Source organism: Staphylococcus sp. HMSC034G07 (assembly GCF_001835975.1).
In the GTDB taxonomy this organism is placed as follows: Bacteria; Bacillota; Bacilli; order Staphylococcales; family Staphylococcaceae; genus Staphylococcus; species Staphylococcus ureilyticus.
Window position 1 is genome coordinate 264220 of the sequence record NZ_KV826593.1, and the last position, 92531, is coordinate 356750.

The following is a 92531-nucleotide window of genomic DNA, read 5'->3' on the forward strand; positions in this document are numbered from 1 at the left end:
TTCCCAACTTGTTGGGTTAGTGGTTCTTATGCTTTCGAACAGCAGAGAGAAAGTAAACTTTTTCACTTCCCAACTTGTTGGGTTAGTGGTTCTTATGCATGAGCTAAAGCTCAGGTAATCCTTATTGCGAAATCATCTTTATCGGTTTCGTATGATATCCTCTTATTAAATAAAAAAATTCATCTCATTCTCAACTTATAGCATTTTGAAATATCAGTTATATAACATCTTATGTATCTAATTTTGCTATAATAAACACTAAATACTATTAACTTTATGAGGTGGTCACTTATGATAAATGTTGAAAAATTAAAAAGTAACTTTCCTTTAGTCAATGACATGCAACAATATAAACCGATATTTTGGAAAAATCCAAATTTTCGTAATGATGAAACATTCCCTTTTTCATTAGATGATATAGAAGATGCTGCAGCAAGGTTAGAACGTTTTAGCAGTTATATACGTAATGTTTTTCCTAAAACTGAAAAAGACCATGGTCTGATTGAATCCCCACTAAAAGCAATCCCTTTTATGCAACAAGCATTAGTTGACTCTGAGCACCTTGAGCAAAGTGGTAAATTATGGCTTAAATGCGATAGTCATCTTGCTATTTCAGGCTCTATAAAGGCAAGAGGTGGTATATATGAAGTTTTAAAACTAGCTGAATCTATCGCTATAAAGGAATGTGGTTTAAAATATACAGATGATTATAAAATTTTATCCGAATCAAAATATAAAGCGTGCTTTCGTAAATATACTGTTGCTGTCGGTTCAACTGGTAACCTAGGTTTAAGTATTGGCATCATAAGTGCACAATTAGGCTTTCAAGTTATTGTACATATGTCTAGTGATGCGCGCCAATGGAAAAAGGACTTACTTCGGTCACGCGGTGTGAAAGTTGTTGAACACCAATCTGATTATCAATATGCAGTTGCTGAAGGACGGAAGGCTGCAGAAAACGACCCTACTTGTCATTTCATAGACGATGAAGGTTCTGCTGATCTTTTCTTAGGTTATACAGTTGCTGCTTTACGGTTAAAAACACAACTTAGCAATGAAGGTATACAAGTAGATGCACAACATCCCCTTTTTGTTTATCTGCCTTGTGGTGTTGGTGGAGGTCCAGGTGGTGTTGCCTTTGGATTAAATCAAGTATTTGGCGATCATGTGTATTGTCTTTTTGCTGAACCTACACATGCACCATGCATGACATTAGGAATGATGACACAACTGCACAACCAAATAGCTGTAACAGATATTGGATTAGACGGCCGTACTGATGCAGATGGTCTTGCTGTTGCCAGACCTTCAAAACTCGTTGGTCATATAATGAATTCATTATTATATGGTGCTTTTACTGTGGAAGATCAACAAATGTACCGATATTTATATTTGCTTAGTCAAAAGGAACGTATATTTGTCGAACCCTCTGCAGCATCAGGGTTTGCAGGTTTAAAAGCAGTGTTGAAACATACCGACAAAACTCATTTTAATTTATCTAATGCCAATCATATTGTATGGGCAACTGGCGGTAATATGGTACCTAAGGAAGAAATGTTAAAATATGTGGCTCAAGGCAAACAATCATAAACGTCAACGATTTAGAAACATACCTGACAACAAACATGTAACTTTAAGTATACACCCCACTTTATGTTTTGCTCGATACCTTATCTAAAAAAACGCATATATAATAACCTTGCTTCTTTTTCAATGATGGCATTAGGCTTGGTTAAAATTTATAATAAATATAATATGTTCGAAGTGGTATCGTCACACTTACTTTCACTCTAAAACCTAAAACAATATTTTAGGTTTTATTTTTTTATATAAATATAGATAAAAGCGTCTAAAGTCACGTTGCTAAGAATATTTTCTGAATATTTATTGAATTCTAAAATCAACTGTGTTAAAGTATGTTTTATCAATTCACTTTAGTTCGGTAGAGAAACAAAGCATTTAATAAAGGATGGTCATTATACTATGGATACGAAAGCACTTATTAATAACAAAGAATATGAATTATCATTTTTAAAACATTTTCAACAAGCGGATTTTAAACTTGTTGATTTTAGTTTTATAGAATCATTATCCTGGCAATCACTTACGCCTGATGATTTACAACAAATGACAGAGCGTAGCTTTTGGCAACATGACCATCATATTTTTGCTTTGCGCAATGATTTCACTGACCAATTATTGCGTTACTACAGTAATTATCAACCTGAACAACAACGTTTAGCTTATAGTGGTCCAATAGTCAGAAATAATGAAGTTTACACTCAATTAGGTATAGAACATTACAACCCAACTGTTACAGATATGCAAAACGATTTTAAAACGTTTTATAACTTTATTAAATATACGTTGAATGATGATATCGACTTTGTCATTTTAGGACATTATCAATTAATCGATTTATTATTAGCAGCTAGCGAACAAAGCCAATCGATATTAAATCTTATACAAGAGCGAAATATTTCAGAGTTAACTGCACAGTTAGGTCTTGCGCATCCTGTGGTACAGTTGCTCACTACAAAAACAACTGAACAACTTGATTTATTAACACAACTATTTCCACATGACCATCGCACCATCCAGTCTTTACATCGGTGGGAACAATGGTTTAAATCACAAAATATTACTGAAATTCATCTTGATATAACCCCTAGACCACCACGTTCTTATTACAAAGGATCATTCATGAAATGTCATTTAAAAAATAATAAAACTCAGCGTCTCACTGGTGGATTTTATAAAGGGAAATTAGAAGGCTTTGGACTAGGTTTTATACTATAAACAAGGAGTGAAAATCATGCTTACTGTCGCATTGGCAAAAGGTAGATTACTTAAAAGTTTTATAAAGTATTTAAATGAAATAAGAGAAACTGAAATAGCATATGCACTTGAACAAAGAGAGCGTCAATTACTTATAACAGTTAATGATATACAATTTATTTTAGTCAAGGGTAGTGATGTACCGATATATGTTGAACAAGGCGTTGCAGATATTGGCATCGTCGGCAGCGATATTTTAGAAGAAGGTAATTATTTTATTAACAACTTACTGGATTTACCTTTTGGCGAATGTCACTTTTCACTTGCTGCTAAACCAGAAGCTTATCAATTTAAAAAAGTAGCTACTTCATATACCCAAACAGCACGTCAATATTTTGAAGCACAAGGTTTAGATGTTGAGCTTGTAAAACTATCAGGTTCAATTGAATTGGCATGTTTGGTAGATATGGTAGATGGCATTGTTGATATTGTTCAAACTGGTACTACTTTAAAGTCAAATGGCTTAGTTGAAAAAGAAAAGATTAAAAACATCAATGCTAAACTCATTACAAATAAGGCATCATATTTTAAAAAATCAACTGAAATTGATGATTTAATTAAAACTTTGGAGGTGACGCTCATTGATTACAAATAAAGAAACATTTATGAATAACTACCTGAACCAATCTGAACTAAACGAAGATTTATATCCAATCGTAAAAGAAATTTGTGATCAAGTGAAATTTCGAGGGGACGACGCCTTAAAGGAATACAATCTAAAACTAGACAGAGTAGAAACATCACAATTATCAGTTTCTAAGGAAGACTTATTTACTGCTTATCAACGCATTGACTCATCCATACGGGAAGCTCTTGAACAAAGTCATGACAGAATTAAGGCATATCAAATGGCTATTAAACAAGAGCATCAGCAGGATAATTTAGAATGTTACGAATTATATCACCCGTTAGAGCGTGTCGGTGTCTATGTCCCAGGTGGTAAAGCTAGCTATCCCTCCACCGTGTTAATGACTGTAACACTTGCTAAAGTTGCTGGTGTTAAAAATATCGTCGTCGTTACTCCACCACAAATTGAAGGTATACCTGATATTGTACTTGCTGCCTGTTATATTGCTGGTGTTGATCAAGTTTACCAAGTTGGTGGCGCACAAAGTATTGCTGCTCTTGCGTATGGTACTGAGACAATTCCTAAAGTGGATAAAATTGTTGGACCTGGAAATCAATATGTTGCCTATGCCAAAAAATATTTATATGGGCAAGTTGGCATTGATCAGATTGCTGGTCCAAGTGAAATTGCACTAATCATTGATCGATCGGCTGACATAAATGCCATTACTTATGATGTATTTGCTCAAGCAGAACATGATGAACTCGCTAGAACATTTGTCATCAGCGAAGATAAAGACTTATTACAACAATTAGAAAATAATATTCAAAAAACTCTAAGACAAATCAAACGGCAACCTATTGTTGAAGCCAGTTTAAAACACAATCACTTCTTAATTTCAGTAGAAAACTTTACTGAAGCTTGCGATTTGATGAATCAAATTGCACCGGAACATGCATCTATACAAACACAATGTCCACATGACTATATCAACCATGTGAAATATGTAGGTGCACTCTTCTTAGGACATTATTCTCCAGAAGTTATCGGAGATTATATTGCTGGCCCAAGCCATGTACTACCTACAAATCAGACTGCTCGTTTTACCAATGGTCTATCTGTGAATGATTTCTTAACGAGACATTCTGTCATAGATTTATCACAACAAACATTTAAAAACATTGAACAATCCGCACGTAAATTAGCACATATTGAACACTTGTATAATCACGAACAATCCATAGAAATTCGAACAACAAAGGAGCCACACAATGATTAGAATTAATAAAAATGAAAGTCCACTTAAACCATTATCTAATGAACAACTTGCAACAATTATTCAACAGGCAGCATTTAACTTTTATCCTGATGATGAGTATGAGCGCTTCAAACGAGCTTATGCAGCTTTTCATAATATTTCTCCTGATCAAGTCATAGCAGGTAATGGTTCTGATGAGCTCATTCAAAAATTAATGTTAATCATGCCAGAAGGACCGGCATTGACCTTAGATCCTGACTTTTTCATGTATCAAGCTTATGCTAATCAGGTAGCTCGACCTATTGAATTTGTACCAGCAAATTCAGATTTAACATTTGATTTAGAAATGATTTTAAAACGAATTGATGAAGTACAGCCTGCATTCTTTATTATGAGTAATCCACATAATCCATCTGGCTTACAATATAGTACGACATTTTTAATGGCTATTGCAGATAAGATGCAAACATTGGGTGGTTACTTTATCATTGATGAAGCTTACTTAGATTTTGGTGAATCTTATGATATTAAGATGCAACCTCATGTTATTCAAATGCGTACGCTCTCGAAAGCGTTTGGTATCGCTGGCTTAAGACTAGGTGTGCTCATCGGTACTAATGATACCATCAAACTCATCCAAAGCATTGAGCATCCGTATCCTTTGAATACAATTACGCTTCATATCGCGATTTATATGTTTGAAAATCAAACAATGACTCGCGCGTTTATAAAGCAACAACGACAGCTTGCCCGAAAATTAAAAGATATGTTTCATGAACTTGTTGACGATGTCATGGTAGTCTTCCCTTCTGCTACAAATTTCGTATTAACCAAAGGAGAAGCTGCGCAAAGTTTAGGTGCTTATATTAAAGACAATGGATTCCTTCCAAGATTATACGATGAACCAGAAATGTCTGACTATGTACGATACTCTATTGCTACAGATGAACAATTAGATCAATTATTTATACTTATTAAAAATTGGAGGTCGCAATATGATACTAAATAAAACACGTAATACAGCAGAAACACAATTAAGCATTTCTCTGGCTGATGACCACCGTGAAAGTAATATTCATACAGGCGTTGGGTTTTTGGATCATATGTTGACACTCTTTACTTTTCACAGCCAATTATCCTTATATATAGAAGCAAATGGAGATGTTCAAGTCGATGATCATCATGTGACAGAAGATATTGGTATTGTTCTTGGACAGTTACTGTTATCGATGGTAAAGGAACGTAAATATTTTCAACGTTACGGGGTTAGTTACATACCCATGGATGAAACACTTGCGCGTACAGTCGTAGATATTAGTGGACGACCTTATTTATCTTTTAATGCTCAATTCAGTAAAGAAAAAGTAGGTACATTTGATACTGAACTCGTTGAGGAATTTTTCAGAGCACTTGTTATCAACTCACGTCTAACAACGCATATTGACTTAATTCGTGGTGGAAACACACATCATGAAATAGAAAGTATATTTAAATCTTTTGCTCGTGCGCTTAAAGATGCATTAGTCTCAAATGACGCTAATATCACTCCTTCTTCTAAGGGTGTGATTGAATGATTGCAGTGATTGACTATGGTTTAGGAAATATTAAAAACATACAACGTGCGCTTAATCGTTTAGGTTTTAATGCAATTTTAACAGATCGTGTAGAGGATATTGAGGCAGCAGATACCCTTATATTACCTGGTGTAGGTCATTTTAAAGATGCTATGCAAGCGATTGAAAAACGGGGATTAAAGTCTATTTTACAAAATATATCACATAAACCGATCATCGGTATTTGTCTAGGTATGCAATTGCTTTATGAACACAGCGCAGAAGGTGATGTAGAAGGATTACAACTTTTCCCAGGAAATATCATACCTATTCAAACACCTTATCCGGTACCGCATTTAGGGTGGAATAATTTAATCAGCAATTATACAACATTAACGCAAGATGTATATTTTGTACATTCCTATCAAGCTGAAATGTCAGATCATGTTGTTGCTTATGCAGACTATGGCACGTTGATTCCTGCAATTGTTCAATATAAAAATTTTATAGGTATCCAATTCCATCCTGAAAAAAGTGGTGAAGATGGTTTAGCGATACTTAATCAAGCTCTGAAAGGTGGTTTCTTATAATGATCAATATTTGGCCAGCTATTGATTTAATTAATGCAACAAGTGTGAGACTGACTGAAGGAAAATATGATTCAGAAGAAAAAATGACGCGCAGTGCCGAAGATAGCGTCGTTTTTTATGACAAGTTCGACTGTGTAGATCGTATTCATATTGTAGATTTAATCGGTGCCAAGCAGCAAACATCTATTGAACAGGACTACATCAAACAATTAAGAAGCCTGACCAATAAACCTATGGAAGTTGGTGGCGGTATACGTAGTTATGAAACAATCAAAGCTTATTTTGCTGACGGTATAGACTATTGTATTATTGGGACAAAAGGCATTCAAGATACTGAATGGTTAGCCAAAATGTCTTATCAATATCCGTACAAACTCTATCTATCAGTAGATGCATATCAGCGTGAAATAAAAATAAACGGCTGGGAACAAGATGCACATCTAGACTTATTCGATTTGGTTCAGCAAATCGAATCGCTACCATTGGGAGGTATCATCTATACGGATATTTCTAAAGATGGTCGCATGGCTGGCCCAAACTTTGAAATAACAGCACAGCTTGTCAAAGCAACACAAAAACCTGTCATTGCTTCTGGTGGTATTCGTCATCAACAAGACTTAGAACAATTAGAAAAATTGGGTGTTCATGCAGCAATCGTTGGTAAAGCTGCACACAACCCTGCATTTTGGGAGGGATTATCATGATTAAAAAAAGAATTATCCCCTGCCTAGATGTGAAAGATGGCCGCGTTGTCAAAGGCATACAATTTAAAGGGCTACGTGACCTTGGAAATCCTGTGGATTATGCACTTTATTACAACGAGCAAGGTGCAGATGAATTAGTCTTTTTAGATATCTCTCGAACTGAAGCTGGCCATGGGCTTATGTTAGATGTTATTGAAGAAACTGCTGAAAAACTATTCATTCCACTTACAGTAGGAGGCGGCATTTCCACAATTGATGACATTTCCCAGTTGCTAAATCATGGTGCTGACAAGGTATCTCTAAACTCTAGCGCATTAAAGCACCCTGCTTTTATCCAAGAAGCCAGTGAAAAATTTGGAAGCCAATGTATTTGTATCGCTATAGATAGTAACTTTGATACAGAGTTAAATGATTATTTTTGCTATACACATGGCGGAAAGAAACGTACAGATAAACGTGTCTATGACTGGGTTCAAGAAGTGGAGGCGCTTGGCGCTGGCGAATTATTAATAACAAGCATGACACACGATGGTATGAAACAAGGCTTTGATGTTAACCATTTACATGAGATTGAACAACTTGTGCACATCCCTATTATTGCTTCTGGTGGTGGCGGCAATCCAGAGCATTTTGTAGATTTATTCAAACAAACAAATGTCTCGGCAGGATTAGCTGCTAGCATACTGCATGACAAAGAAACCACAGTGAATGAAATTAAACAATCAATGGCTCAAGGAGGTATTCCAATAAGATGACACAACAACCTGATTTTAGTAAAGGGCTTATTCCTGCCATACTACAAGATGTTCAGACAAATCAAGTGCTTATGCTTGGTTATATGAATGAAGATGCATACAACAAAACGTTAGCTGAGGGGAAGGTTTGTTTTTATTCACGTTCTAAAGACCGCTTATGGACCAAAGGAGAAACTTCTGGTCACACCCAAGTCGTTCAAAATGTACACCTAGACTGTGATCAAGACACCTTATTGATAGATGTAATTCCCAATGGACCAACTTGTCATACTGGGAGCCAGAGTTGTTTCAATACAACGGTTCCTTTCTATGTACAACAGCTCGAAGACACTGTATCTTCAAGCGCTAACTCTAATAAAGAAAATTCATACACACAATATTTATTGAATGAAGGTTTAGAAAAAATCACGAAGAAGTTTGGTGAAGAAGCTTTTGAAGTCGTAATCGGTGCTATGAAATCTAATCAAGAAGAAGTAACAAATGAAACTGCTGATTTAATGTATCATCTTTTTGTACTTTTACATGCATTGAACATCAAATTTGAAGATATTGAGAAAACTTTGTCAAAACGTCATCAAGTTTCCAATAACTTTAAAGGAGAAAGATCAGATATAAAAAATTGGTAAATTCGATTTACTGATTGCTTCATGATTTTTCATAATCAGTTAATTTCACTAATATATACTCATATATCAAACTATAGGCTAAAACAGATCATAACTGTTTTAGCCTATAGTTTTGAATTTATTAATTTTTTATACAAATAACACCATCAAATCTTCATCATAATACCGTTTGCCATCATAAAGTGCCTTTGCTTCAGTGCCATATTTCTGAAATCCTAATTTTTCATATAATTTAATAGCACTTTGGTTTTCCGTAAGAACCGATAAACCTATAGTTTTAACCACACCTTGTTCAGTGACAATATCTATCATTTTTTGAATTAGTTGTTGAGTAAATCCTTGTTTTCTATATTGTGGATCACAATATACACCGACTAAATTACCTCTGTGCATCACTTTTTCTAATATTTCTCGATAAAAAGTTGCATAACCGATTAATTTTCCATCGTCAAATACACCCATTGTAAAATGTCTTTCGTTCGACCCTATCCTCTCTTCAAAACGTTCAATTGGTAAATGAAGCTCACGTTGATAAGTTGAAGCAAAACCTGTAGAATCAGTTTGTAGAGACTGTAAGCGCAATGAGCGATACGATTCTACATCGCTTTTCTTAAGACATCTAAACTCCATGCTCTACCTACTTTCACATTATATTATCACTTTACTATTAACTAACTCAACGTCGTAACATTAAAAATATATATTAGACTGGTCTGACAGTAATTTCATTTACATTTACATGTGAAGGTTGTTGTAATGCATAAACTACCGCTTCAGCAATATCTTTGGGTTCTAGCTTTTTACGTTCTCCCCAATCTGTCTGGCCACTTAAAGGCGTATCTACCATACCTGGCGATATGCTTGTCACTCGAACGCCAGTTTTAGCCAGCTCTTTTTCCAATCCTTGCGTAATCGTGTGCACTGCAGCTTTCGTTGCACTATATATTGTACTCATTTTCGTCACTTCAAAACCTGAGATAGAAGCAATGTTAATAATATGACCACTAGATTGAGCTAAAAATGTTGGTATAACTGCATTAATGCCATATAGTGTCCCTTTCACATTTGTATCAATCATTGATTCCCAAGCCTTTACATTACCGTCCGTTACAGCAGAAGACATCATTTGACCCGCACTATTTACAAGTATATCCAAGCGACCGAATTGTTCTTTTGCATATGCTATTAAACGTTCAACTTCTTGTTGCTGTGTCACATCCACTATTAAATATTCAACCTGTGCATGATGTTCGTTTGAACGAATACGATTTACAACATCTTTCAGCTTTGTTTCATTACGACCAGTTAATAGTAATTGTATACCGTGACTTGATAGCACCTCTGCTATGCTAGCACCAATGCCACTACTAGCACCAGTGATGATTGCAACCTTGTTCTCTAATTTAACCATCGAATCTTCCTTTCATCAAACGTATTTTATATTTTATACCCTGTCCTCAATGATTGTACCATGTGCCCTCCCCCTTGAAACAATGAGTTAGCTCATAAGCATGTGTACTTGTCATATACACTAAATCATTATAAAGTGGGTATATCATACATAACTCACTTATCTTTAAATAAATTAGGAGGATGATCCATGAACTTCACTGAAAGAATAAAAGAACTAAGAAATAATATTGATAGTACAAGTTTCGACTTTCGTTTTGAACAATTGTTTAATGAAGAAGAGTGGCTTGGACTATCGCTTAACCAGCGCCAGCAATATGAACGTGAATTCAGAAAATATGTCACCCAAAGTAATGTATTGCGTATTTCATATGCTTCACAAGATCACATTCGCATGCGTATGTATAATTCTATTTATAACTATAATGAAATCAAACATAACTTTAAATCTTATGTTTAATCATGATGAGAAAAGCCTACGTTACTGGATGAACAGTAACATAGGCTTTTCCACTTTGTAAGGGCTCTAAATAAATCATGAAAGGTGATACTAGGGAGAATAATATTCATGAAGTTTTACACACAAGATACGATGAAGTATATGTGTATAAACTTCAATGCTACTAGATGAATACAGTGTATTAATTACTTACTAGTAGCTTTTTTTCTAATCCATAGTTGTATAATTTTTCTGCATCAATATAAGCTATATAATCAATACTTCTGTATCCATCTTTAATGTCATTAATAATGCCTTGATTCACACCAGTATGTGTGTATATATCATAACTGCTTTCATTTGAAAAAATGACTTCTTCAATTACTTTTCTCATTTAATAATCACTCCGTATTTTTTCTTTCGTTAGGCATTGTTATCTTCTACACCCTTATCATAATCGATAACGTTAAGAATTTAAAGTGTTTTGTGATTAATTTCACAAAATAATCACTTTTAGTCCTTTTTAATATATTTCACACATTTTTAAATTGACAAATTGTTTAATTTTAAAAATGATTGATTTTAAAAATACGCATCATAGGTTAACGATAAAATTCCATTTATAGTACCTATTTCGTTAATATTGCGCTTAATCACGAAGCGTTAGTTATACCATTAGATAAATTGCTGTCATATTTTAGCTAATCATTTAGATCAAACGCACTGAATTTAATTTTTCTACAAATGCATGTGTTTGATGAATAATCATATCTAAATGGTTTTTTTGTGTCCCTTTAGTTAATGCATTACCAATACCGATAGCATAGGCACCACTTTTGTACCACTGCTCCATATTTTCTAATGACATGCCGCCATAAGGTATCATATGTATATTGGGGAAGATTTCACGAATGTTTTTCAAAAAAGGTACACCTAATATATTTGCAGGATACAACTTAATCACTGGTACTTCATACTGTATCGCTTTAGTTACTTCATCTTTCGAACCACATCTTGGCATGTAAGGTATTTGGTATACATTACAAATATGCGCTATTTGAACGTCTAAATGCGACGTTGCTATATAGCGAGCACCATTTATAATCGCTACACGTGCGGTTACAACATTTTGAACTGAACCTGCACCAATGATAATTGATTTACCAAATTTTTGGGTTAACGCTTTTATGGCCAATTCTGCATAGGGCGTGTTAGATGTTATTTCAATATTTTTCATACCACCCTCAATCATTTTTTCACTTTTCAATATAGCATCATCACAAGTAGATCCCTTAACTACTCCTACCAAGTAGTTTCGGTGTAATTGTTCCAAAGTCAACAATTTATCCATTAGCGTCTGTCCTTTCCAATCCATTTTATTTCATTGTAATTTTTATCTAATTTTCGTCAATCGATGTCTACGTAACCCTTTCATAGTAAGATTCATTATATTTTGTTAACAATTTGAGCAATCATTAGTATCTATGTAGCATATTGGTGTTTTATTTACAAAATGGATGCCATAGATGAGATATATCAAAAATAAAATGTACGCACCTTTGATCACGTACTTCTCTCAAATAGCCAATATTTTTATTAATAAAATAACTATTTTAGTAATAAAATGACATAAAACATCTACTTTGTGATTATACTCACAAAGTTATACGAAATGCGCTAGTTTTTTTCTATTATGAATGCTAACTTTAATATTATAAAGAAAGCGCTTTATTATATCCTTGAGTTTTGCTTACAATAGTATTTTAAAAGTAAGGCAATGGTATATGATAAAGCACATATTTTAACTTGAGAGGAACAGATTAAATGATTGATTCTTTATCACATTACAAACCTAGGTTTAAAAAATTAATTTGCGTTGATTCTGACGGATGTGCCATCGATTCTATGACTATCAAGCATGAGCGGGCATTTGGTCCAGCTATTGTTGAAGAATGGGATTTAGAAAATATAGAGTCCAAACTATTAAAGCGCTGGAATGATATAAATTTATATGAAATCACTAGAGGTATTAATCGCTTTAAAGGATTAGAACGCATGTTAAGTGAACTTGTTGAACAAGGGATTCATATTGAGGGATACGAGCATATTAAGCAGTGGGTGCAAACAACAGATGCTTTCTCTAATCCAGCACTCGAAAAAGCTATATCAAACAATCCGCAACAAAATGGATTACAAAAAGCATTATCATGGTCCCACCGTGTTAATGCAATTATCAAAACCTTACCAAGTATTGGACCATTTAAAAACGTACAAACGTCTCTACAAAATGCTTCAACTTTTGCCGATATCGCAATTGTGTCATCAGCAAATTTAGCGGCAGTAGAATATGAGTGGGAAACATACAAATTAACAGACTATTTAAGTGGCATGTTTGCACAAGAAGCAGGTACAAAAGAGCACTGTTTAGCGCACTTAAAACAATATTACAACTTAGAAGACATCATCATGTTAGGAGATGCCAAAGGAGACTTAGAAGCAGCAGAATCTCATGGTATGTACTTTTATCCAATACTAGCAGGTCATGAAGATCAATCGTGGCTAGACTTTAACAATAAATATTTAAAATTGTTTAAAGATGGTCATTTCAACCAATACACACATGACACTTTAAAACAAATATTTTTTAATAATTTTGAAGGAGAGAACTAACACTATGGTTAAAGTAGATTTGACAGCATCACCCTATCATTTAAATGACAATCAAATAGCATGGGTAGAAGAAACACTTGGTACATTAACAGACGAAGAAAAAATTGGTCAATTATTTTTTAACTTATTTTCTTTAGAAGGTGGCAAAAAATTTTTTGACGCAGACTTAACTAATAAAGATATACTTGAACGTTATCACATTGGTGGCGCTCGATATGAAGGTGGAAACAAAGAAGAAGTTCAAAACTTACTCAATGATTTACAAAGGCATACGAAAGTTCCAGTGCTTGTAGCAGCAAACTGTGATTCAGGAGGAAATGGTGCATGTAAAGATGGTACATATATCGCAAGTGCTGCTCAATGTGAAGCTGCCCAAGATACAAAAGTTTCATATAATGCTGGTCTCGTTTCAGCACGTGAATCCTCAGCACTTGGTGTACACATTAATTTCGATCCCTGTGTAGACATACTTAAGAATTGGCGCAATACAATCGTTAATACACGTGCATATGGCACAGATGCTGAAACAGTTATTAAATATTCAAGTGCATTTATTGACGGCTTTAATGCTGAACGCGATATGATTACATGTATCAAACACTTCCCTGGAGACGGTACGGAAGAGCGTGACCAGCACTTGGTGCTTGGAGTAAATGAACTATCTACCGAGGAATGGGACGACAGCTTCCGAAAAGTTTATCAACATCACATTGATCGCGGTGTACAGATGATAATGGCAGGACATATTGCACAACCTGCTTATTCAAAAAAATTAAATCCAAGTCTCGAAGATAAAGACATTTTACCTGCAACTCTTTCTTCTGAACTAATTACTGATTTACTAAAAGATGATATGAAATTTAATGGTTTAGTCGTTACTGATGCTAGCCATATGTTAGGTATGACTGCTTCTATGCGTCGCGAAGATTATGTTCCATTAGCCATTGCAGCTGGTTGTGATATGTTCTTGTTCTTCAATGATTTGGAAGAAGATTACCAATTTATGCTCAATGGTTATAAAAACGGGGTCATCACAGAAGAGAGATTAAATGATGCCGTAAGACGTATCTTAGGTTTAAAAGCACAACTCAATCTTCACATGAAACAAGAAGACGGTTCAATCATTCAACCTCAAGAAGCATTAGATATTATCGGTTGTACAGAACATTTAGAAATGCGCGCAGAAGCAGCTGATTTAGGCATAACACTTGTAAAAAACACTTTAAATCAATTACCTATCCGACCTGAAACACATAAAAATATTATGCTTTATGTGATCGAAGGCGAAAAAGATGGCATCTATAAATCAGCGAATAACGTCACAGATGATATTATAAAAGAACTCGAATCTCGTGGATTTAATGTGACATTAAATGATGGTTCAACACGTATTAAAGGTAAAACATTAGAATATCGTGAAAAAGTAGACGCTGCGTTAGTATTTGCAAATATTATCGGCTATGCTGCTGAAAATAACTATCGCATTAAATGGGGTACAGCCATGAGCAATGAAATACCGTGGTATGTACATGAAGTACCAACCGTGTTTATTTCTACCAATTTCACGACTCACTTGCATGATGCAACAATGGTTAAAGCTTATATAAACGCTTATCATTCCAACAGAGAAAATATTAAACAAACCATTGATAAGATCATGGGAGAAAGTGAATTTAAAGGTCAATATAATGACTTAGTATGGACAGAAAAATGGCAAGCAAAATTATAAAAAAGCGAGTTATAATATCATGCTTAGGATATAATACCTATGCTTAAATTAAGGACTAATCTCTCACATTAAAATGAGATTAGTCCTTTTTATATTGAAATACTTTCGTATGGGTATAGCTAGAGTATGTTTGTTCGAACTGTACACATTCACGTATTTTATTATCTACAGCGTCAACACAGTACTCTTTTGTCTCCTTTTATAACGATCATAAAGCTAAACAAACTAATTTATACTAAAACTTACTAAACATACAAAATACATTTTATTATATATAATGCCGCTAAATCATATTATTCAATTTGATACCCCCTTTTCTATAAAACCAAAATAACCCTAAAGCTTGTTATAGGCTTCAGGGTGAATATACTTATAATTGTATTTAGTTGTTTATGATTTATAGCCAAAGTTAGGTATGTTTTCCCAACGTTTCTTGAAATAATGTGCAACTGCTTTAGGGCGACGTTCACGCGTGAATATTCCTTTTTTGTTTCCTTGGACACGGATAATATCTGCAGATGTTTCAAAATCTGCAAAATTCCATGTATGTTCACCAATAAATTGTGGATATTGATCAATGACTTCATGATTTGCTTCATAATAACGAATTTGGTACTCTTCCGTAAATAATTCATCATTTAGTGAATGTAATCCTGCTACTGTGTCCGCACCATATTCTGTAAACATAATTGGCTTATGCGGTTGTTTTTCACTCCAACCATCTAACTCAGTTCTTAAAGCTTCTTTAGCAGCTTCCAAGTCGCCTGTTTGTGTATACCATCCGTAATATCTGTTCAGACATAATACATCTACTAAATCTTGAACTTGGCAATTATCCGGCTGTGACATTAAAATGGTTACGATTGTTACAGGTCTGTTTTGTGGATCGCAAGAACGTGCTAAGTTGACCAAGGGCTCAAAATATTCTTTTGCGCCTTCTTCAGTTGAAGCTGGTTCATTAGCTATTGACCACATTACTACACATGCATGGTTTTTATCTCTATCAATCAAATCTTTGATAACAGATTCGTGTGCTTTTTTCGTTCCAATTTCTTTAAATGTATCTCTTGTAGACACACCATATAATACAGTGCTAAAGTTTAAATGCACGCCGACAGCAGTTGTTTCATCTATGACAACAATACCTTGTTCATCTGCCAATCGCATCATTTCTTCAGAATAAGGATAGTGTGACGTTCTAAATGAGTTACCGCCAATCCATTTAATCAGATTGAAATCCATAACGTTTGTTACTTCATTTAATCCTCGGCCATTATAATAGGTATCTTCATGCTTACCAAATCCTTTAAAATAAAACGGTTGATCATTGATTAAAAATTGCCCCTGTTTTACTTCCACAGATCGTATACCAAAACGCTCAGTATAACTATCTACAGCTTGGTTATTATCTACTAACGTTACTTCTAAATGATATAAGTAAGCATTCAAAGGTTGCCATAAATGCGGCTGTTCAACCTTGATAGAACCCTGTGCACCAGTCGTTTCTGCTACAACCTTTCCCGCTTCATCTATCAATTTAATTAAGATATCATCCACTGGTTCATTGATGGAAACATTATAATTTATATCTGCCACATTATTTTTAACTTCTGGAACAATTTCAATATCTTTTATAAATGTTTGTGGTGTTGTATAAATTTTAACGGGTCTATGCAAACCAGCATAATTGAAAAAGTCAAAATTAGGTTTATTTCTTTTAATCAAATTACCATCTTTGTCTGTGGTTTCGCTATAATTACCAACAGGTAAAGTCGTTTCGTCTAATATATTATTTACACAAACCGTTAAACGATGTTTTCCTGTAGAGAATTTTTGATTTAATTCCACTTCAAATGGTAGAAATCCTCCTTGATGTGATGTGACTTCTTGACCATCGATATAAACAGTTGCTTTATGTGTAGCTGAACCAAATCTCAACACAATACGTTCATCTGATAGTACATTAGGTATCGTAAACATTCTTTCATACCAAACGTTTCCTACATGATTACGTATGTTTGCAGTCACGCCTTGATCATTATATGAACCAGGTACTGCCATAACTAAATCAGTGTCCAAAGGTTTCGTTACATCTATTTGATCATAGTTCTCTTCTAATTTAAACTGCCAAACACCATTTAAGTCTATGATACTTCTCTGTTCATTTGTTACTGGATATAGCATATAAATGCTCCTCTCATAAAATTAAATACAAAATAGTTATAATTCCTCTCTAAGTGCTAGTTCTTTAACAATTTGTTTATGTTTCTGATCTGTTAATGGGTATGCAATGAAGAAAAGTATCACTGCAACTAAACAAATGACCGCGGGTACCACAAAGAATAATATTTTTAAACCGAATATTGTATCAGGCGTTTGTGCCGCATTAGGTACATAACCAATAATTGTTAATGCCATACCTGGTATAAAACCTGCTAAGCCTTGTGAAATTTTTCTAGTAAAACTATAACTTGCATAAATAATACCTTCAGATCTAAGTCCTGATTGCCATTGTCCGTATTCTACAACATCAGCTATAAACGCCCATGTCACCGTATTTGGAATAACTAAGAATAATTGTGCAATCGTGTTAAATATTAAGAAAAGTACAATTTGCTCTGAAAATAACGAAAAGTTCACAATTTGGAAAATAATAAAACCACTTACGCCTATGACTGCTGTCATTTTTTTACCTACTTTTTTACTTAAGAAAGTAGTTAGGAATAATGCTGGTATTAAAACAATAAAATTCAATGTACTTACAATTCCTATTAAATTATCAAAACCAAGTACATTTTTGTAATAATATAGTTGCGCACCTTGTTGTAAAAATAAAGCAGTAATCGTTAGCAATGTATAAATTGCTAAAATTATAAATGGTCTATTTTTCAGTAAATTAAAAAACGCTTTACGCCCTAAACCTTTTACTTGCGGACGTTCAATTGTATGACGCTCTTTAACCCCCTTATAACACAACATATGTAGTGTGACACCTGCAATTGCAAGTATTCCTACTGCAATCGGATAACCAATCGCATGATTCGGAAATAGACTTACTAACGGAATAATAACAATGCCTGAAATAAACATGGCACCTTGTGACCCTAAATTACGAAACACTGATAATTGTGTTCAATCATCCGCATTAATCGTCATTGAGGCAGACAATGAACCATAAGGTATATTCACGACAGAATAAGCAGCATTGAATAGTAAATATGTTCCAAATGCCCATATAATTTTACCTGTTTCACTGATATCAGGAGAAATAAAAGTTAAAACAGTCAATATTGCTAAAGGAACGCTCCCATATAAAATAAATGGTCTAAATTTTCCTCGCTTTGAAAAATTCTTCTGATTATCGACAAGAGTTCCTACACCCGTGTCTACAAATGCATCGAAAAATTTAGCAACTAAAAATACGAGACCACCAACGGCAGACGGAATTCCCAAAATATCTGTATAAAAAAGCAGTAAATAAATTTGCCCCATATCAAACATTAATCCGTTACCTAAATCCCCAAATCCATAAGCTAGTTTTTCTTTGAATTTTAATTTCGGTGATTCAATTTCGTTAAATTTTTTCAATTTCTTATTTGCCGGTTTTAATCTGGCTGTAACCATAAGGATTACCTCTTTCCACTATCGAAACAACATTTGTGCACCTCATCTTTGCAGTTTCATAGTCTGTTTTATTGAATGTGGCCATCAATCATAACTTTCCCCATAGAATTGAAAGCGTTTTCTTACGTACATAAAAATTTTTAACCCTCTAGAATAGATTCGCTTATTATTTTCACGTGCATACACCCTTAACACTTTTTGATAGAGCTCTTACTTTTATTATATTTTTATAATGACAATAGTCAATAAAAAATAACAACGTTGTTAAAATTGTGTCTTACTTATCCATCTATGCTATTTTTTTTCAACTATTGCTAAAGTCTGTAATAACGCCAATCCAAATTGATACTATACTTTATTACATACAATTGCGCGGAAAATATTAAATTAGCTCTAAGTTTAATGTGAATTGGTGCTATTTTAATTATTTTCAGAGATAATTATGATTTTTTTGATATTTTCCTAATTTTTTTACAATTTTTTTATTGAATATTTAATTTTCTGATTTTTCATTATATCTACTAATAAAATTCTTTATGTTCCGTCCGATATTTCAATGGTGTCTTGCCATATTGCTTTTTAAAACATTGTGCGAAATAACTTTGTTCCTTAAAACCAACATATTTTGCCACTTCGGCAACAGTCATTTTTGTCCGCGCTATTAAGTCACGCCCTTTTTTTATTCTTAGTGCTGTAATAAATTGTGATAAAGATTGATGACATTCCTGATTAAAAATTCTTGATAGATAACTAGGTGCCAAATTCACATAATTCGCTAATTCTTCTAAAGTTAAATTACTATCTAAGTTTCTTTCAATATATTGAATCACTTTACTTACTTTAGGGCTAAAGGCATTCGCTTTAATTTTCATAGCCCTTTCTGCATATTCCTTTACAATTGCATACGTTAATTCTTCCAATACTTCTACATCCAATGTCCGATCAATCATTGCAGCATATCGAGCGGATATTTCATCGATATGTATAAGACTTACACCCGCTTTTTCACCAGCTTTACGGCATAAAGTATTGATCAAATATGCTTTATATTGTTCATTTGATAGATCATCCTTCACTCGTCGTAAACCAGTCACAGACAAACTCATCTTTTTTAAAATCGTTAATGCTTCTTCGACATTTCCGTTTTCTACTGCAGTCAACAATTGATTTTCTAAATTATATCTATATTCTATTTCTTGTAATGTGTAATCACTTTGAAGCTTAGAATCAGCTAAAAATGTTTCATTTGCATGAAAACTGAAGTCAATTTCTACCGTTTCATAGACAATATTTCTTTTCTTCAAAAAACGAATTGCTAAACGACACATTTTTTGTGCTTTAACATGATGACATATTGGTATTTTAAGTAGATATTGTTTCAGTGTAGGCAGCTTAGAAATTTTAATATTTAAATTAAGTAACATTTCATTACATTGGCGCTCATTGGGTCGTTTATCCATATAAGGCCCAATAATATATATTTTTCTATATTTTTTAAATTTAAAAATCAAAAAGCTAACATTAAAACTATTTTTATAGTGATAAATTTTATTACTTTGCATATGCACAATAAAATGTTTCAACTCATTTCTATATTGTTTTTTGGTAGTATTCATAAAAGGTGTCTTAATATGGTTACTAATTGCATTTATGTTGTCCATATCATAACCTTCTAACTGAATACCCAACAATTGTATAGCATGCATTTGCAATATTTCTAGCGTTTCATTTTTCATAAAAAAACACCCCATTCCTTATATTTTTATTATATCTAAATATTAAGGAATAGAGTATCAAATGAATAAAAAATATTTAATTTATTTTTAGTATTTTATATATTTAGGCATGTAAGGCTATTGATCACTCTGTGTCTATTGTTTCTTACCCAATTTTAATTTAAACGGCGCATAGAATAAGACAAAGATAAGCACCAAACCTAAATAACCGATTAATGGATAGAAGATTGCTACCAGATCTGTAAATCCGACAAAACTTAAGCAAAGTCCTACAAGGATTGTAATAGTATAAAATATCTTAAAACGTATAGAATCTACAACAGTGAAACGTGTTGCAAATGCATAAAACATACCTAGTCCTGTATTGAAAATCATACCAAATATCACGATTGCCATAATGATACCTAGAATTGGTGATATATGGTTCACAATACCTAACATAGGCATTTCCATATTACCGACAATATTGATTTGTGTAAAAATTGCTAAATGACTTAAGACAATCATAGCACCCAATATCAGGCCACCTACTAAGCCTCCAATTGCTGCTACTTTTGAATTTTTTTCTGCTCCACCCATTACAATAGCCATTGAAGCACCTACTGCTGTATTAAATGAAGCATAATTAATACCTGCAACAAACCAATTAGGTAATGTCGAAGGTTTCGCATCTGAAATTGTATTTAATTCAGAAAATGGTACATTTGTAGTTAAGAAACTATAAATCGAAATAATTAATATAAAAATAATTAAAAACGGCGTAATATTGCCAATAACTTTAACTACACCTTCTACCTTTAACATTCCTGCAAGGATGATTAATACAGTCATTAATAATGTACCAACGAGCGATGGTACCCCAAATTGTTGATTTAAGTTTGACCCAGCACCTGCAATCATCACTACACCGACACCAAACAAAGTAAAGATAATGACTAAATCAATAATCCATCCCAATAATTTTCCAAATAATGATTTTCCAGTAATATTATGTATAACGACTTTATGTGAATCTGTATCAAACTTACTCCCTAACCAAACAAGCATCATCCCAACATAAGCAAACAACGCTGTGGTAATGATAGCACCCAAAGTGCCCAAAATACCAAAACTAGTAAAATATTGCAGCACTTCTTGTCCAGAAGCAAATCCAGCACCAACGATGACACCGATAAAAGCACTAGCAATCAGTAATATTCTTTTCATCATGTTACCCCCTTATTGAGTCTACTATATACAACTTAAATAAAATTTCAATTATAATAACTATGATTATTGTATATTTGGCATCTAAACTACTTAAAATTTCTACGATTACTCAATTTTATCATTTTATCCATAATTTATGTTGAAATACTTAAAAGACTAAGCAATTCATGCAATATAGCATTTGGAACATAAACCCTAGAAAAATAACATGAAGATGATTTAATTCAGTCCATCTGTGTTATTCATTGTTACTCATCAATACTACGACTTATTTATGTCTAAATTCACATTAAAATATTTTTAAAAATAAGGACCTATATTAACCCAAGTAGTAAATCAATGACCTAACTATAATTAAAATAATATTGAAAAAGGCAATTTCTATATGATTTCAATAGAAATTGCCTTTTTTCACTTGTTCAAGAACTTTATGTTCCAGACTCTATTTCGTAACACACACCCATTTATATGTGTTTTTATGTGATTTTATTATACAAAGATACTTAATATAAAAATAAAAACTAGTCCTGAAACAGAAATAACCGTTTCAAGTAATGACCAAGTTAGAAACGTTTCTTTAACAGTTAAACCAAAATATTCTTTAAACATCCAAAAGCCTGCGTCATTCACATGAGATAAGATAACACTACCTGCGCCAATTGCTAATACTACTAATGCAACATTCACGTCCGATGATTGTAGTAATGGCAATACAATGCCTGTTGATGAAATTGCGGCTACTGTAGATGAGCCTAAAGCAATTCTTAAAACGGCTGCAACTACCCATGCTAGTAATATAGGAGACATTTCAGTACCTTCAAACATTTTAGCTATTGTGTCACCAACACCACCATCTATCAGTACCTGTTTGAAAGTACCACCGCCGCCTATAATTAAAATCATCATTCCAATAGGATAGATTGCGTTTGATACAGAATCCATGATTTCAGCATTTTTTCTACCTTGTCTGACACCCATTGTTATAATTGCAAACAAAACGGCAATTAACATCGCTGTACCAGCAGTACCTATAAAGTAAATGAAGGATTCAAAGCCATTTGTCGCTTCTTCATTACCCGTCACTAACTGAACAATTGTAGAAAGTAACATAAGAATAACTGGTGAAATTGCAGTTAGTAAACTGATACCAAATCCAGGCATTTCAGACTCTGAAAATTCTTTTTGCGCACCTAAAGCTGAGATATCACCTTCGCGTTGATAAGCAGTTGGCGTAATTTTTTGTGCCACTTTATTAAATAATGGCCCTGCAATAATGGTAACAGGTATTGCTATAATTATACCGTAAAGTAACACATGACCTAAATTAGCTTGTAATTCTTTAGCAATTACAACTGGTCCCGGATGTGGTGGTAAGAATCCATGTGTCACAGATAGTGCTACAACCATAGGAAGTCCAAGTTTTAATTGTGATACATTCGCGCGTTTTGCAATTGTAAATACTAATGGTATTAATAGTACTAATCCTACTTCAAAGAATAACGCTATACCTACAATAAAGGCTGCAATTAACATTGCCCATTGTACGTGTTTGTGTCCAAACTTTTTAATCAATGTATCGGCAATACGTGTAGCACCACCACCATCAGCCAATAGTTTACCTAAAATCGCACCTAAACCAAAAATTAGAGCAATATGACCTAAAGTACTTCCCATACCATTTTCAATGGTTTCTATAATTTTATCTAACGGCATTCCGAGTAAAATAGCAGTGATAATAGATGTAATAATTAATGATATAAATGTATTTAACTTCAAGAAAATGATTAATGATAATAATACAACGATACCTATAACCACTGTAATTAATGGCCAAATTGTTTCAAACATAATTGTTCTCCCCTTTAACACTTAACATAATCGTTCATAATATCAAAAGGGCTTGCCCTCTCAATGATAACGCTTACTTAAATGTTTAAAATTTTAAATTTTTTAAACTGAATGAAATGATAGCCTTAAATGGAATTTACATATTTTTATTTATAGCTTATCATTCACTCAGTTTGTACCAATAAATCGTATCTACGATTTATCTTCAACCACATGTTCACGCTGAAACGTAGCGATTTCAGCATAGCGTTCTTCTAATGAGCGACTTAAATTGATGAAAATTGAAATGAGTTTTTGATAAACATTCACATTATCTTGATTTGGACGATGCTGATTTGTTGTACCCACCATTTCTTCAATAATAGAAAAATCTTCAATTTCACCAAGTGCCTTCATGCCAAGTACACAAGCGCCTAAACATGAGCTTTCATAACTCTCTGGGACGATTAAATTCGTATCAAAGATATCTGCCATCATTTGACGCCACACTTCACTTTTAGCAAACCCTCCCGTTGCTTTTATCGTGGACGGTGTTTCATTCATTACTTCGACTAATGCTAAATAAACTGTATAAAGGTTATAAAGAACGCCTTCTAACGCTGCTCGAATCATATGTTCTTTCTTGTGAGCTAGCGTTAAGCCAAAGAATGAACCTCGTGCATCTGCATTCCACAATGGTGCACGTTCACCTGCTAAATATGGATGGAATATCAACCCATCTGCGCCCGGTTTCACACGATTAGCAATTTTAGTCAGTACATCATAAGGGTCGACGCCTAAACGTTTTGCTGTTTCCACTTCACTCGCCAATAATTCGTCACGTAGCCATCGTAATACCACGCCTCCATTATTCACTGGTCCTCCAATGACATAATGATCTTCCGTCAAAACATAACAGAAAATTCTACCTTTATAATCTGTTCGTGGTTTATCTATTACTGTTCTTATGGCGCCAGAAGTTCCAATGGTTACAGCAACTTCACCTTTTTTAAACGCATTTACGCCTAAATTTGACAATACGCCATCACTAGCACCTACAACAATTGGCGTATTTTCGTCAATACCCATTAATGTTGCGTAACGACGTTTCATTCCTTTTAATATATGTGTTGTCGGTACAATTTCAGGCAATTGAGATTTACGAATGCCTAACAACGCTAATGCTTCTTGATCCCAATCTAAATTCTCTAAGTTAAACATGCCAGTAGATGAAGCCATCGATTGATCAATCACATAGGTTTCAAATAACTGATAAAAAATATATGTCTTAATGTCTGCAAACATCGCTGTTTGATTATATATTTCTTGTTGTTCGTGTTTCATCCAAAATATTTTAGATAGAGGTGACATTGGATGGATAGGCGTACCTGTTCTACTGTATATCGCGTCACCGTCATATTTGTCTTTAATCATTTCTGCATATTTTGTCGCACGATTATCTGCCCAAGTCAAATTCTCAGTTAATCGTTGATGACTTGCATTCATTGCAATCAAACTATGCATTTGAGCACTAAATGAAATTAATTTCAAATCATTTTTATGAACATTGGCTTCCCTCATAACATATTTAATCGTCATCAATACTGCATCAAATAACTCATCAGGATTTTCTTCTGACACCTCCACATTTGGTGTATGCAAAGGATAGCCAATATTATGTTTCATAATAAACTGCCCTTTTTCATCATAAAGCACTGCTTTTGTACTTGTCGTACCTATATCAACACCTATCATGTATTTCATAGTTTTTCCTCCTATTGTACCTCTTGTTTCACAATTACTCTTTCATCCAAAAACTATCTATATCTTCGCCAACATCATCAAAATTCAAATGAAATGCTTCTCTTAGTTTTGTTGCACTTTGCTTTGCAACCGCATCGATAAACACTTCATGATTATGATGAATTCGTTCAAAATCAACCGGATTTTCAGTCATACGTTTGCGCATGGATAACAAGATAAGCGCTTCCATCACTGGCTTCAAATTGTTCCAAAATGTTTTTAGATACTGATGTTTAGAAGCTAATATCGTCACTTCATGAAATTTCATATCGTGTTCTGTAAATGCCTCTGCATCTTCAAATTTAACAGCAACTCTCATCATTTCTAGTTGTTTCCGCATTTCTTTAACAATTTGCTCATGATTATCTTTTTTTATCTTATTAAAAGCAAATGATTCTAGCATAATTCTTAAATCATACAGTTCTTTTTTTTCATTATCATTAAAAGGTAAAACGTAGGCACCCATTCGTTCTAAATGAATTAACTGATCTTGCTTTAATAATTTAAATGCATCTCTTACTGGAGAACGACTCACATTAAATTCATTGGCAATTTGGTTTTCAGTTAACAATGTGTCTGGTGTAATCATGCCATCAACAATTCTTAAACGTATTTCCGAAGCAATCATTTCACCTTTAGAAACACCTTCAAGCCATTGTTCTGGATAAATATATTCCAAACGACTTCACCTCTCTACTCAATCGATATACTTGTATACAAGTATAGTAATATACATTCCGTATAATTGCAAGCGCTTGCAATTATACGGAACGTCTCCAAATTCCATAAAAAATCGGCATATCAAGTTTTCACTCGACATACCGATTTTTTCATTTTAATGACTTCCTGCTTTTAACGTTGTTACACAATGATGTGTTTGGTAACAATGCGGGCATTGTAATTTTCTAGTTTTAGGTGTATGTGCAGCAAACATCCACGTCGACAATTTAGGTTTAAATATTTGTTGACAATTCGGACATAAATAACTCACACGTTGATATATCGCTTTTGTCATAATGCCAGCATAAATTACTAGAATAGGTAATGTTGATAAAAAAGGCATCCATTTTTTTAATAATACGCTAGCGATGATAGATGTATATTGTATTATGATCGCAGGACTCAGCTTATATAGCAGTGGCATGTATAACGTCATGCCACGCTGATTTTGAATGACATATTTATGTGTGTTAATCAATTTTTCAATAGGTGCTTGCGCATCTTCACTGATACTGCTTTCCAGTTGTTTCATTTGATAAGCAGTAAGTTTCAATTTTTCAATTTCTTCATTAATTTCAGTTTTCTTTTGATGTAACATAACTTTTACTGCTTGTAACTTTTTGTCGTCTGTTAGTAATATTTTTATGTCTTTCAATGAAAAACCTATCGATTTCAATATTAAGATAATTTCTAAATTTACTTTGCTTTGTTCGTCAAATAATCGTCTACCATTACTTGATGATGGCATCGATTGTAAGAGTCCTTTTTTATCATAATACTGAATCGTTCTTACTGTTACATTGCAATGCTTTGCTAGTTCTCCTGTTTGATATAGTGTCATAAAATAACCTCCTTGACGTTAATCATACATGGTGACCTAACGTAACGAGCAAGTGTAACATTCGTTTTTAGTGCATAATATTTGTTTAAGACTCTAATTCTCAAAAATTTCGGAATGAATATTTTGCATTTTACTTTCAACAGTTGTAATTTCATTGGCACATTGTTTTAAAATTTCTCTATAATCCTCTGTATTTTTATTATTTTTGTAACGTATTTTATGTTCTAAACTCGCCCACATATCCATACCTATTGTTCTAATTTGAATTTCTACTGGTACTTTTTCTACAGAATTCGCTAAAAACACCGGTATTGACACTACAATATGCAAACTTCTATAACCGTTATCTTTTGGATTCATAATATAATCTTTTCGTTTTAATAACTGAACATCCGCCTGTTTTAACAATAATTCTTCAATAACATAAATATCATCTATATAATTACAAACAACTCTTATACCTGCAATATCATAAATATATGCTTTCGCTGACGCTGTGTTGATTTGATATCCTTTTCGATCTAACTTTTTAATCAGACTTCTCATTTCCTTAACACGACGTTCCATGTGATGGATCGGATTATGTTTATACAATTGTTGAAAATGATCGTCTAAAATATCAAGTTTAGTGCTAATTTCTTTTAGTGCGGATGAATATAATTGCTCTAAAGCAACAAAATCAATGACCATTTCAAATGCTTCTTCATAATTATTTATATATGATAAACTCTCTTTAAATTCTTCTTTCAAATCATCCATATTCAACGTTGGTTTACGTTCAATGTACATAAATCGTACCTCCAATAATTCATCTCTTTCCAAACATTATAGCTAAATTTAAAGACTACTTGAAACAATACAGTGAATATTTATCAATGAATGGTTCGAGTCAGAGATTACTTGATATGTGAAAGGGGATTTTTCAGTTTCGGCTGTTTAAGCTCATAAAAATCCATAGCTGCCTATTGTTTGTTCTAAAGCCAACTACTTCAATTGACATGTTTTGTTTTTTTCACTTATACATACAAAAGTCTCTATTCTACTAAATCAAATACATTTTCAGCTTCGCCTTCACGTTTTTTCACACTATTCGTTCATTTTATGTTCAATAATCTGAGTCCTTCTATTATCTGCAATGTTACGTGCTCGCTTCATAGCATCTGCCTTTTTATCGAAGCTATCCGTAGCTTGTTTCGCACCATCAGACTTTATTTTCCACTCACTATTCTCATAATAGACATGAACATCTTTATGATTTAATTGTGGATTTACAGATTGATCACGTTCATGCACAGTGATTTTTTTATTTTTCAACGCTTTCAATTCATCTTCAGTCGCATTTTTGTACCAATCTTCAGCTTGTTTCGTAGCGATTGGAATCGCATTGTCCTCTTGATATCCATCTTTAAGCATTGCATTTCCAATGTCTATTGCTTTTTTTCTTTCCAAGTTTTCCATATTTTTCCAACTTTGTGGATAATCTTCCATCGTCCAAGGCATGTGATAAAACCTCCATATTCAAACTTATATTAATTCTCTTTTACCTCTTTTTTCCTTTAACAAACTAAATAAATGCATTAAAAATGATATAAATATTTAAGACAACTATGATTTGTTCATTAATTGAAAGGGAATGATGAGTAAGAATCAGTGTTAAATAAAAGGAGGTTTAACTAACATGAATCTATCCATTGGCTTAATCCCTTCTCCTGACATGCCTCATAAATTAATCAACAAAATTTATTCAGAGCTCCCAAAAGATTTCACAAAACATGTAGATAATGGCGTGGAATGGCAATTTGAAATACACGTTGCATCTATGATTGGGACTGCGGAACATATGGATAAAGTTTTGGATATTGCATCCAATATGAAACAACAAAAAAATTGGGATTATACAATTTGTATTACGGATTTACCTAATTTTTCTAAAAATAAAAGTGCATTATGTGATATTGATTTCGATACTAAAACAGCACTTTTATCATTACCAGCGTTGGGAAACTTTAAGTTAAAAGAGAAATTAAGACAGTGCTTAATATTTATTATTGAATATTTACATTCTTCTGGTAGAAACAAAAACACTTTAAACTTTAAGCATTTTAAATTGACTCAATTTAAAGAAGTCATACCTAAGGATAATAATGAAAATTATAGATCCCGTATCATTGCCAAATCTACATTTTTAGGTTGGCTTCATTTGATTTGTGGCATGACTTTTGCCAATGAACCTTGGTCTGCCATTTTTGATTTTAAAAAAATCATATCTGTTTCATTTGCCACAGGAACTTATATAGCAATATTTTCTACACCTTGGGATATCAGTCTTGATTATAGTTATTGGCGGTATATTTTACTGATGTTACTATCTGTATTAGGCATGGTTGGTTGGCTAATTTATTCTTATAAATTATGGGAAAGACCTAGCGCTAATACACAAAAACTTTATCGCTTTATTTATAACATCACGACCTTCACAACCTTATTGACCATCACCTTTTTAAATTTTATAGTACTATATATCTTGTTATCTCTAAGTACAATATTATTTGTACCTCCCGAGTTGTTTTCAAATTGGACATCATTAAACAGTGAGCATCCAACTATTTTAAATTATATTAACTTAATTTGGTTTATTACGTCATTAGGTATACTCGCTGGCGCTATGGGATCCACTGTTGAAAATGCTGAAAAAATTAAACGTGTGACGTATTCTTTTAGACAATACTATAGATCTAAATCACTGGAACAAGAAGATGAAGATAGCTCTAGCGCATATGCAAAAGCTGATTACTACAAGGGCGAAAAACAATCACATCATGAGGAGGGATTAAATGAACACAACAACGGCTAAAATAGGTATTATTGCTGCACCGGGCGTCACTGAAAAAGTAGCGCGTAATCTTGAAATTGATTTGCCCCACATCCTTAGTGAGCAATATGAGCATTCAGTTAAATGGGAAATCGATACAATTATTGATCCTTTGACTGGTTCAGCAGAAAGCGTCCAACAAATTTTCAGTAAAATTGCTGATTATCAAGAGCATAATCAATGGCATTTTACAATTGGACTCACTGACCTACCGATGATTGAACAACAAAAAGTAGTTGCCATTGATATCAATAGACAAAATGGTGCTAGTTTAATTTCTATCCCTGCTTATGGATGGCGTCCAATCAAAAAAAGAATTCAAAACACTATATTGGCTATTCTAAAGGCAATAGATGAATTTAAGCATTCTGAAAAAATTAACAATAATCATGACGCTATGTCATTGATGAATGCGCAGTTTCCTTTATCAAATTTACAATCACGAACTGTTTACTTTGAAAATACTACCTCACAACATACGCAATATTACGTATCGTCCAAGTCTAAAGGTATTTTTCGTCTTGTTAGTGGTATGACATTTGCAAACAACCCATTTAACATGTTAAAAAGCTTAAGTAATGTTGTGGCAATCGCCTTCACTACAGGTGCCTTTGGAATCATTTTTACGACAATGTGGAATTTAAGCTTTGTATATTCTGAGTGGCGCTTGTTATTAATGATGCTTGTAGCAATTTTCGGTATGATGATTTGGATGATCATTGCACATAATTTATGGGAATCAAAAAAAGAGAGCACGAATAAGCAAATCACTACCTTATACAACTTAACTACAACGATGACTTTAACTGTTTCAGTTATTATTTATTACTTTATTTTGTTCTCACTCTTTTTGATTGCAAGTTTAATTGTGCTCCCCTCAGATTATTTAGGTCAAGCATTACAATTAAAAACATCTGCAGGTTTAACAACTTACATAAACTTAGCTTGGTTTGCTGCATCAATTTCGACTGTAGCTGGTGCAATAGGTGTTGGTCTAAATAATGAAGCACTCATACTTGAAAGTACTTACGGATATAGACAAAAACAGCGATACAAGCAATTGCATAAAGAACAACAACAACAAGAACAACAACAAAGAAAAGCACAAGAAGATATAAAGGAAAAAAGACAAGAAGAAGAAGAAAAAGCTAGAAAACAACAAGATTCCAACTAGATATCGGAAAGTAGCAATGCTTATTAGAGCATTGTTATTTTTCCATATTTGTAAAGACTTCACAAAACACTTCATTAAATTTTAAATATAAAACAAGCCAATGTCATCGGATATTAACTACCGTAACATTGGCTTGTTTTGCATTATTCATGAGGTAATTTATTTGCTTGTCTTGCATTTTGACAATTATGTTGAATACTCATTAAAGAAGTTCTAATGTGCATGTATTGTGGTAAAGTTGCCATTTCTTGAACATTGATATTAGAACCGATTTCAAAGTGTTTAGCAATGTTTTCAAATACTAACAAATACTCTCCCATGGTTTCATCATTAATATGGTAACGTTTTTCATTACTTAATGCCCTCGTCAGCATAAAGCTGATTTCTTCTAGTGCATATATACTAGGATAATAGTATTGTATAACCCTTTTATTACTAAATACTTCACCATTCGCACTATTATATATTTGTTTCATATTATTTAGTTGAACACTTAAATGCAACATTTCTTTTTTATCTCGCTCTCTCGATGAGTATTTGTTGCTTGAAAATAAATAATGGAATAACACTGCTTCATTACGAGCTACTGTAGCAAGCGTGCCTGGTAACATTGAAGAAGCAGTCTTTCTACCTATGATCAGTAGCGAAACAACAGCAATAATAATACCAACAATCACATCAATAATTCGTGGAAGTGCTATTAAAATCGAGAGATGGTTCGATGCTAAACCATTTAATAATATAACTTGAATTGTGATAAATATAACTGCAAATGAATAATTTGCTCCAACGAATATTTCTGTTATACCTGCTGCAACCGCAAGGAGTAATATAGCGATAGGTACAGGTGGTGTAGACAATAGTATTAATGACAGTACAAGTACACCTATAATCGTACCGATACCTCTTGATCCAGCACGTTCAAAACTGTGTAATGTAGTTGAACCTAATAATACTGTATGCGTACTAAGTGGAATCCAATATGCTTTGTCAAAATCAAACATCAATGCGATAAAAATCGCAATTGCCATAATAACGATATAGCGTATAGTATTTCTAAAGACAAATGAATCTATTGTCAAATTCGTAACTAATCGATGACCATAAATAGGTACACGTATATCCACTTCGTGTTCCAGTTGTGCATCATTTGCATTCATTATGGCATCAACTTTGAATATATTATCTACAAGTTTTTGATAAGCTTCATCAATATCAACTTGGCGAGTCCATGTTTTATTTGTCTTACCTTGCGTATATACTAAATTGATTACGTAGTCTACCATCAATTTAATATCTTGAGGTAAAGGCCGTACATTTTTTTCATTTAATTCCAGTAATTCTGAATGTATACCTTGTGCAATATTATGTAGCAATATTAAACGTTGGAATTGTGGTGACTTTTGAGATTTGGCAGAACTTGCAGTGATGAGTTGGTTATCAGTATTTCTAAAAGCAGTCACAGCAAATCGGGATGCTTTTGAAAATGCTTTTGGATCATCAAAATTATAAACTAATTGTTTTATAATATTATAATCATTTTTAATTGATTTAACTTCAGCTGATTCTTTTGAAAGTAAAATCACCACGATTACTACAAATGTTGCTAATAAACCTCCGATAAATACTGAAACACCTCTTATTAATGCTTCATCTGGAGCAACTGGTAAATTAATTGGCAAACTGAATGCCACAATAAAAAAAGTTGATGATGGTCCAGGAATGTTTAATGAACTAAATACATAATATGGTATTACTGCTACAATCAATAATAAAATACCAAATATGATGGGTTGATTGACGGTCAACGTGCCTAACATCATTGATAATGCAAATACTATTGAAGTAAAAAATACTGTACGAAGTTTAGACTTTGCCGTACCGCCAAACACATAAATATGTGCTAACGTACCTGTTGAAATTAATAGACCGATTGAAAAATAATCGACTAAATAACCAATCATTAATGGTAAAAACATTAGTATCGCTTGTCTAATACCTTTAGCAACATCGATTTTCATAGCATTAAATTTTGTGAGTGACTTTAAATATTTAATCAATGGCGATTCACCTCTCCTTTTTATTTTATTTTAACCATGATATTTCATCTGATTTGATGGCAAAACATAAAAAAGACGGGTTAGAAATCTAAAATTTATATTTCGATCTCATAGTCCCGTCCCCGTTAAGGTCATTTTGTTTTGTGAAAAACTTGTTATACATAGCTTTAAATATAAATACTTTGCTTTTATACAATATTAAAGATATTTTAATTTATCCTTCAGCTCACTTTATCAAATACATAAATCTACAACTGGGGAAGTACATTGCAAAATAGTTCATTTCACAAATTTTGGTTGAGAAATCAGATACATTTTAATTAACGATTACTAAACTATTTTAACACTTTTATTGGTTTCTGCTAGGGCATTTCCTACAAATCGTTATAATGAATATGTTTAATCATTACTATATTCTACTTTAACGAGTAATTTTATTCTGATTGTTTGATGTCTTCGTGCACTGTTGAATAATCAATATCAGATTCTAAAAATGTCGCGTTATTTACTGGGAAATGTTGTTCAAGTGTTTCAATATTACTTATTTCTACATCGCCATGATTCATTTCAAAATCCAATACATGTCCACCTATTGTTTTATCTCTATCTACAAAATGTAAATGGAAACCTCCGGCAGCTATGCCATGAAAAAGTGTTGGTGCATAAAAACCAACGATCGTACCTTCAATTTGATCATAATGAAACTCTGGTTGTTGTTTAGCCGATTCAATTAGTTTAGTATACGGTTTTTCTTGTTTTGGCATCATTCTAACATGTACATTTTCAAATTTCCCAGATATTTTAACCGCAAAAAATAAGTTTTCACTGGCAGCGTGGCTTTTAGTTTGATTTAATACATATTCAGAATCAGTAATATGTCTCACTTCAAAACTAACATCCGGTTGAAATGGTGTGACCGTAGAAAAAGGTGTCATTTCACTACCCTCTAGCTGTTTGAAATTACCATGTGCATCAGCATGATAAGCGATGCCGTCTAATATAATAACTTCACCGTCTGATCCTGTTAACGTACCGATACCTAAATCACCATGTTTTAAAATTTCATTCATTTCCATAGTGCCATCTAATAATCCAGCCATCAATGTACCGAGCGTGCCATGTTGATATAGCATGATATTTTCTCTCCTTATATCAGTATCTTTTTTAAAGAATTTCACTATTCACAATAATTCACAACATATTATTATACAATATAATTGTGTTTTCCAATAACTTTGTGCTCACAAAGCATTAATGAAACCTAAATATTTCTCGATATCAACCTTATATGCTTTACTTTAAAACTATGATAAAACACACTTTGATTTCATTTATAAATATCGATTCAAGCTATAAATAAACGTCAACTTCGTTTTACCAAGATGGCATCCATCATAGGAAAATGTTCAGTTAATACGCTTCAATATTTCAAAAAATGAAAGCGCCCGTTTCTATTCAATTGAATTTGAAACGGGCGCTTATGCGTTAATCATAGATGTTTATCTTCTATACGCTTATTTTATTAATTATTTAATTGTAGCAACTTCTATTTTAGGCGCTTCAAGTAAATAAGTTTCTATTTCTTTAAAAAATGTTTGAAAATGTTCTGATTGATTATGTGCTTCTAAAGCAGCTTGATCTTTATATTTTTCTATAAAAGCAAAAGTTTGAGGTTCATTTGTATTTTCAAAGTGCGCATAATATAATGCACCTGCTTCTTGATTTGCTGCAATGACTAAGCGTTCAACCTCTGCTAAATAATTTTCTCTATGTTCTGATTTAATCTTCATTACTGCAGTTACTAAAATCATATATAACCTCCTGAGATAATCGCTCTTGCAAAGTTTGTTTATAAGAGTATTAAAGTTCTTCTTTTTCAATGATTAACGGTTGATCCGGTTTAACAAAAAACCACATAATTATTGCAAACACGACTGGGATAATAACTAATTCTAATGTCACTGTCCAACCAACAATATCAACCATCATACCTGCTAATAAAGGACTCAGCAATGCACCGATATTGCCCCATAAATTCATCCAGCCAGATACTGAACCAGAAAAATTACGTCCTAAATCTGTAGCTGCCGCCCAACTCATTCCTGTAGCAATTCCTATTCCGCCTAAACATAATGACAACCACAGCACATTTGCTACTAAATTGTTTGTTTGAATTGACATGAATAATGAGATACAAAATACCACAAAACCGATGATTGCAATGGACGCTCTCGCAACAAATCTTGATTTTCCATTTTGTAATAGCTTATCAGAGATTGCACCGCCACATAATATTAATAAGAACATAGCAATCCATGGTGCACCTGCTGCCCAAGCCATATCAGGGTCGGTTAATTTGACATTATATTGTTCCGTTAGATATGTAGGTAACCATATTAAGAATAGTGACACAACAAATTGTACAACAAAATATTGTGCAGCCAATGCATAAAAGCTAAATCTTCTTAAGAAGATATTCCACGGCGCGTTACTTTTTTCAGTTTTTATGATATCACGGTTTTCCATAATATATTTTTTTTCTGCTTCATTTACCATTTTATGTTGTTCCGGTAAATCTTTTGAAATAATAATCCATAATAATGCAATGACAATACCAATAGCACCAAAAATATAAAATACAGCTTGCCATCCAAACATATTAACGATAGCAATCGTAACTACAGGTGCAATCACTGGTCCAAAATATGAACCCGCTAACAATGCACTCGAAGCACGTCCTTTTTCACCTTTAGCAAACCAAAATGAGTTAAACACTGCATTCGAAGGATACATAGGTGCCTCACCTATACCAAATAAAAAACGTACAGCATATAATAAACCATGATTTTTAACAACACCAGTTAAAATCGTGAAAGCACTCCACCATACGAGCGCAATTGTTAACATTTTTTTAGAGCCAAATTTTTCTGCCAAAAAACCTGAAGGTACTTGCATCAACGCATACCCTAACGAGAAAAATGATGCTAATAAACCAAACTGTGTTTTCGTCATATGTAAATCTTCCATCATAGGTCCTGCAATAATGGAAATATTTGATCTATCCATATAAGCAATTACACCTATAATGAAAAACGCAATAGCAAAATACCATCTTATATTTGTTCTTTTTTGTTCCATTTTTTTACCCACACTCTCTCCCTATTTCACTAGTCATCATATGACCTATTGTGTGCCTAGATATTACCACAATATGAAATCGCTTACAACTACTTTTTTCATTTTATGATAATACCTTATTCATTCTTATGAACAGCGTACACAGTTTATGTGACAGGTATTAACACCAGTTCTTTAAAAACCTAAATCTTCACTATAATATTAGTTGAAATAAGTTTTTCTTAAATCCGTCAGTGCATTGAAATTTCAAGGCAACAAATTTATTAATTATCTTTATATTACCTTAAATATGCATTACACATTAATTTAGATTATAATACAGAAGTAATTAAAAAATACCATCATGTTTGATTAAGAAAAGGAGCGACACTTATCGCCATGGAACAAATACTGACAAACTTTATAAATTCATGGGGTTATACTGCTATTGCAATATTAATCCTATTAGAAAATATATTACCTTTTATTCCATCTGAAATTATTTTGACATTTGCAGGACTGATGACAGTTAAATCTGATTTATCCATACCTTTACTTTTTATCATATCTACCATTTCATCGTTAATCGGTTTAATCATACTTTATTACATCAGTAGTATCGTCTCTGAAGCACATTTATATCGTTTTGTTGATAAATATGGAAAATGGATCAAACTCAAAGGAAAAGATATTGCTCGCGCTAATGAATGGTTTAAAAAATACGGTGCTATTGCAGTCTTTCTTTGTCGCTTTATTCCTGTTTTACGCGTATTAATCACCATACCAGCAGGCATTAATAGAATGAATATTGTATTATTTACTATTCTTTCGTTAATAGGTACTACAATTTGGAACATTGCACTCATCTTCTTAGGTAGCATGTTGAGCAACAGTTTTGATACGTTAATGAATGGCTTACACACTTATTCATATATTATGTATGTCATCATCGCTATAGCTGTCGTATATCTCTTTATTCGTATCTACAAAAAGAATCGCACACATCAATAAGTGCACGCTTTGCTTTAGTTTAAAACTTTTTACGTCATTTGCTCGTATAACTGATATCTATCTTAGCAATCAGACAAAATCCGTAGGGTTTTTGTCTGATTTTTTTATAAAAAAAGACTAACTTCCCCCTTTGAAGTTAGTCTTTCACGATCTTTAATTTCTCCCTAAAATTTTGAGCAGAAAATTTTCTATTACTTATGTGCGCTTTTAATATTTATATAATCAAAATACTACCCCTTTATCAAACTACTATGATAATGATTACTTATTACCTTTTACTATTTGACGAACTTCTTCTAAATCGCCTTCTACATCAATTTGAGGTTTCTTCGTCATTTTACTAACTAAAATGGTAACAATTAAACTTGTTAAAAATCCTGGAACAATCTCATACAAATTAAAGAAATCATTAATTTCACCTAATGGTTTAACAAACGCAATCCAAACAATTACAACAATTGCACCTGAAATCATTCCGCTGACTGCACCAGTACGACTTAAACCTTTCCAATATAAACTCATTAATACAAGTGGTCCAAATGCAGCACCAAAACCTGCCCAAGCGTTACCTACAAGATTTAAAATTGTATCATTAGGTGACCATGCAATGATAATTGAAACAATTGCAACTAAAACAACTGACATACGTCCCACAAAAACAAATTCCTTTTCATGTTTTTTTGCTGCTTCCTCACCACGGAACAATTTATAAAAATCTTCAGTTAATGAACTTGATGTCACCAATAATTGTGACGAAATCGTACTCATAATCGCTGCTAAAATAGCTGCAAGTAAGAAACCGCCCACAAGTGGATGGAACAATATTTGACCCATTAATATAAACAATGTTTCTGGATCCTCAAGTGTTACACCACCACGATTGACAAATGTAATACCTACAAGACCTACACCAACTGCACCCAGTAAGCTAATTGCCATCCAACCTATGCCAAAACGTCTTGCTGTCGGTAATTGTTTCACTGATTTAATAGACATAAAACGCACAATAATATGTGGTTGTCCAAAATAACCTAAGCCCCAAGCAAAGAATGATATGATACCAATAACCGTTGTACCTTTAAATAAATCAAGGTTTGTCGGTTTCAAATCTGCCGCTTGCGATAAAGTATCCAATCCACTTAATTGCATCATCGCTACTATTGGTACCATGACCATAGCAATTAACATGATTACCCCTTGGAAAAAGTCCGTTAACGACACGGCTAAATATCCGCCGAAGAAAGTATACGCAATTACAATAATAGCAACTAATAATAATCCAAAATGGTAGTTTAAACCAAAAGCACTATCAAATAATTTACCACCTGCAACCATTCCAGAATGAGTATACAGTGTAAAGAACACGACAATAATACCACCTGATATAATTTTAATCACATTTGATTGATCATCTAAACGATTTCTAAAGAAATCAGGTAATGTTATTGCATCTCCAGCTTTTTCTGTATACACACGTAATCGTGGGGCTACAACGAGATAATTTATGTATGCACCAATAGTCAGACCGATTGCCAACCATGCAGCTGATAACCCTGTCGTATAAACTTCACCGGGCAATCCCATAATCATCCAACCACTCATATCTGATGCTCCAGCAGATAATGCTGTAACATAAGGTCCTATGTTTCTACCACCTAACATATACTCACTGATATTACCTGTCGCTTGCTTATAGCCGTAATATCCAATGACTAATAGCACAACAAAATACGCACCAAGCATAATATATGTCTGCCAGTTTGGATTTACTTGACTCGATAACGATGCTCCCAAAGTAAACATAAAATAAACTCCCTTTGTATAATTTTGTTACATGCACTTATTATACAAAAGTTTAAAAATTTTTAAACCGCTATTTAAAAAATAGTTTTTGCAAATACATTCCAAATCACCTTCAACACGCTCAAAACAATTGTTATTAAGCTGTTTTTATCGTTTTAAATAATATGTGTATTTTTACAATTATAGGGTTAAATACTTATTCTTTTAATTCAAAAAAATGTATGTTTCCTACAATATTTACATTTATATGAGAATTTGTTTATTTGAGTAACATCGTTATTTTTAACAATTTTACCGCTTTTTTGACAAAAAAATGAAGCCATTTCCATTAATTAAAAGATAGTATAAATAATGTAATCAATACTAGACACTCACCCCAAAATTAATGCTACAATATTACACATACAATGGAAACGTTTTATTAAATAGAATGAGTAACAAAACTACCTAATTGGAGTGACATAAATAATGCATGATGCAACAGAAAAAAGTGTAAAAGAAAAATATTTAGATTTATTATCTCAACAATTTAATAACAGAGAGGAATTAGCAACTGAAATTATAAATCTTGAGTCTATTTTAGAACTTCCAAAAGGCACGGAACATTTCGTCAGCGACCTACATGGAGAATTCCATGCATTTCAACATGTATTAAGAAATGGTTCAGGAAATGTTCGTTCTAAAATCAGTGATATATTTCAAGATACTTTGACACGCCAAGAAATAAATGAATTTTCGGCACTTGTATATTATCCAGAAGAAAAATTAAAATTAATTAAAAATAGTTTCACCTCAAAAGAGCGCTTAGATGAATGGTATATCACAACGATTAATCGTCTTATCAAATTAGTCACTTATGCTTCTTCTAAATATACACGAACAAAATTACGCAAAACTTTACCTAAAAATTATATTTTTATAATAGAAGAGTTGTTATATAAAAGTAATAAATATAATAATAAACATTCATATTATCAGACACTAATGAATCAAATTATTGAACTCGAACAATCAGATGATCTGATTATCGGTCTGTCCTTTACAATTCAACATCTCGTGGTGAACCATTTACACGTTGTAGGTGATATTTATGATCGTGGTCCAGAACCTGATAAAATCATGGACACCTTAATTGACTATCCTTCTGTTGATGTACAATGGGGAAATCATGATGTCTTGTGGATTGGTGCCTATGCTGGTTCTAAAGTGTGCTTAGCAAATTTACTCAGAATTTGTGCGCGTTATGATAACTTAGACATTATTGAAGATGCTTATGGTATTAATTTACGTCCATTATTAACACTTGCTGAAAAATACTATTCAGGTGACAATCCTGCTTTCAAACCTAAAAATGCTGAAGGACTGTCTCAATCCGAAATAGAACAAATCACTAAAATTCACCAAGCAATCGCAATCATCCAATTTAAACTAGAAGCACCTATCATTAAGCGTAGACCTAACTTTGAAATGGAAGAACGATTAGTGTTGGAAAGCATCGACTATGAAAATCATACAGCCACACTTTATGGTAAAACTTATGCTTTAGAACATACTTGTTTCCAAACAATTGATCCAAGCAACCCTAACGCATTAACTGAAGATGAACACGAAGTAATAGAAAAATTATTATTATCAGTGCAACAATCTGAAAAATTAAAACGTCACATGACATTTTTAATGCAAAAAGGGAAACTTTACCTTCCTTATAATGGCAATCTGCTAATTCATGGTTGTATTCCTGTGGATGAAAATGGAGAAATGGAATCTATGGTTATTGATGGTGAAAAATGCTATGGCAGAGATTTGCTTGACCATTTCGAATACTTTGTAAGAGAGGCATTTGACCATAAAGACATACATGATGATTTAGCAACTGATCTCGTTTGGTATCTATGGACAGGTAAGTATTCGTCCTTATTTGGAAAAAGAGCAATGACAACATTTGAACGTTATTTTATTAATGATAAATCAGCACATAAAGAAACTAAAAACCCTTATTATTATTTACGTGAAGACGTAAATATGTGCAAAAAAATGTTAAAAGATTTCGGTTTAGATCCAGAAGAAGGACATATAATCAATGGCCATACACCAGTTAAAGAAATTGACGGCGAAAACCCAATCAAAGCAAATGGTAAAATGATTGTCATCGACGGTGGATTTTCAAAAGCCTACCAATCTACAACTGGTATTGCCGGCTATACTTTACTCTATAATTCTTTTGGAATGCAGCTTGTAGCACACCAACACTTTAATTCTAAAAAACATGTCTTGCTCAATGGGGCTGACGAGCTTTCTATAAGACGCGTGGTAGACAAAGAGTTAAAACGTAAAAAAATACGTGATACTAATACTGGTAAAGATATACAAGAAAAAATTGATGTGTTAAAAGTATTGATGCATGACCGATTTGTCAACTAATTTTATCCATGACTTCTTCATAAAATGATGCCGTATTCAGTGACTAAAAGTTCAAAAAAACAACGCGGCGAATGCTACGTTGTTTCATAAAAATATAGAAAACGACAATATTTATAAACGCCGTTCTCTTAAATTGTAAACTTAATCAAAGCACCATTTTCTAGGCTGTTAATCCCTAAATTCCATGGGTATGCAGCCTAGTTTTTTTAGGTTCTGCCTTTATGAATATTTTCAATTTGTTTACTCAACCTTAGAGCTGTTCCGTTCTCTCAAAAAATACAAATGTATATATGATATGAACTTTATGATTTATTTCTCGTTTCGTTTAAGATAAAATAAATCATTGTGATGTTTATTAAATAAGTATGATTACCATATGTATGGCAAGAAAGGATTCCAATTATATGTCTAGTTTAAAAGAAAGTATCATCGTTGCTTTTGCGTTTGTAGGTGTTGTTGTGGGTGCCGGCTTTGCGACGGGCCAAGAAATTTTCCAATTTTTTACTAGCAATGGTAAATTTAGTGTTTTAGGCGTTATTATCACCGGATTTATCATTACCATAGCTGGTGTATTTGTATTAAATACAGGCTACCGATTGCGTTCACACAGCCATACTGAGCCCATAAAGTTTTACCTACCTCGAACAATTGCGACAATTTTTGATATGATTTTAACACTGTTTTTACTTGCATTAGCTATGATAATGACAGCTGGTGGCGTTTCAACGATTCATGAAAATTTTGATATACCTTATGCTATTAGCGCTTTGATTTTAGTCATTATTATCTTGGCTACTTTATGCTTAAAATTTAATCGTTTAATCACTGTTTTAGGCATGGTTACACCATTTTTAATTATTATTGTATCAATAATTGCTATTTATTATTTCACTACTGGAAGTTTTGACTTTGATTCAGCGTCGCAATATGCCAATAGTGGCACACGTACAGATAAATGGTGGTGGTTTGATGCAATTAATTATGGCAGTTTGCAAGTTGCAGCTGCGTTTAGTTTTCTTTCTGTAATGGGGGGACGTATAAAATCTGAAAAGGCAACATATTTAGGTGGTATTTTAGGTGGCATGGTCATAACGTTTTTATTATTAATGTTAAACCTTGGTATGGTCACAGAATTTACAAAAATAACAAATGTAGCGTTACCGTCACTATTATTGGCAAAACAAATTTCACCTGTGATTGGTCATTTTATGGCCATTATCATGGTATTAGTGATTTATAATACAGTTGTGGGATTAATGTATGCATTTGCCTCTCGTTTCACAGAACCGTATAAACAAAATTATTATATTTTAATTATAATTATTGCAATTATTACATTTGCTACTACGTTTGTCGGTTTTATTGAGTTAATTGGAAAAGTATTTCCATTGATGGGACTCTTTGGTTTTATTTTGTTAATTCCTATATTAATCAAAGGTATCTTTTATAAATCACATTCATCATAACAAAAACCTCTAGACGAGAGTTTCAATATTATCATCATTCAATCATAATATTGAGTTGGTCTAGAGGTTTTTTATTTTGCTATCGCAGCACTTACATATCATTATTCTAATTAAATTGTTATTTATTCATCTTCTAATAATGATTGGCCTGCAATAATGCCTTCACGTGTCAACTCGTGACTATTCACCCATATTTGTTTAACTGTTGCGCCAGCTTGATTAAAGATATCAATCACATGTTGACTATCCTGAACAGAAACGATAGGGTCATTTTCACCCATTGATAATAATACCTTAGAATTGGATAAATCTTTGTCATTTACTGACTCTAAAGGATATAATGGTGCGTAAAGTAGTGCTTTGTTAAATGAAATATCTGGGTGTAACATCATGCTTATCGCAATATTAGAACCATTAGAGAAGCCTACTGGTATAGCTTGGGTCAAATCAAAATGATACGTTTTAGCCGCTTCTTTTAAAAATTGTATTAAATTGTTTGTTCTATATTTCAAATCTTCAATATCATATTGTCCTTCACCATATCTCTTGAAGAAACGATTCATACCATTTTCCGAAACTTCTCCTCTTACACTTAGTACATTATAACTTGCATTTAATGCTTGTGCTAAAGGTAAAAGATCATGTTCATCTCCACCTGTGCCATGTAATAAAATAAAAGTTGGACCGTTTAAATCACCTTGTTTAAAAATGTGTTCCATTATTTATCATCTCCTTTTTAATATACTTATATTCGAATAGGTGGTAATAATTTCAATAATGCTTCTCTTTGTTCCTCATATTGTGGCGGTAACATAAGATGTGTACCCAAGTCTTCAAATCGTTCATCTATCGTAAATCCTGGTCCTTCAGTAGCAAACTCAAAAATAATGCCACCACGTTCTTTCATGTAAATAGCATTAAAATAATTGCGATCTTTCACTTCCGTTACATGATAGCCCTTGTCTTTCATTTTCATTTGCCAAGCTTTGTGTTCCTCATCATTAGGTACTGACCAGGCAATATGATGCACGACACCAACACCCCATCGTACACGCACATCGGCAACTTCTTTTTGAACTATCACATGGTGTCGCCATTCTCCTTTAGTTTCAAGGTGAATATGACTCTTATTTTCATCTATTAGCTCTAACCCCATATCCTCATTTAATGTTCGTACTGTTTGATATGGCTCAATTGATAGCATGCTAACACCATGAAAACCTATAATATTTTCTCCACTATCGTACGTATGCGCTTCATCAGCTTCCACAAGTGCTAATGGTAACGCATGTGTATCTGAAAATTCGACCGTAGCTTTATTAAATAATTGTGTTCTCGCAGTTTCTATCCCATGTGATTGCAAATGTTTTTCCCAATCTTCTAATGATTCTTTAGGCACTCGAAATGCTATACGTTGAACCTGACCAGAACCGATACGTCCTTTATAATTGTTGGGCCAATTAAAAAATGTCAATATTGTTCCATTATCCACATTGCCATTCGCAAAATATAGATGGTACGTGGAAGGATCATCAAAATTCACTGTTTTCTTAATTAATTTTAAATTGAGTATATCTCTATAAAATTGAATATTCTCTTCTGGATTACCTACAATCGCCGAAATATGATGAATATGACTAATATCTTCCATAAAATAACTACCCTCTCACTTTTTAATATTAAGATTTAAGCAATCTCACAATTTAATGTGAACGTCTTGTATCAAATGGACGCACTTCTGATTCTATATAATCACGTTTTTCTTCTAAAAATGGTGGTAATGCAAGGCTTTCGCCCAATGTTTCATATGGTTCATCTCCCATAAATCCAGGTCCATCTGTAGAAACTTCAATCAAAATATGACCAATACGTGCATATAATGCTTCAAAATAAAATCTATCTACTAAGCCTGAGTTACCAATACCATACTGTTCATATTTTTCTAACCATTTAGATATTGCCTCATGATCTTTTAATCTGAATGAAACATGATGCACTTCACCATAACCTTGTCTTGCTTCTGGTCCAGTTGCATCTTTTCTTAAAAAGACTTGGCCACCATTACCACCTTCACCTACTTCTAATACTGCAACGTTTTCTTCTTCTATAATTGTTGTCATACCAAATATATCTTCTAAAATCTTTTTAAAGTCTTCAAAATAACTAACAGTTATTTCAATCGGACCTAGACCATAAATCGCTTTATCTGTTGGTACTGGGCCTTCTTTCCATGGTTGACCAGCTGCCACACCTTTATTGTTTTCATCTGAGATTAATTGATAACTTTGTCCATCTGCTTCTTCAAAAGGCAATACCTTTTTACCAAATAATGTTTGAATGCCTTCATGTTTAATATTATATTCATTAAATCTTTGTTCATAATATGCTAACGCTGCATCATCAGGCACACGAAATGACGGACGTGTAATTGAATTTGTACCAGAATACCCTTGAGGAACATTAGGAAAATCAAAAAATGTCATATCTGTACCTGGAGAACCAACATCATCTGCAAAGAATGTATGATAAGTATATATATCATCTTGGTTTACAGTCTTTTTCACAAGTCTCATTCCTAATACTTCAGTAAAAAATTTATAGTTTCGTTCAGCATCATCTGTGATTGCTGTTACATGGTGTATTCCTAATAATTGAGTGTTTGTCATAATAAAACTCCTTTTTCCATTATATTTATCTCTATTTCGAAGTAATTTTGAATAAAATTTTTAAGTGCTACGACTTATTGATAGGTTGAGCACTTAATTTTTTTAAAGCTTGTTGCAATGTTGCTAATTCTTCGTTTGACAATACTGAGAAAGTTGATTCTAACGTAGCTGCATGTTCTGGAAATATATCATTCATCAATGCATGTCCTTCTTCTGTAATTGAAGCATTCGTTACGCGCTTATCCTGTATATTTCGAATTCTTACTACATATCCTTTTGCTTCTAACTTATCAACGACATAAGTGATACTGCTACTCGCAATTAAAACTCTGTCACCAATACGTTGTATCGGCTGATCACCTTTATTATATAATAACTCTAAAACTGCAAACTCCGTTATATTCAAACCATAACGTTGAATATCATTTCTGACGATTTGTTCTAAATGATCTACGGTTCGATTTAAACCAATAAAGGTATTCAATGACTCTTTAGTACGATTCATTGCATCACCAACTTTCAATTTATTTCGATTTCGAGATAAATTATAATACCCTTTTGAACATAAGTCAACACATTAAGTATAAAAAATATACTAACATCCGATTACTTAACAAAACCAAAGTTTTATGATTATTTCTCAAACCGTTTCTTCTGCTCAAATAAGTGGTATATATCATAGTGTGGAGGTGTCGTAATGAATAAATTATTTATAAACAACCAATTTGTAGAAAGTGAGTCTAATGACACAATGAATGTCATTAATCCTGCGACAGAAGAAATCATAGACACAATTACATTTGCGACTAAAGACGAAGTAAATTCAGCTGTGGAAAAATCTAAACATGCACAATTAGAATGGGAAAAGGTCCCTCAACCAACACGTGCTGACCATGTAAAAATGCTAATTCCGTTATTAGAAGAACATAAAGAAAAAATTGCAAAATTATATGTTCAAGAACAAGGTAAAACACTCAATTCAGCAATCGGTGAAATAAACAAGGCAATACACTTTATAGATTATATGACAAGTCAAAGTATGAATAGCAAAGGTGAAGTGATTCAAAATAGTCGTGAAAATGAGACGATACAATTAACTAAAAAACCTATTGGTGTGACAGCAGGTATCGTACCATGGAATGCACCCATCATGGTATTAATGAGAAAGGTCATTCCTGCTATAATCTCAGGTTGTTCTGTAATAATAAAACCTAGTGAAGAAACATCATTAGTAACTTTAAAAATTGCAGAATTGTTCCGACAATCAACGATTCCTGCGGGTCTTATTCAAATTGTTCCTGGTAAAGGAGAAACAGTAGGTACGCAATTAGCAGAACATCCAGATATACAATTAATATCAATCACAGGTAGTATGCGCGCGGGTAAGTCCGTTTATGCCAAAAGTGCCCAAACGGTTAAAAAAGTTAATCTTGAACTTGGCGGTAATGCGCCTGTAATAGTGACACCAAATGCCAATTTAAATAAGGCAGTTGATTACATTGTGGCTGCTAGAATTAATAACGCAGGACAAGTATGTACTTGTCCTGAACGCATCTTTGTTCATCATGATATTCACGAAACTTTCATTAACAAACTAAAAGATAAAATGGAGACTTTAAATGTAGGCGATCCATTCGATGATCAAACTGATTTCGGTGCAATTATCAATCAAAAACAATTAGCAAGCATAGATGAAAAAGTTCAAAAGGCAATTCAAAATGGGGCTCAATTAATTACAGGTGGCAGCATCATAAATCGTTCTGGTTATTTTTATGAACCAACGATTTTAGACCAAGTTAATCCAGACGACGAAGCTTTTAAAGAAGAAATTTTCGGCCCTGTACTACCTATAATTAAGTATTCTGATTTTGCAGCAGCTATTGAACACGCCAATCACACAAATGCCGGTTTATCATCTTATATATTTTCAGAAGATTTAAAAGAAGTAATGACAGCAACTGAACGTCTTAAATTTGGTGAGGTTTATGCAAATTGTGAAGCAGAAGAAGTTGTGAATGGATATCATGCTGGTTGGAGAGAGTCAGGTATTGGAGGCGCTGATGGTATTCGTGGGCTTGAAGAATATTATAATACAACAGTATCTTACATCAGATATGATTAAAAATGTTAATTATTGAAAAATACAAAACATGTTGAAATGACTAAATGTATATTAAAAAACGATGATGGTACTTTCTATCACAAAATCAAAAGAGGTTGGGACAAATTTTTTGTCTCAACCTCTTATCTTTATATTAAAATTACTCATTAAGTGCTTTATTTAATGACTTCATATTTTCTTTCATTAAAGATTGATAAGATATTTGCTTATCCTCTATATCTTCTTTTGATAAGGTTGCCATATTATGAAATTTTAGTGGGGTTGTATTAGATTCTTTTTGAATAACATTTGTAACTTTAGATGTTATATTTTGTTCATATAATACATAAGGTTGTTTAGTTTTATTTATATTTTGAACGATATTCATGAGTTCACGTTGACTAGGTTCTTCATTATTCATGCCACTAACACCTTGCTGTTTAAAATGATAGCGATTTGCAAGATAACCTATAGAGTCATGAGAAATTATGGCTGTATCACGTTTAGGATGTTGTGTGATTCGCTTCATCTCATGATCAATTTCATTCATATCCTTTATCAAATGATTATAATTACGCGTGTAATACGTTTTGTGCTTAGGATCCTTCTCGATCAAATCATTTTTAATCACCTTAGCAAATTTTTTATTTAACACCGGATCTAGCCATACATGTGGATCTTCCCCCCCATAATTATGGCTTTCATGTGTTTCATGATGTTCATGTTCGTCATGATCGTCATGTGCTTCATGATTTGAAATTAAATCATGGTGATCAAGGTGTGCAGCAACAGGTAACTTCAAATTATTATTTTTAATTGAACTTGCAATTTTCTTGGCAACGGGATCCATTTCTTCATTCGAATAGATAAACAAGTCACTTTTAGCGATATTAATCATTTCTTTTTGTGTCGGTTCAAAAGAGTGCATATCTGCACCAGGTGGATAAATCGAATCAACTTCTACATATTTGCCTCCAATCTGATTAGTGAAACTTTGGAATGCAAAGGCTGTCGTATATATTTTTAATCTATTGTTCGAACTGACGTCTTTTTTCTCAGAATTTATATTTCCGCATGCACTTAACAATACGATAAATATACAGGTCAGAATAAGTAACATAATTTTTTTCAAAAAACGCCCCTCCAAATCGAAATTATTCCGTTAAAACTATAAACTTATTTTCACATTTTTTCAATGGTTTTTTATTATTCTTCAATTTTTACTAACATCATTAATGTTTGAAATATATGCTTAATTTTAAAATTTGTTTAACTTAAGGCAAAATGTGATATTAAATATATATGATGTTAATAACATGGAGGTGTTAGAATGGCGGAAATCAAACAAGGTACAAATAAATTTTATGTAGGCGATAACGAAGATAATCCACAAGCGGAGATTACATTTCAATCTCAAGGTGACAACCATATAATCATTGACCATACAGGTGTACCAGATGAACTTGGTGGTCAAGGTTTAGGTTCACAACTTGTAAAATCAGTAGTTGACTATGCACGTGATAACAATTTAAAAGTCTCCGCGACATGCCCTTTTGCTAAGTCAGTTATTGAGAAAAAACCAGAATTTCAAGATGTATATGCAGATTAATTAGGTGTCTACAACCTTTTCAAAGTCCAAAATAAATTTGGATATAAAACATCTTAAACTAAATCATCATTTTGAATGAGCCTGGGATGAATCAGTAGTCCCCCAGGCTCATTTGCTTTGTTTATTCTTTAAACCTACATTCGATTCTAATACATAACGAACGCACTTCCATAATTATAAAATATAGAGCTACCTCAATAGTTCTTTGACTGCACCCCTTTTATTTTGGCTTTTGATTGTTTAGTTTCATTTAAATTTTGTAATAACGTTAATTTCCATACTTCATTGATTTTGTTTAAAAATGGATAATTTAACCATTTTGTAATGCATACATATTATAATAAATACCATTTTTTTTAATCAGCGTTTCATGTGTACCTTGCTCTACAATTTCTCCGTGATTTAATACAAGTATTTTATCTGCATCCTGAATCGTAGAAAGTCTGTGCGCAATGGCTAAAGTGGTTCTTCCCTTTCTCATTGTATTCAAAGATTGTTGTATTTGTTCCTCTGTTTCAGAATCAATGTTTGCTGTCGCTTCATCTAAAATAAGTATTTTAGGATTTGTAGCAATTGTTCTTGCAAATGCTATCAATTGTCGTTCGCCACTTGAAAATGAGCTTCCTTTTTCAATCACTCTATGTTGATACTGACCTGACAATTTTTCAATAAAATGATGCGCATGTACAAATTCTGCTGCAGCTTTTACTTGTTCAAATGTCATCGTTGGATGATACAGTTTAATATTTGATGCAACCGTACCATAAAATATAAATGCGTCTTGAAGCACTAGCCCTATTTTCTGTTTTAATTCTTGTTTAGGGATTGTTTTTATTGAATGTCCATCCACATTAATGCTCCCTCGTTCAAATTCATAAAAACGCATAAACAAATTTATAATTGAACTCTTCCCAGAACCCGTATGACCAACAAGAGCTACCATTTCACCAGGATTAACGGTAAAATTAATATTTTTTAATACATCTGACTTTCCGTCATAGCTAAAACTGACTTCTCTAAATTCAATCTTTCCTTCTTCAATTGTGTACGATGGTACAGGTTGTTGTTCAGGTTCGTATGTGTCATCATCAATTAAAGTAAATACCCTACTCGCTGAAACTAAAGCTTGTTGCAAAATATTTAAATTTTGACTCACTTGATTAATTGGTTCAAAAAACCGTTCCATATATTGAACAAATGCAAATACAACGCCAGCCGTAATACCTGTCGTAAAGCTAATGATACCAAAATATCCCAAAATCATAACTACCGCAAAAATAGCTAGAGAACTTATTGCAGGTCTCAATAATAAACTATCAAGTTTCACAGTTTTTAACATATATTGATAATGTTCATCATTAATACGATTGAATTCACTGTTTAATCTTTTTTCTTGGTTAAACGCCTGTATTATCTTCATGCCTTCTATAGACTCTGCTAATTTTGTATTTAAATCGGACAATTTTTGTCTAGATTTTGCAAATAAAACAGCTGAGTATTTACGATAACTCGCAAGAATAAATATAATAACTGGTAAAAATATTAAAGATATTAAAGCCAATCTCATCTCTAAAATAAACATCATTATATAACTAGAAATCATCATAAAAAAGGCTATAAGAAATGTTGAAAATACGCCTATAATCATATCAACAATTGTCTCAGTGTCATTCGTTAACCTAGAGACTATACTACCACCTGATACCTTATCAAAATATTTCATTCCCAATTTACCTAATTTATTAAAAGCGTCAATTCTTAATTGTTGGATCACTTTAAAAGCAAGATATTGAAAAAGATATTGGCTTAAATACATTGTTACTGCACCTATTATTTGAATACTAATAAAGATAATCATCAGCCATATCATTGCTTGTTGGGGAAAAACGCGTGGCGTAAGATAATCATCAATAAATACTTTCACTAAGTAAGGCGTCAACATACTTGCAATCGTTGATATTGTTAACGTTAAAAATGCTAAAGCAATAGTTCCTTTATAAGGGGTCGTATACTTAAATAACCTAATCAAAGCCTGAGCTTGATCTTTTGCAGTTAAATTAACTTTCTCAGCCATTGGTATCGTCCCCTTTCGTTAAGTCATCTAAATTACGCGTGAGCTTTTGTTGTAAAGCTTGAGCTCGATATGTTTCGTAATACCATCCTTTTTGATTCATCAAAGTAGAATGTGTGCCCTTTTCCACAATCGTTCCTTTATCCATAACAATAATTTCATCCGCTTGTTTCACAGCACTCATCCGATGCGCAGTAATAATATTAGTTTTTCCTTTTCTTAGTTTTTTTAAATTGCTTAGTATCACTTCTTCGGTTTTGGCATCTACTGCAGAAAGGGAATCATCAAGTATTAATACCTCTGGGTCTATTAATAGCGCTCTCGCAATGGATATTCTTTGTTTTTGTCCTCCTGACAATGATACGCCTCTTTCACCTACCACTGTTTGATATTGATCAGGAAAAGATAATATATCTTCATGAATATCACTTGCTTGACTTGCTGCAAATATTTGGTTATCACCTATTTTTTCATTACTAAATGCAATATTATTACGAATTGAAGTTGAAAATAAAAAGTGTTCCTGTGGTACATATCCAAACTGATTTCTCAAAAGCTGTACATTATAATCTCGAATAGGATGCTCACCATATGTGATTTCATGCGTTTCTTTTGTATCATACTCTCTAAGTAGCAATCTAATCAGCGTACTTTTCCCTGAACCAGTTCTTCCAACGATGCCCACAGTAGTACCCTCCCTAACTTCAAAATGTACATTATAGATACCTTCTTTCGAATCACCCGGGAAATTAAATTCCTTAATATTAAACTCAATATTTCCAAAGGGTCTAGTGTTAAGTTTATAATCTGTATCTATATCATTAGGGGTATTTTCTATTTCTTCAATTCGTTCATATGATGCCTTTGCCCTTTGAACGATATTAAAAAATAGTCCTAGTGCTAGTAATGGCCAAACGAGCATCCCTAAATATGTCGTGAACGTAATCAGTTGACCAAGTGTGATTGTATTATTAAAAACCAATTTTGCACCAAATACGATTGATAAAAAGTAACTCATTCCTATCACTAATGTGATTGTAGGATCAAATAATGCATCAATTTTCGAAACTTTTAAATTTTTATCAACTACATCATCACTTAAATCTTTAAAATCTTGTTGGTCACTCGCTTCATAACCGAATGTCTTAGTTACTTTGATACCAGCAACACTTTCTTGAGTCTTATCGTTCAATCTACTAAACGCTGCTTGTGCTTTTTTAAATCCTTTACTAAGTAACGATCCATAAAAATTTGTTAACAATACCATAAAAGGTAGTGGTATCATTGCAATCAATGTTAATTTCCAGCTTACTGTTACAGCCATTGTAATCACCACTGTTCCACCAGTTATCAAAGAATCTGCAATCATCAATATTCCAGCCCCCGCGGCATTTTGCACTGCTCTTATATCATTAGTTGCATGTGCCATTAAATCACCAGTTCTTCGATTTTGATAAAAGATAGCACTCATAACTGTATACTTTTTATATAAATATGTTCTTAATATTTGCCCCAACTTTTGACTAGTTCCAAATATTGATAATCTCCATATATACCTTAATACATAAGTTAAAATTGCTACCAATACTAATACCAAAAGATAAATCATTAATAGTTTAGGCGTTAATTTGTTTCCCACCATATCGTCAATAGTCTTACCTATAATCTGTGGAGGTAAAATTTCAATTAAAGCAATTAAAAATAATGTACTCAATCCAATAAGATAACTGCCTTTATGTTGTTTGAAAAACCATCCCAATTTCCAAAAAACTTGCATACGCTCACCCCACTCCATCCTCCAAATTGTCCATGTTCACATATTACCATATGTTGTTAAATGTAAATATAGAAGTGATATTAAACTTTATGTAATTCTACGTCATGAGACACTTAAATTGACTTGGTATACTTTTTATATTAATTTGTATCTATAACTCATAACCGAATATAAAGGAGCAAGGCGATGACTTTTCACGATAAATCAGCAATTCAAGTAACAAATATCACCTTAAACATTAAAAATTTACAAACGATGTTGAATTTTTATTCACATATTTTAGGACTTAAAGTGGTATCAACAAATGATACTTCTGCAGTTTTGCAAGTAGGTTTGAGCGGCCATACAATTACGTTATGTGAAATACCAGAGGGACGTCAGCCTACTTTAAGTGAAGCAGGACTATTTCACGTAGCATTTCTACTGCCCGACCGCAAAGACTTAGCTAATTTCTTATTTCATATTTCGCAATCAAACATTCCGGTTGGTGGTGGAGATCATCTAGTAAGTGAAGCTTTATACCTTAATGATCCAGAAGGTAATGGCATTGAAGTTTATTATGACAGACCTAAGTCTGTATGGTTGTGGGAAAATGATAAAGTGAAAATGGATACGTTACAAGTAGATACGAATGATTTACTTAATCAAAGAACAAAGATGGGCTGGGATGAAATGCCAAATAATGCGAAGACTGGACATTTGCATTTGAAAACATCCGACTTAACCATCGCTCAACATTTTTACATTGAGCAACTAGGTCTCCAGCATATTTCTAACTTCCCGCAAGCTCTATTTATGTCATCTAAATATTATCATCACCATATTGCAGTAAATACTTGGCAATCACGCTTACCTAGAGTTGAAAATGATACAAGCTATGGATTAGCCCATATCGATATTTATAAACCAAGTATCGATACTGAAGAAACTTTTTTTATAGATGGTTTAAGTATTAGATTACACAATAATATGTCATTAATTGCTGATAAAACTTAAAAACATTGACATCACACGCCATCAGTATAATAATCCAACTCACTTTTAAAGTTCATAAAACAAAGAAAACGTCAATTTCTGTAATGACAACAGAAATTGACGTTTATAATTCAATACATTGTATGAATGAATTGGCTTTCTTTTTTATGAATTTTAAATATTTGAGTCCTCGTAACGCTTATTATTCAACCCACTCTACTACATGTGATTGAGGTTGACGTACTTTTTCTTTTGCTGCGTTTTCTCTATAACCAAATGCAACCATTACAGATGGTGCAAAATGCGCTTCATCCATCAAACCTTCATCACTTAAAAATTGCGTAACAGCATCTAAATCAAATCCTTCCATAGGGCAAGAATCAATATTTAATAATGCTGCACTCGTCATCATATTACCTAGTGCAATATATGTTTGTTTTTTAGCCCACTCCAACAATGTCTGCGCACTATCATTAATATGGAAACTTGTTTGGAAATTATCAAATTTTTCTTCTGTAGCAGGTATACTGTCTTCGCTATATTGTTTAATGTCTCGAATCATATGTTGTACAAATGGTGATTTAGAAGTTACGTTTTTTCGCGCTAATAAAATTACAAAGTGGCTTGCTGTCTCTAACTGCCCTTTTGCACCCCAACTTATTTCTTTTAACTTATTTCTAATTTCAGAATTTTGTACTACGATAAATTTCCACGGTTCTAATCCTAGAGAACTTGGAGACAATCTACCCGCTTCTAAGATTGTGTTAAATTCACTTTCACTTATCTTTTTATCTGAATCAAACCTTTTTGTTGCATGTCTAAAATTAAACGCATTTATAATTGTCTGTTGCATATCATTCATTTCTTGTTTGCCTTCCTTTCCATTTGTAGCTTATATTTTTTAGTATAGAATAGGTTGTTAGACGGATGAAAGTAATATGTTTAAGCGTAATACTGCCAAAATTTTAAATATTAATTTTTCATTTTAGTACTTTATCTTCAATAATTGATAAAACACCTTGTTTATCATTTGACGGTGCTACATACTTTGCAATTTCGAATAAGGTTTCATCTTCACAATTTTCCATTACATAACTATGTGTTGCTAATTGCAGCATATCTAAATCATTATTTGCATCTCCAAAAGCCATGAGTTCATCTTCCGTTAGTCCCCATTTTTTTAATAATCTTGCTAACGCATTGCCTTTGGTCATACCAGGTAGAATGATATCGATACTATCTCGACCACTCGATACAAGTGATAAATCTTGTGAAAAGCGATTTGACAAATCTTCATCAAGTGTTGGATGTGTTGTTCTATCTATATTTAAGGCTATTTTTACATATGCATCTTCTGGTAAATTTTGCAAAGATGCTATTTCTTTTAATTGTCGATAATAAAAATGTGCATCTTTTTTAAATGATTGTGCATTATTCTTTAATATGTAAGCACTTTTTACGCCACAAACAATTATTTCATTGATACCACGCGTGATGTTTAAGTAATTAACAATATTATGGAAAACATCTTTTTCAAACGCTTGATAATCATACAACGTATTGTCTTCATAAATAACCGCACCGTTTTCCGCAACAAAAAACATAGCTTTATCTCCAAAAATAGATTTTAATTTTGCGTATTGATTACCACTTGCTGCTATAAATTTAATATTTTCATTTTTTAATTGTTGAAAGATACGATTAAACCTTTCTTGATCATATTGTTTTTTTGAATCCAAAAATGTACCATCCATATCTATTGCGATTGCTTTTATCATACTTTTCATCCCCTCGAATACTCTGCTTATATCTGTAATTCATTATATCCATAATTTTCGAGGAATTAAAATGAATCACATATTTTATGCTGTAAATAACATGGTTTTCAAAGATTAAAAAAAGAGGCAGAATAGAACGCATATACACAATATGCTTCATTCTACCTGCCTTTAATAGCTTATTCATTTTCTCAAAAATATTTTGAGATAAACAGAAGTAAATCGTTTTATAACTATTCAACGCATCATTTATTATACCTAACTACATAAAGCTTTAGACTTTTTGATCGTCTTCTTTCATACGGACTATAGAGACATAATTAGATTTTTCTTTAATATCATAGATGGTTAAACCAGTAATGTCTTTTTGTTTGCCTGGCACAATAATACTTATGATATAAGAGAAAACAAAGGCTACTATAAACGAAATAATTGATACATAAAATGGTGAATTGCCGCCACCCATACCATTAAAGATATAAGCAAAAATAATTCCAAAAATTAATCCCATCAGCACACCGAATGTATTCGTACGCCGTGTGAATATACCAACCGCAAACACACCAGCCAATGGCACACCCACTAATCCAGTAATTAACAAGAAAAGATCCCAAAGATCATTAGAATCTGCTGCAATTAGATATATAGACATGCCGAATCCAAATAAACCTGAAAGAATAATCATCCATCTCGCAAATCCTACTTCGCTTTTTTCATTTTTCTTGCCGAAGAATCTGTGCTTAATATCAACAGAAATACAAGCTGAAATTGAATTTAAACTTGAAGAAATGGTTGATTGTGCCGCTGCAAATATGGCCGCTATCAATAATCCAGCAACAAATGGTGGCATTTCAGTAAGTATAAAGTATGGTACTACAGATGAAGTATTAAAATCTTTAGGCAATGCACTTTCATGACTATAAAATGAGTACATCATTGTTCCCATACCATAGAATAAGGGCGCTGATATTAAAGCTAATAATCCGTTGGTCCATAAAGACTTTTTAGTTTCTGATATAGAATCTGATGCTTGATAACGTTGTACCACATCTTGACTTGCTGTGTATTGATGCAAGTTATTAAAAATGTTTCCTAAAAATATGATGGGAATTGCTGCTGCGGCAGTATTAAATTTCCAGTTATCAGCACTAATGATTTTATTATGTTCCAGTGCATCACTGACAACGGTGCTCATTCCCCCTTGAATGTGGACGACACCTAAAATAATAATTGCTGCTGCCCCACCTAATAGAATGACACCTTGAATGAAATCACTCCATACTACACCTTCGAAACCTCCAAGAAATGTATAAAGAATACATAATATACCAACCAAACTTGCCACAACATACGGGTTCATATCTGACACAGATGTAATCGCTAACGTAGGTAAATAAATGACAATAGCTACTCTCCCAATATGGAATAATACAAATAGTAATGAACCAATAACACGAATACTAGGTCCAAAACGTGCCTCTAAATATTCATACGCAGACGTCACTTTTAATTTTTTAAAAAATGGTACATAAAAGTAAATAAGTAAAGGAATAATTGCTACAATCGCAATATTACCTGCAATATATGACCAGTCTGTTAAAAATGCTTTTTCTGGCGTAGACATAAAAGTAATCGCACTCAAAGTCGTTGCATAGATAGAGAAACCTACTGCCCATGAAGGTAAACGACCACTAGCCGTAAAGAAACTATCTGTACTTTGGCTTGCGCGTTTGGTAAAATATGCTCCGACTAAAAGCATAACTAAAAGGTAAATAACTACTGCTACCCAGTTCCATGTACCAAAACCAACTTGTTCCATTTAATTCATCCCCTTATACGGTAACCTACAAATCGTATTTGTTAATTAATGTTTCTAATTTAGCTCTGTTATTTTCATTGAATGGTTTAAATGGGCGTTTCGGTAAACCTCCGTCAATACCACGTGTCGCTAAAATTTCTTTTAATGTAGAATAAATGCCCATAGACAACACATTTTCAATTATGTCGTTAGTATCATGCTGAATTTGATATGCTTCATCAATTTGACCGCTTTTAGCTTTTTCAAAAATTTGTCTTGCGCGTCTACCATTCACGTTATAAGTAGATCCAATTGCGCCATCCACACCAGAAATAGCTGCTTGCACTAACATTTCATCAAAACCTGAAAGTATTAATTTATCTGGATACGCTTTTCGAATACGTTCTAATAGGAAAAAGTTAGGAGCTGTATATTTTACGCCAACCACTTTTTTATGGTTAAATAATTCACCAAATTGTTCTATAGAAATGTTAACGCCAGTTAAGTCTGGAATTGCATAAATAATTAAATTATTTTGTGTCGCTTCAATTAATTCAAAATAGTAATCTTTGATTTCTTCAAATGAAAATGGATAATAGAACGGTGTAACTGCTGAAATCGCATCATATCCTAATTCAGTTGCATATTTACCTAACTCTATTGCTTCGTTTAAATCTAACGACCCAACTTGAGCAATCAATTTTACATTTTCATTAACCGCCTCTTTCGCAACTTTAAAAACTTGTTTCTTTTGTTCTTTATTTAATAAGAAGTTTTCACCTGAACTACCGTTAACATAAAGTCCATCTAAGCCTTCAGTTTCAATGGCATTTTGAGCAATTTGCGCCAATCCTTTCTCTTTAACCTGACCATCTTCATCAAATGGTACTAATAATGCTGCATATAAACCTTTTAAATTCTCTTCCATCGTATAACCCTCCATCTATATATTTAAGTTATTATTCAAAATCATTTATATAACTGTATAATGCTTTAAAAAATATCTTTTATTTATTCTATTTACAGTTCAAATTGTAAACGCTATCATAGAGTGTGGCAATAGAATTTTGAAAAAATACATCATTTCGAAACAATATAAGTGAAAATTTTTTTCAATATCGATTTTCTTTTAAAAATTAAGGAGGATTTGTATATGCATCCATATAAGATTGCTATTGATATTGGAGGGACAGAAATTAAAGCAGCTGTAGTTGATCAATCATTAAATTTTATAGAATATATCAAAACACCCACCCCTAACAACATAGATTCATTTATTAAGGATAAAATTTATAACATTGTAATGACGTTTCAAAAATCTTATCAAATATCCCCACTTTATGTCGGCATTTCTAGCGCAGGCGTTATAGACGAACGCCGTGGCATAGTTGAATACGCTGGTCCAACCATACCCAATTACGTAGATACTGACTCAAGTGTTTGCTTAAACCATTAAATGCTCAGGTGAACGTATTTAACGATGTCAATGCAGCTTTGTTAGGGGAATTGGTTTTCCATGATTACAGCGCACAAAATATTTTTTGCTTAACACTGGGTACAGGAATTGGGGGCGCTTTTTATAATAAATATTCCCAACTATACAACGGGGAACGAAATCGTGCTAATGAAATTGGTTATTTACTTTTTGATAGACAAACAAACAAAACATTTGAACAACGTGCCTCAACAACTGCCTTAAAAACACTCATGTTAGAAAAAGGATTTATTTATCAAGACAATGTACCAAAATTATTTGAACTCGCAGATCAACAAGATAATCTTGCATTATCAATACTCAATCAATGGAGTGATTCAATCGCAGAAGGTATCGCTCAAATACAGATTATTTATGATCCCGGTTTAATTCTGATCGGTGGCGGTGTTTCTTCACAAGGACAAAATTTATTAAAATACATCGTACCTAAAGTCGAACATTACTTACCTGAGCAATACGGTCATGCTCATATACAAACAACGCGTACACAGAATCATGCTGCACTTTATGGCGCAGTCTCTAAATTTTAAAACAGCTATTGACGACGTTATGCTGTTATAGCCATGAAAATTACGTCCTTTATGTACCAAAATCATCAAAAATCCTACTATCAAAGAAATATTGATATTAAGCCAATTTTTCGTTTATGCAGGTATTTACTGTTGCACACGAAGAAAGCGGTCATAAATAAACACAATTAAGCGAGCACAGTACTTACTTGTTTCTTCATACTTTGAAATATATCCACCATATTAATGTCCATGGACTACAAAAGCGCCAAATTCTATATAATCACAATAGAATTTGGCGCTTTTGTTTTAATCAAGGATACTTATATGCCTAACGAACCTCGTAACATTTATTTACGTGTTTACGTTCACAATGACTCTATTCATTTAACACTACTTTTTTCGTATGTTGATATACATTATGCATATATGTATCATCTAATAATAAGTAACTGACAATATCTATTAAAAACAATGTTGCGATTTGAGTATTAATAAATTGTGTGTCTTTATTTCTAGATTGATCAGTTGTTATGAGCACTAAATCTGCACACTCAGTAATTGGACTTCCTTCATAATTCGTTATAACTACGACATAAGCCCCACGTTCATGTGCTACTTTGGCTGCAGCTATAAGCTCTGTAGTTTCACCACTATTTGAAATCGCAACAAATGTATCTGATGCTGATAACAAAGAAGCAAATATTTTCATTTGATGAGCATCTGTAGACACATTCCCTTTCAAACCCATTCTCATCATACGATAGTAAAATTCTGTAGCTGATAATCCAGAACTACCAAGACCTGCATAAATGATTTGTCTACTTCGAATAATTTGGTTAACAAAACTTTGAATTTTTTCATCAGAAATAAATTCTCCTGTTTGCTGAATAATATTTTGATGATATTTATGAATACGTTGAATTAAAGGACTATTTTCTATTACTCTTTCCGACATTTCTTGCTGTAAATTAAATTTCAAATCTTGAAAGTTCTCATAATCTAATTTATTACTAAATCTTGTAATCGTTGCAGGCGAAGTACCAATCGCATATGCTAATGAATTAATTGTTGAAAATGTGTCGTCAAAGTCATTGTTTTGAATATACGCTACGATTTGTTTATCTGTTTTAGTAAATAAATGATGGTAACGTTGCACGCGATTTTCAAATTTCATATTATCTATCCTCCCATCCCAATCATAGCTATAGTATAAATGAAAATGTTTTTCATAACAATGAAATATATTGATTATTATTTTCTTGGTGTTATATTAAAAATATGAATCTATTAGATAGTAAAGTATTTTATTAAATCTACTAAAGTTACGGAGTGTATTATTATGTTACCACAAGGATTAATTGTCTCATGTCAAGCCTTGGAAAATGAGCCGTTACATTCATCTTTTATCATGTCAAAAATGGCTTTAGCTGCATATGAAGGTGGTGCTGTTGGCATTAGAGCAAACTCTAAAGAAGACATTATGGCGATAAAACAAGAGGTGAATTTACCTATCATTGGTATTGTCAAAAGAGACTATGCAAATTCTGATGTTTTTATCACCGCAACACGTAAAGAAGTCGATGAATTACTAGAAAGCAAATGTGAAGTTATTGCCTTGGATGCTACAAAGCAGGAGCGTCCTGAAGAATCATTACAAGAACTTGTTTCTTATATACGTCAGCAAGCACCAAATATAGAAATTATGGCTGATATCTCTACACTTGAAGAAGCACAATATGCTGATAAATTAGGTTTTGATTACATAGGAACGACCCTTCGAGGCTATACTGCTTATACTAAAGGACATATTTTGTATGAAGATAACTTCAAATTTTTAAAAGATGTGATTTCACATGTTCATGCAAAAGTTATAGCTGAAGGAAATGTCATCACACCTGAAATGTTTAAACAAGTTACAGCCTTAAATGTTCATTGTACAGTCGTCGGAGGTGCGATTACACGTCCTAAAGAAATCACCAAAAGATTTATTCAAGCAATTGAAAATTAACATTTAAAAAAGCCCGTATTCAAACTCATGTTTTACTTGGTTAATGAATACGGACTTTTTATATGATTTTTTATTTAACGGTGCATGTTATAGTGCTTCGGCAATAAATATTTTTCTATCTTCCCACTCACCTGTTTGTTCATTGTAATTATCACATGTAATTAATGTTAGTTGCTTCTTATTCGATGCTTGTTCGTCCAACACTTCAACTTCATCTGGTTTTACATCATAAATTTTAGTAATCTGATACGTTCTTCGATCATCTCCAACTTTAAAATAAACTTTGCTTCCCTTTTTCGTTTCAGGTAACCTAGAAAATTGATAATCCGAATGACCCGTTAATGTATGACCTGCAATTGCGATATTTTGATCCTCTAATGATTCGTTTGATTCCACAAAACTTACGCCTCTATCTAATTGTTTCGGCGTGGCCGGGCCAGGATAAACAGGTGTTTTAATATCTGCATCAGGAATTGATAAATAACCTGCCATCTTTGTCTTATCTTTAGGTATTTCTACTTTCTTTTTTTCAGAAGTTTTAGATTGTTGGTCATAATGTTCTATTTTATTTTCATTGTCTTTTTGAGTAAAATAATTATCAATCTTTGGTTTCATAAATAAATAAATTGCTATTATAATGAGTGCCACACCAATTAATGTGACAAGTCTACTTCCCCATTTTTTCATGTCACGCATGCTCCTTTGTCTAAATCAAAAGATTCATTATAAGTATAGCACAACTCATTATCTAACAAAGCATATTTTTTTGCATTAATCCTTTTATAGTTTTAAAAATTAATAATGTGGTAGATACTAAAGTATTGAATATATATAAAGGATGTGTTTGTATGTCAGTATTTTCTAATGATGAGCGTGTAAAGATATTGTCTGACATTGTTGAAATTCAATCTGTGAACGAAAAAGAACTTGATGTCGCACATTATTTACAAGATTTATTTAATAAATTCGGAATTCAAACCAAAATCGAAAAACTGGAAGGCGAAAACACAAGAGCTAACTTAGTTGCAGAAATTGGTAACGGAAAACCTGTGGTTGGTATTTCAGGGCATATGGACGTTGTCACTACAGGTGATGAAAATTTATGGAATTATGATCCATTTAAGCTTACAGAAGATAATCAAGGAAGATTACACGGACGTGGCTCTGCAGATATGAAATCAGGACTAGCCGCTTTAGCAGTTAGTTTAATAGAAATTAAAGAAGCAGGTACATTAAATCAAGGTACTATCAGATTTATGGCGACTGCAGGAGAAGAAGTAACGAGTGACGGCGCTGCATTATTACATGAAAAAGGCTATATGGATGACGTCGAAGCCCTATTAATCGCAGAGCCTTCACAAGATGGCATTGTTTATACACATAAAGGTACCATGGATATTCAAGTGATATCCAAAGGTAAATCTTCACACAGCTCAATGCCTGAATTAGGTTATAATGCGATTAATCCATTGGTCGATTTTATTCATTATTTAAATAAAGCGTATAACAAAGTTGATATTAAAAGTGAGTTGCTCGGTACGCCAACAATGAATTCAACAATCATATCCGGTGGCGACCAAGTCAATTCTATACCAGCCTATGCTGAGTCACTGTTTAACATGCGTACCATACCAGATTATGATAATAATAAATTTGAGGCGTTATTTAACAGTATAAAAGATCAAGTTAACCAAGAAAGTAACGCCGATATAACTGTTAACCCTTATGTAAACCGCGATCCCGTATATACTAAGGGGGATAATACGTTCTTAAAATTAGCTAAATCTTTAGGTGATTCCTATTTTGATAGAAATCTGGATGTGACTTCTTCTACTGCAACTACAGATGCATCATATTTAATGAAAGATAAAGATGAAAGTTTCTCATTTGTAATGTATGGCCCAGGTGAGACTGGACAAGCACATCAAGTTGATGAATATGTTTATAAAGATGCTTATCTAACTTTTATAGATTTATATAGCCAGTTATTACCTCAATATTTAAATACGGCTAAATAAAATCACTAAGCACGTGATATAACACGCTTACGATCACTAAACAAAGCTTAATACAGAAACTGCGTACTCTATAAATGGCTAATCCACTTCGTATGGATTAGCCATTTTGTATTTAACATTTCCAATTTTAACATCATATATTTGACTAGAGTAAATTGTATAAAAATTCAAAACTAACATCCATTTTTTTTCATTCAAATTACTATGATGATTTTTCACTTTTAATGACTGTAAATACTCTCTGGACAATCTTAAATGTTTATTTATTCATCTCTAACCAATTAATTAATTCATTTAAATTATTAACTGTTATTGTAGGATTTTGTCCATTATAATCAAAATGTCCATTTTGTCTATTCACCCAAGCTGTATCAAAACCGAAATTGGTTGCTCCCGTTACATCCCAAGAATTAGAAGAAACAAATAATATCTCTTCTCTTTTCAGATGATGATATTTCAAAATCAATGCATAACTTGCAGGGCTGGGTTTATATTGTTTAATTTCATTAACGCTCATAACTGTATTAATATTTTCCCCTAACTCAGAATTATCAATCAATGGTCTAAGCATGTTATCATTTCCATTAGATAGTATACCAACATCGATATTCATATTATTAAGTTGCGCGAGTATTTTAGGTACTTCGTAAAAATACTCTAAATTTAAAAAAGCATCAAACAACCTGTTTATATCTTCACGATCATATTGTATTTTGTGTTCATCCATTGTATAACGTAAAGCTTCTTTCGTTAACTCATCAAAGGAAATATATCTTTGCATAATTTGTTTTAAAAACATGTGATTTAATTGCGTTTTTCTCCACAGCTTTGAAATTGATGTTGCTTGTTCATCATCAAATTGCGTCATACCTTTTTTTAAAGAGGACATGTCAAAAAGTGTTCCATAAACATCAAAAATAATTGCTTTATACATTTTAAACCTCCTATTCAAAACACACATTTACTTATTCTTTATCACATTTCAACAAAGTCAAACAGTTTATTATCATTTTTATTTTTATGTAAATTGATAAGGACAATTGAAAAGATATTCACTCTATCGTTTATTAATTTTTTGTAAATTTCTTTAAATATAGCTTTATTATACTACAAATCGGTTATAGAACAGTAAGAAGGGAGGCTGGTTGTTATGAGAAGGATGTTTCTATTAGATTTACTAAACCTCTTTTTTATCGCCGTAGGTTACATGTTGATGATTACTTTGATTTTACTTTCTTTTGACTTCTTACAAATAAAAACAACCGGTTCAGTATTTTTAGAATCATTAAGTTCAGTTACTATTTTCCAATTTTTCAGCAATCCTATTTTTAACGGATTATTCACTTTATTTTTAATTGTATCTTCCCTAATATTTCTGTACAAAGCATTTGAACTTTATCAAAAAAATAAGTAATTATCATTGCTCTTCAATTAATTCAAAGCTTAATTTTATATCACTACAAATAAGCACCTATTTTTTATTTATAGCGCATATCATTTATTTATTTTAAATTTTTTGAATTTTATATTGTAACAATACATTTTAAGATATATAATATTCTAAGAGAATGTTTCGTGCTATATCTCTAGGCTTTTATTGCCATCTATCATCATAGTTATATTCCATTCCCAGAATTAAACTTTATGCACCCATTAACACTAATGGTATCGCACTGCATTCTCAACAAATGTGCTAAAGTTGCTCATTTGAAAAGAGATCTAAAATCACTTTCAGGCAGTGATTTTAGATCTTCTTATAATACTATTACTTTAATTTCCCATTAGGATAAACCATAACTTTTAATGATCCGCTTTTATTGGTTCTTGCTCTTTCCATTGCCTCTTGTGCATCTTCCAAATCATATGAATCGGTAAACATTGTATTTAAATTAGCTGCAGTTGAAGATAACATCTCAAGGCCCATTGGATAAGTATTGGCATATCTAAAGATACCTACGACATTAATTTCATGGTTAGCGATAAAAGGTATATTTAACTCAATATTTTCTTGTTGTGGCAAGCCAACTATTGCTAAAGTTCCGCCATTGTTCAAGACCGCTAGTGCATTTTGTAAGGCTGTTGGATTACCTGCAGTTTCAAAAGCATAATCTACACCGTTATGATTTGTTATTTCATTGATACGGGTAATAACATCTTCTTCTTTAATATTTATAACATGTGTTGCACCAAGTTCTAATGCCTCATCCAATCTTATTTGTTCAAGATCTGACACTATAATTCTTGTAGCACCAAAAGCTTTTGCTGCTACAACAGCCATCAAACCAACTGGGCCCATACCCATTATTACTACTGTGGAACCTGGCTGAACGTTTGCACGTTTACATGCTTGTACGCCAACTGAAAATGGTTCATTTAATGTTGCTTCTTCATATGATAGTGCATCAGGAATATGGAATAAAAATCCCTCAGGATGACTTATATATTGACTAAATGCACCATCAATAGGAGGCGTAGCTAAAAACTTAACATCAGGACATAAGTTATATTTACCAGCTTTACAGTATTCGCACTCTCCACAGGGAACTCCAGGTTCAATGGCAACTCTATCCCCGGGTTTAAAATGTGTTACTTTTGAGCCGATATCAGCAACGATTCCTGAACATTCATGTCCTAAAATCAATGGTTTTTCAACAACAAATTCCCCTACACGACCGTGTTCATAATAATGAACATCCGATCCACAAACACCTACCGCCATCACTTTTACTAAAACATCTGTAGGTCCTAATTTAGGAACGTCTACTTCTTTAAGTTCCATCTCAAATGGTTTATTTAATATTGAAATGTTCATAGTTTCTGGAATATTATTATTCATTTTAATTTCCTCCTAATAGTTAATTAATCTTTAATAATTTTTCTGTTATCGTTTTGGTCTGAGCGTATATATTCTTATAAATTTCAAAATACTGTTTATATTTTTTATGATTTTCTATATTAGGTTTATATGTCTCTCCTAGCGCTATAAATGTTTCAGCACATGCTTGCATTGTATTAAACCAATCTAATCCATATGCAGCTAACATGGCTGCTCCTACACCTGGGCCTTCTTCATATTTCAATGCAGTGACTTGAGTATTGAAAATATCTGCTTGCATTTGTAACCAAAAACTACTTCTAGCGCCACCACCAATCGAAATAATTTCATCAATATGCCTACCGTTTTCTCTCATATATGCAATGGATTCATATAGTGAATAAGTAATACCTTCCACTGTAGCTCGTGCAAAATCCGCTTCTTCTGTATTACTATTTATCCCAATGAAACTTCCTCTAATATATGCATCACCATGTGGTGTTCGCTCACCTTGAATGTATGGTGAAAACAACAAACCATTTGCTCCAATAGTAGATTTCTCAGCAAAATTCAAGATTTCATCAAATGAATATGCTTTAAAAAGCTTTTCTTTGAGCCAATTTAAACTATGACCTGCACTTAATGTGACACCCATTGCATACGACATATTAGGCATGGCATGTTTAAAGAAGTGAATGTTATGTCCATAATCTACTTGATTATTTGTAGTACACGATAAAATCACACCTGAAGTTCCTATACTACATAACGTTTGACCTTCATTAATAACACCTGAACCTAAAGCGCCACATGCATTATCTGCACCACCAGCAAAAACAGCAATATCTTCTTTAATGTTTAGTTCTTTTTTAACTATTTCTGTAACATTACCTACATAACTATGCGACTGTACTAACGGTGGGTATATATCACCAAGTTCCAACTTGTCCCCAATTTCTTTTTCCCAGTCATTTGTTTTTGGATTGAAAAGAAGCGTACCTGCTGCATCACTATATTCCATAGCAATATGACCTGTTAGTCGATAGCGTACATAATCTTTAGGTAACAAAAACACTTCTAATTGTTGCCAATAATTTGGTTCGTTCTGTTTCATCCATAAAAGTTTAGGTAATGTAAAACCTTCAAGTATAGGATTATTTAAAAGTGTCTTCCCAAATTTGTTTTCTAATTCCTCGCATTGTTTAGTAGTTCTAGTGTCATTCCATAGTATTGCATTTCTAATAGGTTGGTATGTTTTATCCAGTGGTACTAAACCATGCATTTGTCCAGAAAACGAAAGGGCACTAATACGTTTATTTGTCATTGTCTCTGTATTTATTAACTTTTTTATACCTTCTTTTACTGCCTCCACCCATGATTCAGGATCTTGTTCACTGTAGCCAATATATGGCTGACTCAATTTCAAAGGAATACTTGATTGTTCAATAACATGACCGCTTTTATTCACAGCAATAATTTTCACTGAACTCGTACCTAGGTCTATACCAAGTACAACCTGTTCCAATTTACATCTTCCTTTCTTAATAATTTTCAATTTGTGCATTTAATGCTTCAACTTTATCGTCCCCAATGCCTGGTTGATGAACTTTAATATAATAAGTGATTGCTGCACCTATGAAATAACAAATAGCAAAAGCCCATACGACGCCAACTTCGTTGAATAACGGTAATATAAGCGTGGCAATTAATGGTGCAATAAAATTACTCAATCCAGCAGCAAGATTATGTGAAGAAAGTGTAGCACCAATATGATCAGGCTCTAAAGCTGTAAAAATTGCAAAAATAGGTACAAAGGCTGATTGTGTAATACCGAATAATACTGCACATAAAATTGCAATTGCAAACATATCACCACTAAGTATTGGTAAATAATAAAATAATAATGTCGTGATGCCACAACCGATACAACCAAATAACATCACTTGACGTTTCCAACCAATTTTATCAGCAATAATACCCCAAACTACATCACCAACGATACACGTTACATGCATTGTTCCCCATGTCCATAACCATTGTTGCATTGAAAATCCAATAGTTTCCGTGAATAATACTGGAAAGATAATAACTAGCCCAAACAAAGATAATTGATTAATGATGCGTACGATAAAGACTTTAATAATTTCTGGATTCTTATAAACTACGCCGATATCTTTTAATACTTTAGTATATCTTTGTTTAACCGAAAGCGTTATATTCGGCTTTACATCCCGTTTTCCTACAACGATAAATGCAATTAAACCTCCTATAAAAATCCATATTAATGACATCAATAGTGTTCCATTAAAACCTATAAATGGAATAGTGAAACTAGGTAAATAAGTACCAATTACCCCCATTCCAACTGAGAACATTGCCCAAAACCAACCAATTGCTGTGGCTAATCTTGCTTTATCAGTGATATAGGTTACCCATACTAAGAAACCATACAAAAACAAAGGATAACCTAATCCTCTAATACCATATAACACTAACATCATAGGCAAATTTTCCATTCCTATTCCAAACACTAAAAAAAGCACGTGGAAAATTAACCATATTATTGTTCCTAAAGCCATTATTTTCCTAGGACCGTAAACATCAGATAAAACAGCCGCTAACCAAGAACCCACAACTACCATCACGCCATAGACTGTAAACACTAAGGAAGCTTGACCACCAGAAAAACCGATATCAACAATATTTTTTGATAAAAATGCCTGTTCGATCCCATCTCCTGTCATAAAAATAAATATAGCTATAAGTGCAATAAAAATAATTTTCGGGATTCCCATCCATGTTTTTGGACTATCTTTAGAAATTGTAATGTTATTCAAAATATTTCCCCCTTATTTAAAAATATAACCAAAATAAACTTAAACGTTTAAGTTTTAGCGATTAAGTTAACGGGATTAAAATCAAATGATTTCAAAAACCCGTCTTGTTTAAACAATTCATAATACAATATCTACTCCAATGTATATAATCATAACAACAATCAACAAGTATCAGACTTGGAATACATTTTAGTTTTTATCATAATGACTTATCTTTTATAAATGAACAAGATTCACGTATGATTAGTTTTGTATTTAGTTCAATCGAAGAGACATTTTCCCCTTGAATTAGATGATTGATCATTTCGCCTGCGACACGACCTATCTCTTTTGTAGGTTGTGAAATGACAGATAATTTTGGAGTATAAATTTCATTCCAGTAACTATCATCAAAACCAATGATAATCATATCTTGAGAAATTTTTTTGCCACTTTCTTTTATTGCTTGTAAAGCACCTAATAACAATAAATGATTAGTTGCCACAACAGCTTGAACCTGTTTGTTAATTAATGATTTAGTCGCATGATACCCACTGTCAATTTGTGCATCCGTACCCAATTGCTGATTGCTATAATAAATGAGTTGCTCATCTAACTTAATATTATTTTTTTTCAACGCTTGTTCATATCCAGATTTCCGTTCTGACGTTGTGCTTATATCAGGATTCGCTAACAGTAACCCTATATTTTTACAGGTACTATCAATAATTCTCTGAGTTGCATCAAACGCTGCTTTCTTGTTATCCACGCTTATAGAAGGTAAATATGTACCATCTACTTTCCTATCTATAGTCAAGATAGGTGTTTGGCTCCACTCTTTCTTAAATTTTAATTTAGACTTCACTGGAACTAATATAATAGCGCTTACATTTCGCGCGATAAATGTTTCTATTAACGCTTGTTGTCTTAACTCGTTTTCCTCAGACGACACAACAGCTACATGCAATTGATGTTTTTGACATTCGTTGTTTAATTCTGTCAGTATCTCAGTAAAAAAAGGATTTTGATCAGGTACAATAAAAACAATTAAATTAGACTGCCCTGTTTTTAAACTTCTTGCAAATTGATTCGGTTCATAATGCAATTTATCAATTGCATCTAATACTTTCTGCCTCGTCTTTTTACCTAATTCAGTACTTTTGTTATTCAATACATTGGAAACGGTCGCAATTGATACCCCAGCAACTTTTGCTACATCATGAAGTGTAGGTTTATTTTTTTCCATGCCACTCACCTTAAACGTTTAAGTTATTTGCTTCGACTTATTCATGTCAGCTAGATTCATTATATATATTCACCATAATAAATGCAAGCGCTATCATTAATATTGAGATTTTTTCATTTTCGAGTAAATTAAATAGAAACCTATCATTTTATTACTTCAAAAGGCATTTTATTTTCCAAAATAGTGATTTTTCTATCTATACTCATATCCAAAATACGAATTATTAATTCTTAATATCATTTTAACAAACTTTATTTGTAACCTAACTATTTTGTCTGTGTCAGTTGTACAATAACGTTAATCATTTAATTGTGAGTGTAACAAAATAAAGTAAAGGTGATCTTTGTGATAAGCTCTCTATCAATAAAAAATCATTATATGACTGAGTTGGCAAGATGCATAAATGAAATTATTATTTTAATTCCTATAAATAAATCATGTAAAATAAATTTAAATGGATCGATGATAACTATTGATCACGCTTGTATAATCAATAATGCAGACCTTTATCAATATATCGATATTGATAATTTAATAGAACTTAAGATTCCATTACCTTTATTTATAGAAAAAGATAAATCCATCGCTAATGCTTTGTTTGATATCAAACAAATTAAATATATAGAGCAATTTCGAAACTTAGTTTTGCAAAAATTACAGAATCATATTCAAAATAGAAAATGTATGCATCTTTATATATCTAATATTATTGAGTTTTTACTTAAAGAAGCAAAAGTTGATTTAGACGATCAATATCTACCTATTTTGTATACTAAACACCCTCTGGTTCAACGTTTGACTCAATACATACATAAACACATCAATGAACCTTTAACTACAAAACAAGTATCTAATGCTTTTTATATATCACAATCATATATATCTATTTTATTTTCCAAAATATTAAATATGAACTTCAAACAATATACAAGTTCTCTTAAAATTGCATTATCTTTATTTGATTTATTAGAGAAAGAACAAAGCATTTACGACGTCGCATTAAAATATAGTTTCACTAATGTTAGTACATATTCTAAAAATTTCAAATTCTATATAAAGATGCCGCCAAAATTCTATATTCATCAATTCAGAAAAAATGATTTAAATTCACTATACCAAGTTTCGTTAAGCACTCCCAACTTAAGCAAGACTATCAACAAATTATATAATTTTTCTCATAATCAACATATTTCGTCTAATCAAATCGTCTTGAATAAACTGAAGTATACTCAGAAATTTAATATGACACGTACTTTTATCACGTTTAATGATTTACATAAGTTAATCTCATTTAATCAATCTACTTTTTCAATTAATATGCTATCGCTAATTTCAAAACCAAATTTAATTTTACTTCACACTAATTTCGATGATTTAAACAAATTAGACCATCACAATGTATTTGCAGCAATCAAACAATTGCTTATCAAGGGTTTTGAAATAACTTTGAAAGTTGATAATCCATCCTTTTCACAATCAATTGATTACCAAATTATAAAACTATTGACTTCATTAACGCTGCTTAATGAACATATTTCAAATGTTAGTTTACTTATTGAAACAAACCATAAAACATTTAAAAATGACCAAAGATTAATTGATAACTTTAAACAACAGTTCCCCACTATAAAATGTGCGGTTAATGTTGGACATATCTTGGAAAACAGTGGAAACTTTTCAAGATTTCAAAAAAATATTAGTTCATTAAATGCTGATTTTTATTTCATTGATACAGATTGGTATTTACTAAAAAACATTATATCAAGAAACTGGTTCAACACTGATAATGCTTTTGATACCCATCAGACCATTATGTTATTTTTAAACCAATTACATCCAACTATTGCCAAAAAAGTGGTTTTTAATAATCTCACACATTCCAATTTAAAACATTATTATAAAGATATGTCCATTTCACCACATATCTTACTGATGCATTTGCTAATTGATTTTCAAACATTAATTGGTGGCTTTGCATTTCCATATTTTTCTGAAGATGATGAACAATTTATGCTGATTAATCATAATTGTAGTACCATGCCAATCGTTCACGTTTTCAGTTTATTAAAACCTTTTTTAAATTTGCATATCGCTAAATTCCCTTATGGTTTAATTGGTAAATCTAAACATCATTTTCACATGCTATTATTTAATAGTTTAAACTATTCAACACCAACATCTGACCTAATTGCAAATATCGTTCATAATTACATCACTGATTTTCCAGTTTACACACGAGTGCTTAACGAAAATCACGGTATCATTTCACATTTGATCCCAAATAACCTGGACTTAAGCGCTATTGATTCCAAAATTCTCGAACAAATCAACAAGGCTAATACTCCACTTTCTAAGTTAACGATGCATAGTTATCATAATTTACTAGCTATTACAGTTACAAAATCAGAAATAAAATATATCATGTTTCCGATTAATTCTTGATTTATCAAAAATACATTAAAAACATGACAAACGAGATAGATATCAATAATATCTATCTCGTTTAATTATTTACATCTTGTATTTTTCAAATGATATTAAAAAATGATTGTAAATATTCAATTGTATCGTTGTTAATTTCATATTGCTTTTTTACTTTTCCTTTTTCTAAATGAAGCACTTCATCTGCACAAGCGAGTAACATTTCATAATCATGAGTTATAACTAATACTGTGTGTCCTTCATTTGCCAATTGGTTAATAATTGTACTCATTTCCCGCATATGGTGACCATCTAAACCGCTAGAAGGCTCATCAAAAATCAATATATCCCTTTTCGTTTCTACTGCACTAGCAATAGCTAAACGCTGCTTCTCACCTCCAGATAGTGACAAAGGATGTCTGTCTAGATGTTCAGAAATACTATAGTTTTGCAAACACCGCTTAATTGTCTCATCATTTAAAGTTGGATTACTTAACCTCAGTTCTTCTTCCACACTTTCAGCAAATAATTGATTGTTAACATCTTGAAATACCAAATAAGCTTCTGCAAGACTTTGTTGTGGTGTTACCCACTTTTCTCCAGTATTAATAGTCCCTTTAAATTTTTTCTCGACTCCAGTTAGACAGCGCGCAAATGTTGATTTACCTGAACCATTATGGCCAATAATCGCTGTCACTTTTCCCTTACTGATACTGATATCATCTATATCTAAAGCTAATTTTTGCCTTCTCTTATATCTAAAATAGTAATTTTGTAAACTTAAGTACCCCACTTTATTATTAACTTTAGTTTTTACTTGCAATTGTTCTAAATGAATAGCTCTTAATCCTAGCTTTGCTAATTGTTTATTTGATAACTTATTAAATTGTTCATTTTCATAAATTGCACTTATTTTTCCGTCATCCATTATCATAAAACGGTCAGCTATTTTAGTTAAATAGTGTAATCGATGTTCAGCAATAATAATTGTTTTACCTTCCGCTTTCCAAGTTTCGATCATTTGTTGTAACTTTAACATTGTATTAAAATCTAAATTTGACGATGGCTCGTCCAAAATAATCAATTCGTGACCATATACTTGAATAGCACTGCAAGCTAGCAATTGTTTTTCACCGCCAGACAAATTAAATATATCTCTATCTAAAAGGTGTTTAAAATTAAACTGTTCAGCGGTTTCTTTGATTCGTGTCATAATCCGACTAGCTGATACACCATAATTTTCAAGTTCAAATGCCAGTTCACTTGTCGTATTCAAACAAAAAAATTGTGATCTTGGATTTTGGAAAACTGAACCACTTTGCTGTGTTAACTCATAAACATCTTGTTGCTGTGCATCTTTATGATTTATTAAAATTTGACCTTCTATCTGTCCTTTATAAAAATTAGGAATAATACCATTTAGCAATCTTGTTAAAGTTGTTTTTCCACAACCTGAAGTTCCTGTTAAACAAATAACCTCACCATCATCAATAGTAAGGTTAATATTATTTAATATTTTACTTTTGCTTTCATCGTATTTAAAAGATACGTCTTTAAATTGAATCATATCCTACCCTCACATTACATAATAAATGATACAAAGGAACAGTATTAACACTAACAACAACCAATCTAACCAACGTATTTTAAGCGAAATGATTGATGTACGTCTATGCGTTAAATTCAACCCACGTGTAATTGAAGCAATAGTTAATTCGTTACCAATTTTCACAACACTGTTTAGTAATGGAACAACTCGATATTCAACATATTGTATTGGATGTATAAAAGCAATTTTCAAAGATATACCTCTCATCTTCATAGCATCCTTTATAGCAGCCGATTCTTCTCTAATTGTCGGTAAAAACCTAAACATAACGGCAATTGGAATCGTGATTTTTCTAGACAATTTCATTCGTTCTAAACCTGTTATTAGCACTTCAATTTGTGTGGTTTTAAATATATAATAGCCCATTGCGAGGGATGGTAAAAAACGTGTTATGATGCCTGCCGGTACAAAAATTAACAATGTAGCAACTTGGTTACCATCAATCGTTACAAACGCTTCTCCATACCACGCCATCACAGTTAATATCAAGATGACTAGCCCTATAGTATATTTTTTAATACATAATAATAATAATGCTGGCACAAGTATGATTACTGCCCTTAAATACACTTCAACACCTGTAACGCCGCCTGTTAATGCAACGAGTGATATCATCAAGATAAGCGCAATTTTAATTCTAGGATCTAAATTTAGTAAGTGGCTTTGTGGGATCGTTTGACTATACATGTTAAATCATACCTGTACGTTTGAAATGTTTTTTTAAAATTAATTTTGCTATATAAACGCCGATCCATGCACCAATGATTGTAGTAATAATAATAACTGGTATCATTTCTACAGAAAATAAAGTGGCGACCGTTTGCTCATATTCAATACCGTATTTATCTTGAATAAAGGATAAATATGAATTTCTCATAAAGTAAAATGGTATAAATGTACCAATGGGCCAAAAGGAAAAGAGAATGTACCCTAAACAATTGTGTTTCCAACTTTTATAACGTTTCATAGCCATTAAGCCATCAGCTAGTAATATCACAGGAATACTAAATACCAACGCAATCCATGGATGTCCCATAATAGCTAAAATAAGACTTACAATCGTTCCGCATATTGTCAATGCACCAAATTTTTGAACTTTTGATATTAGTAATATAATAGGTATGCCACCTACTAAACCAACCATTGCAGGAAGCAATAACATGAATATAGGTATAATACCTAAAATGCCAGGAGGTGCTATAAAAATAAAATATATAGCCGTAAAGAGTCCTATATTTATTAAATCTTTAACTTCTATCTTACTATTGTTCATCTAAAACTCCCTCTTTACATATAACGATAAATATTATTAATACAAGTAAACATAACTATGCTATAACATTAGTGTAGACTCAAGATACTATAATTGAAAACAATTATCAATTACATCGAATTGTATCGCTCATATCATTTATATTATAAACGAAAAACTTCTCAAAACCTAACTATCCATTTCATCGTTTTATATATTTCATCTTCCCTATGTTTTGCTCAATTATCAATACATCATTTCTATAAAATTTTAATAAATGCATATTTTGTCTTCATACAACGCATTACGCAAGATTATATGTGTCATATTACAAATTTTAAGTGTTATTCAACTTTAAATTTTCAGAATATATTTACAATTCCGAATTTTCTTAGTATATTCATACGTATCACCATTTCATTATATTTAAGAATATTAATGAAATTATATAAAACATATTTAATAACACCTCACTCTTTAAAAAACGGGATATGAAGTTAAAGGTGCGAATTGAATTTGTATAACTTTTAAACCAATTTATATTGAGTAATACATGGGAGGAATGATATTTATGGACAGAATGGAAAAAGACACTCAATTAATCAATGAAGATAGTCAGTATTTTGCTAAACCAGGACGAATAAAATATTATCCATTAGCTATTTCTCATGGTTATGGTGCAACACTTGTTGATATGGACGGCAATACATATATCGATTTACTTGCTAGTGCTAGCTCACAAAATGTAGGGCATGCACCCCAACCAGTGTCAGATGCTATTAAATCACAAGTAGATAAATTCATACACTATACGCCTGCTTATATGTATCATGAGCCTTTAGTTAAACTTGCTAAGAAACTCTGTGAAATCGCACCAGGAAACTACGAAAAACGTGTTCTTTTCGGACTTTCTGGTTCAGATGCAAATGACGGTATCGTAAAACTTGCAAGAGCATATACAGGAAGACCTTATATCATCAGTTTCGTGAATGCTTACCACGGATCTACTTATGGGTCATTATCGATGTCCGCAATAAGTCTAAACATGAGAAAAAAATATGGTCCAATGTTGCCAGGCTTTTATCATATTCCATTCCCTGATAACTACAGAGGCATGTTTGGTAGTCCAAACGCTAACACCGTTGATGAATACCTCGCGCCACTTAAAGAAATGTTTGAAAAGTATGTACCTGCTGATGAAGTAGCTTGTATCGTTATTGAAACAATACAAGGTGACGGGGGATTATTAGAGCCAATAGATGGCTACTTTGAAGCTTTACAAGATTTATGCAAGACACATGGCATTTTATTAGCAGTGGATGATATCCAACAAGGTCTTGGTCGAACTGGCGAATGGAGTTCAGTTTCACATTATCATATTGAACCGGATTTGATTACCTTTGGAAAATCATTAGCAGGTGGACTACCTATGTCTGCAATTATAGGACGTGCTGAAATCATGGACACATTAGAAGCGCCAGCACATTTGTTTACAACAGGAGCTAACCCAGTAAGCTGTGAAGCGGCCTTGGCTACAATTGGTATGATTGAGGATGAGCATTTACTTCAAGCGAGTACAGAAAAAGGTGAATATGTACGCAAACGCATGGATACGTGGATCGAACGATTCGAAGCAGTTGGGGACGTCAGAGGCAAAGGATTGTCGATAGGTATTGATATCGTTGCTGATAAAGATAGTAAAACACGTGATGCGGAAGCGGCATTAAAAGTTTGTAATCGCTGTTTTGATAATGGCGTTGTGATTATTGCAGTAGCTGGAAACGTACTCCGTTTCCAACCTCCATTAGTCATAACGTATAACCAACTTGATACGGCATTAAATGTCTTAGAATCTGCAATTGAAGATTTAGCATCTGGAAAATTAGATAATTACGACATTGCTGGTCAAGGTTGGTAAAATTGGGGGAATCAATGATGCAACAACAAATTAAACTCACAAATATTATAAAACTTAGCGGTGCTTACATCGCTTATCTCATAGGATCTGGTTTTGCAACAGGACAAGAAGTGATGCAATTTTTTGCTTCCTTTGGCATGTATGGTATATTCGGAGCTTTAGTTAGCGCATTATTGTTCTGTTTACTTGGTTCAACTTTAATGATGAAGGGATTTGATCTTCAATTAAAACAACCTGGCAAAATATTTAAGTATTATTGTGGCAATATCATTGGAACAATGATTGAATACTTTACAATTATTTTTATTTTTAGCATTGTTGTCATCATGATTGCTGGTACAGGAGCTGTAGTTTCAGAGCAATTCCATCTTCCCAATCTAGTTGGTGTACTAGGTATGGGCATTATTGCAATGATTACAGTGATTTTAGGTTTAAAAAAATTGGTTGATATTATTGGTACTGTAGGTCCGATTATCGTCATCTTAACAATAGGTATTTGTCTAATTGTCTTTTTCTCAAATATCGGTAATTTATCTAATATGCTCTATTTACCAGAAAGCGCTAAAAATTTACAACCAACAACACATTGGTGGCAAGCTGGCGGTTTATTTTTCTGTTATAACATCTTAGCAGGAAGTATTTTCTTTTCACAGCTTGGTCAACAATCTAATAGTAGAAAAGAAGCAGGCATTACAGGTATTGTTGGTGGCTCTGTGTTGATGTTAACTGTGGTTGTAATGATTATTGCACTATTAGTGCATTCTGATCATGTATTTGAATTAGAGGTTCCTGTACTTTATTTAGGTAATACGATTGCGCCATTGATAGCATTTATATTTTCAGTATGTATTTTATTAGGCATTTATTCTACAACTGCACCAATGTATTGGTTAGTTAAAAATGAATTTATGAAAATTTTTCCAGCAAAACTTAGCGTGCCTGTTACAGTTGTGTTAGGTGTTATTTTTATTATTTGTGGTACTTTACCTTTTGGAGAATTAGTTTCCATTATATACCCATTTGTAGGTTACATAGGTGCAATTGTTGTAGTTATTATCTTTGCGCGTACGTTATATAATAATTTCTCAAATAAGCACAGTACATGAATGATAGAAATTAAAACTCAATAAAAAAGTCCAAGACATCATTTGATGCCTTGGACTTTTTTTATACATTTTTTAAAAAAATCTACCTGTTACCCACATCATGACCGATTTCTACTGTTTTATCATTTTTATTATATAGTGCAGCTTGTACACTACCAAAGTTAGGGTCATTACGTTTTTCTTCAATTTCAAATCCTAAACTTTTGAAAATGTCTATATCTTGCTGATCTGTGGCATTTTCGTAAAAGATTTTTCCTCCATCGTTATAAAAACGTGGTTTATCAATAGAATCTTGTAGTGTGCCATCGCTACGTAAGTAATCAATAATAACCTCATTGAGCGTAGTCGGAATTTTGTTACCACCTGGCGTTCCTATACCCATGTAATAATCAGGTCCAACTACGATGCTCGGTGAAGTAAATGAGCGTGGTTGCTTATGCTTAGCACCATAGTTTGGACTAGATGGATTAGAAGAGAAGTTACTTAATGAATTATTCATATAGAATCCTTCTTTTACATACTCCCCTGAACCAAAGAAGCTTGCTAACGTATTCGTTGTACTTGTCAACTGTCCATCTTTATCAACAACCACAAAGTGTGTTGTGCTCGTATTATCGATGTTATTTGTATTGAAATTACTTTCAAAATTAATTTCATTTAATCTACCTAATAGGTAATCTTGAGAAAGATATTCATCATAGTCTTCATCTTGTCCATTTACAATATCCCTATTTCGGTACATCAAGTCTCTAGATTTTAAAATACCAGTGATATAATCCAAACGATCACCTTGAGCTGCTTGATTATTAGTAGCTTCATCAATTTCTAAACCTTGTAGCATCAGTGATCCTCCTAAAGGATTAGATGCAGCATAAACTTTATTATTTAAATAGTCTGTACTTACTGGCTCTTTTTTCTCTGTTTTATAACTTTGGAAATCTTTTTCGGTTAGTTTGTCATCCGTTTGCTTAGTGATACTTTTACCAACTTTATCATAGAAATATTTAGGACCGTTATCTCTAATACCTTTTAATGTTTTAGCTAAAGCTGGTTGCTTAATGACATCACCTTCTCTTTTGGTTTGCTCTCCTTCAAAGAAAGGTGAATCTCTATCTACATCTGAACCATATAGTTTCAAACTTCTTTCTAATTCTGAATCAACTTCAAAGCCTTCTTCAGCTAAAGGAATAACATAGTTCATGATTTTCTTTCTATCCATTTTTCCTGCCTCTTTATGAGCGTCTTCAAGACCTCGAACGAAACCTGGAACACCAATTTTATCTTTTTGCTTGTAATTAAAAGAAGAAATATCTTTATACTGCCATTGTTTTGGTGCAACATTTTCTTGACCATCGTAAGCCAGCATCGCACCTCCGCCGCCTAGGCCAGAAGAGTGTGGTTCAGTGACAGCAAGGGCATATGACACTCCGATTGACGCGTCAACTGCGTTACCACCATCTTTCAATATTTTTTCTCCAACACGTGTAGCAATCGGATTATTTGAAGCTACACCGTAATTTTTATCCGATATGTCTTGTTGATGATCCGCAATTTTATTTTCATATAAATCATCTTTATCATAATTATCCTTTTTTGTAATCATATAAAATGCAAAGGATATGATAATAGTAAGGAGTAATATTACGATGAGCGTTTTTTTATTATAAATACTCATAGCTAAGCTCCTTTAGATAAATATTGATGGTGTGAAGATTTAAGTTCATTTTGTTCATAACGGTCTAAACCTTCGTTCGCTCTAGCGAATACAATTAGTAAGAATATTATCAACACAACTGCAATTATTGTAATACTTACCCAATGATCTTTAATGTTCATACGTATAACCTCCATTCTCTTTTTTAAGATTTATATTGTCACCTTTAATATTATTTAATAATTTTGTTTCTTCAATTTTGTTAGGTGTAGATTTAGTCAATTTACCGCCCACTGATTTGATAGGCGTAATCATGAATTTAGAATTTTTACCGTTCCAATTCTGTTGTACAGCTAAACCTTGTTTATTTTTTGATAAAAAACCTTCTGAAGTTACATTACCTAAACTATAAAAAATGCTGGCATCTTTATAATTTTCAATTTCCTGAACAACTGTGTTATGTCCGACGATGACATCAGCACCTGCATCTACGAGTGAGTGTGCATACTGTTTTTGCCTTGTTGTTACTGACCTTTCATCGGTTATACCCCAGTCCACATTAACTACTACATAATCATTTTTTTCTTTCAATTTTTTTATTAATGGAACATAAATATTAGGTTCCAAGCTAATGGATGTAGTGTTTTTTAAAGGATCTGTGTAATCAGACTCAACGTCTGTAAAGGAAACATTAGCTACTTTTTTACCTTTTACTGTTTGTTGTACTGTTTTACTGTTGATAGGATTAGAACCATTACCAGTTAAAAAATTATATCCATTTTGTGCCTCAACAGCTTTACTAAAATCTCTTGCTGTAATGTTATCAGTAACTTGATTTATAATATTTAAACTTTTAATATTTAAGCTTTTTAAAAACATTACATTTTCTAAATTTTTATTAATATTTGTTTTTCTATCATCTGAAAACTTGGTTAAATTCAAGCTTGCTGTAGAATAATCACTATCTTTCAACATGTTTTCGACAGCACTAAAAGTATCATTAATATTGTTTTTTCTTGTATGATTGTTTAATTCCACATTACCTAGATATGTTAGCTTAATTTCATCTTTTCCTTTATTCATAGCTTTAACAGGTTCAAAATCCTGTTGCTTTAATACAAATACTAACAAAATGATCGCTATAATTAATATCAAGCCGGTATATATGGAATTCCTTCTTTTATGGCGCTTTGTCCACTTCAAAACACGCTCATCGATAGAAAATCGTTTAGATTGCTTCATATATCTGCTCCTTACTAATTAATAAAGCTATAAAAGAATAAGACAATGTATGTAATACATGTTAATAACATACACGTAGATAAAGTTATTACGACACCTTGTTTTTGTATAGTATTTGCGATGATACCTGGTATTACAACACCAATACCGGACATTTCTACCATCTCAAATGGCGTTAATGGATAAATTAAATCAAATATAAATTTTAAAACCATTCCAGTTAATATCATTGCAGCAAATTTCCTACGCCCATAAAGAATAACAAAGCGGCTAATACCATGGTTCACAATAAAATATGTAATGCAACTAATGATTAGTACAGATAGCAGCATGATTGGTTGATCGAAAATCAGCGCTAGATATCCTGGAACAACTAATCCAGCAGGACTAATGCCGAATTTTTCGGCAAATATGAGGCTTAAAACAATCCCCACGAATAATGAAAAATATAACTCTGAACCTATCATATTAATGTATCCCTTCTATATATTGTGCGATTTCTTTTCCTGGTCCATGAATATTACCAACACAGAATATCAAAGCATTATGTGATTCTGCATAAAGCGCACGTTCAACTTCACTTATATTTTTACCTTCAAAATTCAAATATTTTTTATCGGGTAATTCTCTCATCACTTCCGATACCATTTGGGTACTTTTTCCAGTACAAATTAATGTATCGAACGGTACATCTTTTATGAAATTTTCTACAAATTGTCGGGTTCTATCTACCCTATCTGAGCGACAATTTAAGATTATAACAATTCTTTGATATGGGTAATTATATGATTCTACTTTATTTAAAATTGCTTTAGTAGATTGTGGCTCATTTGCTGCAAAGGCATTCACATAGACATTCGTTGTATTGTTTGCATTAAAGTATTTAACTTCAACAGCACCTACATCTGGTGGTGCGTTTAACATACCTCTTAAGGCAGTGTCTCTGTCGATGCCTAATGCTTCAGCAACTCCCATTGCAATTGCTACATTATCCGGAAAGACAATATATCCAAATTCTCGTAGATATGATTCTGGTACTTCTTCTTTATCGACTACAATTAATTTTGTTTTACGCCGTTTAGCTACTTTAGCAAAAAATTTAGTATAGTCATCCTTCATTACCACGAGATGTCCTTTATATGGAATGGTTGCTGTAAATGCTTGAGCAACTTCGTCTAAAGTTGGCCCTAACACATCCATATGGTCTTCCATCACATTAACAATGACACCAATGTTCGCTTTCACTAAATCTTTTTGGAATGTAATTTGATAGTCTGGATTAACTGCCATACACTCATTGACTAATGCGTTAGCTCTTTGTTTCACAACTTTTCTGACGATATCTCGTTGTTCGCCGATATTTGCACCCTGAGGTTTCCTATATACTGGATATTCTCTTGGTGTAAACCAGTACATCATACGTGCATCTGTACCAGTTGTTTTACCAATCACGCGGTATTTATCTTCCCGCAAAATACTGTAAATCAAGCGTGTAATCGTTGATTTACCTCTAATACCATTTATATTAATACGTATAGGAATCTTTTCTAATCTGTCAGAATGTCTTCGTTTCTCGACAATTCCTAACCATAGAATAACGCCTACACAAATTATGATTAGTAGCAAACTCTGTCCCTCTTTTCATCAGCGTATTTATTAATTACATGCTAAAATCATTAATTTAGCAAAAAAACATTACAAAAATGATCTTAAATTTATAATCTAATCATTATACCTTTCAATAATGACATGCTACCACGTAGTTATTGATTTTATATAAAGTCTATAAATTAACTGTTAATTGAATGTAAATACACATTTACATTTAATGTAAAATTATATTAAAGATTATATTAAATACTTTCATATCAACGATAATGCTTTTTCTTCAGTTAAAAATTTTAAGCAAAAAATAATATAAAAATTTTTCATCAATTACTAATTAAAGTTAAAAATACGAAATATAATATTTACTTGAAATTTACACATTATTAAAATTCGAATGTTATCTTAAGGGTGAAAGGAATTAAAGATATTCTAGGAGGATGGACATGAGCAAACCTGTAAAGTTAACTGTTTCACTCTATCTCATTATTGTTGCGCTTATAACTTGTGGTTATTTAATCATGATTTTAGTAGGCAGTTTCCAAGGCAATGATATGCGTGGTGCAGTACTTGATACAGATAATACGAGACATATTGAAAATGTAGATGAGACTAACAACACCACAAAATCTTCCGAACCATCTACTTCATCTACACAAGAAAATCGTTCTACCCCTAAACATTTGCAATCTAAACACATAGGTCAACCAACAATCAACCAATATAAAACGATAAAAACATGGTCTTTAGATAATGACGCATCTAAAAACCATGTTTAATTTTTGTAACTTATTTTTGACAATTTGTTCAAATTCTCATTATTATGCCTTTTTACGGAGGGGTTTAATTTCAAACAGTCTGAATTTTCAGATATAATTATGGTGTTAGTTTTCTTATTATATCTGAAATGGGGTTTTTATTATGAGTAAGTTTACTGATCAAGAGAAAATTCAAATTTTAGAAGACTTGATTAGCATTAAATCCGTTAATAACAATGAAATCGAAGTTTGTGAATATCTGCAAAAGTTATTAGCAGAACATGACATAAATTCCGACATCATTAAAATTAACGACAGTCGTGCAAACTTAGTGGCTGAAATCGGTAAAGATGGCCCAATATTGGGCATTTCTGGTCATATGGATGTTGTTTCTGCTGGTGATGAAAGTAAATGGACATATAATCCATTCAAACTTACTGAAGTTGATGGCAAACTGTATGGTCGTGGTTCAGCTGATATGAAATCAGGTTTAGCAGCATTAGTCATCAGTATGATAGATATTCATGATCAAAACTTATTACAACATGGGAAAATTCGTTTATTGGCAACTGCTGGTGAAGAAATTGTAGGTGAAGGTGCAAAAACTTTTCAAGATAAAGGATACATGAATGATGTCGATGCACTTGTGATTGCTGAGCCTTCTCAAGATCGAATTATCTATGCACACAAAGGCTCTATGGACATTCGTGTCACTTCCCGCGGTAAAGCTTCACATAGTTCTATGCCACAGCTAGGTTTCAATGCAATTTCACCATTAGTAAAATTTGTTTATAAAGCTGATGAAGGCTTTGAAAAATTCACTAAAAGCAATGATTTGTTAGGCAATGCAATTATGAATGCCACAATTTTCAACGGGGGTAACCAGGTAAATTCAATTCCAGAACATGCTGAATCTGAATTTAATATTCGTACAATCCCTGAGCATGATAACGAACAATTCATCTCATATTTCAATGAAATCTTAAAGCAAGTCGAAACTGAACAAACGGATATTGATATTGACACATACATGTCTAGACCACCTGTTTATACTACAGGAGAAAATAAATTGACTGAACTTGCTATTGAAATGGGAGAAAAATATTTAAATACTACATTACCAACTGAAGCTTCACCTGGTGTTACCGACGCGTCTGATTTACTGGTAGACAAAGATGAAAACTTTTCATTTATTATGTATGGTCCCGGTGCTGTTAACCAAGCACACCAAGTAGATGAGCATGTGGAAAAAGATGTATATCTAACATTTGTTGATTTATTTACAGATTTCTTCTCTACTTATTTAAATAACTCAAAATAAGCATGATTATAAATCGGTCATCATTACGCTTTTGATATAATCTTATAAAAACATAATAGAATTTGGTACATAAATCCTAGAAAAAAACACGCAAATGATTTAAATCAATTCATCTGCGTGCTTTTTTGTTACTCAATACTTCGTATTGTTGGCTCGCTCTTTTATGGGGACAGCTTCAGCCTGTCGTCTTCAACTTATCCTGTTCCCTCAAGCATCTCGCCAAAATACAACGCATCCATATGTAATTTTACATTAAAACACTTAAAAACAAGTCACTTTGATAATTTAATAAACACTAACTATACTAAATTATCAAGGTAACTTATGTATAATGGTTATAACATGGCTCAACATACACTACCAATGGAAACTTCAGTACTTATTCCCACAAATAATATATCAAAGACATGTGAATGAAATTGTTGAAAAACCTCTAAATATATATTCAATGAATTCAAACCTCATCGTGGTGTTTTATCATATCAACCCAAAATGTTTACCGTGTTAATATGTGATTATGTTAGTCTATAATCTTTTTTAACTTTTTGATAAATTGTGCTCTTTCAGGAATTGGGAAAATAGGATGAATATGAAATAGTTGGTATCCTGGGATAAAGTTATGGTGAATACCTTGAGCATTTAACATTCGCGATAGCTTAACAGCATCTGGATAAAGTGTTTCTTTGGTACCTATTGAAATAGTCATTCTTCCTAATCCATTGAATGTTCCATATATTGGCGATACTCTCCAATCCGTTAATGACAGTTTGTCAGCCCATAAGCTAATTAAATATTTGCTTCCTGCAACAGCTAACATAGGATCAATTTTTTCATAGCTATGAATTTTTGGATGACTAAATGTACCATCCAGCACAGGTGAAATCATCACAATATCACTTGGCTGTGGTAAGTCCAACGTTCTCAAATATTGTGCGAAAGATAATGCTATTTGACCTCCAGCCGAATCGCCCATAATAACAATACGCTCAGAACTCATCTTTTGATCTAATTCATATCTATAAATTTCTTCTAGTAATTCGAAAGTTTCCTTATAAGTTGCGTGTGGAATTTTTGGATATATTGGCATGATTACTTTTGCGTCAAATGCTGTTGCCAACATATCTATATATTCGAAATGATATGGCAGCGGATCTTGGAACCATGCACCACCATGAATGTATATCACTACTTTTTGTTGATGATCTTCTCTATCATTCACAACATAATTGGTTATATCGTGCAATTTTTTAGTATAAACGGCATTGTCAAAGTTATAATCCGTGCCTGCATACTCGCCTTGCGTTTGTGCTTTTACAGACGCAAGCGCCTTTTGTGCGTTTATTTTCTTTTCAAATGGCTGTTTCATCTTTGTCGCTCTAATCATTATTTCATACAAAAAGCTTTGATAACTACGTTTTTCTATAAGCTTGGCAAATAAGTATGAAGCTATCACGCTAACACTTGCAAAGGTTAATATTTTTTTTAGCATCTTATACTACCTCCAATAAACGATTGATTTATGACTAGAAGATTAAGCTCAATTATTAGATAGGTCACTCAAAATATTAATATGTATTGATAACTTATATTAAGTTAACGTTCGAGTATAGCTGAATCTATTGAAAATGATTGATTTATCATCATTGACATATATAGTTCATCATAAAAATGATGATCCATATAAATAGATTCATGTTTAATACCTTCAATTTTAAAGCCTAATTTTTCATAAAATTTAACTGCCGGAGTATTGGTTGTAATGACCGTTAATTCAAGTCTTCTTAACCCTTTCCGCTCTGCCCACTTTATTGTTTCTTGAAACATCTTTGTAGCTAATCCTTGATGATGTTGTTCATTTAACACGCCTGTCACGATGTAACCGATATGTTTAATTTTAGCTAACCTACTAATATGTACAGATAAATATCCTAAGATATCATTTTCATCTGTTTTAACACCAATATAAAAATTATGTTTAATATCATCAACAAGGCTATCTTTATTAAAACTTCTTTCATCAGGTAAATAAAGCATGTATTGTGTCTCTTGATCAATCTTTTTCATGCAAGTATACAGCGCTTCAGCTTCATTCGGACATATTCTTTCTATGCGCATAAATACTCCTCCTCAATTCAATAGATTAATCTTATCATACATTATTTTTATTATATATGATACTTGTGTTTTAATTTACCTCTTTTTTATTTTAGGCAATTTATTTTTAAATATAATCCTTTTAAATTGAAACATCCTATTATTAGTATTACTTTTATGTTAATACACTAACAACAGGATGTCTAAGCACTTATAATATACAATTTTTATCTATTTCACTTATGATTTTAAACTTTCATGCATCATGGATAATTGGTGTTCTAACTGTTGCATATCAATAAATCTGCCTTGGCGATGCATTTCTTTACCGTTGAGAAAGATTAAATCAACTGGTACCGTAAATATTGATAATTCACCAGCAATTGCTTCTACATGACTTTGATTAATCACGCCTAACGGTATGTCTGGAAATTCGCGCATCAAGTCTTCAATTTGTGGCAATACCGCGTGACAAACACTACAATTTTCTCTCATTACGTGAACGACTACGAGCGGATATTTGTTAATAAATGAATGATATTCATCCATAGAAGTTAATGTTTGCGTCATTTAGAACACCCTCCTTAATTATAAAGTGTTTAATATTATGCACTATATACAGTCTTTTTAGCAATTTATTTGCTTTAGACTACAAAAAGTTATCATAATCCTCAATCTCAATTTATTATAAATTATTATCGAAATGTGGCAGCAATTGTTGAATACGTGTTCTTGTTTCTTCTGTATAACCTTGTAAACCACCCGTATGAATAAACAAAATTGCTTGTTGATCATCATATTTTCCTGCTTGAATTTCTTTAACCATACCTCTAAAAGCTTTCCCTGTATAAGTTGGGTCTAATACAATACCTTCTAGTTGTGCAATGTCAATATAAAATGCTAATTCTTCATCTGTTGCTTGCGCATAACCTAATCCAATATAATTGTCGTTAATGGTGATTGTATCGAATGTGTCTATGCTTTCATCTAAATGATTAATGATTGTTTGCACTTTATTTTTAAAGGCCTCTGCACTTTCATTGACTGCATAGCCAATTATCTTAGTATCAAGTTTATTACTGTGCTTACCAAACCATAAACCTGCATATGTGCCACCTGAACCTACGGCGACATTAATAGAGTCAAAATGACGACCTAGTTCAGTTTCTTGTCTTAAAATTTCTTCAAAGGCATTGATATAACCATGCGTGCCTATCCAATCTGATGCACCCGTTGGTATCATAAAAGGTGTTTTATTTTTGCCTTCTATTGTATGTCTCAATTGAGTCATCGCTATTTCTCTAGACTGATTGTCGTCAATCACATGTATATGTGCGCCAAACATAGCGTCTAAAAATAAATTACCTTCAAAAGCTTTCATGGTGCCTTTTAGTACGAGATGACATTCAATTTGATACTTTGCACATAGTGCTGCTGTTGCTCTAGCATGATTAGATGTGATTGCACCGGTTGTAATAATCGTATCATATCCATGATCAATTACATATTGTATCGTATACTCTAACTTTCTTACTTTATTCCCTGATATTTCTGTGCCAGTATAATCATCTCTTTTAATATAAATTTCTTTGCCTAAACGTTGACTTAAGTGCTCTAACTTATGAATAGGTGTGGGTAAGTTGGCGACATCTAATTTTTTGCTTATCATTACTTTTGACCTCCTGTGTCAATATTTCTTACACGTCTGGAATAAATACGCTTGCCTCGCTATCTTTAGGATAGTAATAACCATTTGGTATTGTTTGTAATTCAATCAAACTTCCCCAGGGTGTTTTCACATATACAGTACGATTACCATCTGTATCTTCATATTTTGTATTACTATGAGGTTCAGAGATAGGTCGTCCCCCAGCTTGTTTAATTTTATTAAGCGATGTTTCAAAGTCATCCACGTAAAACGAAATATGTGTATAACCAATATCTTGTAAATTTACGGCGCTTTTTTGGTTGGCTTGTACAAATTCAAACATCTCTATATTAGGACCATCATTAAACACCATCATTCTTTTTTTTACAATTTCAGCGCCATTCTCCAATCCTAATACATGTTCAACAAATTGACCTCCTCTAGGTTCATCCATTTTAGTTTGGCTATCATAAGCAATACGACCACCTAAACCTTCCTTGAAGAAAGCTGTTGCTATTTCAATATCAGGTACAGTTAAACCAATATGATTAATGCCTCTAGCCATCAAGTCCGTAACCCCCTTTTTATCATCTTTATGTCAGCGTATTGCCAAAGTAAATATGGGTCATTTCAATCATTTAACAATTGCTTGAGTATTGGATACACCAGATACAATTAAGCATGCTTGATATACACAATCAATCTTACGTTTAATTATTTTCTGCCAAATCATAATGATCTCTTAATAAAATATAGCGATTCATATCTTGAAAATTTTCACCATCATTCATGTCTTGAACGTCAGTAGCGACAAAATGAAAACCTGCATTTTCAGCAACTTTATTGCTAGCAATATTTCGCACATCAGCAATAATCGTGAGTTTATTCAGTCCTAAAATTTTAAATGCATAGCCACATATAAATGCAACACTTTCTGTCGCAATTCGTTTACCTGTATAGCCTTTCGCCAGCCAGTAACCTATTTCTGCTTTGCTGTTTTTTAAATCTATTTTATGTAAATCTATTGTGCCAATCAATTTATCTTCGTAATAGATTAGAAATAATTGACCTTTACTTTCAGCTTGATGTTGTATCATCATTTTTAAATATGATTTTTCTGCATCTACAGTGAGATCCTCTGTAATAAAATCTAAAAATCGAGATAAATGCGCGAAATTTTCTTGAATGGTTTCAAATAATGCCTCGGCCATTTTAAGATCTGGCGGTCTCAATGTAACTTTTGGCAGTATTTCTATAAATGGTCTATATTGCATTGCCTCACCTTCTTTACTAGTGTCTTATCTCATATCTTATTTGTAATTTCTGAATATTTCAACATTTTAATAATTAATAATATAAAAATAGGCGTATATCCAATATTCAATTCATACTTTAATATCAGATACTACGCCTAACAATATAAATTTCAACTTAATTGTATAACTTAATCCATATTGATTAATAACCTATCATCAGGGCTATTGACATACCAATGCAACATATAATGACCCACACTAAAATTAATTTCCAAGCAAATTTAAGCCACTGTGTATAGGATATCTTTCCGACAGCTAAAGCACCCATTAAAATTGCAGAAGTTGGAAATAAGACGTTACTGATTGAATCACCATATTGGAATGCAAGTACAGTAATTTGTCTATTGATATGTAACAAGTCGGAAATTGGCACCATGAGTGGCATAGTAGTTAATGCTTGTCCAGAACCTGATGGTATAAAGAAATTTAAAAAGAATTGTAAGATAAACATCGCGATAATTACTGCCGACGAAGGGACATCTGTAAGCAAGGTAGTCATACCATGGACGATAGTATCTATTACCTGCCCATCTTCTAAAATAACAATAATACCTTTAGCAAAACCAACAATCATTGCGCCAAATAAAATATCTTTCATACCTTCTATCATAGCTTCAAAAGTCCCATTGATGCCCAATCCACCAATGACACCTGCAAGTAAACCTGCTAATAAGAAATTAGCACTCATTTCGTTAAAGGACCAACCATAATTAAAAATACCAAACACATTTAATATAATCGCTGCAACAATGAGTAATAAACCTACTTTTTGTCGCTTTGTAAAGCGTGGTGTATCCATCGTTGCCGTTGACTGTCCTTCAGCTTGTTCCAGTTCGTAAACAATACTTTTCGACATATCTTGTTTCACTTTACGCGCATATATCATTACTGTTGTTATAGCTGCCAATAAAATAAAAATATAAATAATCGAACGCAGTCCCCATCCTGAAAATAGTGGCAACTCCGCTACAGATTGCGCGACACCAACAGTAAATGGATTTAACATACCACCAATAAAACCACTTGCTGCTCCAAGTATAACCATTGCAGCTCCTGTCAACGCATCATATCCTAATGTTCTCGCTATAATAATCCCAATAGGAACAAAGATAATTGTTTCTTCTGCTAATCCAATTGAAAATCCTAATATAGAAAATATCGTCATAGTCAAAGGAATCATCAATACTTTATAAGAACCTAGTGTGCTCATAGCTTTATTCACACCATTTTCAAAGGCTCCTGTTTTATGGACAATACCGAATGCGCCACCTACTAAGAAAATGTAAAATACAATTTCTCCTCCACTCAATAACCCTTCCGGAATCGCCCGAAATATATCAAAAAACGAAACGCCATGTTGTGATACTTCTTGATATGAACCTGATATAACCAATGTTTGTCCGTCTTTTTTTTCACGTGCATATTCCCCTGCTGGTATTAAATATGTGAGGAGACTTGCTACAACAATGATAAATAACAACAATGCATATGTATGCGGCGTTTTAAATGTTATCCTTTTGAAAATTGATTTGAACATTTTAAATATCCCCCATTAAATTGTTTTTAATTGAAAAATACTGTGACTTAAAACTGACCTGATAAATCAATTTAATAAATAACTATTATAATAATACACTTTATAGATATTATGCTGAATTTTCAATCTATTTTTAAATATCTTAAATTAAATCATCAAATCATCTTTTTGAAAAAGTTTTAAAAAGTGTATGATTAATCTCTTGATAATTAAAATATTGTGATTTTGTCCGTGCATGCTTGCCTGGGAATATGATTCGAGCCTGTAGTCTCTCACTCATACCTTTTCCCTAGGCGTCAGCACGCTACAAAATCACTTTGTATTTATAAGTACAAAAGAGTACTTTTACTTAAAACAATACTCACAAATAAATTTAATATGAGATAGTTTAAAATTATTTAAAACGTAATGTAACCTATAAAAATATTTATTTTTTCATTTTTACTAAATGATAAACTTAACTTGTTACGAACGTTATATACTACTTTTATTCTTAAAATATTGTGGTTTTGTCCGTGCATGCTTGCCTGGGAATATGATT

At 32.5% G+C, this 92531-nt stretch carries 80 protein-coding genes and 3 pseudogenes; 31 read left to right on the plus strand and 52 right to left on the minus strand.

Going from position 1 to position 92531, the window contains the following annotated elements; all coding sequences use genetic code 11:
• The first annotated feature begins 291 nt into the window (after window positions 1-291).
• The 10 genes from HMPREF2586_RS02560 (at window position 292) to hisIE (ending at window position 8892) form a co-directional block, all read left to right on the plus strand.
• Window positions 292-1590: a D-serine ammonia-lyase gene (locus HMPREF2586_RS02560; protein WP_070657964.1), complete on the plus strand. Its 1299-nt coding sequence runs from the start codon at window positions 292-294 to the stop codon at window positions 1588-1590.
• 393 nt (window positions 1591-1983) lie between these two features.
• Window positions 1984-2799 (plus strand): ATP phosphoribosyltransferase regulatory subunit, encoded by an 816-nt coding sequence (locus HMPREF2586_RS02565; protein WP_046206802.1) that lies wholly within the window; start codon window positions 1984-1986, stop codon window positions 2797-2799.
• A 16-nt stretch (window positions 2800-2815) separates the two neighbouring features.
• A complete protein-coding gene (hisG, locus tag HMPREF2586_RS02570) occupies window positions 2816-3433 on the plus strand; it encodes an ATP phosphoribosyltransferase (RefSeq protein WP_019470094.1) in 618 nt (205 codons plus the stop codon).
• On the plus strand, window positions 3423-4685 hold the full coding sequence (hisD, locus tag HMPREF2586_RS02575; RefSeq protein ID WP_070658099.1) for a histidinol dehydrogenase: 1263 nt from the start codon (window positions 3423-3425) through the stop codon (window positions 4683-4685). Before hisG ends, hisD begins: the two co-directional genes overlap by 11 nt.
• Complete coding sequence (locus HMPREF2586_RS02580; RefSeq protein ID WP_019470092.1) at window positions 4678-5673, plus strand: pyridoxal phosphate-dependent aminotransferase; 996 nt, start codon at window positions 4678-4680, stop codon at window positions 5671-5673. Before hisD ends, HMPREF2586_RS02580 begins: the two co-directional genes overlap by 8 nt.
• Window positions 5660-6238: an imidazoleglycerol-phosphate dehydratase HisB gene (gene hisB, locus HMPREF2586_RS02585; protein ID WP_046206801.1), complete on the plus strand. Its 579-nt coding sequence runs from the start codon at window positions 5660-5662 to the stop codon at window positions 6236-6238. The genes HMPREF2586_RS02580 and hisB overlap by 14 nt, the downstream gene beginning before the upstream one ends.
• A complete protein-coding gene (gene hisH, locus HMPREF2586_RS02590; RefSeq protein WP_019470090.1) occupies window positions 6235-6807 on the plus strand; it encodes an imidazole glycerol phosphate synthase subunit HisH in 573 nt (190 codons plus the stop codon). Before hisB ends, hisH begins: the two co-directional genes overlap by 4 nt.
• Entirely contained in the window at window positions 6807-7511 is a 705-nt protein-coding gene (gene hisA / locus HMPREF2586_RS02595; protein WP_070657965.1) for a 1-(5-phosphoribosyl)-5-((5-phosphoribosylamino)methylideneamino)imidazole-4-carboxamide isomerase, read from the plus strand. The genes hisH and hisA overlap by 1 nt, the downstream gene beginning before the upstream one ends.
• Entirely contained in the window at window positions 7508-8266 is a 759-nt protein-coding gene (gene hisF, locus HMPREF2586_RS02600) for an imidazole glycerol phosphate synthase subunit HisF (protein WP_046206799.1), read from the plus strand. The genes hisA and hisF overlap by 4 nt, the downstream gene beginning before the upstream one ends.
• A complete protein-coding gene (hisIE, locus tag HMPREF2586_RS02605) occupies window positions 8263-8892 on the plus strand; it encodes a bifunctional phosphoribosyl-AMP cyclohydrolase/phosphoribosyl-ATP diphosphatase HisIE (RefSeq protein WP_070812619.1) in 630 nt (209 codons plus the stop codon). The genes hisF and hisIE overlap by 4 nt, the downstream gene beginning before the upstream one ends.
• 129 nt (window positions 8893-9021) lie before the next feature.
• Here hisIE and HMPREF2586_RS02610 read toward each other — a convergent pair whose 3' ends face one another.
• Both HMPREF2586_RS02610 and HMPREF2586_RS02615 read right to left on the minus strand, forming a co-directional pair.
• Window positions 9022-9522 carry a GNAT family N-acetyltransferase gene (locus HMPREF2586_RS02610; protein ID WP_070812620.1) on the minus strand — a complete coding sequence of 167 codons (501 nt, stop codon included), beginning with the start codon at window positions 9520-9522 and terminating at the stop codon, window positions 9022-9024.
• A gap of 73 nt (window positions 9523-9595) precedes the next feature.
• Window positions 9596-10303, minus strand: coding sequence for an SDR family oxidoreductase (locus HMPREF2586_RS02615; protein WP_019470085.1), 708 nt, complete (start codon window positions 10301-10303; stop codon window positions 9596-9598).
• 189 nt (window positions 10304-10492) lie between these two features.
• Here HMPREF2586_RS02615 and HMPREF2586_RS02620 point away from each other — a divergent pair, with 189 nt between their 5' ends.
• A complete protein-coding gene (locus tag HMPREF2586_RS02620) occupies window positions 10493-10762 on the plus strand; it encodes a DUF1413 domain-containing protein (RefSeq protein ID WP_019470084.1) in 270 nt (89 codons plus the stop codon).
• 181 nt (window positions 10763-10943) lie between these two features.
• Here the strand turns inward: HMPREF2586_RS02620 and HMPREF2586_RS02625 are convergent, their stop codons facing one another.
• On the minus strand, window positions 10944-11135 hold the full coding sequence (locus tag HMPREF2586_RS02625; RefSeq protein ID WP_019470083.1) for a hypothetical protein: 192 nt from the start codon (window positions 11133-11135) through the stop codon (window positions 10944-10946).
• A gap of 315 nt (window positions 11136-11450) precedes the next feature.
• A complete protein-coding gene (locus HMPREF2586_RS02630; RefSeq protein ID WP_083310394.1) occupies window positions 11451-12116 on the minus strand; it encodes a beta/alpha barrel domain-containing protein in 666 nt (221 codons plus the stop codon).
• 449 nt (window positions 12117-12565) lie between these two features.
• Here HMPREF2586_RS02630 and HMPREF2586_RS02635 point away from each other — a divergent pair, with 449 nt between their 5' ends.
• Together HMPREF2586_RS02635 and HMPREF2586_RS02640 are read left to right on the plus strand one after the other, a co-directional pair.
• Window positions 12566-13411: an HAD hydrolase-like protein gene (locus tag HMPREF2586_RS02635; protein WP_064209288.1), complete on the plus strand. Its 846-nt coding sequence runs from the start codon at window positions 12566-12568 to the stop codon at window positions 13409-13411.
• Between the two features lie 4 nt (window positions 13412-13415).
• Window positions 13416-15140 (plus strand): glycoside hydrolase family 3 protein, encoded by a 1725-nt coding sequence (locus tag HMPREF2586_RS02640; protein ID WP_064209287.1) that lies wholly within the window; start codon window positions 13416-13418, stop codon window positions 15138-15140.
• 390 nt (window positions 15141-15530) lie between these two features.
• Here the strand turns inward: HMPREF2586_RS02640 and uidA are convergent, their stop codons facing one another.
• From uidA to HMPREF2586_RS02690, 10 genes and pseudogenes are all read right to left on the minus strand, one after another.
• On the minus strand, window positions 15531-17324 hold the full coding sequence (gene uidA / locus HMPREF2586_RS02645; RefSeq protein WP_046206795.1) for a beta-glucuronidase: 1794 nt from the start codon (window positions 17322-17324) through the stop codon (window positions 15531-15533).
• A 36-nt stretch (window positions 17325-17360) separates the two neighbouring features.
• Window positions 17361-18764: pseudogene (locus HMPREF2586_RS02650) on the minus strand (MFS transporter).
• 521 nt (window positions 18765-19285) lie between these two features.
• Complete coding sequence (locus HMPREF2586_RS02655; RefSeq protein ID WP_070657969.1) at window positions 19286-20500, minus strand: helix-turn-helix domain-containing protein; 1215 nt, start codon at window positions 20498-20500, stop codon at window positions 19286-19288.
• A 135-nt stretch (window positions 20501-20635) separates the two neighbouring features.
• On the minus strand, window positions 20636-21706 hold the full coding sequence (locus tag HMPREF2586_RS02660; protein ID WP_019470076.1) for a YkvI family membrane protein: 1071 nt from the start codon (window positions 21704-21706) through the stop codon (window positions 20636-20638).
• 492 nt (window positions 21707-22198) lie between these two features.
• Window positions 22199-23557 (minus strand): gluconate:H+ symporter, encoded by a 1359-nt coding sequence (locus HMPREF2586_RS02665; protein ID WP_019470075.1) that lies wholly within the window; start codon window positions 23555-23557, stop codon window positions 22199-22201.
• A 192-nt stretch (window positions 23558-23749) separates the two neighbouring features.
• Entirely contained in the window at window positions 23750-25300 is a 1551-nt protein-coding gene (gntK, locus tag HMPREF2586_RS02670; RefSeq protein ID WP_019470074.1) for a gluconokinase, read from the minus strand.
• Window positions 25301-25334: 34 nt separating this feature from the next.
• A complete protein-coding gene (locus HMPREF2586_RS02675) occupies window positions 25335-26018 on the minus strand; it encodes a GntR family transcriptional regulator (protein WP_019470073.1) in 684 nt (227 codons plus the stop codon).
• Between the two features lie 156 nt (window positions 26019-26174).
• The gene (locus HMPREF2586_RS02680) at window positions 26175-26900 is read right to left on the minus strand and encodes a MerR family transcriptional regulator (RefSeq protein WP_070657971.1); all 726 of its coding nucleotides are present in this window, start codon (window positions 26898-26900) and stop codon (window positions 26175-26177) included.
• A 93-nt stretch (window positions 26901-26993) separates the two neighbouring features.
• The gene (locus tag HMPREF2586_RS02685) at window positions 26994-27689 is read right to left on the minus strand and encodes a GTP pyrophosphokinase (RefSeq protein WP_064209284.1); all 696 of its coding nucleotides are present in this window, start codon (window positions 27687-27689) and stop codon (window positions 26994-26996) included.
• A 297-nt stretch (window positions 27690-27986) separates the two neighbouring features.
• Window positions 27987-28400 (minus strand): DUF2188 domain-containing protein, encoded by a 414-nt coding sequence (locus HMPREF2586_RS02690; protein WP_019470070.1) that lies wholly within the window; start codon window positions 28398-28400, stop codon window positions 27987-27989.
• Between the two features lie 178 nt (window positions 28401-28578).
• Between HMPREF2586_RS02690 and HMPREF2586_RS02695 the strand changes: the two genes are divergently transcribed.
• Together HMPREF2586_RS02695 and HMPREF2586_RS02700 are read left to right on the plus strand one after the other, a co-directional pair.
• On the plus strand, window positions 28579-29754 hold the full coding sequence (locus HMPREF2586_RS02695) for a hypothetical protein (protein ID WP_019470069.1): 1176 nt from the start codon (window positions 28579-28581) through the stop codon (window positions 29752-29754).
• Window positions 29735-30946 carry a 5,10-methylene-tetrahydrofolate dehydrogenase gene (locus HMPREF2586_RS02700; protein WP_070812621.1) on the plus strand — a complete coding sequence of 404 codons (1212 nt, stop codon included), beginning with the start codon at window positions 29735-29737 and terminating at the stop codon, window positions 30944-30946. Before HMPREF2586_RS02695 ends, HMPREF2586_RS02700 begins: the two co-directional genes overlap by 20 nt.
• A 143-nt stretch (window positions 30947-31089) precedes the next feature.
• Here HMPREF2586_RS02700 and HMPREF2586_RS02705 read toward each other — a convergent pair whose 3' ends face one another.
• The 4 genes from HMPREF2586_RS02705 to HMPREF2586_RS02720 form a co-directional block, all read right to left on the minus strand.
• A complete protein-coding gene (locus HMPREF2586_RS02705; RefSeq protein WP_107521710.1) occupies window positions 31090-33006 on the minus strand; it encodes an FUSC family protein in 1917 nt (638 codons plus the stop codon).
• Window positions 33007-33440: 434 nt separating this feature from the next.
• The gene (gene budA, locus HMPREF2586_RS02710) at window positions 33441-34139 is read right to left on the minus strand and encodes an acetolactate decarboxylase (protein WP_046206787.1); all 699 of its coding nucleotides are present in this window, start codon (window positions 34137-34139) and stop codon (window positions 33441-33443) included.
• Window positions 34140-34532: 393 nt separating this feature from the next.
• Window positions 34533-34817, minus strand: a complete 285-nt coding sequence (locus HMPREF2586_RS02715) for a putative quinol monooxygenase (RefSeq protein ID WP_046206786.1) — start codon at window positions 34815-34817, stop codon at window positions 34533-34535.
• Window positions 34818-34866: 49 nt separating this feature from the next.
• Window positions 34867-36144, minus strand: coding sequence for a pyruvate MFS transporter (locus tag HMPREF2586_RS02720; RefSeq protein WP_070812636.1), 1278 nt, complete (start codon window positions 36142-36144; stop codon window positions 34867-34869).
• Window positions 36145-36522: 378 nt separating this feature from the next.
• Between HMPREF2586_RS02720 and HMPREF2586_RS02725 the strand changes: the two genes are divergently transcribed.
• Entirely contained in the window at window positions 36523-37134 is a 612-nt protein-coding gene (locus HMPREF2586_RS02725) for an undecaprenyl phosphate transporter UptA (protein ID WP_070812622.1), read from the plus strand.
• A gap of 261 nt (window positions 37135-37395) precedes the next feature.
• Here the strand turns inward: HMPREF2586_RS02725 and putP are convergent, their stop codons facing one another.
• Window positions 37396-38937: a sodium/proline symporter PutP gene (putP, locus tag HMPREF2586_RS02730; protein WP_046206784.1), complete on the minus strand. Its 1542-nt coding sequence runs from the start codon at window positions 38935-38937 to the stop codon at window positions 37396-37398.
• A 468-nt stretch (window positions 38938-39405) separates the two neighbouring features.
• Between putP and HMPREF2586_RS02735 the strand changes: the two genes are divergently transcribed.
• Entirely contained in the window at window positions 39406-41358 is a 1953-nt protein-coding gene (locus HMPREF2586_RS02735) for a fructose-bisphosphatase class III (protein ID WP_040029774.1), read from the plus strand.
• Window positions 41359-41762: 404 nt separating this feature from the next.
• The gene (locus HMPREF2586_RS02740; protein ID WP_070657973.1) at window positions 41763-42824 is read left to right on the plus strand and encodes a YkvI family membrane protein; all 1062 of its coding nucleotides are present in this window, start codon (window positions 41763-41765) and stop codon (window positions 42822-42824) included.
• A 122-nt stretch (window positions 42825-42946) separates the two neighbouring features.
• On the opposite strand, the gene HMPREF2586_RS02745 is transcribed toward HMPREF2586_RS02740, so the two are convergent.
• The 4 genes from HMPREF2586_RS02745 to HMPREF2586_RS02760 all read right to left on the minus strand — a co-directional run bounded on the left by HMPREF2586_RS02745 (window position 42947) and on the right by HMPREF2586_RS02760 (window position 45995).
• On the minus strand, window positions 42947-43543 hold the full coding sequence (locus HMPREF2586_RS02745) for a methylhydroquinone degradation carboxylesterase MhqD (protein ID WP_070812623.1): 597 nt from the start codon (window positions 43541-43543) through the stop codon (window positions 42947-42949).
• A 26-nt stretch (window positions 43544-43569) separates the two neighbouring features.
• Window positions 43570-44475 (minus strand): VOC family protein, encoded by a 906-nt coding sequence (locus tag HMPREF2586_RS02750; protein ID WP_070657975.1) that lies wholly within the window; start codon window positions 44473-44475, stop codon window positions 43570-43572.
• A gap of 52 nt (window positions 44476-44527) precedes the next feature.
• Window positions 44528-45490 (minus strand): ring-cleaving dioxygenase MhqE, encoded by a 963-nt coding sequence (locus tag HMPREF2586_RS02755; RefSeq protein WP_070657976.1) that lies wholly within the window; start codon window positions 45488-45490, stop codon window positions 44528-44530.
• Window positions 45491-45557: 67 nt separating this feature from the next.
• Window positions 45558-45995, minus strand: coding sequence for a MarR family winged helix-turn-helix transcriptional regulator (locus HMPREF2586_RS02760; RefSeq protein WP_046206973.1), 438 nt, complete (start codon window positions 45993-45995; stop codon window positions 45558-45560).
• Window positions 45996-46187: 192 nt separating this feature from the next.
• Here HMPREF2586_RS02760 and aldA point away from each other — a divergent pair, with 192 nt between their 5' ends.
• Window positions 46188-47612 (plus strand): aldehyde dehydrogenase, encoded by a 1425-nt coding sequence (aldA, locus tag HMPREF2586_RS02765; RefSeq protein WP_046206780.1) that lies wholly within the window; start codon window positions 46188-46190, stop codon window positions 47610-47612.
• 139 nt (window positions 47613-47751) lie between these two features.
• On the opposite strand, the gene HMPREF2586_RS02770 is transcribed toward aldA, so the two are convergent.
• Complete coding sequence (locus HMPREF2586_RS02770) at window positions 47752-48723, minus strand: metal ABC transporter solute-binding protein, Zn/Mn family (protein ID WP_070657977.1); 972 nt, start codon at window positions 48721-48723, stop codon at window positions 47752-47754.
• Between the two features lie 198 nt (window positions 48724-48921).
• Between HMPREF2586_RS02770 and HMPREF2586_RS02775 the strand changes: the two genes are divergently transcribed.
• A complete protein-coding gene (locus HMPREF2586_RS02775) occupies window positions 48922-49200 on the plus strand; it encodes a GNAT family N-acetyltransferase (protein ID WP_019470056.1) in 279 nt (92 codons plus the stop codon).
• Window positions 49201-49510: 310 nt separating this feature from the next.
• Here HMPREF2586_RS02775 and HMPREF2586_RS02780 read toward each other — a convergent pair whose 3' ends face one another.
• Window positions 49511-51274 (minus strand): ABC transporter ATP-binding protein, encoded by a 1764-nt coding sequence (locus tag HMPREF2586_RS02780; RefSeq protein ID WP_070657978.1) that lies wholly within the window; start codon window positions 51272-51274, stop codon window positions 49511-49513.
• Window positions 51267-53048: an ABC transporter ATP-binding protein gene (locus tag HMPREF2586_RS02785; protein WP_070658101.1), complete on the minus strand. Its 1782-nt coding sequence runs from the start codon at window positions 53046-53048 to the stop codon at window positions 51267-51269. The genes HMPREF2586_RS02780 and HMPREF2586_RS02785 overlap by 8 nt, the downstream gene beginning before the upstream one ends.
• A gap of 186 nt (window positions 53049-53234) precedes the next feature.
• Here HMPREF2586_RS02785 and HMPREF2586_RS02790 point away from each other — a divergent pair, with 186 nt between their 5' ends.
• Window positions 53235-54044: a VOC family protein gene (locus tag HMPREF2586_RS02790; protein WP_070657979.1), complete on the plus strand. Its 810-nt coding sequence runs from the start codon at window positions 53235-53237 to the stop codon at window positions 54042-54044.
• 181 nt (window positions 54045-54225) lie between these two features.
• Here HMPREF2586_RS02790 and HMPREF2586_RS02795 read toward each other — a convergent pair whose 3' ends face one another.
• The 4 genes from HMPREF2586_RS02795 to HMPREF2586_RS02810 form a co-directional block, all read right to left on the minus strand.
• Window positions 54226-54885, minus strand: coding sequence for an NAD(P)H-dependent oxidoreductase (locus tag HMPREF2586_RS02795; RefSeq protein ID WP_064209271.1), 660 nt, complete (start codon window positions 54883-54885; stop codon window positions 54226-54228).
• A 118-nt stretch (window positions 54886-55003) separates the two neighbouring features.
• Window positions 55004-55801 (minus strand): Cof-type HAD-IIB family hydrolase, encoded by a 798-nt coding sequence (locus HMPREF2586_RS02800; RefSeq protein WP_070657980.1) that lies wholly within the window; start codon window positions 55799-55801, stop codon window positions 55004-55006.
• Between the two features lie 274 nt (window positions 55802-56075).
• Window positions 56076-57620, minus strand: coding sequence for a sodium:solute symporter family protein (locus tag HMPREF2586_RS02805; protein ID WP_070657981.1), 1545 nt, complete (start codon window positions 57618-57620; stop codon window positions 56076-56078).
• Window positions 57621-57645: 25 nt separating this feature from the next.
• A complete protein-coding gene (locus HMPREF2586_RS02810; protein ID WP_046206773.1) occupies window positions 57646-58527 on the minus strand; it encodes an N-acetylneuraminate lyase in 882 nt (293 codons plus the stop codon).
• 225 nt (window positions 58528-58752) lie between these two features.
• On the opposite strand from HMPREF2586_RS02810, the pseudogene HMPREF2586_RS02815 reads away from it, so the two are divergent.
• A pseudogene (locus tag HMPREF2586_RS02815) lies at window positions 58753-59624 on the plus strand (ROK family protein).
• Window positions 59625-59982: 358 nt separating this feature from the next.
• On the opposite strand, the gene HMPREF2586_RS02820 reads toward HMPREF2586_RS02815, so the two are convergent.
• Window positions 59983-60780, minus strand: a complete 798-nt coding sequence (locus HMPREF2586_RS02820; protein ID WP_019470049.1) for a MurR/RpiR family transcriptional regulator — start codon at window positions 60778-60780, stop codon at window positions 59983-59985.
• A gap of 165 nt (window positions 60781-60945) precedes the next feature.
• Here HMPREF2586_RS02820 and HMPREF2586_RS02825 point away from each other — a divergent pair, with 165 nt between their 5' ends.
• Window positions 60946-61614, plus strand: a complete 669-nt coding sequence (locus HMPREF2586_RS02825) for an N-acetylmannosamine-6-phosphate 2-epimerase (protein ID WP_070037368.1) — start codon at window positions 60946-60948, stop codon at window positions 61612-61614.
• Between the two features lie 87 nt (window positions 61615-61701).
• On the opposite strand, the gene srtA is transcribed toward HMPREF2586_RS02825, so the two are convergent.
• Entirely contained in the window at window positions 61702-62301 is a 600-nt protein-coding gene (srtA, locus tag HMPREF2586_RS02830) for a class A sortase SrtA (protein ID WP_070657983.1), read from the minus strand.
• A gap of 161 nt (window positions 62302-62462) precedes the next feature.
• On the opposite strand from srtA, the gene HMPREF2586_RS02835 reads away from it, so the two are divergent.
• Window positions 62463-63632 (plus strand): ArgE/DapE family deacylase, encoded by a 1170-nt coding sequence (locus HMPREF2586_RS02835; protein WP_070657984.1) that lies wholly within the window; start codon window positions 62463-62465, stop codon window positions 63630-63632.
• A 259-nt stretch (window positions 63633-63891) separates the two neighbouring features.
• Here HMPREF2586_RS02835 and HMPREF2586_RS02840 read toward each other — a convergent pair whose 3' ends face one another.
• Entirely contained in the window at window positions 63892-64566 is a 675-nt protein-coding gene (locus HMPREF2586_RS02840; protein WP_070657985.1) for a haloacid dehalogenase type II, read from the minus strand.
• Window positions 64567-64782: 216 nt separating this feature from the next.
• Here HMPREF2586_RS02840 and HMPREF2586_RS02845 point away from each other — a divergent pair, with 216 nt between their 5' ends.
• Window positions 64783-65046 carry a hypothetical protein gene (locus HMPREF2586_RS02845; RefSeq protein WP_019470044.1) on the plus strand — a complete coding sequence of 88 codons (264 nt, stop codon included), beginning with the start codon at window positions 64783-64785 and terminating at the stop codon, window positions 65044-65046.
• Window positions 65047-65397: 351 nt separating this feature from the next.
• On the opposite strand, the gene HMPREF2586_RS02850 is transcribed toward HMPREF2586_RS02845, so the two are convergent.
• The 4 genes from HMPREF2586_RS02850 to HMPREF2586_RS02865 all read right to left on the minus strand — a co-directional run bounded on the left by HMPREF2586_RS02850 (window position 65398) and on the right by HMPREF2586_RS02865 (window position 70509).
• On the minus strand, window positions 65398-66468 hold the full coding sequence (locus HMPREF2586_RS02850; RefSeq protein WP_070657986.1) for an NAD(P)-dependent alcohol dehydrogenase: 1071 nt from the start codon (window positions 66466-66468) through the stop codon (window positions 65398-65400).
• Between the two features lie 19 nt (window positions 66469-66487).
• Window positions 66488-67972 carry a xylulokinase gene (gene xylB / locus HMPREF2586_RS02855; protein WP_070657987.1) on the minus strand — a complete coding sequence of 495 codons (1485 nt, stop codon included), beginning with the start codon at window positions 67970-67972 and terminating at the stop codon, window positions 66488-66490.
• A 16-nt stretch (window positions 67973-67988) separates the two neighbouring features.
• On the minus strand, window positions 67989-69284 hold the full coding sequence (locus tag HMPREF2586_RS02860) for an MFS transporter (protein ID WP_256277553.1): 1296 nt from the start codon (window positions 69282-69284) through the stop codon (window positions 67989-67991).
• Window positions 69285-69483: 199 nt separating this feature from the next.
• Window positions 69484-70509 carry a LacI family DNA-binding transcriptional regulator gene (locus HMPREF2586_RS02865; RefSeq protein WP_070657988.1) on the minus strand — a complete coding sequence of 342 codons (1026 nt, stop codon included), beginning with the start codon at window positions 70507-70509 and terminating at the stop codon, window positions 69484-69486.
• Between the two features lie 462 nt (window positions 70510-70971).
• On the opposite strand from HMPREF2586_RS02865, the gene HMPREF2586_RS02870 reads away from it, so the two are divergent.
• Complete coding sequence (locus tag HMPREF2586_RS02870) at window positions 70972-72951, plus strand: helix-turn-helix domain-containing protein (RefSeq protein WP_176745322.1); 1980 nt, start codon at window positions 70972-70974, stop codon at window positions 72949-72951.
• A gap of 85 nt (window positions 72952-73036) precedes the next feature.
• On the opposite strand, the gene HMPREF2586_RS02875 is transcribed toward HMPREF2586_RS02870, so the two are convergent.
• The 3 genes from HMPREF2586_RS02875 to HMPREF2586_RS02885 are packed head-to-tail and all read right to left on the minus strand — an operon-like array spanning window position 73037 to window position 75812.
• Window positions 73037-74497 carry an ABC transporter ATP-binding protein gene (locus HMPREF2586_RS02875; protein ID WP_046206767.1) on the minus strand — a complete coding sequence of 487 codons (1461 nt, stop codon included), beginning with the start codon at window positions 74495-74497 and terminating at the stop codon, window positions 73037-73039.
• Between the two features lie 9 nt (window positions 74498-74506).
• Window positions 74507-75226 carry an energy-coupling factor transporter transmembrane component T gene (locus HMPREF2586_RS02880; protein WP_046206766.1) on the minus strand — a complete coding sequence of 240 codons (720 nt, stop codon included), beginning with the start codon at window positions 75224-75226 and terminating at the stop codon, window positions 74507-74509.
• A 1-nt stretch (window position 75227) separates the two neighbouring features.
• Complete coding sequence (locus HMPREF2586_RS02885; protein WP_046206765.1) at window positions 75228-75812, minus strand: MptD family putative ECF transporter S component; 585 nt, start codon at window positions 75810-75812, stop codon at window positions 75228-75230.
• Between the two features lie 559 nt (window positions 75813-76371).
• Between HMPREF2586_RS02885 and HMPREF2586_RS02890 the strand changes: the two genes are divergently transcribed.
• Both HMPREF2586_RS02890 and HMPREF2586_RS02895 read left to right on the plus strand, forming a co-directional pair.
• Window positions 76372-77709 (plus strand): aspartate aminotransferase family protein, encoded by a 1338-nt coding sequence (locus HMPREF2586_RS02890; RefSeq protein WP_070812637.1) that lies wholly within the window; start codon window positions 76372-76374, stop codon window positions 77707-77709.
• 17 nt (window positions 77710-77726) lie between these two features.
• Window positions 77727-78815: a YkvI family membrane protein gene (locus HMPREF2586_RS02895; protein ID WP_064209260.1), complete on the plus strand. Its 1089-nt coding sequence runs from the start codon at window positions 77727-77729 to the stop codon at window positions 78813-78815.
• A gap of 82 nt (window positions 78816-78897) precedes the next feature.
• Here HMPREF2586_RS02895 and HMPREF2586_RS02900 read toward each other — a convergent pair whose 3' ends face one another.
• Genes HMPREF2586_RS02900 through pgsB form a run of 5 tightly spaced genes read right to left on the minus strand, consistent with a single transcriptional unit; the run spans window position 78898 to window position 83337 of the window.
• Window positions 78898-80490 (minus strand): gamma-glutamyltransferase, encoded by a 1593-nt coding sequence (locus HMPREF2586_RS02900; protein WP_070037358.1) that lies wholly within the window; start codon window positions 80488-80490, stop codon window positions 78898-78900.
• Window positions 80491-80492: 2 nt separating this feature from the next.
• Complete coding sequence (locus HMPREF2586_RS12800; protein WP_019470031.1) at window positions 80493-80651, minus strand: hypothetical protein; 159 nt, start codon at window positions 80649-80651, stop codon at window positions 80493-80495.
• Window positions 80641-81711: a CapA family protein gene (locus HMPREF2586_RS02905; protein ID WP_064209259.1), complete on the minus strand. Its 1071-nt coding sequence runs from the start codon at window positions 81709-81711 to the stop codon at window positions 80641-80643. Before HMPREF2586_RS02905 ends, HMPREF2586_RS12800 begins: the two co-directional genes overlap by 11 nt.
• Window positions 81712-81725: 14 nt before the next feature.
• Window positions 81726-82178, minus strand: coding sequence for a poly-gamma-glutamate biosynthesis protein PgsC (gene pgsC, locus HMPREF2586_RS02910; RefSeq protein WP_046206761.1), 453 nt, complete (start codon window positions 82176-82178; stop codon window positions 81726-81728).
• Between the two features lies 1 nt (window position 82179).
• The gene (pgsB, locus tag HMPREF2586_RS02915) at window positions 82180-83337 is read right to left on the minus strand and encodes a poly-gamma-glutamate synthase PgsB (RefSeq protein WP_046206760.1); all 1158 of its coding nucleotides are present in this window, start codon (window positions 83335-83337) and stop codon (window positions 82180-82182) included.
• Window positions 83338-83762: 425 nt separating this feature from the next.
• On the opposite strand from pgsB, the gene HMPREF2586_RS02920 reads away from it, so the two are divergent.
• The 3 genes and pseudogenes from HMPREF2586_RS02920 to HMPREF2586_RS13025 all read left to right on the plus strand — a co-directional run.
• Window positions 83763-84095 (plus strand): hypothetical protein, encoded by a 333-nt coding sequence (locus tag HMPREF2586_RS02920; RefSeq protein ID WP_046206759.1) that lies wholly within the window; start codon window positions 83763-83765, stop codon window positions 84093-84095.
• Between the two features lie 142 nt (window positions 84096-84237).
• A complete protein-coding gene (locus HMPREF2586_RS02925) occupies window positions 84238-85395 on the plus strand; it encodes an ArgE/DapE family deacylase (RefSeq protein WP_070812624.1) in 1158 nt (385 codons plus the stop codon).
• Window positions 85396-85719: 324 nt separating this feature from the next.
• Window positions 85720-85905: pseudogene (locus tag HMPREF2586_RS13025) on the plus strand (IS5/IS1182 family transposase); the annotation flags it as partial.
• A gap of 10 nt (window positions 85906-85915) precedes the next feature.
• Here the strand turns inward: HMPREF2586_RS13025 and HMPREF2586_RS02930 are convergent.
• The 7 genes from HMPREF2586_RS02930 to HMPREF2586_RS02960 all read right to left on the minus strand — a co-directional run bounded on the left by HMPREF2586_RS02930 (window position 85916) and on the right by HMPREF2586_RS02960 (window position 91990).
• Window positions 85916-86884 carry an alpha/beta hydrolase fold domain-containing protein gene (locus HMPREF2586_RS02930; RefSeq protein WP_070812625.1) on the minus strand — a complete coding sequence of 323 codons (969 nt, stop codon included), beginning with the start codon at window positions 86882-86884 and terminating at the stop codon, window positions 85916-85918.
• Window positions 86885-86988: 104 nt separating this feature from the next.
• On the minus strand, window positions 86989-87510 hold the full coding sequence (locus tag HMPREF2586_RS02935) for a GNAT family N-acetyltransferase (RefSeq protein WP_046206756.1): 522 nt from the start codon (window positions 87508-87510) through the stop codon (window positions 86989-86991).
• Between the two features lie 219 nt (window positions 87511-87729).
• A complete protein-coding gene (locus tag HMPREF2586_RS02940) occupies window positions 87730-88059 on the minus strand; it encodes a thioredoxin family protein (protein ID WP_070037338.1) in 330 nt (109 codons plus the stop codon).
• Window positions 88060-88174: 115 nt separating this feature from the next.
• A complete protein-coding gene (locus HMPREF2586_RS02945; protein WP_070037335.1) occupies window positions 88175-89158 on the minus strand; it encodes a D-cysteine desulfhydrase family protein in 984 nt (327 codons plus the stop codon).
• Between the two features lie 28 nt (window positions 89159-89186).
• On the minus strand, window positions 89187-89702 hold the full coding sequence (locus HMPREF2586_RS02950; protein ID WP_046206753.1) for a VOC family protein: 516 nt from the start codon (window positions 89700-89702) through the stop codon (window positions 89187-89189).
• Window positions 89703-89847: 145 nt separating this feature from the next.
• Window positions 89848-90411, minus strand: coding sequence for a GNAT family N-acetyltransferase (locus HMPREF2586_RS02955; RefSeq protein WP_070037332.1), 564 nt, complete (start codon window positions 90409-90411; stop codon window positions 89848-89850).
• A 184-nt stretch (window positions 90412-90595) separates the two neighbouring features.
• Window positions 90596-91990: a YfcC family protein gene (locus HMPREF2586_RS02960; protein WP_046206751.1), complete on the minus strand. Its 1395-nt coding sequence runs from the start codon at window positions 91988-91990 to the stop codon at window positions 90596-90598.
• Between the last annotated feature and the right edge of the window lie 541 nt (window positions 91991-92531).

Excerpts from the sequence above, each read along its gene's own strand:
- HMPREF2586_RS02560 (WP_070657964.1), top strand. The coding sequence starts at position 292 with ATGATAAATGTTGAAAAATTAAAAAGTAACTTTCCTTTAGTCAATGAC.
- HMPREF2586_RS02565 (WP_046206802.1), top strand. The coding sequence starts at position 1,984 with ATGGATACGAAAGCACTTATTAATAACAAAGAATATGAATTATCATTT.
- hisG (WP_019470094.1), top strand. The coding sequence starts at position 2,816 with ATGCTTACTGTCGCATTGGCAAAAGGTAGATTACTTAAAAGTTTTATA.
- HMPREF2586_RS02580 (WP_019470092.1), top strand. The coding sequence starts at position 4,678 with ATGATTAGAATTAATAAAAATGAAAGTCCACTTAAACCATTATCTAAT.
- hisB (WP_046206801.1), top strand. The coding sequence starts at position 5,660 with ATGATACTAAATAAAACACGTAATACAGCAGAAACACAATTAAGCATT.
- hisH (WP_019470090.1), top strand. The coding sequence starts at position 6,235 with ATGATTGCAGTGATTGACTATGGTTTAGGAAATATTAAAAACATACAA.
- hisA (WP_070657965.1), top strand. The coding sequence starts at position 6,807 with ATGATCAATATTTGGCCAGCTATTGATTTAATTAATGCAACAAGTGTG.
- hisF (WP_046206799.1), top strand. The coding sequence starts at position 7,508 with ATGATTAAAAAAAGAATTATCCCCTGCCTAGATGTGAAAGATGGCCGC.
- hisIE (WP_070812619.1), top strand. The coding sequence starts at position 8,263 with ATGACACAACAACCTGATTTTAGTAAAGGGCTTATTCCTGCCATACTA.
- HMPREF2586_RS02610 (WP_070812620.1), bottom strand. The coding sequence starts at position 9,522 with ATGGAGTTTAGATGTCTTAAGAAAAGCGATGTAGAATCGTATCGCTCA.
- HMPREF2586_RS02615 (WP_019470085.1), bottom strand. The coding sequence starts at position 10,303 with ATGGTTAAATTAGAGAACAAGGTTGCAATCATCACTGGTGCTAGTAGT.
- HMPREF2586_RS02620 (WP_019470084.1), top strand. The coding sequence starts at position 10,493 with ATGAACTTCACTGAAAGAATAAAAGAACTAAGAAATAATATTGATAGT.
- HMPREF2586_RS02625 (WP_019470083.1), bottom strand. The coding sequence starts at position 11,135 with ATGAGAAAAGTAATTGAAGAAGTCATTTTTTCAAATGAAAGCAGTTAT.
- HMPREF2586_RS02630 (WP_083310394.1), bottom strand. The coding sequence starts at position 12,116 with ATGGATTGGAAAGGACAGACGCTAATGGATAAATTGTTGACTTTGGAA.
- HMPREF2586_RS02635 (WP_064209288.1), top strand. The coding sequence starts at position 12,566 with ATGATTGATTCTTTATCACATTACAAACCTAGGTTTAAAAAATTAATT.
- HMPREF2586_RS02640 (WP_064209287.1), top strand. The coding sequence starts at position 13,416 with ATGGTTAAAGTAGATTTGACAGCATCACCCTATCATTTAAATGACAAT.
- uidA (WP_046206795.1), bottom strand. The coding sequence starts at position 17,324 with ATGCTATATCCAGTAACAAATGAACAGAGAAGTATCATAGACTTAAAT.
- HMPREF2586_RS02655 (WP_070657969.1), bottom strand. The coding sequence starts at position 20,500 with ATGAAAAATGAAACGCTAGAAATATTGCAAATGCATGCTATACAATTG.
- HMPREF2586_RS02660 (WP_019470076.1), bottom strand. The coding sequence starts at position 21,706 with ATGAAAAGAATATTACTGATTGCTAGTGCTTTTATCGGTGTCATCGTT.
- HMPREF2586_RS02665 (WP_019470075.1), bottom strand. The coding sequence starts at position 23,557 with ATGTTTGAAACAATTTGGCCATTAATTACAGTGGTTATAGGTATCGTT.
- gntK (WP_019470074.1), bottom strand. The coding sequence starts at position 25,300 with ATGAAATACATGATAGGTGTTGATATAGGTACGACAAGTACAAAAGCA.
- HMPREF2586_RS02680 (WP_070657971.1), bottom strand. The coding sequence starts at position 26,900 with ATGACACTATATCAAACAGGAGAACTAGCAAAGCATTGCAATGTAACA.
- HMPREF2586_RS02685 (WP_064209284.1), bottom strand. The coding sequence starts at position 27,689 with ATGTACATTGAACGTAAACCAACGTTGAATATGGATGATTTGAAAGAA.
- HMPREF2586_RS02690 (WP_019470070.1), bottom strand. The coding sequence starts at position 28,400 with ATGCCTTGGACGATGGAAGATTATCCACAAAGTTGGAAAAATATGGAA.
- HMPREF2586_RS02695 (WP_019470069.1), top strand. The coding sequence starts at position 28,579 with ATGAATCTATCCATTGGCTTAATCCCTTCTCCTGACATGCCTCATAAA.
- HMPREF2586_RS02700 (WP_070812621.1), top strand. The coding sequence starts at position 29,735 with ATGAACACAACAACGGCTAAAATAGGTATTATTGCTGCACCGGGCGTC.
- budA (WP_046206787.1), bottom strand. The coding sequence starts at position 34,139 with ATGCTATATCAACATGGCACGCTCGGTACATTGATGGCTGGATTATTA.
- HMPREF2586_RS02715 (WP_046206786.1), bottom strand. The coding sequence starts at position 34,817 with ATGATTTTAGTAACTGCAGTAATGAAGATTAAATCAGAACATAGAGAA.
- HMPREF2586_RS02720 (WP_070812636.1), bottom strand. The coding sequence starts at position 36,144 with ATGGAACAAAAAAGAACAAATATAAGATGGTATTTTGCTATTGCGTTT.
- HMPREF2586_RS02725 (WP_070812622.1), top strand. The coding sequence starts at position 36,523 with ATGGAACAAATACTGACAAACTTTATAAATTCATGGGGTTATACTGCT.
- putP (WP_046206784.1), bottom strand. The coding sequence starts at position 38,937 with ATGTTTACTTTGGGAGCATCGTTATCGAGTCAAGTAAATCCAAACTGG.
- HMPREF2586_RS02735 (WP_040029774.1), top strand. The coding sequence starts at position 39,406 with ATGCATGATGCAACAGAAAAAAGTGTAAAAGAAAAATATTTAGATTTA.
- HMPREF2586_RS02740 (WP_070657973.1), top strand. The coding sequence starts at position 41,763 with ATGTCTAGTTTAAAAGAAAGTATCATCGTTGCTTTTGCGTTTGTAGGT.
- HMPREF2586_RS02745 (WP_070812623.1), bottom strand. The coding sequence starts at position 43,543 with ATGGAACACATTTTTAAACAAGGTGATTTAAACGGTCCAACTTTTATT.
- HMPREF2586_RS02750 (WP_070657975.1), bottom strand. The coding sequence starts at position 44,475 with ATGGAAGATATTAGTCATATTCATCATATTTCGGCGATTGTAGGTAAT.
- HMPREF2586_RS02755 (WP_070657976.1), bottom strand. The coding sequence starts at position 45,490 with ATGACAAACACTCAATTATTAGGAATACACCATGTAACAGCAATCACA.
- HMPREF2586_RS02760 (WP_046206973.1), bottom strand. The coding sequence starts at position 45,995 with ATGAATCGTACTAAAGAGTCATTGAATACCTTTATTGGTTTAAATCGA.
- aldA (WP_046206780.1), top strand. The coding sequence starts at position 46,188 with ATGAATAAATTATTTATAAACAACCAATTTGTAGAAAGTGAGTCTAAT.
- HMPREF2586_RS02775 (WP_019470056.1), top strand. The coding sequence starts at position 48,922 with ATGGCGGAAATCAAACAAGGTACAAATAAATTTTATGTAGGCGATAAC.
- HMPREF2586_RS02780 (WP_070657978.1), bottom strand. The coding sequence starts at position 51,274 with ATGGCTGAGAAAGTTAATTTAACTGCAAAAGATCAAGCTCAGGCTTTG.
- HMPREF2586_RS02785 (WP_070658101.1), bottom strand. The coding sequence starts at position 53,048 with ATGCAAGTTTTTTGGAAATTGGGATGGTTTTTCAAACAACATAAAGGC.
- HMPREF2586_RS02790 (WP_070657979.1), top strand. The coding sequence starts at position 53,235 with ATGACTTTTCACGATAAATCAGCAATTCAAGTAACAAATATCACCTTA.
- HMPREF2586_RS02795 (WP_064209271.1), bottom strand. The coding sequence starts at position 54,885 with ATGAATGATATGCAACAGACAATTATAAATGCGTTTAATTTTAGACAT.
- HMPREF2586_RS02800 (WP_070657980.1), bottom strand. The coding sequence starts at position 55,801 with ATGATAAAAGCAATCGCAATAGATATGGATGGTACATTTTTGGATTCA.
- HMPREF2586_RS02805 (WP_070657981.1), bottom strand. The coding sequence starts at position 57,620 with ATGGAACAAGTTGGTTTTGGTACATGGAACTGGGTAGCAGTAGTTATT.
- HMPREF2586_RS02810 (WP_046206773.1), bottom strand. The coding sequence starts at position 58,527 with ATGGAAGAGAATTTAAAAGGTTTATATGCAGCATTATTAGTACCATTT.
- HMPREF2586_RS02820 (WP_019470049.1), bottom strand. The coding sequence starts at position 60,780 with ATGAAATTTGAAAATCGCGTGCAACGTTACCATCATTTATTTACTAAA.
- HMPREF2586_RS02825 (WP_070037368.1), top strand. The coding sequence starts at position 60,946 with ATGTTACCACAAGGATTAATTGTCTCATGTCAAGCCTTGGAAAATGAG.
- srtA (WP_070657983.1), bottom strand. The coding sequence starts at position 62,301 with ATGAAAAAATGGGGAAGTAGACTTGTCACATTAATTGGTGTGGCACTC.
- HMPREF2586_RS02835 (WP_070657984.1), top strand. The coding sequence starts at position 62,463 with ATGTCAGTATTTTCTAATGATGAGCGTGTAAAGATATTGTCTGACATT.
- HMPREF2586_RS02840 (WP_070657985.1), bottom strand. The coding sequence starts at position 64,566 with ATGTATAAAGCAATTATTTTTGATGTTTATGGAACACTTTTTGACATG.
- HMPREF2586_RS02845 (WP_019470044.1), top strand. The coding sequence starts at position 64,783 with ATGAGAAGGATGTTTCTATTAGATTTACTAAACCTCTTTTTTATCGCC.
- HMPREF2586_RS02850 (WP_070657986.1), bottom strand. The coding sequence starts at position 66,468 with ATGAATAATAATATTCCAGAAACTATGAACATTTCAATATTAAATAAA.
- HMPREF2586_RS02865 (WP_070657988.1), bottom strand. The coding sequence starts at position 70,509 with ATGGAAAAAAATAAACCTACACTTCATGATGTAGCAAAAGTTGCTGGG.
- HMPREF2586_RS02870 (WP_176745322.1), top strand. The coding sequence starts at position 70,972 with ATGATAACTATTGATCACGCTTGTATAATCAATAATGCAGACCTTTAT.
- HMPREF2586_RS02875 (WP_046206767.1), bottom strand. The coding sequence starts at position 74,497 with ATGATTCAATTTAAAGACGTATCTTTTAAATACGATGAAAGCAAAAGT.
- HMPREF2586_RS02880 (WP_046206766.1), bottom strand. The coding sequence starts at position 75,226 with ATGTATAGTCAAACGATCCCACAAAGCCACTTACTAAATTTAGATCCT.
- HMPREF2586_RS02885 (WP_046206765.1), bottom strand. The coding sequence starts at position 75,812 with ATGAACAATAGTAAGATAGAAGTTAAAGATTTAATAAATATAGGACTC.
- HMPREF2586_RS02890 (WP_070812637.1), top strand. The coding sequence starts at position 76,372 with ATGGAAAAAGACACTCAATTAATCAATGAAGATAGTCAGTATTTTGCT.
- HMPREF2586_RS02895 (WP_064209260.1), top strand. The coding sequence starts at position 77,727 with ATGCAACAACAAATTAAACTCACAAATATTATAAAACTTAGCGGTGCT.
- HMPREF2586_RS02900 (WP_070037358.1), bottom strand. The coding sequence starts at position 80,490 with ATGAGTATTTATAATAAAAAAACGCTCATCGTAATATTACTCCTTACT.
- HMPREF2586_RS12800 (WP_019470031.1), bottom strand. The coding sequence starts at position 80,651 with ATGAACATTAAAGATCATTGGGTAAGTATTACAATAATTGCAGTTGTG.
- HMPREF2586_RS02905 (WP_064209259.1), bottom strand. The coding sequence starts at position 81,711 with ATGAAGCAATCTAAACGATTTTCTATCGATGAGCGTGTTTTGAAGTGG.
- pgsC (WP_046206761.1), bottom strand. The coding sequence starts at position 82,178 with ATGATAGGTTCAGAGTTATATTTTTCATTATTCGTGGGGATTGTTTTA.
- HMPREF2586_RS02920 (WP_046206759.1), top strand. The coding sequence starts at position 83,763 with ATGAGCAAACCTGTAAAGTTAACTGTTTCACTCTATCTCATTATTGTT.
- HMPREF2586_RS02925 (WP_070812624.1), top strand. The coding sequence starts at position 84,238 with ATGAGTAAGTTTACTGATCAAGAGAAAATTCAAATTTTAGAAGACTTG.
- HMPREF2586_RS02930 (WP_070812625.1), bottom strand. The coding sequence starts at position 86,884 with ATGCTAAAAAAAATATTAACCTTTGCAAGTGTTAGCGTGATAGCTTCA.
- HMPREF2586_RS02935 (WP_046206756.1), bottom strand. The coding sequence starts at position 87,510 with ATGCGCATAGAAAGAATATGTCCGAATGAAGCTGAAGCGCTGTATACT.
- HMPREF2586_RS02940 (WP_070037338.1), bottom strand. The coding sequence starts at position 88,059 with ATGACGCAAACATTAACTTCTATGGATGAATATCATTCATTTATTAAC.
- HMPREF2586_RS02945 (WP_070037335.1), bottom strand. The coding sequence starts at position 89,158 with ATGATAAGCAAAAAATTAGATGTCGCCAACTTACCCACACCTATTCAT.
- HMPREF2586_RS02950 (WP_046206753.1), bottom strand. The coding sequence starts at position 89,702 with ATGGCTAGAGGCATTAATCATATTGGTTTAACTGTACCTGATATTGAA.
- HMPREF2586_RS02955 (WP_070037332.1), bottom strand. The coding sequence starts at position 90,411 with ATGCAATATAGACCATTTATAGAAATACTGCCAAAAGTTACATTGAGA.
- HMPREF2586_RS02960 (WP_046206751.1), bottom strand. The coding sequence starts at position 91,990 with ATGTTCAAATCAATTTTCAAAAGGATAACATTTAAAACGCCGCATACA.